Here is a 98,236-nt window from a genome sequence, read left to right as displayed (position 1 = left end):
CCCGCCTCGCCGGCCGGTGGCTACGGTCCCCGGGGGCGTGGCGGGTGCTCGACGGCTGCGTCGCCGTGACGATGCTGGCGCTGGGCGTCGGCCTCCTGCTCGGCTGACCCCCGCCGTCACGTTCTACACGAACGGCCCTGTGCCGCAACTCAGTTGCGCGACTGTGCCGTTCGTTCGGTGGTGGCGACGGGGGCAGCGGGCGCCGCAGGGCGGGGGCGGGTGTGACGGCGCAGCACCATCCACGCCGCGAGCGCCATCGCCGCGAGGACGGCCGCGCCGAGGGCGGCGGTGACGTCGACACCGAGCGCGAAGGCCGCGCGCGCCGACTCGATCACCGTCGGGTCGGCCGAGTCGACCGCCCCGCCGAGGGTCTCGCGGGCCGGGCCCGCGGGCGCGTCGACGGATCCGCGGTAGACGGCGGTCAGTACCCCGCCGAGCAGGGCCGTGCCGAGGACGGCGCCGAGCTCGTAGGCGGTCTCCGACATCGCCGAGGCCGATCCGGCCCGGTCGACGGGGGCGGCGGTGAGGACGACGTCGTTGGTCAGTGTCTCGGTGAGCCCGATCCCGGCACCCACGAGCACACCCGCGACGAGCAGCACCGCCGCCCCCGTGGACGCGCCGAGCAGCACGCACAGTGCGTAGCCGGCGGCAGCCGTGGCGAGTCCGGTGGGCACGAGGACCCGGATCGGGACCCGCCGCGCGAGCCACGCCGCGACCAGGCCGGCGACGACCGTCGCCGCGAACCCGGGCAGCAGGAGCATCCCGGAGCGCATCGGGCCGAGGCCGAGGACGAGCTGCAGGTACTGCGCGGAGAAGAAGAGCAGTCCGGTGAGGGCGAGCATCGTCGTCAGGTTGGCGAGCATCGCGATCCGCAGCACCGGCGAGGAGAGCAGCCGCAGGTCGAGGACCGGTTCGCGGCCGGCGGCGGCGAGCCTGCGGGCGCGGCGGACGAACGCGATGCCGGCCCCGGCGCCCACGACGAGCGCCGTCGCGATCGCCGCGACCGAGCCTCCGGACGCGACGAGCTTGATCGCGAGGACGACCGGCACGACCGCGGCCATCGACGCGGCGACGCCGCCCAGGTCGAGCCGGCCGCGCCGCACCCGGGCGGACTCGGGCAGCAGGAACAGCGCGAGGACCACGACGAGCGCGGTGACGGGCACGTTGACCAGGAAGACCGAGCCCCACCAGAAGTGTGCGAGCAGCGCGCCGCCGACGAGCGGGCCCAGGGCGGCGCCCGCGGCGAAGCCCGTCGCCCAGATCGCGAGGGCGAGCCGGCGCTGGTCGCGGTCGACGAACAGGGTCCGGACCAGCGCGAGGGTGCTCGGCATCAGCATCGCGCCGAAGAACCCGAGGAGTGCGCGGGCGGCGACGAGGTGCGCGGCGTCGGTGGCGAACGTGGCGGCCAGCGAGACGATGCCGAAGCCGGTGACGCCGATGACGAGCAGGCGCCGCGATCCGACGCGGTCACCGATCGTGCCCATGGTGACGAGCAGCCCGGCGAGGACGAGCGGGTAGGCGTCGACCATCCAGAGCAGCGTGGTCGCGCTCGGCGAGAGCGCCGTGGTGATGGCGGGCAGCGCGAAGCTCAGGACCGTGTTGTCGACGGCGACGAGCAGCGTCGGCAGGAACAGGACGGCGAGCGCGAGCCACTGGCGGTGGCCTGCGCGCGGGGGCGGGGTCGGGCGCGTGGGGACGCGCGGGATCGCGACGGTCATCTCGTGGGTCCTCGGGGCGTCAACGAACGGGGGAGTTCTATACCGTCCAGACGGTACAGTTTCGCAGGTTGTTCCCGCCATGGGCCGGATGTGCGACGTGCCACCCCGCCCGGGCCGGCCGACTCCTAGACTCACTCCGTGCCGAGCGCCCGTGATCGCGTCCTCGACGCCTACGAGACGCTGCTGATCGACGCCGGCCCCGGCAGCACGACCCTCGACGCCGTCGCCGCGGCCGCCGACGTCTCCAAGGGTGGCCTGCTCTACCACTTCGCCTCGAAGGACGCCCTGGCCGCCGGCCTGCTCGAGCGGCTCCGCGACCGCAGCGCCGCCGACGCCGAGGCCATGAAGGCCGACCCCGACGGCGCGGTCGCCTACTACCTGCGGACGTCGGTCCCCGGGCGCGCATCGCCCGTCGGGCTGACCCGCACCTACCTCGCCGCGCTGCGGATCGCCGACGCCAGCCCCACGGGCGTCACCGCCCGCGACGCGTTGGCGGCGGTCGACGCCGACGGGCTCGCCGCCCTACGCGCCGAGGTCCCCGACCCGCTGCTCGCCTGGCTCGTCCAGCTCGTCGGCGACGGCCTCTACCTGCGCACCCTCACCGGCGCGCCACTCACCGGGGTCGGCGACGTCGAGGACCTCGTCGGCGTCCTGCGCGGCCTGCTCACGCGCTGACCCGCTCCCCGGGGAGCACGCCGGCCAGGTAGGCGCGGACCTCGGCGGCATCGGTCGTCCGGATCCCGACGTGCCCGTCGGGGCGCACCAGGACCAGCTCGCCGTCGACGGGGAGATAGGCGTCGCGGGCGTGCCCGTCGGTGTCGACGACGCCGCCCGGCCCGATCTCGACGCACCGCACGCCCTCGCCGACCTCGGGTGGGGTCACGCCGAAGCCGAGTAGCGTCCACTCCCGCCCCCTGAGCAGGTCGAACAGTCGCACCGGCCGGTCTCCGTCCGGCGGCACGAGGCCGGTGGCGTCGGGGGCGCGGTCGCCCGGGCGCGGACCGTCCCCGTCGACCCCCGGCGCCAGCGGACCGCCGCGGTAGCTCACCCCGAACTGCAGGGCGCGCTCGCCGTCCTCACCGCGGTCGAGCAGGGTGCGCCGGGTCAGCCGGGCCGACAGGCCGAGCACATCGGCGGCGATCGGCAGCCGCTCGGCCTCGTAGGTGTCGACGAGCGCCTCGTCGGCACCCGCGACGACCGCCGCGAGCTTCCACCCCAGGTTCGCGCCGTCCTGGATGCCGGTGTTCATGCCCTGCCCACCCGCCGGCGAGTGCACGTGCGCGGCGTCGCCGGCCAGCAGCAGCCGACCGACCCGGTAGCGGTCCACCATCCGCTCGTTCAACCGCCACCGCGACGACCAGCCGACGTCGAGCACCCGCACCGTCCCGCCCGTGGCCTGGTCGAGGATCTTCTGCACGACGTCGTGTGTCGGTTCGCGGTCGTCGTCGGCCTTCATCGAGGCCTGGAACTGGAACCGGTCGGTCGTCGCCAGCGGGCACAGCGCGACGAATCCGAGGTCGGGGCCACCGAAGCCGTGCCAATAGTCGCGGTCGACACCCTCGACGCGGACGTCGGCGATCAGCATCCGGACCGTCTCGTCGGTCTCGCCGAGGAACGTGAACCCGCCCAGCCGCCGGACGGTGCTCGACCCGCCGTCACACCCGACGACCCAGCGGGCGGTGACGCGCTCACCGTCGTCGAAGGTCGCGGTCGCCGCGTCGTCGTCCTGGGTGAGATCGGTCAGGCGACGACTGAACTCCACCCGTCCGCCCGCCTCGGTGAGGGCGTCGCGCAACACCTCCTCGACCCGGAACTGCGGCAGCATCAGCGGCCGCGCGTACGGGCTCGACGGCGTCGGCTCCGCACCCGGGTGCAGGTCGCGGACCGCGAAGCCGCCCTCGCCGTCGGGGTGGCGCATCGGCAGCCGGAACCGGCCGAGCGTCATCAGCCGGCGGCCGACGCCCAGCAGATCGAGCACCTCGAGCGTCCGCGGCTGCAGCCCTTTGCCCCGTGAGCCGGTGAAGGGCCCGGTGGCCGCGTCGACCACCCGGACCCGCACGCCGCGGCGTGCCAGTTCGCATCCCAAGGTCAGGCCGGTCGGGCCTGCTCCCACCACCAGTACGTCGATGTCCATGCCGACGACGGTAGCACTAAACTGGAACTGAGTACCAGAAAATACTTAGTGTCATTTGTTGCTGAGTCGCAGATCGGACATACTCGCCCTGTGAGCGACCCCGGACTGCGCGAACGCAAAAAGGCCCGCACCCGGGCCGACCTGCAACGCCACGCACTGCGCCTCTTCCGCGAGCACGGCTACGCCGAGACGACCGTCGACGAGATCGCCGCCGCCGCCGACGTCTCACGCAGCACGTTCTTCCGCTACTTCCCCACGAAGGAGGACGTCGTCCTCTTCGACGACGTCGACCCCCTCATGGCCGAGGCCTTCGCCGAACTACCCCCCGACACCCCGCTGCTCCACGCCATGCGCACCGGCGTCACCACCGCCTTCCGACGGCTCCCACCCGAGAAACGCGAACTCGAAGAAATCCGCATGGCCCTCGTCCGCAGCGCCCCCGAACTCCAAGCCGCCGCCCGCGAACGCAGCGGCATCACCGTCACCGCCATCGCCGACCGCATCGCCGACGCCTACGGACGCCCCCGCGACGACCTCGACGTCCTGGTCTTCGCCGGCGTCGTCGCCGGCGCCCGGCTCACCGCGCAAACCCTCGCCGACCGCACCGGCGAGAGCTACATCGACGCCCTCGACCGCGTCATGAGCCGCCTCGAGGACGGCATCCCCCTCGACGGACTCACCCTGGGCTCCCACGCCACCCGGCTCGCCGACGGCCTCGTCGAACAAGCCGCCGGAAGCGACGGCACCGCCGACACGACGCGACCGGAACAGCACCGGATGTGACGAACGGGGTCGGAATCCGGCACGACCCGGCGCATGATGGACGGGTCCACCGGGTACAGGTTGCTGACAGCGCCGTCGAGCAGACACCGATCGCAGGAGGCCCCACCGTGACCACCGGTCAGTACCTGGTGTTCCTCGTCGTCGCGCTCGCCCTCACCGTGGCCGTCGGCCGCGTGCTCTTCCTCTCCGGAGAACCGTTCCTCGAGGAGGTCTTCCAGAGCAAGGAGACCGCCCGCTCGCTGAACCTCCTGCTCACCGTGCTGTTCCACCTGCTCACGCTGGGCGTGCTCGCGATCATCTCCACGATCGAGGTGCCCGTCGAAGGCGTCCTGCAGACGATGGTGACCAAGTTCGGCGTCGTGCTCGTCATCGTCGGCATCGCCTACGGCGTGTCGATGCTCGTGCTCTTCCGCGTCCGCGAACGCCGCCGCGCCGCCGTCACCGCGGAGAACGTCCAGGTGCGGATCGCCGAACAGAGGAGCCGTCCTGCAGGCGGCGAACCCGTCCCGCCGCCCAACTGAGCCCTCTTCAACCCGTCCGCGCCGCCACCGGGCCCGCGCTGCGCGCGATCACCGGCAACAGGATCGGCAGCCGATGCGCCGTGACGTTCCAGAACCGCGACTCCGGATCGGCCGCCCGCCACGCCGACGCCAGCCGCGTCGCCGACTCCTCGTCGACCACCCGCCGCGGCCTCGGACGCATACGCGACCGCGACCGGACCTCACGGTCGAGCTCCCGCCACGCCGCCGACGCGCTTCCGTGCACACTCACCGTCGGCTCACCGGTGTCGTCACCGATCACCAGCGTGTAGGCACTGACCACGTCGTACGACGACACGGACGGACTCCCTCGACTAGCGGACCGCGACGGCATCGGCGGGTACCAGGACAGCGTGCTCGGTTCGTTCAGGCGTTGCGCGCCCGGGTCCAGAGTGAGGCATCCGGAGCGTCGCGCGGCCGCGGCGCGCCGCGCCGGCCGCCGAGTCGGCACGAGAGTGCGCCGATCCGCCACCTGCCGGACCCCCGCCGCGAAGCCCGAACCGCTCGGCGCCCGGATCCCCGGCCCCGGCGCCTCACCAGCCCCATCCGTTCGGCGCCCCCGGCCCCTCGAACATCCGAGGGCGGCCACGGCCAGGTCAGCGGCCCAGCGACACCGACGACATGTTGAAGTCCGGCACCCGCAGCGGCGGCATCGCCGCACGGGTGAACCAGTCCTTCCACTCCCGCGGCACCGTCGGCACCGTCGCCCCGACCTCCGTCGCGCGGCGCAGCACGTCGAGCGGGGAGTAGTTGAACCGGAAGTTGTGCTCGACCTCCGCGACGACCTCCCCCTTCTCCACCAGGTACACCCCGTCGCGGGTCAGGCCGGTGAGCAGCAAGCTCGTCGGATCGACCTCACGGATGTACCACAGACACGTCAGCAGCAGGCCGCGCTCGGTACCGGCCACCATCTCGTCGATCGACGACGCCGACCCAGAAGGCCCACCCGTCAACAACAGGTTGTCGCCGGCCGGAGTGAACGTCGTGCCGAACTCGGCGGCCTCCGCCCGGGAGTACACGAGTTCGTCGACGACGCCCTCACGCACCCAGTCGACCCGCCGCGTCGGCGCGCCGTTGTCGAACACACTCGTACCGCCGCCGGAGCTCGACGTCACCAGGAACGGCTCGTACTCCAGGCCGCGGACCGTCGGGTCGCTGTACAGCGTCAACGGCAGCTCAGTGAGGCGTTCACCGACGCGCGGACCGTCGGGCCCCGAGAGGGCGCTGTGGCCCTCCTGCGCGGCCCGGCCCTCCATCGACCACACCAGGTAGACCATCAGATCGGCCACCGCGGACGGCGGCAGCAACGTCTCGTACCGGCCCGCCGGCAGCGCCGTCCGGCGCGCACCCCACTCCAGGCGCCGCGACGCGTCGGCCGCCAGCGCGACCACGTCGACGTCGGTGAAGTCGGCCGTGCCCACCGCCGTCCACGCCGACCCCTCGAGGTCGGGCGTCTTGACGTTGAGCTCCACCGACCCCGTCGGCTGCACCCAACGCCGGCGCACACCCGCCGACGTGCCCAGCCAGATCGTCGTGAGCGAATGGCTGGCGAAGCCGTAGTGCCGCAGGTCGCCAGCCAGCACGTCGGACAGGCCCCCCGCAAGGTCGCCGAACACCTCGATCGACGTGCCCGCCGCCTCGTCCGTCCACGACGGGTCGTCGACCACGTCGGTGGGCAGCTCCGCCGCGTCCCGCGACGGGCCCGCATCGCGCGCCACCTTCTCGCTGGCCGTGACCAGCTCGTCGAGCTGCACCGGATCGGTGATCGCCGCGCTGGAGCCGACCACCCCCGCCGCGGTGCCACCCTCGACCCGGACCAGCGAGATCACCGTCGTCCGGCGCGACGTGCCGAGGCCGTTCGTCGTCATCGTGGAGTTGGCCCAGCGCAGCACCGCCTCGCTGGTCTCGGACACGAGCACGACCCGGCCCACGACGTCGGCATCCGCGCGCCGCCCCGCCCCGAGGACCCGCTCGACGATCTGTTGCGGCGGCAGCACCGTCATGACGCCTCCTCCTGCGTGTTCAGGACGTTGACCCCGCGGAACAGCGCCGGCGGACACCCGTGGCTGACCGGGGCGATCTGCCCCGGCTGCGCCTTCCCGCAGTTCATCGCCCCACCGAGCCGCCAGCTCGACGGGCCACCCACCGCCTCCATCGAGCCCCAGAAATCAGTCGTCGTGGCCTGGTAGGCGACGTCGCGCAGCTGACCCGCGAGCCGGCCGTCCTCGATCCGGTAGAACCGCTGCCCGGTGAACTGGAAGTTGTAGCGCTGCATGTCGATCGACCACGACTTGTCGCCGACCACATAGATGCCCCGCTCGACGCGGCCGATCAGGTCCTCGACGGTCGTGTCGTGCTCCGGGTCGGGCTGCAACGACACGTTGGCCATCCGCTGGATCGGCACGTGGTGCGGCGAGTCGGCGAACGCGCAGCCGTTGGACCGCTCCAGGCCCAGCCGCGGCGCGAACGTCCGGTCCAACTGGTAGCCGACCAGCACGCCGTCGCGCACCAGGTCCCACTCCGTGGTCTCGACGCCGTCGTCGTCGAAACCGACCGTCGCCAGCCCGTGCTCCACCGTCCGGTCGCCCGTGACGTGCATGATCGGCGAGCCGTAACGCAGCGCGCCCAGCTTGTCGGGCGTCGCGAAGCTCGTGCCCGCGTACGCGGCCTCGTAGCCGATCGCCCTGTCGTACTCCGTGGCGTGCCCGATCGACTCGTGGATCGTCAGCCACAGGTTCGTCGGGTCGATCACCAGATCCGTCGGGCCCGCCTGCACCGACGGCGCCTTCGTCTTCTCCGCCAACAGCTCCGGGATCGCGGCCAGCTCACCGTCCCAGTCCCACCCCGTGCCCGTGGCGTACTCCCAGCCACGGCCCGCCGGCGGGGCGAGCGTGCTCATCGTCTCGAAGCCGCCCGCCGCCCTGTCGACCGCCGTCGCCGTGAAACCCGGCTCGATCCGGACCCGCTGCTGCACCGTCCGCGTCCCCGCCAGATCGGCGTAGAACTTGTTCTCCCGCACCTGCGACACCGACGCCTGCACGTGGTCGACCCCGTCGGCCGCCAACAACCGCTGCGACCACTCCGAGAGCAGCTCGACCTTCTCCCGCGTCGGCACCACGAACGGATCGACCTCGTAGGCCGACACCCACTCACCGACATGCACCGGCTCGTCGGCCCGCTCCACGCGCTCCCGCGCGACCGGCGCCAACGTGCGCGCCACCCCCACGGCCTGCGCCGCCGTCTCCGCCGCCCGCAACGGCGTCAGCTCGACGTGCGAGGCGAAACCCCACACCCCGTCGACCACCACACGCACCGCGAGACCCACCGACGTCGAGTCCGACACCCCGGTGACCGAGCCGTCGCGCAGCGAGATGGACTGGGAGACGATCCGCTCCACCCGCACGTCGGCATGCTGCGCGCCGAGCTCACGGGCACGGGACAACGCCGCATCGGCCAGCGCGTCGAGCGGCAGGTCCCGGAACGCCGGGTCGATCCTCGGATCAGGAGCCACGCCTGCAACCTACCGAGGCCCACCGACAAAGATCGACAGCTGGTTCGCGGACGTGAACGATTCGGGCGAACCGGCTCCGCGGCGTCGGGACAGCGTGCGAGCGTGCGTTTCATGGTCGACCGGTACGCCGAGGCGGTGCAGATACGTCGCACCGAGCTGGAGGCGCAGCGCGCGGGGTTGGCGGAGTACCGGGCGGAGGTACGCACCGTCTGCGGGCTGACCCGGGCGTCGGCCCCCACGCACGTCACCACGGTCGTCGGGGCGCTGTCCGCGGAGTCGATGCGCTACGTCGACCGGGCCTGCCGCGCCGACCGGGCCCTCTTCCCCTCGCACGCCCGTATCGCCGCGGACCGGGCCGTCGACCTGGTCGTGCAGCGGGTCGAGCGCGACCTGCTGCCGGAGCTGCGCCGGATCGCGACGTCACGGGGGCTGCCGATGGAGGTCGTCGCCACCCGTCCGCGCGACGCCACACCTCTCACCCTGCCTCCGCTGCCACCGGCGGCTCGTCCGTGGCAGGTGCTGTCGGGATCGCGGACGGTGCTGCCGTGGCTGGGGGTGCCGGTGCTCGGCGCCCCGGCGGTGACGGGGTCGGTCGGGCCGGCGGTGGGATGCGGGATCGTCGTGCTGGGGTTGACGGTCGGGGCCCGGTGGGTGGCCGCGGACCGGGCTCGTCTGCGGCAGTGGGCTGCAGGTGTGGCTGCGGCGGTTCGGGCCGCCTCGACGGCGGTGCTCGTCGCGCGACTGGTGCAGGTGGAACAGCAGGCCGTCGCCGCGCTCGACGTGGCGGTCGCGGCCCGGCTCGCAACAATCGAGGGCGAGCTCGCGGCACTCGCACACACCGAAGAAAGGAATGCCTGTGCCCGAACGTGATCCGATGTTGGCGGATGACCTCGACGCGCCCGGGGCCCCCTGCCTGCCAGGATTGCCCGTGAACCTGGGCGCCGACACCGACGAGGACGGCATCGTCGACACCCTCGCGGTGGTCGACGACCTCGACCTGTTGCTGCACATGGACCTCGACGGCGACGGCCTGTCGGACGAAGTGCTGGTCCTCGACGACATCCCCGGCGTGGAGCCGCGCGGGCGGTGGTGGTCGTGGCTCTGGCCCTGGTGAGGCCGGGGGCACGTGCCCTCGGGCGCTCCAAGGGGCGCCCCTCCCGAGCGGTCGCTCTACCCAGGTGCGGCACCGCCGCCCAGGTTCCTGGGCCTCGCGCCGGTTCCTGGGCCTCGCGCCGGTTCCTGGGCCTCGCGCCGGTTCCTGGGCCTCGCGCCGGTTCCTGGGCCTCGCGCGCATTCCGAGGTCGGCGCCTCACCTGCAGTCCGCGGCCGGATCGCGAAACCCACGCGGCGGCCTGAATCCCACGCGTTGCGCCTCACGCATCTGCAGTGCACTCGTCGCAGGACGTGCATCGGACGTGCAACCGGTGCGACGCCGCGACGCCAGACAGGCCGGCGACCGCGTGGGTTCCCGGACCACCACTCGCGCAACTGCGTCGGCGCCTCACTCGCAGCTCGCGGTCTGCTCGCGAAACCCGCGCGAGGGCGTGAATGTCGACGCGCTGCACCCTTGCGTCGGCGATCCACGCTGTGCAGGCACTGCGCCGATCCCGCATGGGCGCGTTCGGCGCCAGACAGTCCGGTCACCGCGTGAGTTCCCGGGCCACCGCGCATCTTCGGGTCGGCGCTCACCTGCAGTCAGCGGCCGGATCGGGAAATCCAGGCGGCGACCTGAGCCCTCGTGCGCTGCGCCGCTTGCAGCGCAGGTGCCCCCACACGCCGCGCCGCATGGACTTCTGGGTCTCCGCGTTGGTTGCAGCGTCGGCACCGCACCTGCAGCCTGCGCGCGAACCGTGAAAGCCGCGCGGCGACAGGGATGTCGACGGGGCGCACGCTTCCGTCACCGCCGCGCGCTTGCACGAGGGTGCGCGCGGCGGCACACCGGGCGCGGCAGGCCCACGAGGCACAGCAACCCACCGGACGCGGACGCCCACGAGGGCGCGGCGGCGCTGCACGGGTGCCGCAGCCCACGGAATGCAGCAGCTCACGAGATGCAGCCCACCGGACGCGGACGCCCACGAGGGCGCGACAGCCCACCGAGCACGGCAGCCCACCCGGCGCGACAGCCCACCGGGTGCCGCAGCGCTGCAACGGATGCGGCGGGTCCGCCGCGTCGGCAATCGGGTCGGGGCGCAGGTTGTCCGGTCGTCGTCAGGTATGCAGGGTGCACCCCGTACGCAGAACCCCCGCGGCGATCCCACAACCCGCGCGCCGACCCTGCGCGCCGCCCCGAGGAGCACGCCCCCGACCCGAGGACCACGCCCAGCCGGAGGGCGCCCCGGCCCGAGGACCCCGCTCCGGCCCTAGGGCCCCGCAGCGGGCCCCCGACACCGCGCGGCGAGCCCAGACCGCGCCGTGAGCCCAGACCATGCGGTGAGCCCAGACCATGCAGGCCCGAGGACCCCGCAGCGATCAGGCCGCCCGGTCAGCGCCGCGGTTCCCTGCTGCCCCGACCCGACGCTGCCCCCAACCCGCGACGACGGCGCCGCACCCCTTGCCGGGGGTGCGACGCCGGGGTCAGCTGGGGTTGCCGGGGCCCTGGGGCGGGCCCCAGATGTCGCGGCCACCCTGGTCCTGCTGCGGGCGACCCTGCGCGGGCGGCGTCGGCTGACCCTGCGCGGGCGGCTGACCCTGCGCCGACGGCTGACCCTGCGCCGACGGCTGGGCCTGCGTGGGGGCCGTCGGCTGGGTGTGGCCGGCCGCCTGGCCCGGGGCGCCCGCGGGGACGGGTTGTCCCGGGGGCGGGCCGGCGGGGGCGGGGTTGTCGGTCTGCTCCGCCTCGGCGACGAGGCGGGCGTACCGGACGCCCGCTGCCAGCAGGACCAGGCCGGCACCGAGGAAGGCGCCGACGCGGGCGAGGCCGTCGAGGGAGACCAGGTCGAAGAGGACCAGTTTGGCCACCGCGGCGGCGACGAGCACGAGCCCGGCGATGCGCAGGGGGGTGTTGCGGATGCCGCGGGCGAGGAGGACGAGGGCGAGGACCGTCCAGGAGACGGTGACGACGGCGTGTCCGGCGACGAACCCGTTGCGGTCGGGCGAGATCAGGAGGGCGAGGGCGACGGCGATGCCGGTGAGGCCGTAGAGCCCGACCAGCCCGGTGATGACCCAGAGGGCGGTGCGGCCGTCGCGGGAGCCGAGGAGCCCGGTGCGTTCGAAGGCGACGAGCAGCGCGACGGCGAGGCCGACGAGCAGTACGGCGACGAGTAGCCCGGTGACGAGGGCGCCCTGCTGCGGGAGGCCGCCGCGGACGAAGGGGGGCATGGGGAAGAGGGCGAGGACGGTGGGCGGGAGGGGTTGGGCGACGGCGCCGAGCACGCCGAGGATCGCGAAGCCGGCGGCGAACATCAGGGTGATGCGGCTGCGCAGTGCGGCGGCGGCGACGGTGAAGCCGATGGCCTCGCCGACGATGACGGCGGTCGCGACCTCGCCGGAGAAGGGCAGGGACGTCGCGACGAGGAGGGCGACGGCGCCGGCGGCGAGGGAGACGACGCGGGTGGGCCGGGCGAACGTGGGGACGAGCGCGACGCCGAGCATGAGCACGGCGGCCCCGGCGGCGAGGGCGGCGCCGCCCCAGCCGCCGAGGCGGCCGGCGAGGACGAGGGTGGGCAGGGCGGCGGAGGCCAGGACGCCGTGCGCGGGCGTCATGTCGCGCTTGACCAGCGCGTAGAGGGCGAAGGCGACGCCGACGACGAGGGTCGCGATGGCGGCGGCGCCGGCGCCCCAGAGTGCGGTGGAGCGGGCGACGCCGGCGGCGAGGGCGGTGTAGAGGACGGCCCAGCCGGCGCCGACGACGAGCAGCCAGGGCCAGTTGCGACGCAGGGCGACGATGCCGGCGGCGATCTCGAGGACGACGATGAGACCGCCGAGGAGCGGCACCCAGCCTTGGGTGACGATCGGGGCGAGGACTGCTGCGCCGACGACGGCTCCGATGGCGAGAGCCTGGAGGCGCCAGACGTCGGCGAGGCCGAGGCCGCCTGCGGCGACGAGGACGGCGAGGGCGAGCCCGACGGCGGGTGGCACGAAGCCGTATTGGGCGGTGGCGGAGCCGACGACGAGGTAGAGCGCGGCGACGCCTGTTCCGGCGACGGCGGCGGCGCCGGTGCGGGCGGTTTCCTTGCGGTGCAGCCAGGCGGCGAGGCCGATGAGGACGACGCCGAGGGCGGCGCCGGCGACGAGGCGGGCGCCGGGGGAGAACCAGCCGCGGGAGGCGGCGAGGACGAGCAGCATGACGACGCCGAGGAGGGTGACGGCGCCGCCGGTCCAGGCGAGCAGTCGGGCGCCGGAGAGCGACGCGGTCCAGTTCTGCTTGGGCGCGGCTGGGGGGCGGGGGGCCGGGTAGGGGTGTTGTTGCCGGTTCCAGGGTGCGCCGGTGCCCGGGGGCGGGAACTGCTGCCAGCGGGCGGCGGGCGCGGCGGCGGGGGGGCGGTTGCCGGGCCACGGCTTGGCGCCGGGGAGGGTGCCGGGTGCGGGTGGCCGCGGACCCGCAGGCTGTTGTGCGGCGGGCGCGGCGCCCGGGGTGGGTGCGACGGCCGGGCCGGGAGCGGCCGGGGGGTCGGCGGGAGCGGCGGGTGCCGGTTCCGGCGGCGTTCCCCGTAGGGACAGCAGTTCGCCGCCGAGGTCGTCGAGCCGCCGTCCCAGCCTGCCGAGCTCGGCGGCGACGGCGGCGAGCCTGTCGTCTGTCACCTGCGAATCGGACATGTCGCAGAGAATGACGATCTCCGGCGCGTCGTGGATGCGTAGTTGCACCCTGCGGAGGTCACGGATCGGTTACAACGTGGGGGCCGGGCCTCGGGAGGTCGGGGAGGGCGTCGGGGAGAATCGGCGGGCCAGACCCCGACCGACCTTTCCGGAGACGATGACCGTGGGCCCCGAGACCGTGACGGATGCGACGGCCGGCGGGGGCGCGCGGCGGACGGACCGGATCCCGAGTTTCGTCCATCAGCGCAATCGGCTGACGGAGGGCCAGCAGTCGGCGTGGGACCGGCTGTGGGGCACCTTGGGCCGGGATGTCGACGATCTCGTCGGCGGCCGGGAGCCGTTCGCGCCGGCCGCGTGGTTCGGTCGTGAGGCGCCGGTGGTGCTGGAGATCGGGTCGGGCATGGGGGAGACGACGGCGGCGTTGGCGGCGGCGGCGCCGGAGGTCGATCACGTCGCGGTGGAGGTGTTCGAGCCGGGGCTGGCGCAGCTGTTGTTGCGGATCGAGGACGCCGGCCTGGCGAATCTGTTGCTCCTGAGGGGTGACGCGGTGGCCCTGCTGGACTCGTGCATCCCGGTGGATTCACTCGACGGCATCCGCATCTTCTTCCCGGATCCGTGGCAGAAGCGGCGGCACCGCAAGCGCAGGTTGGTGCAGCCGGAGTTCGTGGCGTTGGCGGCGTCGCGGCTGCGGCCTGGGGCGATGTTGCACATGGCGACCGACTGGGCCGACTACGCCGTCCAGATGCGCGATGTGGCGGACGCCGAACGGTCGCTGCGGCGGGCGCCGGGGGTGGGGCCGGACGGCTTCTTGCCGCGCCCCGAATGGCGGCCGGTGTCGAAGTTCGAACAGCGGGCGGTCGTGGAGGGACGGGCGGTTTCCGACCTGATGTACGAACGGTTGTCACACTAGGGGAACAGTGACATACGCAGAGTAGCCATGTACAAAGATCCAGGAACGCTCCCCGTATCGATCGAGTGATCTCCTGGAGGCTGTCCGTGACCGCTGTGGTCAACGGTTACGGATCGTCGACGTCGGAGGGGCTCCCCGAGCAGCGCTGCCCGATGACCGGTCGCGGCCGGCCCGACGCGGGCCCGCCCGATCCGGGGCCGCAGCCGGTCGATCCGGACGAGGCGGTCGAGTTCCTGGAGCTGGTCGACGCGGAGGGTGCGGCGGGGGCGGGCGCGGAGCCGCTGCCGCAGCGGCGGGCCGCGGTGCTCGACGAGATCGCGGCGACGGGCACCTACCGGCACACGGGGGCGGAGCTGGCGTTCGGCGCCCGGGTGGCGTGGCGCAACTCGGCGCGCTGCATCGGGCGGCTGTACTGGAAGACGTTGCAGGTCCGGGACCGTCGTCACCTCACGGCACCGAGCGACGTCGCTGCGGAGTGCGTCACCCATCTGCGGGAGGCGACCCGCGGGGGGCGGATCCGGTCGTCGATCACCGTGTTCGCGCCGGACGTGCCGGAGCGACCCGGTCCGCGCATCCACAACGAGCAGCTCATCCGGTATGCCGGACACAGGCTTCCCGACGGCACCGTCCGCGGCGATCCGCGGCTGGCCGACTTCACGGATCTCGTCGAGAAGCTGGGGTGGCGCCGGCCGGAGCCGCGCGGCCGGTTCGACGTCCTGCCGTTGCTGGTCTCGGGTCCGGACGGCCGCCCGTCGTTGCACGAGCTGCCGGCCGACGCGGTGCTCGAGGTGCCGCTGTCGCATCCCGACCATCCGTGGTTCGCGGACCTGCGGCTGCGCTGGCACGCGGTGCCGGCGATCAGCAACATGCCGTTGCTGGTCGGTGGGGTGCGGTATCCGGCGGCGCCGTTCAACGGCTGGTACCTGAACACGGAGATCGGGGCCCGCAACCTGGCCGACGCCGACCGCTACGACCTGTTGCCCGCGATCGCGGCCCGGCTGGGGCTGGACACGAGCTCGGTGCGGACGTTGTGGCGCGACCGGGCGCTTGTCGAGCTGACGCTGGCGGTGCAGCACTCGTTCGACGAGGCGGGCGTGACGATGGCCGACCACCACACGGAGTCGGACCGTTTCCTCGCGCACGTGGTCAAGGAGGAGAAGGCGGGCCGGTCGTGTCCGGCGGACTGGACGTGGATCGTGCCGCCGCTGTCGGGCGGTCTGACCAGCGTGTTCCACCGCTATTACGACGACCCGCGCCCGGAGCAGCAGCCGGCTTTCCTGGCCCCGGCCCCGGACGCCGGCTGAACCGGGGACGTCAGGCCGGTGGCGGGGGCGGTGCCGCGAGTCCCGGCACCGTGCGGCTGCGCCCGCGGAACTCGGCGACGACGGCGTCCCCCGCGCGGACGGTGACGTCGTAGAGCCCGGAGCGGCCCGCCCCGCCCAGGTGGCGCGCCTCGGCGACCAGCTCGTCTCCGGCGGCGCCGGGGCGCAGGAAGGTGACGTCGGCGCCGGCGGCGACCGTCGACACGCCGAAGCTGTTGCACGCGTAGCCGAACGCCGCGTCGGCGAGCAGGAAGACGTAGCCGCCGTGGCAGATGCCGTGGCCGTTGAGGTGCTTGTCGGTCACGGTGAGCGCGGTGGTGGCGTGGCCGGGTCCGACGTCGACGAGCCGGACCCCGGCCTCGCGGGCGGCGATGTCGGCGTACTCCATCGCGGCCGCCGCCTCGCGGGCGACGCGGAGGGCGTCGGGGTTCTCAGGAGCCACGGGCGTCAGTCTGCCCCGGGGTCACCGCGGCGGGCAGCCGGACGGGCAGGGTCGTCTCGACGACGGTTCCGGCGCCGGGCGCGCTGCGCACGACGAGGGTCCCGCCGTACTCCTCGACGGCGAGCGTCACGAGGCGGAGGCCCACGTGCCCGTCGGCGGGGGTGAGGGAGGGGTCGAAACCGCAGCCGTCGTCGGTAACGGTCATGCGGACGTGGTCCGCGCGAGGGGTGTCGACGTCGATCCGGACGACACCGGGCGCGCCGTGCCGGACGGCGTTGCGCAGCAGTTCGCGGCCGATGCGGTGCAGGAGGGTGACGATCCGGGCGTCGGGCTCGTCGGTCAGACGCACGTCCGTCTCCAGGGCGACGTCCGCGGCGGTCCGCTCGTGCTCGGTGGCGAGGTCGTGCAGGGAGGTGCGGACGTCGGGGGTGCCGAGCCCTCCGGGGGCGAGTTCGGTGAGCAGTCCGCGCAGGAGCCCGACGTCGCGCTCGACGAGTCCGTGGGCCCGGCCGAGGAGCTCGCGCCGGCCGTCGGCGGTCTCGTCGAGGAGCAGTGCGTCGAGGAGCAGGCCGGTGCCGGCGAGGTCCTGGACGACGCCGTCGTGCAGGACCTGGGCGAGGCGGCGGCGTTCGCGTTCGGAGGCGGCGAGGCCGTAGTGGAGGACGGCCTGCCGTTCGCGTTGGTCGCGTTCGACGCGACGCGCCAGCGACAGGGTGATCGGGACGGTGGCGGCGGCCAGGACGAGCAGGCTGCCGATGACCAGCGGGAGCAGGTCGGCCATCGCGCTGCGGACGGTCGCGGCGGTGTCGACGGGCACGTACACCTCGAGCCGCATGGGCACGCCCCAGGCGTCGCGGAAGCCGACGAACGCCTCCAGCAGGGTGCGGCCGTCGGCGCGTTCGTAGCGGTGTTCGGGGTCGTCGGGGACTTCGAGGACGACGATCTCGCCGGCGTCGAGGCGGCGGGCGAGGTCGGCGTCGAAGCGGCGGCGTTCGCCCTCGATGCGCGGTTCGTCGGAGACGACGACCTGGACCTGTTCGCCGACGACCCGCCAGATCTTGACCCGGGCGAGCATCCCGGAGTCGATGAAGGGGGCGAGGCCGGCGAGGACGTCGTCGCGGGAGGTGGGGTCGACGGGGTCGTAGTGGTGTTCGGCGAGGGCGACGACGACGGCGGTGGCGACGCGGCCGGAGACGTCGCGGGCGGTGCGGTGGGCCTCGCCGTTGGCGAACAGCCACAGCCCGCCGACGGTGATCCCCGACAGCACGGCGGTGACGACGGCGGTGAGTACGGCGTGCCGGACGAGGGCGCGGCGGACGGCGTGGCGCACGGTCAGTGGGGGCCGGGGAGCGCGACGACGCCGAGCCGGTGGGCGACGACGACGGCTTCGAGCTGGGTGTGGGCGTCGAGCTTGCCGAGCAGGACCTTGATGTGGTCGCGGGTGGTGTGCAGGGAGATGCCGAGTTCGGCGGCGATGCGGTGGGCGTCGAGGCCGCGGGCGAGTGCGTCGAGCACCTGTTTCTCGCGCGCGGTGAGGTGGGGGTGGACGGGGGCGGGTGCGCCGCCGCGGACGGCGTCGAGGATCTCGTGCAGCGACCCGTCCTTGGGCAGGAACGCGACGGCGCCCTCGGCGAAGGCCTGTTCGGCGGCGTCGGCGCGGGGGTGCGCGGTGAGGACGACGGCGCGGACGAGCGGGCGCAGCGTCCGCAGCCAGGGCAGGAAGGTGAGTCCGTCGCCGTCGGGGAGCTGACGGTCGACGATCGCGACGTCGAACGCGGTGGTGGCGGCGACGCGGGCGGCGTCGGCGAGGGTGTGGGCGACGGCGACGCAGCACAGGTCGGGCTGCATCCCGAGGGTCAGCGACAGCATGTCGGTGAAGACGCGGTGGTCGTCGAGGACGAAGACGGACGTGCGTCCCCCCGAATTTTGGGGGGACGACTCGGACATACCAGAAGTTTAGCCTCACCTAATCCTTTTCCCCTCAACCATCCGCGAAGGATCAGGTGTCACTGCGATGTCCTCACCACGGCGACGGTTCGGCCTGCTGGCCGGCGCTCTCACCGCGGCGCTGGCCCTCTCGGCCTGCGGCGGCGCCTCCACGCCCGCGACCACCGCGGCCTCCGGCGACCGGACGCTGGTCGTGTACTCGGGCCGTGAGGAAGCGCTGGTCGGGCCGCTGATCGAACAGTTCGAGCAGGCGTCGGGGATCACGGTCGAGACCCGGTACGGGTCGACCACCGAGATGGCCGCGCAGCTGCTCGAGGAGGGCGACCGCACCCCGGCGCAGGTCTTCCTCTCCCAGGAGTCGGGCGCCCTGGGTGCGGTCGCCGCCGCGAACCGGCTCACCACCCTCCCCGCCGACGTCACCTCCGTCGTCCCGGCCGCGTACACGTCGAAGGACGGGTCGTGGGTCGGGCTGACCGGGCGCGCCCGCGTCGTCGCCTACGACAGCCAGACCTACTCCGCCGACCAGGTCCCCGGTGACATCACGAAGCTGGTCGAGCCGCAGTGGAAGGGCAAGGTCGCGATCGCACCGACCAACGCCTCCTTCCAGGCCCACGTCACCGCGCTGCGGGTCAGCGCCGGTGAGGAAGCCGCCCGCAACTGGGTGAAGGGCCTCAAGGCCAACGAGGTGCAGATCCACCGCAACAACGGCGCGATCCTCGAGGCCGTGAACGCCGGCACCGCCGGACTCGGCCTGATCAACCACTACTACTGGGCCCGGTCGGAGACCGACCCGACGACGCTGCGCGCGCAGCTCAAGTTCGGCGACCCGGGTTCGGTCAGCGCCCTGGTCAACGTGACGGGCGCGGGCATCCTCACCGGGGCGGCGCAGTCGCCGGAGGCCGCGGAGTTCGTGAAGTTCCTGGTGTCGCCGCAGGCACAGACGTACTTCGCGGCGGAGACGGCCGAGTACCCGCTGGTCGCGGGTACCGGGGCGCCGAAGGCCGTGCCGCCGCTGGAGCGCCTCGGCGGCCCGGACATCGACCTCGCGACGCTGTCGTCGGTGCAGGAGACGGTCGCCATGCTCACCCAGGAAGGCCTGGTCTGAGCATCCGGTCTCGCTCGCGGTCCGGCACTCCCGGGCCGCTGCTCGCGGCGGGCGCGGCGGTTGCCGCGCTCGCCGCTCTCCCGTTGGTCTACCTCGTCGTGCGGGCGGGCCAGGCCGGCGGCGACCGCGTCGTCGACGTCCTGACCCGGGCGCGGACGTGGGAGCTCGCCGCCAACACGGTGCTGCTGGTCGTGGTGGTGTGCCTGGGCTGCCTGGTGCTGGGCGTCGCCACCGCGGTCGCGGCGACCCGGGTGCGGCTGCCCGCGCCCCGGGCGTGGTGGGTGCTGGCGTCGCTGCCGCTGGCGATGCCGTCGTACATCACGGCGTTCGCGTGGCTGGCCGCGTGGCCGGGAATCAACGGGTTCTGGCCGCTGGTCGGCGTGATGGTCCTGGCCTGCACCCCGTACGTGACGATCCCGGTGCTGGCGGCGCTGCGGCTCGCCGACGCCGGTCCCGAGGACGTCGCGCGCACGCTGGGCCGCGGCCCGGTCGCCGCGTTCACGACGGTCACGTTGCCGCAGGTCCTGCCGGCGGCGCTGGCGGGGTCGCTGCTCGTCGCGCTCTACACGCTGTCCGACTTCGGCGCGCCCGCGCTGTTGCGCTTCCCCGCCTTCACCTGGGCGATCCACTCGTCCTACACCGGTTCCCTGGATCGTGTGACCGCCGCCGTCCTCGCCCTGCTGCTGACGGTCCTGGCGCTCGCGCTGGTGCTGGCCGAACGTCGGGTCCGGCGGCGCACCTCCGCAGGGCGCGCGGTCGTCGCCACCCGGCGCTCCGTCCCCGTCACGCTCCGTCCCTGGGCGACAGCGCTGGTGGCGACGGGCCTCGCGGCCGTCGCCGCGCTGTCGTTGCTGCTCCCGCTGGGCGTGCTGGCGGGTCGCATCGTGCGCGCCGGCACCACCCCGGACTGGGCCGACCTGGCCCGCAGCACCGTCACCACCCTCGCGCTCGGCGCCGCCGCGGCCGCCCTCGTCGTCGTGCTCGCCGTGCCGGTCGGGGTGCTCGCCGCCCGGTACCGCGGACGGGCGGTCGGCGTCGTCGAGTCGGCGGCCTACCTCGGGCACGGGCTGCCCGGGATCGTCGTCGGGTTGTCGCTGGTCTTCCTGTCGCTCGGGCTGGTGCCCGGGCTCTACCAGAGCGCGCCCGTGCTGGTGTTCGCGTACGCGGTCCTGTTCCTGCCCAAGGCGATCGGCGCGACCCGGGCCGCGGTGGAGCGTGTCCCGACGTCGGTCGAGGAGGTCTCCCGCACCCTCGGCCGCTCCGCGCTCGGCACCTGGTTCGCGGTGACGGGCCGCCAGGCCTGGCCGGGCATCGCCGCGGGCGGGCTGCTCGTGGCGGTCACGACGATGAAGGAGCTCCCGGCCACCCTCATGTTGCGCCCCATCGGAATCGACACCCTGGCGACGGACCTGTGGCAGCACACGTCGCTGGGCACCTACGGCGCCGCGGCCCCCGCGGCCCTGCTGCTCGTCCTCGCCGCGAGCGTCCCCGCGTGGTTCCTGTCCGAGCGGGGTCGCCGGTGACCGCCGCGCTGCAGGTGCGCGGGCTCTCCGCCGGCTACCGCACTCCGGTCCTGCACGAGGTCGACCTCGACGTCCGCGGCGGCGAGTTAGTCAGCGTGCTCGGGGTGAGCGGCAGCGGGAAGACGACGTTGCTGCGCGCCGTCGCCGGGCTGCACCCCGCCACGGCCGGCAGCGTCGCGCTGCGCGGACGCGACGTCACCCGGGTCGCGCCGCAGCACCGCGGCATCGGGCTCGTCCCGCAGGAGGGGGCGCTCTTCGGGCACCTCACGGTGGCGCGCAACGTCGGGTACGGGCTGCACCGGTCCGAACGGCCTCGCCGTGTCGCCGACCTCCTGGCGCGTCTGGGTCTGGACGGGCTCGCCGACCGGATGCCCCACGAGCTCTCCGGCGGGCAACGCCAACGCGTCGCCCTGGCCCGGGCGCTCGCCCCCGAGCCCGCCGTCGTCCTGCTCGACGAGCCTTTCGCCAACCTCGACGCCGGGCTGCGCGCCACCGTCCGCGCCGACGTCGTCGCCACCCTGCGCACGGCCGGGACCGCCGCGGTCCTCATCACCCACGACCAGGACGAAGCGCTGTCGGTGTCCGACCGCGTCGCCGTCCTGCACGAGGGCCGGATCGTCCAGGACGACGCCCCCGGTCGCCTCTACGCCGCCCCGGTGACGGAGTGGCTCGCGCGGTTCGTCGGCGACGCGACCCTGCTCCCGGGGGAGAGCGACGGAACGCTCGCGTCCACACCGTTGGGCAAGGTCCGTCACGGGACCGGGCTGACGGGCGCCGTCACCGCGGTGGTGCGTCCCGAGCAGGTCGCGCTGGGGGAGGGCGGGGTGTCCGCGCAGGTCACGGGGGTCGAGTTCCACGGCCACACCCGGATCGTGCGGCTCCTGCTGCCCGACGGCAGCGCGGCGACGGCCCGCGTCCCGGCGTCCGATCCGTCGCCGCGGCCCGGCGATCCGACGACGGCGGCGGTCACCGGCACCGTCCACGTCCTGCCCACCGAACCCTGTGAGTGGCGATAGTCGCTATAGCGACTATCGCCACTCACGAGGTCCGTTGGGCGGGCACACACCCCGGGTCGTCGCCGGTCACGGATAGGGTCGGGCCATGAGTGAGTCCGGCGGGTCGCCGCCACCTCGGGTGCTGCTGGTCTGGGACGCGCCGAACATGGACATGAGCCTCGGCTCGCTGCTCGGTGCGCGTCCGACCTCCACCTTCCGGCCTCGGTTCGACGCGGTCGGCCGCTGGCTGCTCGACCTCGCGGGCCCGGAGGCGACCGCCGAGGCCACCGTCTTCACCAACGTCGTCCCGGGCAGCACAGAGGTCGTGCGGCCGTGGGTCGAGGCGCTGCGCAACGTCGGTTTCGCCGTCTTCGCCAAACCGAAGACCAGCGAGGACTCCGATGTCGACGAGGACATGCTGCGCCACATCGCTTTGCGCGCCGACGAGGGCGTGCTGCAGCACGTCGTCGTCGCGTCGGGCGACGGCCGCGCGTTCCGCGAGCCGCTCGAGGAGCTCGTCGCCAAAGGTGCCGGCGTCACCGTCATCGGCTTCCGCGAGTACGCGACGTTCGCGCTGCAGTCCGAGGTCATCGAGTTCGTCGACCTCGAGGACATCGACGGCGTGTTCCGCGAGCCGTTGCCGCGCATGACCCTCGACACGCTGCCCGACGGCGGCGCCTGGCTGCCCCCGTTCCGGTCGCTGCGGTCGCTGCTCGATCCGCGACGGTGACCGTCCGCTTCACGGCGCCGGTCGCGCTGACCTGCGACGCGGAGTGCTCGGTGGTGCGCGACGCCGTCGTCGACGTCTCCGACGACGGGCGCCTCGCCTGGGTGGGTCCGCGGGCGCAGGCCCCGCCGTCCGACGCACCGGTACGGGCACTGCCCGGGCTGCTGCTGCCGGGGCTCGTCAACACCCACTGCCACACCCCGATGACGGTGCTGCGCGGCATGGGTGGCGACCTGCCGTTGATGGAGTGGCTCGTCGGCGTCATGTGGCCGGCGGAGGCGTTGCTCGACGGTGACGACGTCCGCGCCGGGATGGTCGCGGGCGGGATCGAGCTGCTGCGCACCGGCTGCACCACCAGCACGGAGATGTACTTCTTCACCGACGCCGTCGTCGACGCGGTGCTGGCGGTCGGGGCGCGGGCCGTCGTGACCCCGGGGATCATCGCCGCGCCGGGCTGGGACCGGCTCGGCACGTGGGAGCAGATGCGCGACGAGGTGTCGGCGCGGATCGACGCCCACGGCCTGCGGTCGGGTCCGGCCGAGCGGATCGAGCTCGGCTACGGCCCGCACGCCGCGTACACGCTGCCCGCCGCCGCGTTGTCCTCGATCGCCGAGCACGCGGCGCACCGGGATGCGCTCGTGCACATCCATGTCGCCGAGTCGGCGCAGGAGGACGCGCACGTCCGTGAGGAGTTCGGGTCGGTGCCGGCGCTGCTGGAGTCGTCGGGGCTGCTCGCGGGCCGGTTGCTCGCCGCGCACTCCGTCCAGCTCTCCGACGACGACGTCGCCCTGCTCGGCCGCCGCGGCGCCGGTGTCGCGCACTGCCCGGGGTCCAACGGCAAGCTCGCGGCGGGGATCGCGCGGGTCCCGGCGTTGCGGGCGGCCGGTGCGCGGGTGGGCCTGGGTACCGACGGCCCCGCGTCCGGCGACGATCTCGACCTCTGGCACCAGGCGCGGCTCGCGGGGCTGCTGGCCCGGCTCGGTACGGGCGACGCGGCGGCGCTGACGGCCGCCGACCTGCTGCTGCTGGCGACGCGCGACGGTGCGGCCGCCCTGGGACGCACGGACATCGGGAGGTTGGCGACCGGCGCGTGGGCCGATCTCGTGCACGTCGACCTGCAGGACCCGGCGTTCGTCGATCCCGACGACGACGCGCAGCTGCTGTCCAACCTGGTGTGGGCCGGGGGCGCCCGCGCGGTGCGTGACGTGTGGGTGGCGGGCGAGCAGGTCCTCGACGCCGGGGAGCCGACACGGGTGGACGCCGCCTCGGCACTGGCGGACGCGCGAGCGGTGGCCCGGCGGCTGCTCGCCAGGGTCTGACCGCCACGGCGTCGCAGGACGCCGCGAAGGCCGGGGCCGTGTCGACCGGGTCTCCCCTCCGGTCGGCACGGGCGCCCGGCCCGCGTCGTGCAGGCGACCCGCTCCCCAGCAGATCACCGTCCCCTCCGGTGGCAGATCGGCCCTACCCGATCAGCCGTCCCGGAGGGGCACATTCACCAGCCCATTGCCACACCCGCGCGCATGGCCGCCTCGTAGCGGCTGTGGCGGCCGCCGTCCTGGCGGCGACGCTCGGCGCGCCGCTCGCTGAGCTCGTCGGGCAGCGAGTGGGAGCTGTGCCGGCCCGAACGGGGCACGGACGGGGCGCTCGCCGTGTAGGCCTGCGCCGGGATGGGCGCGGTCAGCGGGTCACGACGGAACTCGCTCAGCGGGTCGGCCTCGCGGGTGCGGCGGCTGCGGCGGGCCCGGCGCTCGGCGGCGGGTTCCTGCTGCCGGCTGCGCCAGCCGCCCGCGGTGAGCGAGTGGAAGATCGGCGTCTCCGCCGCGATCTCGGTCCGGCTGGCATGACGTCCCGGGAACGGACCGCTGTCGTCCACCCCGAGCATCACCCGGCGCCGTGCGACGACCGCCCCGACGCCTCTCACCTGATCCGTCACGCCCACCTCCGATGTCCACTTCCCCTGCGATGTGCACCACATGGCTCGTCCGTCCGACCAGACGCGGCGGGTGGGGCCGTTCGGCGCACTCTGCCACCCACAACGGGGACACACGCCCGTGGAAACGGGCGCGGAGCCGCCGTTACAGGCTTTCGGGCCGATTTCGCTCGTTAGAGTGGCGCAGCCACGATGATCACACCCTGTCGAGTAACCCAGTGCTGCCGAGGGCGATCAGTTCGGCACCGCACGTCAGTCGTCAGATCCGCGAACACTGTTCGCGAGACGCGTCGACGCCGCCTGCATCGATCACCGAGGGGTGCTGCGTCGACACGCGCAGCCCGCGTGCCGAGCCCCTGGACAGAACCCGGACCAGCGGAGGAACCCGGCGGCGCGGGCCGGCCCGCCCCGTTCGACACCGGCCGCCGGCAGACAGGAACTGTGCACGTCAGGCCCGGGATCGCGCCGGTTCTCAGTCCTGCACCCCGGCGTGTCGCGGCTCCACTCCCACCGCCAGGGGGCCTACGGTTCGCGATGCGGGAGCGCCTCCGCTGCCCCGTTCCTGGAATGTCTGGTTTCACTGATAGTTACCAGTGAGGCCACCAATGGACCATCGCCATCTCGAACAGACGTCAACTACACGGGTGTAATTCGGCTCTGGGTCCCCGACCGGTGGACATCGCTGCTCCGGTGCGGCGACCGGGAGTCCCGACCGGCGCAGCGTCGCGGGCGATGCCGTACCCGGTTCCCGCGACCGGCCCTCTCGTCCCGCACGCGCCCGCGCGAACACCCGCGACGGCGTCCCGGAACTCTCGACCCGTCACCACGCGCGGCCCGGCGATACGGTCGCGCCATGAGTGACGACGAGGCGCGGACCGGACCCGACGGTCTCGCGAACCCGCAGCCGGACACCGGCGGGCGGGACACCGGTGACGGCTCCCCGGACGACGCCGCCGCGGCCGACGGCGAGCCGACCGGAACACCGCCCGGGACACCGCCCGTCGACACCGAACGCGCCCGGCCGGAGGCCGCAGCGCCGGCCCCGAACCGCGCGACCGGCCCGCGAGGCACCGACCTCGTCCCCACGCCCCTGCGCGTGACCTCCGAGGTGTGCGCCCGCGTACTCGTCATCGCCGCGGCGTTCGGCCTGCTCGTCTTCCTGATCATCGAGCTGCGGATCGTCGTCGTCCCCGTGGCCATCGCGATCCTGCTCGCGGCCCTGCTCTCCCCGGTCGTGCACTGGCTCGTCGCCCGCAAGGTCCCACGCGGCCCCGCGACCTTCCTCGTCCTCATCGGCGGCGTCGCGCTGCTCGGCGGGCTGCTGTCGTTCGTCATCAACACGTTCATCGCGGGCTTCGCCGACCTGCAGAAACAGCTGAGCGCGAGCTTCCAGTCCATCCAGCAGCTCCTCGCCGGCCCGCCGCTGCGCATCCCGACCTCGCAGTTCGACAACCTGCCCGGACAGATCGAGCAGGCCATCCGCAACAACGTCGACACCCTGACGTCCGGGGCCCTGACCACCGCGCTGACCGTCACCGAGATCGCCGCGGGCCTCGCCCTCGCACTGTTCTCGCTGATCTTCTTCCTCTACGACGGTCCCCGGATCTGGCGTTTCCTGCTCAAGTCCACGCCGCGGGCCCGTCGCGAGCGGGTCGACGTCGCCGGCCGTCGGGCGTTCGCGTCGCTCGTCGGATACACCCGCGCCACGGTGCTGGTCGCGGTCGTCGACGCCGTCGGCATCGGCATCGGCCTGTGGGCCGTGGGGGTCCCGCTGGTCATCCCCCTGGCGGCGCTGGTGTTCCTGGGCGCCTTCATCCCGACGGTCGGTGCGGTCGTCACCGGCGTGATCGCGGTGCTGATCGCGCTGGTGGCCAACGGGATCATCCCGGCGCTGATCGTGCTGGGAGTCGTCATCGCGGTGCAGCAGCTGGAGGGGCACGTGCTGCAGCCGCTGCTGCTCGGCCGGGCGGTGTCGCTGCACCCGCTCGCGGTGGTCCTCGCGGTGGCGGCGGGTGTCGTCATCTCGGGGATCGCGGGTGCGCTCCTGGCGGTCCCGCTGCTGGCGGTGATCACGGCGGCCGTGCGGTCGCTGCGGGCACCTGTGGAGCCGTCTCCGCTGCTGGTCAACGCGGTGAACCCGCGGCACGGCCATCCGGTCGCCTCGGCGGGCGACACGTCGGACCGCCCGTCCGTCGCGTCCCGGCTCCTGGCGAAGTTCAAGCCCTCGTCCTGACTCATACGTTCGTCTAAGACGAACGTATAGGACGGACGTCAGTGCGGGGGCACCCGGCGATCTCGCTCGATTGCCGGGTGCCCTGCACCCCATTAGCGTTCGGGCCGTGCCGAAGATCGTGGATCTGACGACGGCCGTGGGCGATCTCGTCCACGACGGCGCCACCGTCGCACTCGAAGGCGTCGACCACCTCGTCCCCTACGCCGCCGCGCACGAACTCGTCCGGCTTCGCCGCAGACGGCTGACGCTCGTCCGGGCCTCCTCCGACCAGCTCACCGACCAGCTCGTCGGCGCAGGGTGCGTCGACACCCTCGTCTTCTCCCACGCCGCCGGACCCGACGGCCGTCCACCCGCACGTCTGCTCGACGCCCTCGGCCACGACTGGCCCGCGCCCTTGCGCATCGAGGAGCACACCCACCCGGTCATGGCCGCCCGCTACGCCGCCGGCGCCGCCCGCGTCCCCTTCGGCGTCGTCCGCGACACCGGCACCGACCTGCCGCATCACACCCCGACCATCACGTCGATCCGCTGCCCCTTCACCGGCTCGGCCGTCACCGCCGTCGCCGCCCTCGTCCCCGACGTCACCGTCGTCCACGCCCAACGCGCCGACCGCGACGGCAACGTCGAGATCCGCGGGCCCGTCGGCCTGCAACGCGACGCCGTCCACGCCGCCCGGGCCGCCCTCGTGACCGTCGAGGAGATCGTCGACGCCCTCGATCCCGCGCCCGGCGCCGTCGTCCTCCCGAAAGCCGTGGTCACCGCCGTCGTCGCCGCGCCCGGCGGGGCCGCGCCCTCCCGTGTGCACGGCTTCTACGAACCCGACGACGCCGCGCTGCGCGACTGGGCCGACATCAGCGCCGACCGCCGCCGGTTCGGCGCATGGCTCGACGCCATGGCGGGCACGTCGTGAGCGTGCCGACCGCCGAGGAGATCATGACGTTCGTCGCCGCCCGCGCGGTGCGCGACGGGCAGGTCTGCCTGGTCGGACACGGCATCCCCGCCGCCGCGGCCCACCTCGCACGCCGGCTGCACGCACCGGCCGCCGTCGTCGTCCACGAGTCCGGTGCCGTCGACGTCCGCCTCCGCGACGACGACCCGCTCACCGACGCCACCGTCGCCGACCGGGCACTCACCCACGTCACGCTGGGTTCGCTGTACGGGGAGTGGCTGCAGGCGGGCCGCGTCGACCTCGGTTTCGTCGGCCACGTCCCCGGCGCCCAGCTCGACCGCTACGCCAACATCGGCTCCAGCGTCGTCGGCGAGTACGACGAACCCACCGAGCGGCTGCCCGGCCCCGGCGCCGCCGCCGAGATCGCCGCCTGGGCCGGCGAGACCGTGATCGTCGTGCGACACCGGCTGCAGGCCTTCGTCGAACAGGTCGACTTCGTGACCGCCGTCGGCCACGGCACCGGCCCGCTCGACCGCGCGCTGCTCGGGCTGCGCGGACGCGGGCCCGTCCGCGTCGTCACCGACCTCGGCGTCCTCGAACCCGACCCGCAGACCGCCGAGCTCGTGCTCACCGCCGTGCACCCGGGCATCGACGTCGAACAGGTCCGCGCCGAGACCGGCTGGGACCTACAGGTGGCACCCGACGTCCGCACCACGCCCGAACCCACCGGCACCGAGCTCGCGGCGCTGCGCACACTGCGCCCCGCGAGCACCGAGGAGTCACCATGAGCGTCCAACTGCACCACGTCGTCGACGGGCCGACCGAGGTCGACGAGGCCGACGCCGCCGTCCTCGTCCTGGTCGGCTCGCTCGGCAGCACGCTGGAGATGTGGCGGCCCAACGTCGAGACGCTGGCTCGTCGGCACCGGGTGGTCCGGCTCGACCACCGCGGCCACGGCGGGTCCCCGGTACCCGACGGCGACTACACGGTGGCCGACCTCGCCGGCGACGTCCTCGCCACCCTCGACACGCTCGGGATCGACCGTTTCCACCTGTGCGGCCTGTCGCTCGGCGGGATGGTCGCGCAGTACCTCGGCTCCGAGCACCCGGACCGGGTCCGGACGCTGACACTGTGCTGCACGTCGTCCCACTTCCCCGACAGCACGCCGTGGGCGGAGCGGCGCGCGACCGTCACCACCTCCGGGACGGGGTCGATCGCCGAGACGATCGCGTCCCGCTGGTTCACGCCCGAGTGGGGCGCCGCGCACCCCGACGCCGTCGCCGAGGCCGCCGCGATGATCACCGCGACGTCCGACGTCGGGTACGCCGGCTGTTGCGCGGCGCTCGCGGGCTGGGACCACCGCGACCGGCTGGGCTCGGTCACGGCGCCGACGCTCGTCATCGGCGCCGAGCACGACCTGTCGACGCCGATCGAGCCGCACACGCTCACCCTCGTCGGCGCCATCCCCGGTGCCCGGCTCGAGGTGCTGCCCGCCGCGCACCTCGCGACGATCGAGCGCGCCGACGACGCCACCCGGCTGATCCTGGAGCACATCGGCGCCTGATGCGGCCGAACGGACGTGTCCGGAGGCTGCGGCGGGCGCATCGGGGCGGCCTGCGAGCGACGTAGGACACGGTCGGGTCGTAGATAACGGTTCGATCACATACCCTGGTGGGACTGGTGATTCCGGGATCAGCGCCGAGCCGGGATCGACAACGCCCGTCATCCCCCGGAGTCCGCCCATGCTCAACGAACGCGAACGCGGTGTCCTCGCCGACATCGAGAACAACCTGGTCGGCAGCGACCCCCAGCTCGCACGCCTGTTCCAGAAACTCGCCTACGTCCGCCCCCGTAGCCGCTCCGCCGTCGCGATCAACCCGCGGCACCGGCGCAGCATGCGCGACGCGGGTGTCGCCCCGTGCCTGTTGCTCGTCGGCGGCCTGCTGCTGATCGTCCTCGGCGGCGTCAGCGCAGCGGTTCCCGTCGTCGGCACCGGCATCGTGACGGCGCTGCTCGCCTTCGTCCTCGCCGCCGTCGGCACCCAGAGCGGGCGGCGCGCGGGACCCGCGACGACCTGACCCGCGCGGTCTCGCGCACGGCTTTCGGGGGGCCGTGCGCGCGACCGCCGGTACTCGGCTGCCCTCGGCCGACAGAACGTGGCGCGTCAGCCGTGGGCGAGATCGGCGAACCGGCTGTAGTGCAACTGGTGCGCGACCGTGATGGTGCCCTGCGGCCCGTTACGGTGCTTGGCCAGGATCAGGTCGGCCTCGCCCGCGCGCGGATCGTCGCGCTCGAACGCGTCGGGGCGGTGCAGCAGGATCACCATGTCGGCGTCCTGCTCGATACTTCCCGACTCGCGCAGATCCGACAGCATCGGGCGCTTGTCGTTGCGCTGCTCGGGGCCACGGTTGAGCTGGCTCATCGCCACCACCGGGACCTCGAGCTCCTTGGCCAGCAGCTTGATCTGTCGGGAGAACTCCGAGACCTCCTGCTGCCGCGACTCGACCTTGCGGCCCGACGTCATCAGCTGCAGGTAGTCGAGGATGATCAGCTTCAGGTCGTTGCGCTGCTTGAGCCGCCGCGCCTTCGCCCGGATCTCCATCAGCGTCAGGTTCGGCGAGTCGTCGACGAACAGCGGCGCCTCGCTGATCTCGCTCATCCGCCGCGCCATGCGCGTCCAGTCCTCGTCGCTCATCCGGCCGGCGCGCATGTCGGCCAGCCGGATCTGCGCCTCCGCCGACAACAGCCGCATGACGATCTCGGACTTGCTCATCTCCAGCGAGAACACCGCGCTGGTCATCCCGTGGCGCACCGAGCACGACCGCGCGAAGTCCAGACCCAGCGTCGAGTTGTGCGTCGGCACCATCGACCGGCCCGCCAGGTACAGGTGCGCAGCGTTGTCGACCTCCACGCAGCGGACCGGCACGGACTCGACGGGGCGGACGTCGACGATGTAGCGCCGACCGCCCTGCTGCTCGTGCCCTGCCGAGCGCTCCTTGTGCTCCACGCGCTTGCGGTCCACCCGGAAGACCTCGTCGGCGGTCTCGACGTCGATGACGAAGCTCGTCGAGTCGTCTATCAACCGGCCGCGCGCGGGTCTCGTCGTCATCGTGCAGCGGTAGCCGAGGCCGTGCGCGAGTTCGCGCACACCGTCGGCCAGCCGCCGGCTGGTGACCGTCAACCGGAGTCCACCGCCACCGGTCACCGCGCCCGCGGTGTCCATGAGCCCCGCCAGCAGCGCCCGGCGCTGCTGTTCCGACGCCCGCAGGTACGCGGCCGGGACGTGCCGGGTGCCGAGGTCGACGGCGATGTCGGGCAGCTGCAGGCCGAAGCGCCCCTTCGGCATCCGGGCGACGACGTAGCCGTCGGCCTCGACGTGCCCGACGAGCTCCGGATCGTCGACGATGAAGCCCGAGCCGGCGCTCGTGGCCGCCGCGAGCCACACCCCGAGCGTGTAGGGGCCCACCGGCAACGCGCTCTCCGGCAGCTGCAACGGGGCGCAGTTGTCGACCGAGTGCTCGGCCCGCTCGTCGGAGCGCAGCGTCGCCGCGATCTGCTCGGTGGTGACCACCGACCGCACATCGGCACCCGCGCCGTCGCCGGTGACCCGGCGTTCCCGCCGGGCCGCCCTCGTCCCGGTGAGCCACTGGTGCTGCGCGTCGGCGACGATCACGGTGCCGTCGGAGAACTCGACCTCGAAGCACGGCCGCCCGGCCATCACCTCGGTCGCCGCGACCACCCGCGTGGGCAGACCGTCGGCGTCGATCAGCAGGTCCCCGACCGCGACCTCACCCATCGTCGTCCAGCCCGACGGCGTGGGCAGCGGCGTGTCCAGCGCGAGCGCCTTACCCAGGCCGGGCCGGGCCGCCACCACGACCATCTGGCCGGGGTGCAGGCCGTTGGTCAGCGCGTCGAGATCGGCGAAACCCGTGGGCACCCCGAGGGCCACGCCGCCGCGGGAGGCGATGGCGTCGATCTCGTCCATCGTCGGCTGCAGCAGCTCCTCGAGCGGGGTGTAGTCCTCGCTCGTGGTGCGCTCGGTGACCTCGTAGATGGCGGCCTGGGCCCGGTCGACCACCTCGTCGACGTCGCTGCCGTCGGCACCGTGGTAGCCCAGCTGCACGATCCGGGTGCCGGCCTCGACGAGGCGGCGCAGGATGGCCTTCTCGGAGACGATCTCGGCGTAGTAGGCGGCGTTGGCCGCGGTGGGCACCGTCGCGATCAGGGTGTGCAGGTAGGGGGCGCCCCCGAGGCGGATGAGCTCACCGCGGCGCTGCAGCTCGGCCGAGACGGTGACCGCGTCGGCCGGTTCGCCGCGGCCGTAGAGGTCGAGGATGCAGTCGTAGACGGTCTGGTGCGCAGGCCGGTAGAAGTCGTCCGGGCGGAGCACCTCGACGACGTCGGCGATCGCGTCCTTGCTCAGCAGCATGCCGCCGAGGACGGACTGCTCGGCCGTGAGGTCCTGCGGCGGCTGGCGGTCGAACGGGGACGGTGACTCCGGTCCCGCGGTCCCGTCGTCGGGCCGCACGGCCCGCGGCCGGCCCATGGGCCGATCGTCCGACAGCGCCATACGCAGCGTCACCCCCGACTCGACACACTATCGAACACCAGTTCGATTCACAGCATTCCGACCCTCACCCCCGAGCGACGGATCGGTGAACGGTCGTCGTCGTGCCGACGACATCCGCCACCTCGGTACGGGAGCGTACGGACGCCCGGGTGGAGCCACAACGCAGTGATCGACATCCCTGGGGACGACCTGGGGACGGATCCGCTCCACCCCAGGAGCGCTTTGGGACCACGGTGTGGACAGACTGTGCACAGAACCCGGATTTCCACCGAAAGCCCAGGTCAGCTCTGTGGATAGAGCTGTGGACAAAACCGCTGGCGTGTCGCGATCCGACGGCGTGTCGGCCCGCTGCGATGGGGACGCGGATCTGTCACCCGGCGCGTTCGGACGGTCGCTCGGCGACGACATGACCGATACACCGCAACCTCACCCGGGTCCGCTCGTCGACGACGAACGGCTCTGCCCGACACCCCGACACGCGACAGGGGCGGGATCCCGATCCGAGTGGATCAGGATCCCGCCCCTGTCACAATGCGTCACCAATACGGCCGTGACGGCCGCCGAGGGTGATCAGTTCGCGACGACCTCGATATCGAGGTTCGACGTGACGTCCGGGTGCAGCCGGACCGCGACCGAGTGCGTGCCCACGGTCTTGATCTGGCCGGCCTCGACGACGCGGCGGTCGAGCGCCGGGCCACCCGCGGTGCGGATGGCGGCGACCACGTCGGCCGCCGTGACCGAACCGAACAGCCGGCCCGAGTCGCCCGCGGACTTCGCCTTGACGGTGACCGCGAGGCCCTCGAGCTGGCCCGCGACCTCCTTGGCGTGGCCGAGGTCGCGGATCTCGCGGGCCTTCTGGGCGCGGCGGATCGACTCGACCTGCTTCTCGGCGCCACGGGTGGCGACGATCGCGAGCTTGCGCGGCAGCAGGAGGTTGCGGCCGTAGCCGTCCTTGACCTCCACGATGTCGCCCGGGCCGCCCAGGTTCGGGACGTCGGCGGTGAGGATGAGCTTCACGGTGACGTCCTTCCTCAGCGCGCCGTCGAGGTGTACGGCAGGAGCGCCACCTCGCGGGAGTTCTTGACGGCCACGGCCACGTCGCGCTGGTGCTGACGGCAGTTGCCCGTCACACGGCGCGCGCGGATCTTGCCGCGGTCGGAGATGAACTTGCGCAGCAGACCGGTGTCCTTGTAGTCGATCTCCTGCGCCTTGTCCTTGCAGAACGCGCAGACCTTCTTCTTCGGCTTGCGCAGAACGGGCTTCGCCATTCCTGTGCTCCTGGATGTACTGGTGTCCCCTCGCGCCTACCGGGCGCGCCGGGGAGTGGTCTCGATCAGAACGGGGGTTCGTCGTCCATGGCCGGGCCGCTGCCCGCGGGCGGGGCCGAACCCCAGGGGTCGTCGGCGTAACCGCCGCCGCCACCACCGCCGCCACCGCCCGAAGGACGGTTGCCGCCGCCACCGCCACCGCCGCCGAAGCCGCCGCCACCACCGAAGCCGCCGCCGCCGTCGCCGCGACTGACCTTGTTGACCTTGGCGGTCGCGTACTTGAGCGACGGGCCGACCTCGTCGACCTCGAGCTCGACGACGGTGCGCTTCTCACCCTCGCGGGTCTCGAAGGACCGCTGCTTGAGCCGGCCCTGCACCATGACGCGCATGCCGCGGGTGAGCGTCTCGGCGACGTTCTCCGCCGCCTGCCGCCACACGTTGCAGCGCAGGAACAGCGCCTCGCCGTCCTTCCACTCGCCGGACTGGCGGTCGAAGGTGCGCGGCGTCGAGGCCACCGTGAAGTTGGCGACCGCGGCACCCGAGGGGGTGAACCGCAGCTCGGGATCGGCGGTCAGGTTGCCGACCACGGTGATGACGGTCTCGCCGGCCATGACGGCCTCCTCAGCTCGCGGCTGCCGGGGCGGGGGTGCGCTGCTTCTTGGGCTCGCGGCGCAGGACCTTGGTACGCAGCACGGACTCGTTCAGGCCCAGCTGGCGGTCGAGCTCGGCGACGGTGGCCGGCTCGGCGGTGACCTCGAGGATCGCGTAGATCGCCTCGGGGTTCTTGTTGATCTCGTAGGCCAGCCGGCGCTTGCCCCAGACCTCGACCTTCTCCACCGAACCGCCATCGGTACGGATGACGTTGAGGAAGGTCTCCAGGGACGGCTGCACGGTGCGCTCGTCGAGACTCGGGTCGAGAATGACCATGACCTCGTAATGACGCATGAGAACCACTCACCTCCTATGGACTCGTGACGGCCGCGGTGCATCCGCGGCAGGAGGTTCTCACCACCCCCCGACAGAAATCGGGTCCCGCCTCGGCGGGACCGTCGTTGCGGCGTCCCTGTGGACACCGGTCGGGGTGATCCGTCGAGGCTACCAGCGCGGATCTGCCCGGCTCCGGCCGCCCCGCACGGTGCGGGAGCGGTGTCGGGGGGCGTCCCCTTAGGCTGACGCCATGCTCATCGGGGCCCACGTCCGTGACGACGATCCCGTCGGCGCCGCGGCCGAGCGCGGGGCCGACGTCGTCCAGATCTTCCTCGCCGATCCGCAGGGGTGGAAGAAGCCGCCCGCGCACCCCCAGGCCGAGCAGTTGCGGTCGGGGGAGCTGACGGTCGTCGTCCACTCGCCGTACGTCGTGAACGTCGCATCGCCGAACAACCGCATCCGCATCCCGTCGCGCAAGCTCGTCGTGCAGCACGCCCAGGAGGCCGCGAACGTCGGTGCGATCGGGCTGGTCGTGCACGGCGGCCACGTCACGCAGTCCGACGACCCGGGGGTCGGGTTCGACAACTGGCGCAAGTTCGTCGAGCGCCAGCAGGACGAGGGCGGCTTCGCCGTTCCCGTGTTCATCGAGAACACCGCGGGCGGCGACAACGCGATGGCCCGCAGCTTCGACGCGCTGTCGCGGCTGTGGGACGCGGTCGGCGAGTTCGGCGTCGGTTTCTGCCTCGACACGTGCCACGCGTTCGCCGCGGGGGAGGACCTGGTCGACGTCGTCGACCGCGCCAAGGCCATCACCGGCCGGATCGACCTGGTGCACCTCAACAACTCGCGCGACGAGTTCGGCTCGGCGCGCGACCGGCACGCCAACATCGACTCCGGCACGATCGACGCCGAGCAGCTCGCGGCGGTCGCCCAGGCCGCGGGGGCGCCGGTCGTCGTCGAGACCCCGGCCGAGGGCCAGGCCGCCGACATCGCGTTCCTCCGCGAGCGGCTGGGGCGGTGATCCGGACGGCCGTCGGCACCGCCCCGGTCCCCGGGTCCGAGGCCGTCGCGCCGTCCCGGCGCGGAACGGCGCTGCTGCTGGCGGTCGTCGTCGCGCTCACGGGTCTCACGCTCGTGCTCGGCTACGTCAACAAGGCCCGGTGCACGGGCCCGGAGTTCGACGCGCAGGGTCGCAGCGCGCCCGACTACGAGAACCGCAAGGATCTCGACGTCTGCTACTCCGACATCCAGCACCTCTGGATCGGCCGCGACATCGACAAGCACGTCTTCCCCTACGTCGACGGCGGGATCGACGCCGACGGCACGCTCACCGGCGGGACCGTGGAGTACCCGGTGCTCACCGGGCTGATCATGTGGCTGGCCGCGCTCGGCGCCCACACCGACGCCGGGTTCCTGCTCGCGTCGGCCCTGATCATGGCCCCGTTCGGCCTGGCCACGGGCTGGCTGCTGGGCCGGTTGTCGCGGTGGCGGGCGTTGCTCTGGGCGCTCGGCCCGCCGCTCGTGCTGTACGCGTTCCACAACTGGGATCTGCCCGTCGTCGCGTGCGCGGTGGGCGCCGTCTTCGTCCTGCACGGTCTGCGTTCCCGCTGGTCGTTGCACCGGCGCGGCACGGTCGCCGCCGTGCTCCTCGGGCTCGGGTTCGCGCTGAAGCTCTATCCGGGCGCGTTCGTGCTGCCGCTGGCCCTCTACGTACTCACCCGCGGTGAGGACCGCGTCCCCGGCGGACGTCTCGACTGGTGGGGCGCCGTCCGCGTCGCCGGTGCCGCCGCGCTCACCGTGGTCGTCGTCAACCTGCCGTTCGCGATCGCCGGGTTCGACGGCTGGCGGGCGTCGTTCACCTTCCAGCAGCTGCGCAAGGTCGACTTCACGACGAACTCGTTCTGGTTCTGGGGCTTCCGGCCGTACTCCGAGCCCGACGACGTCGCCTTCCAGGACCTCGTGTCGTGGCTGTCCCCGACGCTGGTCGTCGCCTCGTTCCTGCTGGCCGCCGGGATCGGGCTGTGGCGGATGCGACGCCTCGGCTCCTACCCGTGGGTCGCGGTGAGCGCCGCGATGCTGTGCGGGTTCTTGTTGCTGCACAAGGTGCACAGCCCGCAGTACACGTTGTGGCTGCTGCCGTTCTTCGTGCTGCTGCGGGTGCCGTGGGGTGTCGTGGCCGGGTACCTCGTCGCCGACGCCGTCATGGGGATCGGCATCTTCCGCTGGCTCTACGACGTCCGCGCCGGCGTGAACCTGGAGATCACCCAGGGGCTCGCGGCGCAGGCCGTCGCGGTCGGCGTCTGGGGGCGGGCCGCGCTGCTCGTCGCGCTGTTCGTGCTGTTCCTGCGCGTGCCCCCGACCTTCGCGCTCCGCCCGCCCCGGCCGGCGGACGCGCCCGAGCCCGCTGAGCCGCCGCCCGCCGACACGACGAGCCGCGACGACCCCGCCGCAGCCGCCGCCACGGACCCGGCGGACGCCGAGAAGGCAGGCGCTGAGAACGAGCGCGAACCCGTCGGCGACACACCGAGCTCGGCCACCTCGACACCCTGACCAGCCCCTGCGGCACCTTGGTGATCGCTGTTCGTGGCACATGAGCGCCATCTGCGGCGTCCATGCGCCGGAAACGGCGATCATTTCGAGCTCAGCGCCAGGCGAAGACCGGCTGCTCCAGGTGCGCCACCCGCGTCGGGCGCCCGCGCAGGACGACCTCGCGGAACTGGTGCAGCACCGCGCCGGTGGGAGCGTGCACGAAGCGGCCGAGCATCGGCACCTGGATGACCGGCGCCTCGGACTCGGGGATCGTCAGGAACCGGGGCTCGACGTCGATCTCGCGCAGCGCGACCCGGTGCACGGAGCCGACCTCGGCCGGGTTGGGGGTGAGGTCTCGAGCAGGCCCGCCCCACAGGACGACGGGTGTGATCAGGTAGCCCGAGCGTGTCGGGTAGTCGTCGAGGACGCCGAGCACGGCGTCGTCGTCGAGACGCAGGCCCAGCTCCTCGTCGAGCTCGCGGCGGGCGGCGACGATCTCGGTCTCGCCCGGGTCCAGCCGTCCGCCGGGCAGCGCCCACTGGTTGGCGTGGCGACGCAGGGTGGGGGCGCGGCGGGTGAGCAGGAGGGCGAGCCCGTCGAGGAGCGGGTCGTCCCCGGGAGCGTCGCCGGTCGGGGCCGGGTCGGGATCGGGGACGAGCGTGATGGTGACGGCGGCGCGGGCCAGGTCGGGTCGGTCGACGCGGACCGGCTCGAACGCGGCCATCCGCGCGGCGACGACTGCCCTCGGCTCCACTGCTCACCCCCACCTTGCGCCGACACTGCCTCATACGACCGCCCGGGCATACGCTGTCGCGCTGTGACCCCCGCCGCACCGGCCGGCTACTCCGGCACGCCGTTGCCCCGCAAGCTGGGGATCCGGGAGGGGACACGGACGTTGCTGGTCGGCACCCCGGCCGGGTTCGGCCTGGACGCGCCGCATCACCGGCGTGCGTCGGGTGCCGGCTACGAGGTGCAGGTGGTGTTCTGCCCGGACGTCGCGACATTGCGCAGGCGCTGGTCGCGGGCGGTGGAGCGCAGCACCGAGCGGGGCGCGGTCTGGGTGGCGTGGCCGAAGAAGGCGTCGGGGGTGGCGACGGACCTCGACGAGAACGGCGTCCGCGACCACGCGTTGCCATCGGGCTGGGTGGACGTCAAGGTGTGCGCGATCGACGCGACGTGGTCCGGCCTGAAGCTGGTGCGGCGGCTGGAGCGGTGATTCCCGACCCGCTCGGCGCGGTGCTGCCCGACCCGCTCGGCGCGGTGCTGCCCGACGCGCTCGGCGCGGGGATGACGTCGCGGACGCGCGGCCGTGCCGGGGTGGTGCCGGGCCAGTCGGGGTCGTCGGGGCCGTTGGCCCGCACGGGGTCGGCACCGGGCCGGAGCACGCTGCGTACGACGAGGACGCAGAGCAGGACGACCATGGCGTCGCGGAGCAGGACCGCGCCGAGGAACCAGTCGGGCGGGAGGCCCTTCTTCTCGGGGGTCAGGTAGTAGAACATCCGCGGCACCCAGACGGCGGCGTCGACGAACATCCAGGCCAGCAGCAGCCGCCAGCGCGGCAGGGCGAGCACCGCGAGCGGCACCAGCCACAGCGAGTACTGCGGGCTCCACACCTTGTTGACCAGCAGGAACGACGCGATCACCAGGAATGCGAGCGAGGCGAGCCGGGGTGGTCGGGGTGCCTTGAGCGCGAGGACGACGACGCCGACGCAGGCGAGCGCGAAGAGGCCGAGGGTGACGGCGTTGAGGATCGCGGGGGTCTGGCCGGAGGCGAGGTCGCCGTCGAAGCCGGCCCAGCCGGTGAAGTAGCTGAGCGCGTAGTAGAGCGAGTCGGGGTCGGCGGGGCGGGTCTGGTTGAGCCGGAAGAACTCCCACCAGCCGGGCGTCCACAGCAGCGCGACGGGCAGGTTGGTCGCCGCCCACGCGACGACGGCGCCGGCGATCGTGCGGACGGCGAGGGTGAGGCCGCCGGTGTCGCGACGTCGCCAGCCGACGAGCAGCACCGGCAGCAACAGCATGAGCGGGTAGAGCTTGGCGGCGCCACCGATGCCGATGAGCAGCCCGGCGAGCCAGGGTCTGCGCCGGGCCAGCGCGAGGAGGCCCGCGGTCGCGAAGGCGACGGCGAGCGCGTCGAAGTTGGTGAACAGGTGGACGAGCGCGAGCGGTGAGAGCGCGACCATCGCCGCGTCCCACGGGCGGGACGGCCGCAGCCGGCACACCGCCCAGGCGACGACGAGCCAGGCCAGCGCGAGCCAGCCGGCCGAGAAGTCGAAGTAGACGACGACGGGCAGCGCCACGGGCAGCGGGATGTGCGCGGCGAGGGCGAGCCAGCCGTCGGTGAGGCGGGCGTTGAACCACTGGAAGAACCCGGTGACGACGGGGTACTCCATGTAGCGCAGCTGTTCCTGCGGGGTGCCGGGCTGTTCGAGCCAGGCGTCGCGGTAGGGCAGCGCGCCCCGCTCGAGGCCTTCGAGGCCGTAGAGGGGGACGGTGTCGGAGTAGCACATGGCGACGTACTGGCGGTCGTTGCGCCAGTCGAGGGCCAGGGAGCCGTCGCCGGCCGGGTACTGCTGCAGGCAGGGCGACTTGGCGAGCCAGCTCAGCGCCATGACCGCGACCGCGAAGAGCAGCACGACGCGCAGGGGTGTCCAGAACCGGCTGCGACCGACGGTGGCGTGCCGACCCAGTGGGCCGCCGACGATCCTGCTGGCGGCGGCCGCCATCGGTTCGGTCCAGCTGGGCACGACGCGCGGCGGTGGCGCGTCGCCCGGCGTGCCGCGGACGGTTCTCGTCCGTCCGCGGTCGCCTGTCGTGCGCGTCACCCGTCGAACGGTATCCGGGCGGCGTCATTCATCGCTGCCGGCCCCGTCGCCACTGTCGCGGGCGTTCCCACCGCCGTCGTTGCCGCCGCCGTTCCCGCCGCCGTCGCCGCCGTTCCCGCCGCCGCGGTTGCCTCCGCCGCCGCCGTCGCCGTTCCCGCCGCCGTTACCGCCGCCGCGACGTCCGTTGTCACCGCCGCGGTCGTCGCCGTAGTAGTCCTCGTCGTCGTTGCCGGCGGTGGGCTGGGTGGTGGTGACCTCGGAGTAGGGCGGGGTGCCGATGGGCACGAACTTGGAGAACTGCTCGACGGGCGTGCCCTTGAGCGCGGCGTTCATGTACTGCTGCCAGATCGAGCCGGGGAGCATCCGGCCGTAGATCGGGCGGCCGGCCGAGTTCTTGATCGGCGAGTTGTCGTCGGTACCGACCCAGACCGCGGTGGAGATCGACGGCGTGTAGCCGACGGTCCAGGCGTCGTTGTTCTGCCCGGCGACGGAGCTCTGCACGGTGCCGGTCTTGGACGCGACGGGGCGGCCACCGGACAGCGCGATCCCGGACGACGACGCGACGTCGGTCATGGACTCGGTGACGTTGCGGGCGACCTGCTGGGGGAACGCGTTCTGGCCCTGGACGGCGCCGATGTCGAACAGGACGCGGCCGTCGGACGCCGTGACCTTGCTGATCAGGTACGGGTCGTGGCGGACTCCGTCGGCGGCGAAGGTGGCGAACGCGGCCGCCATGTCCATCGGGTGGACCTCCTTGTCACCCAGGGAGATGCCGCCGGTGGGGTTGGGCAGGAGGTCGGCCGGGATGCCGGCCTGATGTGCGGCGTCGGCGACCTTGGCCGGGCCCATGGCCACGGCGATCTGGTAGAAGACGGTGTTGATCGACTGCGTCATCGCCGTCTTCACGGTGCAGTTGCCGCAGCTCACGCCCTCGGAGTTGGACACCTTCGCGCCGGCGATGGTCATGGGCGAGGAGCCGTCGTAGGTCGAGCCCAGGCCGACCGGGCTGGGCAGCTGCAGCGCCGCGGCGAGTACGAACGGCTTGAACGACGACCCGGGCTGCTTGAGCACCTGCGCGTAGTCGAGCCCGACGCCGTTGTCACCGCCGTAGTAGGCGAGCACCGCCCCGGTCTTCGGGTCGACCGACACGAGCGCGGTGCGCAGGTTCGCGGGCTGGCCCTTCATGACCTTCTGCGCCGCGGCGACCGCCGCCTGTTGCTTCTCGGGGTCGATCGTCGTGGTGATGGTGAGGCCCTCGGTGTTGATCTCCGTGTCGGAGATGCCACGGGCCTCGAGCTCGGCACGGACCAGGTTGTAGATGTGGCCGCGGCTGTCCCCGGGGATGCCGCCGCCGGTGGGTGCGGGCTGCCTCCACTCGGGGAACTTCTGCGCGGCCCGGTCGGCGGGGGAGAGCCAGCCCTGGCCGACCATGCCGTCGAGGACGAAGTTCCACCGCTCGAGGGTCTTGTCGGGTGTCTTGGCCGGGTCCCAGCGCGACGGCGACTGGATCATGCCGGCGAGCATCGCGCCCTCGGACACGCTGAGGTCGGAGACGTCCTTGCCGAAGTACGCCTGGCTGGCGGCCTGGACGCCGTAGGCGCCGCGGCCCAGGTAGATGACGTTGAGGTAGTTCTCCAGGATCTGGTCCTTGGACAGCTCCTTGGAGATCTTCGCCGCGAGGACCACCTCCTTGTACTTGCGCCACAAGGAGACCTCGTCCTGCCCGGTGGTCACCTTGATGTACTGCTGGGTGATCGTCGAGCCGCCGCCGACGCCTCCGGTGACCTGGTTCCAGATCGCGCGCATGATGCCGGTGACGTCGAAGCCGAAGTTGCTGTAGAACGTCCGGTCCTCGGCGGCGAGCACGGCCTGGCGGACAGGCTCGGGCACCTTGTCGAGGGTGACGTTGGTGCGGTTGACGTTGTCGGGCCGGACGGTGGCCAGCGGCGCACCGTCGGCGTAGGTGAACGTCGCGACCTGGGTGATCTTGGCGTCGTCGGCGGTGGGCACCTGGAACACGAGCCAGCCGATGACGAACGCGAGGATCGGGCCGAGGATGAACACGCCGGCGGCCACGTAGATCACCCGGCGGATGCGGCGCCACCTGCGCTTCTTGGCGGCCTCGGGGGGCAGGGGCGGCTCGTCGCCACCGCCGCCACCGCCGCCGCGGCCGGGGCCTCCGGGGTCGCGCGGACCGCCCGGGCCCCCGGGCCCGCCGGGACCGGACCGGGGCCGGGCGGACGGGCGAGGTGTGACGGTGGTGTGGGCGTCGGCCCGCGGGGGCATCGGTTCGGCGCGCGGGGCGTCGTCGTGGGTGAGCAGCGGAACGTCGCGGTTCACCGGCGGGACGACGGCGCGGCCGGGCGGCGGACCGCCGGGCGCGGCGGCCGGACCGGCCTGGCCCGGGGGCGGGCCCATGGGCCGGGGCGGGCGGGGCGGCGGGCCGGCCGCGGGTCGCGGGGGACCGGGGCGGCGGGACGGGTCGAACCGGGGATCGCGCGGGTCTGTCACCGAATGGCTCCGTGGTCGGTCGTCGTCCGGCCCCGTCCGTGCGGGTCCCGCAGACGGCGGGCGGTCGTCGGGGTGGTCCCCGTCGCGCGCCACCCGGGGAGCTGGTGGCGTGCGGACCGATCAGTTCGTCTCATGCGGTTCTTCGACTCCGCTCACTCCACGACCGGCGGCCGGCGACGCGGGGACCGGGCGGTGTGGCCCGGCTCGTGCCGGTAGGGCGGGCGTGGACTCGGGGCAACGGCGCTTCGGGGCAACGGCGTTCGACGGCTCATCGGCGTGGGCTGTCATTCCCCCGCCGACCGCCGCCGGGCGGGCGGCCCGCTGCGGCCTCCCGTACCCAGGACGTACGACTGCACGAGATGGTTCCAGCTGCAGGTCCGGCAGACCTCGACGACGTACACCGAGAACTCGTTGTACAGCGTCTCCAGCCGGTCGAGCTCCTCGGGCTTGCGGGCCGATCCGGCGGCGTGCTTGAGCTCCTCGCCGAAGATCCACGAGACGAGGGTGAGACGTTCCTTGCGGCAGACAGGGCAGGAGACGTCGCTGGGCTGCCCGTGGAAACGGGCGGCGCGCAGCAGGTAGGGACTCGCGTCGCAGACCTCGGCGACCCCGGTCCTGCCGGAGTGGACGTCGGCGAGCAGCGCCCGGCGCTGCAGCGCGTAGTCGACGACCTGTCGCTGCGTCAGCACCCGACCAGGGTACGCGCGGACCACGACGCTCCCGATCCACCGTCCCCCGGGCCGGCTCGTGGACGAGTGACGAGGCTCTCGCGATCGAGCGAAGATGTATCGGACCGATATAGTCGGGCGAGAGGTCCCCGTCGGTCGCGGGGTCCCGGGGCCGAGCACACCGAGGAGGGATGCGCCGTGCTGGAACTGGCGATCCTCGGGCTGCTGAACGAGGCGTCCATGCACGGGTACGAGCTGCGCAAGCAGATCGGCCTGCGACTGGGCGGCTTCCGCGCCTTCTCCTACGGGTCGCTCTACCCAGCGCTGCGTCGACTGACCCGCGCGGGCCTGATCGTCGAGGACGTCGACCAGCCCGTTCCCGAGACCACCTCCGGCACCTGGTCGCGGCGCAGCCGCAAGGTGTACCGGATCACCGCCGAGGGCAAGGAGCGCTTCGCCGACCTGCTCGCCGACGCCGGTCCCCAGGCGTGGGACGACGAGACGTTCGGCATGCACCTCGCGTTCTTCTCGCGGACCCCGGCCGAGACGAGGATGCGCATCCTCGAAGGGCGCAGGCGCGCCGTCGAGGAACGGCGTGAGGGAATCCGGGCCGCCCTCGGCCGGGCGGGGGAGCAGATCGACCGATACACCCGTGAGCTGCACCAGCTCGGCCTCGACAGCACCGACCGCGAGGTCCGCTGGCTCAACGAGCTGATCAGCCGCGAACAGGCGGAACAACGACAGGATCCTCCGGCGACGCAGCCGGATACACCAGACAGATGAAGGAGGAGCCGGCCATGAGCCAGGTGCGTGTCGCCGTCGTCGGCGTCGGCAACTGTGCGGCGTCGCTGGTCCAGGGTGTCCAGTACTACGCGGATGCCGACCCGACGACCCGGGTGCCGGGTCTGATGCACGTCGACTTCGGCGGGTACCACGTCCGCGACGTCACGTTCGTCGCCGCGTTCGACGTGGACGCCAAGAAGGTGGGTCGCGACCTCTCGGAGGCGATCTTCGCCAGCGAGAACAACACGATCAAGATCGCCGACGTCCCGCCGCTCGACGTGCCCGTCCGGCGCGGGCACACCCTCGACGGCCTGGGTCGCTTCTACCGGGAGACGATCACCGAGTCCGACGAGGAGCCGGTGGACGTCGCGCAGGTGCTGCGCGACACCGGGACGGACGTGCTGGTCTGCTACCTGCCGGTGGGCAGCGAGGCCGCGGCCCGCTTCTACGCGCAGTGCGCGATCGACGCCGGCGTCGGCTTCGTCAACGCGCTGCCCGTGTTCATCGCCTCGGACCCGGTGTGGGCCGAGAAGTTCCGCTCGGCCGGTGTGCCGATCGTGGGTGACGACATCAAGTCGCAGGTCGGCGCGACGATCACGCACCGCGTGCTCGCGAAGCTGTTCGAGGACCGCGGCGTCCAGCTCGACCGCACGATGCAGCTCAACGTCGGCGGCAACATGGACTTCCTCAACATGAAGGAGCTCGAGCGCCTGGAGAGCAAGAAGGTCTCCAAGACGCAGTCCGTGACGTCGCAGGTCGACCGCGACATGGGCAAGGACAACGTGCACATCGGCCCGTCGGACTACGTGGCGTGGCTCGACGACCGCAAGTGGGCCTACGTCCGGCTCGAGGGCCGCGCGTTCGGCGACGTGCCGCTGAACCTGGAGTACAAGCTCGAGGTGTGGGACTCGCCCAACTCGGCGGGCATCATCATCGACGCGGTGCGCGCGGCCAAGATCGCCAAGGACCGTGGGATCGGTGGCCCGATCCTGTCGGCGTCGAGCTACTTCATGAAGTCGCCGCCCGAGCAGTACGGCGACGACGTGGCGCGTGACGCCGTCGAGCAGTTCATCCGGGGCGAGCGCCAGAACTGACGTTCGGCCGCCGTCCCACCCGAAGGCCCTGCTCCCGCATCTGCGGGGCAGGGCCTTCGTCGTACCCCGGATCTGTTGTCTCCGTTCCGCGGTCTCGTCGTTTCCGTTCCGGAACTATTTCCGATCCTTCCGGACCGCAATTTTTGTCACCCGTCCGACCCAATAACGGGACGATAACTCACCCTCCCGTGACCGGTCACACGTCATTGCGCGGTTTCGACTCCGGAACAGCACCGAATTACGTCGACGAGATTCGGCCGATCGGGTTCCTTTCCGTGACAACGATCACCCGAATACGCACCATTGTTTGAGATTTGCGTCATGGTGAATCGTCGAAATCTGTTCGTAATTTGGGCTACGGCCCTGCACGACCAAGGCTCACCCGGAGCTGCGGAGTGTGGGGTCATCGTCCGGACCACGAACCGGGCACGGACCGTCCGACCCCCCAGGACGACGGCGACCGGCCCGGCTCCCGCTCCCCCGCACACCCGGCGTGCGGTCCGCGCGTGTCCGGCGGTGCTACCCCCTAAGGAACACCCCCGTGCACACGCACACCCCCCGCTTCCTCACGATCCGGACGGCCGTCGTCGCGGCCACCGCCGCCGCTGCCTCCGCTTTCGCGATCCTCCCCGCCGCCACCCCCGCGGCGCCCGCAGCGGCCGCCGTCCTCGAGATCCCTGCCGCCGTCCCCGGCGCCGGCGCTGCCCAGCCGGCCGTCGCGGTGACCGCCCCGGTCGTCGAGACCGCGGTGAAGCCGGCCGCCAGCAGCAAGTCGGTCCTCTCGATCGTCATGAGCAAGCTCGGAGCGCCCTACCGCTACGGATCGGCCGGCCCGAGCGCCTTCGACTGCTCCGGCCTCATGTACTGGGCCTTCAAGCAGGCCGGCGTCACCATCCCGCGCACCAGCCGCGCGCAGTCCACGTTCGGCACCCCGGTGTCGAAGGCGAACCTGCAGCCCGGCGACCTCGTGTTCTTCTACAAGCCGGTCAGCCACGTCGCCATGTACATCGGCAACGGCAAGGTCGTGCACGCCAGCACCGCCGGCCAGCCGGTGAAGATCAGCACCCTGGCGTCGATGCCGTTCTCCGGAGCGCGCCGCATCTGAGGCCCTCCCAGAACCCAGGGACCACGCTCCCCGCGCACGGCCCGGCCAGGCATACCGTCCGGCCGGGCCTGCGGGCGTCTCTTTTCTGGACACCGGCGACGTTCGCGCGGCGATAGCATCCTGGGATGCTCGACCCGGACGACGTGGACCTCGCCGGGCTCGGCGCTGCCCGCGACGACCGCACCCCCGGCGTGAGCTGGTGGATCGACCCCGGCGACGGCACGATCCAGCTCGTCTCCGACCGTGACGACGAGCCCGCCGGCTGGGTGCGCATCCCGCCCACCGAGGCCGGCGCCGGGTACGGCGACATGAGCGACTTCGTCGAGGCCGTCCAGCATCGCAGGGCGGCCGAGCTGCTCGACCAGGCCATCAACGGCCGGGGCGCGTTCCGGCGGTTCAAGAACACGCTGTTCGAGTTCCCCGAGGTCCGTGACGAGTGGTACCGCTTCCGCGACGCCCGCGCCCGTCGCGGCGCCATCGAGTGGCTGCTCGCCGAAGGACTGGTCGACGAGGAGGTGGGCCGCCGCGCGCTGGCCCGCACCCCCGATCCCTCACCCCGCAACGCCGACGTGCCCGCGGCCGTCGCGGGCGACCTCGCCGACCTGTACGGCCCCCGGCTGCACCGGGTCCTGCTCTACGGCTCGTGGGCCAGCGGCGAGGGTGGCGTCGAGTCCGACCTGGATCTGCTCGTCGTCCTCGACCGCGTCGACTCCACGTGGGACGAGCTGCGCCGCATGGACGCGGTGCTGTGGCGGCACACCGAACGGTCGGGTCTGACGATCACCGCGCTGCCGGTCGCGGAGTCGGCCATGGGTCGTCCGACCGAGCCGATGCTGATCCGGGCCAAGACCGGGTCGGTGCGGATCTCGTGAGCGCGGGGGGCCAGGCGGGGTGAACCATTCCGGGATGGCGCGGGCGCGGGAGGAGATCGACGCCGCGACTCTGTTGCTGGACAACGGGTTCACGACGCAGGCGCTGTCACGCGCGTTCCACGGCGCCTACCACGCGGCCGAGACCGCGCTGCTCGTGCTGGGGGAGACCCGCGGCGACTTCTCCGACGTCGTGTCGGCGTTCGTGCGCCGCGTGGTCCGCGAGCGGGCCCTCGACCCGGAGTCGGGTCGCGTGCTGCGCAGCCTGTTCAACCAGTCGCTGCTCGCCGACCACGGCTACGAACCCGTCCCGGCCGCCGAAGCCGGGGCCGCCATCGCGGCGGCGACGACGGTCGTCGTCGAGGTGGAGAAGTGGTTGGCCGATCCGGGGCGCAGCGCCGCCCGCCGCGGCGACGCGACACCGCTGCCGGCGAGGCCGCCGCGGCGCAGGAGCCGTTGACTCCTGCGGCGCGGCGGCTTCGTGCCGGACGCGTCAGCCGACGATGTTGACCAGCCGGCCGGGCACCACGATCACCTTGCGCGGCTCACGGCCGTCGAGCAGCGCGGCGACCTTCTCGTCGGCCAGCGCGGCGGCCTGGACGCTCGCGGCGTCGGCCGCGGCCGGGACGGTGATGCGCGAACGGACCTTGCCGTTGTACTGGATCGGGTACTCGACGGTGTCGGCGACCAGGTAGCGCGCGTCGGCCACCGGGAACGACGCGTAGGCCAGCGACTCGTCGTGGCCCAGGATCGACCACAGCTCCTCGGCCACGTGCGGTGCCAGGGGCGCGAGCATGAGCACCAGCGGCTCGGCCGCGGCACGCGGCACCCCCGCACCCGCGTACGTCTTGGTCAGGTGGTTGTTCAGCTCGATCAGCTTGGCGGCGGCGGTGTTGTAGTGCAGCGCCGGGACGTCCTCGTGGACGCCCGCGATGGCCTTGTGCAGGGCGCGCAGCGTCTCCTCGTCCAGCGCGGCGTCGGTGACGCGGCACTCGCCGGTCTCCTCGTCGACCAGGTTGCGCCACACACGCTGCAGGAACCGCTGCGGACCGACGACGTCGCGCGTCGACCACGGCCGCGAGGCCTCCATCGGGCCGGTGTACATCTCGTAGAGCCGGAACGTGTCGGCGCCGTAGCGCTCGCACATCTCGTCGGGCGTCACGACGTTCTTGAGCGACTTGCCCATCTTCCCGTACTCACGGGTGACCGGCTCGTTGTTCCACGTGAAACCAGCGGTCCCGTCGGCGGCCTCCACCTCGACGACCTCCTCGGCCGGGACGTAGAGCCCGCGCGCGTCGGTGTAGGCGAAGGCCTGGATGTAGCCCTGGTTGAACAGCTTGCGGAACGGCTCCTCGCTGGTCACGTGGCCCAGGTCGAACAGGACCTTGTGCCAGAACCGCGAGTACAGCAGGTGCAGCACGGCGTGCTCGACGCCGCCGACGTACAGGTCGACACCTCCCGGATCGGCCGCGGAGCGCTGCAGGTCCTTGCCGACCCAGTACTTCTCGGCCTCCTCGGACACGAACCGCTCGTGGTTGTCCGGGTCGAGGTAGCGCAGGTAGTACCAGCAGGAGCCGGCCCACTGCGGCATCGTGTTCGTCTCGCGGCGGTAGGGCTTCGGCCCGTCGCCCAGGTCGAGCTCGACCTCCACCCACTCGGTCGCCCGCGACAGCGGCGGCTCCGGCTCGGTGTCGGCGGCGTCGGGGTCGTAGGTCTTGGGGGAGTAGTCGTCGACGTCGGGAAGCACGACGGGCAGCTGCGCGTCGGGCAGGGCGACGGGCCCGTGCTCGTCCCACACGACCGGGAACGGCTCGCCCCAGTAGCGCTGCCGGGAGAACAGCCAGTCGCGGAGCTTGTACTGGACGACGCCCTCGCCGAACCCCTTGCCCGCCAGCCAGTCGATGATCACGCGCTTGGCCTCGGCCACGGCCAGGCCGTTCAGGCTGACCTCGGTGTTGGCCGAGTTGATCGCCGGGCCGTCGCCGGTGAACGCCCCGCCGTCCTCGTCCTCCCAGCCCTCGCCCGGGTCGACGGTGCGCACGATCGGCAGCCCGAACGCCGTCGCGAAGTCCCAGTCGCGGGTGTCCTGCGCCGGGACGGCCATGATCGCGCCGGTGCCGTAGCCCATCAGCACGTAGTCGGCGACGAAGACCGGGACCTGCTCGCCGTTGACGGGGTTGGTCGCGTACGCGCCGGTGAAGACGCCGGTCTTGTCCTTGTTCTCCTGACGGTCCAGCTCCGTCTTGCGCGCGGCGGCGTCGCGGTAGGCCGCGACGGCGTCCGCGGGCGTGGCCGCACCGCCGGTCCACCGCGGGTCGACGTCGGTGGGCCAGGCCTCCGGGAGGAGCGAGGAGACCAGCGGGTGCTCCGGCGCCAGGACCATGTAGGTCGCGCCGAACAGCGTGTCGGGGCGTGTCGTGAAGACCTCGATGTCGCCCGCCGCGGAGGCGAACCGCACGCGCGCACCCTCGGACCGGCCGATCCAGTTGCGCTGCATGGCCTTCACCGACTCCGGCCAGTCCAGGCGGTCCAGGTCGGACACCAGCCGGTCGGAGTACGCGGTGATCCGCATCATCCACTGCTTGAGGTTGCGCCGGAAGACGGGATAGTTCCCGCGCTCGCTGCGGCCGTCGGCGGTGACCTCCTCGTTGGCCAGCACCGTGCCCAGCCCGGGGCACCAGTTCACCGGCGCCTCGGAGATGTAGGCCAGCCGGAACCCGTCGACGGCGGCACGCCGCTCGGCCTCCGACAGCTCGGCCCAGGCGCGGCCGTCGGGTGTGCGGCGCGCGCCGGACTCGAACTGCGCGACCAGCTCGGCGATCGGGCGGGCGCGGTCGGCGTCGACGTCGTACCAGGAGTTGAAGATCTGCAGGAAGATCCACTGCGTCCAGCGGTAGAACTCGACGTCGGTGGTCGCCACGGAACGCCGGTCGTCGTGGGCCAGGCCCAGCTGGCGCAGCTGCTCGCGGTAGCGCGCGATGTTGGCCTCGGTGGTGGTGCGCGGATGCGTGCCCGTCTGCACCGCGTACTGCTCGGCGGGCAGGCCGAACGCGTCGAAACCCATGGCGTGCAGCACGTTGTGCCCGGTCATCCGCAGGTAGCGGCCCAGCACGTCGGTGCCGATGAAGCCCAGCGGATGGCCGACGTGCAGCCCCGCGCCCGACGGGTACGGGAACATGTCGAGCAGGTAGACCTTCTTGCGCTCCGACCCGGGCTCGCCGGGGTTCGGGGCGCGGAACGTGCCCTCGGCCTCCCAGCGGTCCTGCCACTTGCGCTCGATGCGCCCGGCGAGTGCCGCGCCGTACCGGAACGGGGGCGCCCCGGCGTCGTCGGTGCGCTCCGCCGTGACGTCCGCGGTGGTGGTCTCCGTGCTCATGTCCGTCCGCTCAGCTCGAGTTACCTGACGGCCACGAAACGAGGCCCGCGGGACCGGGCCCGCGAGCGAGACGTCGGAGACCCCGGCCCGGGAGGGACGGGGGCCCGGCCGCGAGCGCCGGATCACTCCCGACGCGACCGCGTCGAAGCGGGCCATCTGCGACGACCAGCGTAACGCCGCTGGCCGAGGCCCCGCGAACGGGTTGGCCTACCCTGGACGGGTGCCTGTCGTCCTCAGCGTGGTCCTCGGCGCCGTCCTCCTGATCGTGGGGGTGGCGCTCGGCGCCGTCGCCGTGACCGGTTCCCGTGGGACGTTGCGCCGCAACCGGTTCGCGGGCGTCCGCACCGCTGCGACGCTGTCGTCGGAGCAGGCGTTCGCGGCGGCCAACCGGGTCGCCGCGCCGCTGGTCGGCGCCGCCGCGGTCGTCGCGATCGCCGGCGCGGCCGTCTCGCTGGCCCGTCCGGACGTGCTGCTGGGTGTGATCCTGCTCGTCGTGACGGTGCTCGGGGTGCTGGTGCTGGCCGGGATCGGCGGCGCGCTGGGCGACCGCGCGGCCCGCCTCGTCGAGGACGAGCCGGCCCCGTGCGCGGGCACGTGCGCGGGGTGCGACCTCATCGAGGGCTGCCGCCCCGCAGGGATCAGCTCCTAGTTCAGCCCGACCTCGGCGGGGAACGTCGCCAGCAGCGCGAGCGGCGTCCCCTGCCGGCGCAGCACCCGGCCCCACAGGTCGGTGTGCCGGCCGGTGATGACGTCGTCGGGCAGCCCGGGCACGACGAGCCAGTCACCGCGCTCGATCTCGCCGTCGAGCTGGCCCGAGTCCCAGCCGGAGTAGCCGGCGAACACCCGCAGCCCCCGCAGTGACGACTCCAGCGCGGCCGGGTCGGAGTCGAGGTCGACGAGCGCGACCGGGCTGTGCACCGTCACCACGCCGGGCAAGCCCGCCGTCGACACCCCGGTGCGCATCGCGGCCAGGCACAGCGCCGTCCGGGCGTCGACGGGACCGCCCACGAACACCGACCGGGGCGTCGACGCCAGGTTCTCCCACGCCGGCAGCACGTCGCGGACGACGACGTCACCGGGCCGGTTGAGCACGACGCCAAGGCTCCCGGAGTCGCGGTGCTCGACCATGTACACCACGGTCCTGCGGAAGTTCGGGTCCGACAGACCGGGCGAGGCGACGAGCAGCGTGCCCGGCGCGACGGGCACGGTCGAGCCTGCGGATCCGTCGCGGAGGTCCCTCACGGCACCATCGTCGCACCCGCACGGGGGCAGTAGCCTTCCGGTCGTGTCCTCGTCCTCCGCCCCCGCGACGGGGGACACCGCCACCTCCGCGAAGCGGGAGAAGGCCGGGCTCGCCCGACTGCTGCGCGCCTCCGGCTTCCGCCGGCTGCTCGGCGTCCGGTTCACCGCCCAGTTCGGCGACGGCATGTTCCAGGCCGCGCTCGGCGGGGCCGTGCTGTTCAACCCCGAACGGCAGGCCGATCCTCTCGCGGTGGCCGCCGGGCTCGCGGTGATCCTGCTGCCGTACTCGGTGATCGGGCCGTTCACCGGGGCGCTGCTCGACCGGTGGGACCGGCGCCGGGTGCTCGTCGTCGCGAACATCGTGCGCGCGTTCCTGGTGGCCGTCGTCGCGGTGCTGGTCGGGACCGGCGTCGACGGGGTGCCGCTGTACCTGGCGGCGTTGGCCGTGGCGGGTGCGAGCCGGTTCGTGCTGTCCGGGCTGTCGGCCGGGTTGCCCCACGTCGTCGAGCCCCGGCATCTGGTGGAGGCCAACACGATCGCGGCCACCCTCGGCGCGGCGACCGCCGCGATCGGCGGGGCCACCGCGATCGGGCTGCGCGCCGTCATCGGCTCCGGCGACGCGGGCTCGGCCGTCGTCACGACGATCGCGATGTTCGGCCCGCTGCTCGCCGCCCTGGTCGCGTCACGGTTCGTCCGCGGCCGCCTCGGGCCCGACCGGGTGGCGCCCGAGGAGGGCATCGCGCCGGCGACACCGGCGGCCGAGTCGTCGGCCACCCGGGTGGTGCTGCACGGCATGACCGACGGCCTGCGCGCCGTCGCGTCGACCCCCACGGTCGCGGCGTCGTTCGCGGCGCTGATGGCGCACCGGCTCGCGTTCGGCGTCGGCACCCTGGTGTCGTTGCTGCTGTTCCGCTACGCGTTCACCGACTCCGGCGTGCTGCGCGCCGGGATGACCGGTGTCGGCGAGGCCGTCGTCCTGGCCGCGATCGGGTTGGGTGTCGCGGCCCTGCTCACGCCGTGGCTCGTCCACCGGATCGGGCGGGCGACGACGGTCCGGATCGCGCTCGGGGTGTCGATGACCGCCCAGATCGCGCTGGCCGTGTTCCTGTCCCTGCCGGCGGTGCTCGCGGCGGCGTTCGCGCTGGCGGCGACGGGGCAGGTCGTGAAACTGTGCGCCGACACCGCCGTGCAGAGCGAGACCGGCGACGAGGTCCGGGGCCGCGTCTTCGCCCTCTACGACGCGCTGTTCAACATCAGCTACGTCCTCGCCATCACCGCGGCCGCGCTGCTCAGCCCACCCGACGGCCGCGCCCCCGCGCTGCTGGGGGCGGCCGCCGTCGTCTACGTCCTGGGGTTCGGGGCGCACGAACTGCTGCTGCGACGTCGCACCGCGGGCGCCGCCGCGAGGTCCTGACCCTCAGACGCCGTTCTCGGCGGCCCACGCCCGCAGCGCGGCGACCGCCTCGTCGTGCGCCAGCGGTCCGCGCTCCATCCGCAGCGCCAGCAGGTGCTTGTACGCCTTGCCGACGAGTGGTCCGGGCGGCAGCCCGAGCAGTTCCATGATCGCGTTCCCGTCGAGGTCGGGACGGATCGAGTCGAGCTCCTCCTGGGCGCGCAGCGCGGCGATCCGGTCCTCGAGGGAGTCGTAGCTGCGCTGCAGGGCCGCGGCCCGGCGCCGGTTGCGGGTCGTGCTGTCGGACCGGACGAGCTTGTGCAGGCGATCCAGCAGCGGCCCGGCGTCGGTGACGTAGCGGCGCACCGCCGAGTCGGTCCACTCGCCGTTGCCGTAGCCGTGGAAGCGCAGGTGCAGGAACACCAGCTGCGCCACCTCGTCGACGACGACCTTCGGGTAGCGCAGCTCGCGGAGCCGGCGGCGGACCATCTTGGCGCCGACGACCTCGTGGTGGTGGAAGCTGACCCGCCCGTCGGACTCCTTGCGCCGGGTGTCGGGCTTGCCGACGTCGTGCAGCAGCGCCGCGAGCCGCAGCACCAGGTCCGGCCCGTCGGTCTCGCGGTCGATCGCCTGCTCCAGAACGACCAGCGAGTGCGTGTAGACGTCCTTGTGCTGCATGTGCTCGTCGATCGCCAGCCGCATGGCCGGGACCTCGGGGACGACGTGGTCGGCCAGGCCGGTGTCGACCATCAGCTCGATCGCGCGCCGCGGGTGCGCGCCCACCATCAGCTTGGAGAACTCGGCCTGCACCCGCTCACGCGTGATCCGGGTGAGCTCACCCGCCATCTCCGTCATCGCGTCGACGACGCGCGGGGCCGGCGCGAACCCCAGCTGCGACACGAACCGGGCGCAGCGCAGCATCCGCAGCGGGTCGTCGGCGAACGACTCCTGCGGCGTCGCCGGCGTGTCGAGGGTCCCGGCCGCGAGCGCGGCGAGACCGCCGTGCGGGTCGACGAACCGGCGCTCCCCGCGCGGGGCGTGCACCTCGACGGCCATCGCGTTGACCGTGAAGTCGCGCCGGACCAGGTCGCCCTCGATCGAGTCGCCGAACCGGACGACCGGGTTGCGGCCGACGCGGTCGTAGGCGTCGGCACGGAACGTCGTGATCTCCAGGACGTGGTCGGCCCGGCGCGCGCCGAGGGTGCCGAACTCGATGCCGGTGTCCCAGACCGTGTCGGCCCAGCCGGTCAGCAGCGCCTTGATCTGCTCGGGGCGCGCGTCCGTGGTGAAGTCGAGGTCCTCGTTGCCCCGGCCGAGCAGGGCGTCGCGGACACTGCCGCCCACCAGGTAGAGCCGGTGGCCCGCCGCGCGGAACCGCTCACCGAGCTGGTCGGCGACAGCGGGGACGGCGAGCATTTCCACGAGGGCATTCTCCTGGGCGCGACGCAGGGCCGCGTCGTCCGAGCCGTCACCCGGCCGGGCGGGGGCGCCGGAGATCGCGTCGGCGCTCACCGTGGGGGTGGACGCCGACGAGCCGGGGATCAACAACGGGGAAGACACGGCGGGCCAGTCTAGGGGGCGGCCCGGGCACCGCTTCCGACGCCCGCGGTCGAGGTCCGGCCCGCCGCGTGACGTCGAGAAGCGGGCCGGACCTGCCCCCGCTCGATACCATCGGGCCATGTCCACCTCGCGCGGTCGCTCAGGAGGGCGCCGCGCGGCCCGCCCACCGGAGCGCAGGCGCCGGTTGCGCACGGTCGACGAGACCTCGGCGGGTGGTCTGGTCGTCGACCACGCGCTCAACGTCGCGGCGATCATCGGGCGGCTCGACCGCCGGGGCCGTCTGCTGTGGTCGTTGCCGAAAGGTCACATCGAGGCTGGTGAGACGGCCGAGCAGGCGGCGGTGCGCGAGGTCGAGGAGGAGACCGGCATCATCGGTCGGGTGGTCGCACCCCTGGGCACCATCGACTTCTGGTTCGTCGCGGAGGACCGGCGAGTGCACAAGACCGTGCACCACTTCCTCATGCGCGCGCTCGGTGGAGAGCTGTCGGATCTCGACGTCGAGGTGTCCGAGGTGGCGTGGGTGCCGCTCGGCGAGCTCGAGTCGCGCCTCGCCTATGCCGACGAGCGGCGGTTGATCCGCCGGGCCACGCAGTTGCTGGAGGAGTCGGCGTGAGGCCGGTCGCGGCCCTGGTCGCGATCGCGTTGCTCTTCCTGGCCGGCCCTTTCGCCGGATCGGCCACCGCGGCTCCCGGTGACGCTCCGGCCGCCTCGTTGCAGCTCGCGCTCGACCAGCTCACCCCCCGGGTCGTGACGTCCGACGGCCCGTCCGTCGTCACCGTCACGGGAACCGTCACCAACACGGGGTCCGTGCCCGTGGCGGGGCTCGCCGTGCGGCTGCAGCGCGGCGACCCGCTGCACACCGACTCCGACGCCGCCGCCGCACTCGAGGGCCGCGCCGGCACCGACGCCGTCTCGCCGAGCTTCGTCGACGTCCCGGGCACGCTCGAGCCCGGTGCGAGCATCTCCGTCCGGATCGACGCCCCGCTGCGCGCGACCGGCGGAACCGGCCTGGGCATCGACACCCCCGGCACCTACCCGCTGCTGGTCAACGTCAACGGCGAGCCCGACGGCCAGGCCCGCGCCCGGCTCGCGGCCACCCGGATGCTGCTGCCCGTCCTGTCGCTGCCGGCAGCGGTGGTCGACGGCGCGCTCTCCGAGGACGTCGGCGGCACGGTCCCCGGGACCGCGCGGCCGTTCACGATGCTCTACCCGATCGTCGACGTCCCGCACCGGCTGCCGGGCGTCCCCGGCGAGACGACGACGCTCACCGACGACGAGCTCGCGCGCTCGTTCGCCGAGGGCGGGCGGCTCAACGGGCTCGTCGGGGCTCTGGCCCAGCGGGCGCCGGTCGGCTCGACGCTGCGCACCGGGCTGTGCGTGGCCGTCGACCCCGACCTGCTGCAGACCGCGCAGGCGATGGCCGACGGCTACCAGGTCCGCGCCCCCGACGGGACGGTCAGCCCGGGGACGGGTGCCGACGCCGCGCGGGCCTGGCTCGCCGGCGTCACGGCGGCACTGCGCGGCAGCTGTGTCGTCGCCCTCCCGTTCGCCGACGCCGATCTCGTCGCACTGACGAGAAATGGCGACGAGGACGCCGCCGTCCGCGCCGTCGAAGCAGGTCGCGAGGTCGCGGGCGACATCCTCGACACCCCGCTGCAGAACTCGCTGCTCTGGCCCGCCGACGGCGTCATCGACGACGCGACGCTCTCCGCCCTCGCCGGACCGGAACGCGTCGGCGGCCTCGTCCTGTCCTCCGCCGCCGTCACCCAGGCCGGCCGCACCGGCGTCGTCGCCCTCGACGACGGCCCCGGCGCCGCACTCGCCGACGACCTCCTCACCTCCGCCGCCACCCCGGCCGACGCACCCGCCACCGCGGGCGGGCCCGTCACCAGCTCACCGGCGGCGGTCTCCACCCCGCTGTCGACGCAGGACCTCATCGGTGCACTCGCGTTCCGGGCCACCTCGTCGCCGGGACAGGGCCCGTCGTCACCGGTCCTGCTCGCCCCGCCCCACCTCTGGGGTGCCGAGGGGACCGGCGCCGACGCCCTGCTGTCCGCGATCTCGCTGATGACCGACCGCGGCCTGCTCGAGCCCCGCGCCCTCACCACCAGCGGCGCGACGACCCGCCCGACGTCGCTGCTCTACCCGATCGGCGCGGGCGCCGCCGAGGTCCCCGCCTCCGTGGTCGACCGCACCCGCGGCCTCGTCGGCGACATCGACGCCGTCGCGACCGCCGCCGTCGCCGACCCCGGCGCCGACGTCACCCCCGACGACGTGTTCGTCCCGCTGCGCCGCGCGATGCTGCGCCCCGTCTCGGCCGCCTGGCGTGGCCGGCCGGTGCTCGCCACCCGCGCCGCCGATCTCGCGTCCACCCGTCTCGACGAGCTGCGCGCCACCGTCCGCGTCCTCGAACCGCCCGGCCCCTACTCGCTCGGCACCTCCGACGCCCCGCTGCTGATGACGGTGTCCAACGGCCTGCCGGTGGCCCTCGACGTGCGCATCGTCATCGCCAGCACCGCGGGCCTGCAGGTCGCCCCCATCCCCGACCAGCGCATCCCACCGCTCGGGCGCATCCAGGTACGGGTCAGCGCGCAGGTCGTGCGTGCCGGCCAGTTCGCCGTCGACGCCATCGTCCAGACCCCGCGCGGTGACGACCTGGGCCCGCCGACGCGGCTGCAGGTCCGCTCCACCGCGTACGGCACCGTCACGGTGTGGCTGACCGTGATCGCCGGTGCCCTGCTCGTCCTGCTCGTGATCCGCCGGATCGTGCGCCGTGCGCGGGACCGCTCGGGACCCCCGGACGGCCCCGCCGACGGTCCCGGCGACGGCCCGGGCCCCGGGCCGGGCGGGCCGCCGGCGCCGGGGGAGCGGCGGCCGTCACCGCCGGAACCTGCGGGAACCGGACCCACCGTCCCGATCAGGACAGAGTGACGAGAACCCCCGATCCGGCGGCCGCGGCGGGGAATCGCCCCCGACGCGCCCGGTCCGGCTGTTCCCCGCAGGCGCCCACCCTGTCGTAGTCTGGCCGCCGGGGGAATGTGACCGGGCGTGAAGCCGCGGCCGGTGGGGGGAGGCGTCGCTGGTGAGCGGGCAGACGAAGGGGCGGCCCGTGTCCACGCGCACCGTGACCGCGACCGTCCCCGCACAGCCGAGCGGACCGTCCGACGAGGCCGCTCCCGGCGCGGACGGCGTGCCCGACGCGCCCGTGGCGGACGACGCACCCGTGATGGGCGAAGCGCCCGTGGGTGACGTGGCCACCGACGCCGGCAGCACCCTCGCGGGCCGCTACCGGCTGCGCGAGAAACTCGGCTCCGAGCCCGCCGCCGGCGCCGAGTTCTGGACCGCCGAGGACACCGTCCTGCGCCGCGACGTCGCCGTCACCCTGCTGCGCCGGCTCGCCGCCGACCCCGACTCCGACGACCCCGAGGGCACCGCCCGCGCCGGCGAGATGATCGTCCGCGCCCTGCGCACCGGCAGCTTCGAACACCACGGCGCCGCCCGCCTGCTCGACGTCCTCGCCCCCGGCGGGGCCTCCCTGCCGCCCGACGTCCTCGGCGCCGCCGTCAGCGAGTGGTGCGGCGGCCGCGGGCTCGCCGAGGTCCTCGCCGACGGCATGATCCGGCCCCTCACCGCCGCCCGGATGGTCGAGCTCCTCGCCGAGGCCGCCGCCGCCGCGCACCGGCACGGCCTCGTCCTCGGCTGCGACCACCCCCAGCGCGTCCGCATCGGCACCGAAGGCCGCGCCCAGCTCACCTTCGTCCTCGCCCGCCCCGACGTCACGCCCGACGACGACGTCCGCGGCCTCGGCGCCGTCCTCTACGCCCTGCTCACCGGTCGCTGGCCCCTCTCCAACGCCGACGCCGCCCGCGCCGGGATGCCCGCCGCCGACCGCAAGGTCGGCGGCGACCCCGACGGCCGCGTCCTCCCACCCTCGGAGGTCCGGCCCGGCGTCCCCGTCGCGCTCGACGCCGTCGTCCTCGGCGCCCTGGCCCGCGACGGTTCCGCCCAACGCGTCCGCACCGCTGCCGCCGTACACCGGATGCTCGCCGAGATCGTCTCCGAGGACGACAAGAACGCCCTCTTCCCGCCGGTGCACGACGGCCTGCCGCCCGAGCCCGGCGACGTCTGGCAGGACTCCTCGCGGCGCAAGCCACCCGCCGACCGCGACCGCCGCCGCAAGCTCATGATCGGCCTCGGCGCGCTCGCCGTCGGCGTGGTCGTCGTGCTCGGCTACCTCGGCCTGGTCCTCGGCTCCGTGTTCGGCGACTCCTCCGGGGCACCGAAGATCGTCGTCAACGCGCCCGTCGCCACCGGTGGAGCCGTCGCCGGCGGAGGCCCGCCGCAACCCCAGGCCGCCACCAGCGCCGTCGCCGCCGCCGGCGTCGAGGTCTACGACACCACCGACGACCCCGACAACTCCGGCCGCATCTCCCGCGTCATCGACGGCAACCCGCAGACCAGCTGGCGGACCTACGCCTACCGCCAGCAGTTCCCCGTGCTCAAGCCCGGCGTCGGGATCATGGTGTCGTTCGCGTCGGCCGTGCAGCTGTCCAGCCTGACGATCAACTCACCCAGCGACGGCACCGTCGTCCAGATCCGGTCGGCGCCGTCGGCCGACTCCGACTTCGACGACACCGTCCCGATCGCCGACACCACCCTGACCTCGGGGATCACGCCGATCTCGCTCTCCGAGAGCCAGCCCGTGCAGCACGTGCTCATCTGGATCACCAAGCTCGGCAAGGACAACGGACAGAACTTGACCGAGATCAACGAGGTCACGTTCGAGCGCGCCGGGGTCTGACCGTTCGCAGCGTGTGACCGTTCGCAGCGCCTGACCGTTCGCAGCTGTTGACGGTTCCCGGCGAACTGCCGCGGGGGAGCGCGCGTGCTTCGTAGCGTGCGCGCGTGTCCGCACCGGCCCTCGACGACGCGACCCTCGTCGCGGCCCATCGCGAGGGCGACGCGCAGGCGTTCGAGGAGCTCGTCCGTCGCCACGGCGACCGGCTCTGGGCCGTGGCCCTGCAGGTGCTGCGCAACGCCGACGACGCCCGCGACGCGGTCCAGGAAGCCCTGCTCACCGCTTTTCGTCGACTTGACGGATACCGTGGCGACGCGGCGCTGAGCACCTGGCTGCACCGCATACTCGTCAACGTCTGCATCGACCGGATCCGCCGCGACCACCGCCGCCCCGCCGAACCCTGGCCCGAGCACGACGTCGCCGACCGTCGCCCCGACCCCTCCCACACCGCCACCACCCGGATCGACGTCGTCGCGGCGCTGGCGATGCTCCCCGACGAACAGCGGACCGTCATCGAGCTCGTCGACGTGCAGGGCCACCCCGTCGCCGACGCGGCCCGCCTCCTCGACATCCCCACCGGAACCGTGAAGAGCCGCTGCGCCCGCGGCCGGCTGCGGCTCGCCGAACTGCTGGGCCACCTGCGCGAGGAGTACCAGTGACCGACCGCCTCCACCTCGCCGCGCTCTGGGACGGCCCGCCCTGCGCCGGGGAGGACTGCTCCTGCCCCCGGTGCGTCGCGGCCCTCGACGACCCGTCCGCCGCCGCGGTCCTCGCGGCGCTCGACGCGACCCGCCGCGACCTCGCCACGCTCTCCGCGTCCCGCCCCTCGCCGTCGATCGACACTCCCTCGGTGCCGTCGGCGCCCGCTGCGCCCTCGATGCCCGCTGCGCCCTCGATGCCCGCTGCGCCCTCGATGCCCGCTGCACCCTCGATGCCCGCGGACCTGCGGGCCGACATCCTCGCGGCCGCCGACGCGCTCCGTCGTGACGCCGGGTCCTCGCCGCCGGACACCCTCCTGTCCCGCGTAGACCTGGGGCCCGCCCGCAGACGGCGGCGGGCAGACCGCCGCACTGCCGCCCGTCCTGCCGAGCACTCGGGCAGTCGTGGGGCGCGAGCCGGCAGTCGTGGGGCAAGGCCCGGCCGGCGCCCGCACCGCCCGTCCCGCGTGGTGCTGGCGGCCGTGCTCGCGGCGGCGGCCGCCGTCGTCGCGATCGTCGGCCGGCCGATCGTCGCGCCGACCTCCCCGCCGACGGACCGGCACGCCCTCGTCGGCACCCCCGGGGCCGGCCACGGACCCCTCGACGACCCGGCACGCCAGGCCGACTGCCTCGCCGCCGTCGACATCCCGCCCGTCACCGCACTCGCGACCCGGGACGCCGCCGTCGACGGCACCCCCGGTGTCCTGCTCGTCCTGCCCACCGGGACGGTCGGCACGTACCGCGTGCTCGTCGTCGACACCGCCTGCACGCGCGTCCTCGCCGACCACACCCTCGGCCGGTGACCCGCATCGCCCCTGACCGGCGGCGGACGAGGAATGCCCGCTCCTAGACTCGTGTTGAATCGACCGGATGCGGAGCTTCCCGCCCCGCCCGACCAACCTGAGGAGGGACCGCCGCGGTGAGCACCGACGACGTCCGGGAACTGATCATCATCGGGTCGGGCCCGGCCGGCTACACGGCCGCGGTCTACGCAGCCCGAGCCCAGCTCAACCCGCTGGTGTTCGAGGGTTCCCAGTTCGGTGGTGCACTCATGACCACCACCGAGGTCGAGAACTACCCCGGCTTCACCGACGGGATCATGGGCCCCGAGCTCATGGAGCAGATGCGCAACCAGGCAAAGCGTTTCGGCGCCGAGCTGCGCTCCGAGGACGTCGACTCCGTCGACCTCGAGGGCCCGGTCAAGACCGTCACCGCCCACGGGCAGACGTTCTCGGCGCGCGCCGTCATCCTCGCGATGGGCGCGGCCGCCCGGTACCTGAACGTCCCCGGCGAGCAGGAGCTGCTCGGCCGCGGTGTCTCGGCCTGTGCCACCTGCGACGGGTTCTTCTTCCGTGAGCAGGACATCGCCGTCATCGGCGGCGGCGACTCCGCGATGGAGGAGGCCACCTTCCTCACCCGCTTCGCCCGCTCGGTCACGATCATCCACCGCCGCGAGGAGTTCCGGGCGTCGCGCATCATGCTCGAGCGCGCCCAGAACGACCCGAAGATCAAGTGGAAGCTCAACTCCGAGGTGCTGCGGGTCGACGGCGACGGATCGGTCTCCCACCTGCGGCTGCGCGACACCGTCACCGGTGAGGAGTCGACGCTCGACGTCACCGGGATGTTCGTCGCCATCGGCCACGACCCGCGCAGCGGCCTCGTCCGCGAGCTCGTCGACGTCGACGGGGACGGGTACGTGAAGGTCGACTCGCCGGCGACGCGCACCACCATCGAGGGCGTGTTCGCCTGCGGCGACCTCGTCGACCACACCTACCGTCAGGCGATCACAGCAGCCGGTTCCGGCTGCTCCGCCGCGATCGACGCCGAGCGCTGGCTCGCCGAGACCCCCGTCCCGGCCGAGCTCGCCGGTGGCGGTTACGGCACCGCCGCTCCCGAGGCCGCGGCCGCCGCGCACTGACCCCCACTCCTCCACCGATCATCACCGCGAAGGGCAGAACACGATGGGCAACAACACCGTCGACGTCACCGACGCCTCGTTCGAGGCCGACGTCCTCAAGAGCGACAAGACCGTCCTCGTCGACTTCTGGGCGACCTGGTGCGGGCCGTGCAAGATGGTCGCCCCCGTCCTCGACGAGATCGCCGGCGAGCACTCCGACAAGCTGACCGTCGCGAAGCTCGACATCGACGTCAACTCGAAGACCGCCGCCGCCTACCAGGTCATGTCGATCCCGACCATGATCCTGTTCAAGGACGGCAAGCCGGTGAAGACCATCGTCGGCGCCCGCCCCAAGGCCGCGCTGCTCTCCGACCTCGCCGACTACCTCGGCTGAGGCACGAACGACCGTTCGGCAACGGACCGGCCGGCTCCCGCTGGGAACCGGCCGGTTCCGCGTTCCGGGGGCCACCCCTCCGACACCGCAGGTCACGACGAGGACACGCCCGGGCACGCCCCGCTGTCCCCCGGTCGGGGAGGCGCAGGGCAGAATGGGCCGCGGCCGCACGCCGACGGCGGCGGACTGACGACGATCGAGCGAGGGTGCATGCATTTGCTCCGCCGCGGAGACAGCGGTCCGGCCGTCGCCGAGATCCGGGAGATGCTCGTGCGCCTGGGGCTTCCCGCCGGGCGGCAGGCGCCACCTCCGGGTTCGCCCGCGGAGTTCACCTTCGACGCCGACGTCGAGCACGCCGTGCGCGCCTTCCAGCAGCGCCGCGGACTCATCACCGACGGCATCGTCGGCCCCGCCACCTACCGCGCGCTGCGCGAGGCCGGCTGGAAGCTCGGCGACCGGATGCTCGCCCTCCTCGTCTCCGCGCCGATGAGTGGCGACGACGTCGTCACCCTGCAGGAGCGGCTCCTCGAACTGGGCTACGACGTCGGCCGCCCCGGCGGCGTGTTCGACGACCTCACCGAGCGCGGCCTCAAAGCCTTCCAGCGCGACTACGGCCTCGCCTCCGACGGCGTGTGCGGCCCGCAGACGCTGCGTGCGCTGCGCCAGCTCGGTCGCAAGGTCACCGGCGGCCGCCCCGGCCTGCTGCGCGAGCAGGAGCTCCTGCGCCGCGCCGGGCCCCGCATGCGCGGCAAACGCATCGTGGTCGACCCGGGCCACGGCGGACCCGACCGCGGCGTCGTCAACAGCGGGGTCGCCGAGGCCGACCTGATGTGGGACCTCGCGCGCCGGCTCGTCGGCCGGATGTCGGCCACGGGCATGGAGGCCATGCTCACCCGCCGCGAGGACACCTGCCCGCCCGAGGCAGAGCGCGCCGCGTTCGCCAACACCGCGGGCGCCGACCTCGTCCTGTCGCTGCACACCGACGCCAACCCCAGCATGCACGCGCAGGGCCTCGCGACCTTCCACTTCGGCAGCGGCTCCGGCCCCACGTCGACGGTGGGGGAGGCCCTCGCCGGCCTCATCCAACGTGAGCTGCTCAGCCGCACCTCCATGCTCGACTGCGGCAGCCAGGGCCGCACCTGGGAGCTGCTGCGGCTCACCAGGATGCCGACCGTGCGCGTCGAGGTCGGATACCTGACCAACATGGGCGACCGGCGCAAGCTGCTCAGCACCGACTTCCGCGACATCGTCGCCGAGGGCATCCTCGTCGCGGTCAAACGTCTGTACCTACTGGGCCAGAACGACCACCCGACAGGCACGTTCACCTTCTCCGACGTCCTCGCGCACGAGATCGCGCGCAACGAGGCCACCGCCATCTGAACCCGTTGGCGCGCAGGCGGTTCCTGCGCGCCACACGGCCGGTGCTTCAGCAACCGGTGCCTCAGCGGGCGGGGATCACCTGGCGCTCGATCGGGGGCGTCGACTGCAGCGGGATCGTCACGGTCCCGAGGATCTGCTCCAGCGCGGCCTCGACGTCTTCCTTCCACGTCATCGCCGCGCGCAGCTCCATCCGCAGCCGCGGCCAGCGCGGGTGCGGACGGATCGTCTTGAACCCGACGCCCTTCAGGAACTCCGCCGGGATCACGCAGCTGGGCTCGGTACCCGGACGGGCATCGCCGAACACCTCGACGGCCTTCACACCACGACGCGTCAGGTCCTTCACGACGGCCTGGGCGAGCATGCGCCCCAAGCCTTCCCCGGCGAACTCGGGCAGCACCTGCATCGTCGTGAGCAGGACCGCGTCGGCGCTCACCGGACCCGTGGGCATCTCGGCCGCACGGGGGACCGCCGACGGCGGCGCGTACATGACGTACCCCGCGGGCGCGCCCTGCATGTGCACGATCTTGCCGCACGAACCCCACTCGAGGAGGACGCCCGAGACCCAGGCCTCCTTCTCGAACTCCGTGGACCCGAACTCCTGGGCCTGCTTGCCCAGGTGCTCCGACAGCTCCCAGAACACGCAGGTACGGCAGCGCTTGGGGAGTTCGTCCAGATTGTCCAGAGTGATGCTGGCGACGTGCCAGGACAAGGCAACCTCCGGCTACTGAAGACGCTCTCGCGTGCGCGTCCGGCTGCGGATCACGCACAGGGCCGGGCCCCGTCGATGTTAGATCGATCCAGACCCGTTGGACAGCACATGTGCTGCGACCGGGCCTCCAGGCTCGCCGAAGGGCAGGAGGTTCCCCCGTCCCGGTTACACTCGGGCGGTCCGCTTGCGCCGCTTGACCTGCTGAAGGGGAGGCCCCAGGTGCCGGTTCCGCCGCCCACCGTGCCCGATCCGTACGACATCAGCACGGCGGCAGCAGCGGCAGCGGCAGCCCCCACCGGACGCTTCGCCCGACGCACCGCCGGCATGACCGCCTCCGAGATCCGCGCCTTGTTCGCGGTCGCCAGCCGGCCCGAGGTCGTCTCCCTCGCCGGCGGCATGCCCAACCTCGCCGCCCTCCCGCTCGACACCCTGGCCGCCGAGGTCGGGCAACTCGTCGCGAGCGAGGGCCAGACCGCGCTGCAGTACGGCTCCGCGCAGGGCACACCCGCGCTGCGCGAGCAGATCTGCGAGGTCATGCGACTCGAAGGCATCGACGCCGACCCCAATGATGTCGTCGTGACCGTGGGCTCCCAGATGGCGCTCGACCTCATCACCCGCATCTACTGCGACCCGGGTGACGTCGTACTCGCCGAAGGCCCCTCCTACGTCGGCGCGCTCGGCTCCTTCGCCGCGTACCAGGCGCGCGTCGTCCACGTCGCCATGGACGCCCACGGCCTCGTGCCGCAGAACCTCCGTGACGCCCTCGAATCGCTTGCACGCCAAGGGATCACGCCCAAGTTCCTGTACACGATCCCGAACTTCCACAACCCCGCAGGCGTCACCCTCGCCGTCGAACGCCGCACCGAGATCCTCGAGATCTGCGCCTCCTACGGCGTCGCCGTCGTCGAGGACAATCCTTACGGCCTGCTCGGGTTCTCCGGGACCGTCTACCCGGCGCTGCGCTCGTTCGACCGCGACGTCGTCTACCTCGGCTCCTTCTCCAAGACCTTCGCCTCCGGACTCCGCGTCGGTTGGGCCCTCGTCCCACCCGCGGTCCGCGACCGCCTGGTCCTCGCCGCGGAGTCGGCAACCCTGTGCCCGCCGACCTTCAACCAGATGATCGTCTCCCGTTACCTGCAGACGCAGGACTGGCGCAGCCAGGTCAAGACGTTCACCGAGGCCTACCGCGAACGCCGCGACGCGATGCTCGCCGCCCTCGAGACGCACCTGCCGCCCGGCTGCAGCTGGAACGTCCCCGACGGTGGGTTCTACGTATGGCTCACCGTGCCCGAGGGCGTCGACACCAAGGCGATGCTGCCCCGCGCCGTCACCGCCCGCGTCGCCTACGCCTCCGGTACCGGCTTCTACGCCGACGGGTTCGGCAGCAGCCAGCTCCGGCTGTCGTACTGCTACCCGACGCCCGAGCGCATCGAGGAGGGCGTCCGGCGGCTCGCAGGCGTCCTCGGCGCCGAGCTCGACGTCATGAGAACCTTCGGCGTGCCGGCGCGTACCCCGCGTCTGCGGTCCGGCCCCGACGCCCCCTCGCCGGACACCGCCTGAGCGTGTTTCACGTGAAACGTGAGCCCACTCTTCTTCGGATCGACCAGGAGCTGACGTGACCGACCGGACCGTGGCGGTGCTTGCCGGTGGGCTCTCTCACGAGCGAGAGGTGTCGCTTCGGTCCGGCCGTCGCGTCGCCGGTGCGCTGCGCTCTTCCGGCGTCGGCGTCTTCGAGTGGGACGTCGACGCCAACCTCGTCGAGCGCCTGCGCACCGAACGGCCCGACGCCGTCGTCATCGCCCTCCACGGAGGGGAGGGGGAGAACGGCGCCGTCCAAGCCGTGCTCGAACTCCTCGACGTCCCCTTCGTCGGCACCCCCGCACCGGCCTGCCGCCGCGTCTGGGACAAACCCACCGCCAAGTCCGAACTCCGCCGGGCCGGCCTCGACACCCCCGACTGGGTCGCCCTCCCGCACGCCACCTTCCGCGCGCTCGGCGCCCGCGCCGTCCTCGACGCCATGGTCGAACGGCTCGGGCTGCCACTCATGCTCAAACCCGACCAGGGCGGCTCCGCCCTCGGCGCGCAGGTCGTCACCACCATCGACGACCTGCCCTCAGCCATGGTCAGCTGCCTCGCCTACTGCGACACCGTCCTCGCCGAGCGCTTCGTCGACGGCACCGAGGTCGCCGTCTCCGTCGTCGAGATCGACGACGCGCCCCGCGTCCTCCCACCCGTCGGCGTCGAGCCCCTCGGCGGCGTCTACGACTACACCGCCCGCTACACCCCTGGAAACACGACCTTCCACTGCCCGGCGCCGCTCGACCCCGAACTCCTCGCTCGCGTCCAGGACGTCGCCCTCTCCGCCCACCGGCTCCTCGGGCTCCGCGACCTCTCCCGCACCGACGCCATCGTCGACTGCGACGGGAACGTCCAGATCCTGGAGCTGAACGTCTCGCCCGGGCTGACCGACACCTCCCTCCTGCCCACCGCCGCGACCGCCGCCGGACTCGACCTCGGAGACCTCTTCGCCACCCTCGTGGAACGCGCGGTCGACCGCGCCTGAGGTTCTGCCGGCGTGTTTCACGTGAAACGAGGTCGGCTGTCGGACAGCTGGCGGACGCGGGGCCGTCGAACGGGTTCGGCCGTCGGTAGCTGCCCGGCGAGAAGAACCCGACGTCGCCGGCGTCGTCGGACACCTCGGTGTCGGGGTTGTCCTCGGGCGGGTCTCGATCCGGCGCGACACGAACCGATAGTAGTTGCCGATGATCAGCGACACGCCGACCGTGAGGAACAGGCCGGTTCCTTCGAGGCGCAGGCTCGCGGAGAACTCGGCGGCGTCCCTCGGCAGCGTCGCGCCCCACCCGCCTCGATCGTCCGTCGAGAGGACGAGCTCGTGCATGACCCGCGCGCGTGGTCGTCGCAGCTCGCGGCGAAGCGACCCGCTCGGGGCGGGACGTGGTGCCGCCGAACCGACCGGCGGCCTCTCCGTCCACGGCGGTACCCATCCCGCAACCCTGCTGCTCGGCCTCCTGTCGATCGTCGTCCCTGCCTACCTGGGCAGTCGGGTGCCCAGCACCGGCCCCCGTGCGACAGGTCTCACGACAGCCCTCTGCGAAGGCGGCGGGGCGATCACGCCTGGGCGCTGGAAGCCGGTCGACATCGTGTGCAAAGCCCGGCGGCGGCGTCGCCGTGGCAAACGCCGCGACGAGCTCGCCCAGCTCAGGTTCGACGTGCCGCTCCTGCACCGGGCTGCAGCCAGTCCGCGTCCGTGCCAAGCCTGCCGCGCAGCTGCTCGCCCGACCCCTCCCAATCGCTGTCCGTGCGGTCGTGGCGGGCAGCGCCTGCGGCACCTCTGTACGGTAGCTCTGTGCGGCAGCGCGGCGAGCCGATCGCCTGGGGTTCGAGGTGGCGCCGCCGGACCGGGCGGCGGCCAGTCCGTCCCGCGTCGGGTATGCGTCCGGTGGCACTGAACGCCTACAGCGGCCTCCATGCGACAGCCCTCTGCGACGACGCACCGCGCTGATCGCGGCTGAGTTCGAGGTGCCGCTCCCGGACCGGGCGGCGTCCTCTCCGTTCGCGGCGGTACCCATCCCGCGGCGCTGCTGCTCCGACCCTTGTCAATCGTCGTTCCTGCAGACATCGCGGGGGAGCGCCTGTAGCGGCCGCTTGGGACGGCGACAGGCCCCTCCACAGCGCTCTCCGGCAGCGCTCTCCGGCAGCCCTCTCCGACAGCCCTCTTTGGCAGTGCTCTCCGGCAGCCCTCTTTGGCAGTGCTCTCCGGCAGCCCTCTGCGGGAAAGCCGTGCGGCAGCCCTGACAACGCTCGGATGGAATGTCGGGCGTGCTCGTCGACCGGACCTGACCATCGCTCGCGCGTCCGGTCGCCCAGTGGCGTCGCCCCCGGACACGCCCCTTTCGAGCGATGTCCGCCGTGCGGCCAGTCGTACTACCCCTGCTCGTGTTCGGCGCCGCGGACACGACCGGATCTCGGTCGTCGCGGCGAGGACGCGGGCGGGAACTGTCCGGCTCCCTGTGCTCGTCTCATCGACACGGTGGGTGTTTCACGTGAATCCTCGGGACGTCGCCCTTCTCTGCGCTCCCAGCAGCCCCGACACAGACGGCTCGGTGCTCGATCCAGTCCACCGGCCGGTCGGACTCGGGCGCCCTCGGCGGGAGGTCCACGCAGCCCATCCGACGCCGCCCGTTCTTCCGTCCTCTCGAAGGGGCCCGCAGCCACACGATCTCGGCGAGGTCGAGCAGCACAACGCCGGCGGCGGAGTCGACCACGATGCAACGCGCGAGGTCGACTCCGACGAGCAGCAGCCTCCCCGCGCCGTCCACGGAGGTGCGGCTACGACGAGCGGGGGAGCGTCGCCGTTGTGTGCGGGCCACCCAGTGTCGCTCTTCGCGCGGCGGCCTCCCGTATCCGACGACGCGTACCCGGACCGTTGCGCAGCCGAGCATCGGACCCGCATCCGCGGCAGTTCGACGAGGAGTCCTCGGCTCGGCCCCGGCACACCCCAGGGGACATGGGCGCGACGCTGAGCACCCACGCTCGGAGTTTCCGAGGTGTCTCGATCCGCAGCAGCCGCCACGCCGAAGGACAGATCCGTGCGTGTTTCACGTGAAACGTGGGCCGGCCGTTCCCGTGGTCGGCGTCTCCCGCCTCACGACGCGATCTCGCCATCACGCACGACATCGTGCCTCGGGGCAGCACCCGCAGTCGGGTCAACCGGGTGCGTCGACCTCGTCGCACGCCCCACCAGTCCCGTGGGGACAGTACTTCCCGACCGCCCCGCAAGCCGCCCCAGACCCGCAGAGGCTCGTCGACACCTCAGCGAGCTCAGCACGGGACTCAAGGACATCTGCGCCCACGAGAACAGAGCCGACAAGAACTTCGACCACAGATCTGTCGGTGCCGCTCCGCCGGAAGTGCGCCGACGAGTCCAGTGCTCGCCCCGGCCGGGTCATGCGCAGCTACCTCGGCGACAACGCCGAAACCGCGGAGAACGGTAGGCCCGAGCCGCGCTCGAACCGCAGCATCGGCTCATCGTCCAGCTGTGACCGGTCTAGGGCGTCGCCGTACATGGACGAGCTCCTCCCCGAGCGCGCGCACCAACCGGCCCCTGCGCGAGCGACTGGCACCCATCGCGGCGGGGTACTGCGCGCGGAGCAGGGCCGCTGTAGGCCTCGGCCACGAGCATCGTCGGCCCCCTGGTCGAACGCGGCCTGGGCCTACACGACCGCGGCTGGCCTTGTGCGCATCACCACAGGACCGTCAGTTCACAGCAGTCGTGTCTGGCCCGCCCGGAGGGCCACGGACTCTGACTCGCCGATCCACGTTGCCGAGTCGCGCCACTCGCCGCCGCGAGCGAACAGGAGCGGTTTCACGTGAAACAGCGCAGCCGACCCCGCCCGCAACGCCTCCGCCCACGACGCCTGTCCGCCCAGCACGCCGGCCTGCGGGCAGTCGGCGCTCAACACGCCGAGGCCGCAGACGCTGCTTCCGTAGGCATGCGACAAGCCGGACCCGCTCAAGGTTCTGCGGGTCGGGGCCCCACGCGCGTTGCCTGTCCGATCGGGATGAAGCCGAGCCAGCCCTGGTGGAGTCGGTGCGCAATCGCCACCAGGATGTGCATCGGCTTCGTCTGCGTCGACAGCCGGGCGGTATCGCGTCGCCGTGGATCGCGCGAGCTCCCGACCCGACAGCGGCCGTGCGTTTCGCGACCCGTGGAGTCGACCGTCGGGTTCTCGGCGATGCCCCAGCCGCCGACTCGACAGCGGTCCCCAGCCACAGGGGGTCATGTCACGCCGGGCCGGCGCTCGGCTCGACTCACCTCATCGACGTGTAGCACCTTCACGAACCGCAAACCGTTCGGTAGCACATGACTAGACGCGCCGAGTCCGATAATCCGACAACCGCCTGTCGATCACCGAGGGTCCTCGGATGGTCCTTCGCAGACCCGAAAATCGGCCTCAGCCGTGGTCCTTCGGACTGTTCATGAGCTCGGCGATCCGCTCGAGATCCTCGACGGAGCCGAACTCGACGACGATCCGTCCCTTCCGCTGCCCGAGCTCGACGCGGACGCGGGTGTCGAAGCGGTCGGAGAGGCTCTCGGCGAGACGTTCGGCACCGGGGGCGTGGATCGGTTTGCGCCGTGCGGCGCGGGCGGGGGCGGGCTTCTCGCTGCGCGCGAGGAGGACGGCTTCCTCGGTGGCGCGGACGGACATGCCTTCGGCGACGATGCGCGTCGCGAGTTCTTCCTGGCGCCCGGGGTCGTCGAGGCCGAGGAGGGCGCGCGCGTGCCCGGCGGAGAGGACGCCGGCGGCGACGCGGCGTTGCACGGGGACGGGCAGCCGGAGGAGCCGGATCATGTTGGTGACGACGGGGCGGCTACGACCGATGCGGTCGGCGAGCTCGGCGTGGGTGACGCCGAACTCGGCGAGGAGCTGCTCGTATGCGGCTGCTTCTTCGAGCGGGTTGAGCTGGACGCGGTGGATGTTCTCCAGGAGCGCGTCGCGGAGCATGGCGTCGTCGGCGGTGCTGCGGACGATGGCCGGGATGCGGTGGAGCCCCGCACGCTGGGAGGCACGCCAGCGTCGTTCGCCCATGATGAGCTGGTAGCGGCCGCCGCCGGTGTCGCGGACGACGACGGGCTGAAGCAGCCCGAACTCGCGGATGGAGTGTTCGAGTTCGGCGAGGTGTTCCTCGTCGAAGGCGGTGCGGGGCTGCTTGGGGTTGGGTCGGATCGCGTCGACGTCGATCTCGCGGTAGTGCGCGCCGGCGACGGGCGCGGGCTCGTCGACACCGGTGGACGCGGGGGTGCCGCGGTTCCACGAGTCGGGGACCGGTGGCGCGGTGGGGGATGCCGTGTCGAGCGGGGGGCCGGTGGGGATGAGGGCGGCGAGTCCGCGGCCCAGCCCACCCTTGCGCTCGGCCATGCTCTACCGCCCGTTCGTCTCGACGCCTGCCGCGCTGTCGGCACCCATCGCCGCGCCACGGGCCGCGATCTCCCGGGCCGCGTCGACGTACGACATGGAGCCCCTGGAGCCGGGGTCGTAGGCGAGGACGGTCTGGCTGTAGCCGGGCGCCTCGGACACCTTCACACTGCGGGGGATGACGGTACGCAGGACCACGCCGCCGAAGTGCTGCCTGACCTCGGATGTCACCTGATCGGCGAGCTTGGTGCGGCCGTCGTACATGGTGAGCAGGATCGTGGAGACGTGCAGGCTGGTGTTGAGGTGCGACCGGACGAGGTCGATGTTGCTGAGCAGCTGCCCGAGCCCTTCGAGCGCGTAGTACTCGCACTGGATGGGGATGAGCACCTCCGCGGCCGCGACGAGCGCGTTCACTGTCAGCAGGCCGAGGGAGGGCGGGCAGTCGATGAGGACGTAGTCGACGTCGAGCTGGTCGAGGACGTCGGGGCTGAGGGCCTGCTTGAGACGCTGTTCGCGAGCCACCATGCTGACGAGCTCGATCTCGGCGCCGGCGAGGTCGATCGTCGCGGGGACGCACAGCAGGTCGGGTGACGCGGTGCTGGGGACCGCGGCCTCGAGCAGGCTGATCTCGCCGAGGAGCGCCTCGTAGACCGACGGGGTGCCGGCTCGGTGGTCGACGCCGAGGGCGGTGCTGGCGTTGCCCTGCGGGTCGAGGTCGACAACGAGGACGCGAACCCCGTGCAACGCAAGGGCTGCGGCGAGGTTGACCGTGCTCGTGGTCTTACCGACCCCGCCCTTCTGGTTGGCGACGGTCAGCACGCGGCGGTGGGCCGGGCGAGGCATGGCGTAGCGGTCGGGGTGTCGCATCCGGGCGGCCCGTTCGGCCTCCTCCGCGATCGGCGTCCATCCCGGACTCGGCGCCGGACCGCCCGATGTTCCACGTGAAACGTCGGCCTCGGTCACGATCGCTGCTCCCTCCTCCGGCCCGGGCGCCCGGCACGCGGCGCCGCGGTCCGTTCGACGAGCACGACGGTGCTCGGCACCTCGACGAGCCCTTCGCCGCACCGGGCGACCGTCGCGTCGCCGCCACCGGCCTTGCGGACGGCGACCGCGTCGCGCGCGACCTCCTGCTCGGCGGACGCACCCTTGACGGCGACCAGCCTGCCACCTCGGCGCAGCAGGGGTAATGCCCATCCGGCGAGACGGGCGAGCGGTGCGACGGCTCGTGCGGTGACCACGTCTGCCCCCTCCCATCGCCGTCGGACCTCGGTTTCCTCGGCCCGTCCGCGCTGCACCTGGATCGGCAGGTCCAGGTCCTCGATCACCTCGGTGAGCCAGTCGACCCGTCGGGCCAGCGGTTCCACGAGGACGACGTGCAGGTCCGGACGTGCCAGGGCCAACGGTATCCCGGGCAGACCCGCTCCCGAACCCAGGTCGACGACGCGTGCCCCGTCCGGGACGACTTCCTTCACGACTGCACAGTTCAGGATGTGCCGGTCCCACAGCCGCTCGGTCTCGCGGGGCCCGATGAGGCCCCGTTCCACGCCGGTGGTCGCCAGGTGCTCCGCATAGCGCACCGCCGCCGGCAGCCGTTCGTCGAAGATCTCGGCGGCCACCGACGGCGGTGAGGCGACGGGCGCGACGTCGCCGTGCGCGGGGACGTCAGCCGCCACTGCGGAAGACGACGACCTGGCGACGGGGCTCCTCGCCCTCGCTCTCGCTGTTGACGCCCTTGATCTTGGAGACGGCGTCGTGCACGACCTTGCGCTCGAACGGCGTCATCGGCCGCAGCTTGACCGGCTGCCCCGAGTCGAGGACGTCCTTGGCGGTGCGCTTGCCGAGCTCGGTGAGCTCGTCGCGACGGCCTTGCCGCCACTGGGCGATGTCGAGCATCAGTCGGCTGCGGTTCCCGGAGGCCTGCTGCACGGCGAGCCGGGTGAGCTCCTGCAACGACTCCAGGACCGAACCGCGGTCGCCGACGAGCTTCTCGAGGTCCTCGCCGCCGTCGATGCTGACGATGGCCCGGCCGGCCTCGACGTCGAGATCGATGTCGCCGTCGTAGTCGAGCAGGTCGAGCAGGCGCTCGAGGTAGTCGCCCGCGATGTCGCCCTCGCGGATCAGCTGCTCCTCGGCGGTCGCCGGCTTGGGGGCGTCGGCGGCGGTGTCGGCAGAACCGTCCTCGGCGGTCTTCGGCACGGTGGGTCTCCCTTCCTGACGATCCGGGCGGCCGGAACCGCAGCGGGGGAGCTGGGTCCGGACCTCCGGCGCCGGACCCCGACGGGCCCGGCTCGTGGCTTCGGTCAGCGGCGCTTTCGGCCCTTGCGGGCCGCGGAGGGCCGTGAGCCTCCGCTGGTGGTCCTTCCGTTGCGCGCGTTGGGCGATCCGTTGTTGGACCCCCCGCGCTGCTGGCCGGAGGACGGCTTGACCGGCTTGGCGCCGGGCTTCTTCGCCGGGGGAGGGGCCGCGTCGCCGGCGGTGTCGGCGTCCTTGGTCAGGTCGACCTCGGCGGCGCCGTCCGCGGTGTCGGCGTCGTTCTTCGCGGTGGCACCGTTGCGGTTGGGCTTCTGACCGGGCTTGGGCGCGAGCGCCTGCCTGTTGGTCGTCGCCTGCTCCTTCTTGGCGGCCTCTTCGGCGTCGATCTTCTTGTAGACGATGCGCTGCTGGGCGAGCGTCCACAGGTTGTTCGCAACCCAGTACATGAGGATCGCGAGCGGCAGGAACGGCGCACCGACGACGACACCGATCGGGAAGACGTACAGCATCAGCTTGTTCATGATCGCCGACTGCGGGTTGGCCGCCTGGGCCTCCGTCTGCCGGGCGACGGAATGCCGCGCCGTGATGTGCGTGAAGACACCGGCCATGATCATCAGGGGGATCATGACGATCAACATCTGGCCGACGGTCGTGCCGAGCTGGTCGAGGCTGGGCGCACCCTGCAGCGGGACGATCGACGCGCCGAGCTTGGCGCCGAACAGGTCCGACTCGACGAAGGACTGCACGTCGGCGGCGTTGAAGATGTAGTTCTCGGTCTTCCCGGGCTTGAACTCGCGCAGCACGTGGAAGAGGCCGATGAACACCGGCACCTGGATGAGGATGGGGAGGCAGCCACCGAGCGGGTTGACACCCTGCTCGCTCTGCAGGCGCTGCATCTCCTGCGTCATCTTCTGCTTGTCGTTCGCGTACTTCTTCCGGAGCTTCTGGATCTCCGGCTGGAACTCCTGCATCTTGCGCATCGACCGCACCTGGCCGACGAACGGCTTGTACAGGATCGCGCGGAGCGTGAAGACCAGGAAGACGACCGACAGCGCCCACGCGACACCACTGGTGGGCGAGAAGACGAAGCCGAAAGCCTTGTGCCAGAACCACAGGATGGCCGAGACCGGGTAGTAGATGAAGTTCAGCACCGGGCTTGCTCCTCGTGGTTCTCACCGGGGTCGGCGCCGCGACGGGCGTCCGCGTCCTCGGCCGGGCGTCGGTCGTCGTCGTGGCGTGATGGGCGGCGCGGTGGCACCGGGTCCAGACCGCCAGGGTGCCACGGTCCGCAGCGCAGAAGCCGACGAACCGTCAGATAGCTCCCGCGGAGCACGCCGTGGACCTGGAGCGCCTCGATCCCGTAGGCGCTGCAGGACGGGTAGAAGCGGCACACGGGCGGGAACGCCGGCGAGATCCAGCGCTTGTAGAAGCGGAGGGCGCCGATCATCACGCGTGCCACCGGCGACGGGCGGGGCGCCGCTGCGGGCGTCTGGTCGGCGGCCGCGGCAACGTCGGGGTCGTCACCATGGACGGGCTCGCTGCCGGGACCGGTCATCGCGCGGCCGTCGGGGCGAGGCGCCGCAGCGCGGTGCGGAGCGCGCCGTCGAGGTCGCCGGCCAGCTCCGCCGACGACGCCGTGGCCGCGGGCGGCAGCGCCCGCACGACCAGGCGCGCCCCGGCGGGCAGCGCGGCGAGCCGGGGCGCCACGACATGGCGAAGCCGCCGGGTCACACGGTGACGGACCACCGCGTTGCCGACGGCCTTGCTGACGACGAACCCGGCCCGGGGCATGTCGGAACCCGCGACGTCGAGATGGACGACGAGATGCGACCGGCCGCTACGGCGACCACGCCGCATCGTCGTCGCGAACTCGTCCCGACGGGTGAGCCGGGCCCCGGCCGGCAGCACTCCGCTGCCTGATCAGGCGGAGAGCTTGTCGCGTCCCTTGCTGCGACGCGCAGCGAGGATCGCGCGGCCCGCGCGGGTGCGCATACGCAGCCGGAAACCGTGCTTGCGCGCCCGACGGCGGTTGTTCGGCTGGAAGGTGCGCTTGCCCTTGCTCACTGTCGGCTCTCCTGGTCGACTCCGGCCCTGCGAACAGGCGGCGTCGTGTCGCTATGGACGATGTCTCGGGTGGTGCGGTGGTGCTCGGACAGGCCGACGAGCCCCGGGGGCGCGCGACCTCGCGAACGATCGACGGCACGCGGAACGTGCCAGTCCTCGGACGCGGCTCGTTCAAGGGTACGCAGCGCCCGAAGAGGGGGTCAAACCGCCCCCGCGGTCGACTCCGCCCGGCGAGCGCAAGCCGACACGCCGAGGTCGGCGAGCGGCCCGGAGGGCGCCTTGTGGCATCGGGTCGGGGGTTGTTACCTTCGCCCCTCACAGTTCGATCCGGGGGGATCGGGAACACCCGCTCCGACACACCGACGTGGGCCCGCGAGGCGCCCGCGCCCCCGTGCTGCGTACGGTCTGCGCACAAGTGTGGATAACTCTGGGGATCGACTGCGGGGACCCGACGGGTCTCCGGGCGTCCGGTCGACAAGTGGTCCGTCGTGCGCAAGGGACGGCCCCCCGAAGGAACGGACGAGAGCTGCGGAGGGAGCAGGCCCGGTGACCGACCAGCCAGGGGATCTGGGAAAGGTCTGGAACCGGGTCATCGCGGACCTGTCCGGCGCCTCGGGTGAGGCGGGAGCGGCGACCCTCTCGGCGCAGCAGCGGGCCTTCCTGCGGCTGACCCGTCCGCTCGGCCTCCTCGACGGCACCGCACTCCTCGCGGCCCCGAGCGAGTTCGCCAAGGACGCGATCGAGCGCATCCTCCGCAAGCCGATCAGCGACGCCCTCGGCCGCCACCTCGGCGTCCAGGTGAACCTGGCCGTCGTCGTCGATGCCTCGGCCGCGTCCGGCGGCACCGAGGTCCCCGACCCGCCCGACCCCCGCGCCGCCGGCCGCGCCGCCGCGCCCGGACCCCTCGACCGTTCCGTCCCGCTCGCCACCGACATCGACGCCTCCGTCGAGGCCGACGCGTTGTCCCCCAACGGCGGCGGCGCACTCAACGGCCAGGACCTCGAGCCGACCGCCGTCCCCGAACGACTCGACGTCGCCGCCGGGGCACCGTCCGACACCCCCACCGTCCCCGAGATCGACGGTGGTTTCGCCGACAACGGGCCCGCAGGCGGCTCGCTCGGCCGCATCGGAGCGACCGGGCCGCATGCCGGCGACGGCCGCCCGGGCCAGGACGGCTGGCCCACCTACTCCGCGCCCGGCCCCGACGCCACCGCGCGCTCGCGGCCTGGACTCAACGAGAAGTACACGTTCGACACCTTCGTCATCGGCGCCTCGAACCGGTTCAGCCACGCCGCGTCCGTCGCGGTCGCCGAGGCACCGGCCCGGGCCTACAACCCGCTGTTCATCTGGGGCGAGTCCGGGCTGGGCAAGACCCACCTGCTGCACGCCGTCGGGCACTACGCCCAGCGGCTGTTCCCGGGGATGCGGGTGCGCTACGTCAGCACCGAGGAGTTCACGAACGACTTCATCAACAGTCTTCGTGACGACCGCAAGGTCGCCTTCCAGCGCCGCTACCGTGACGTCGACGTCCTGCTCGTCGACGACATCCAGTTCCTGGAAGGCAAGGAAGGTACGCAGGAGGAGTTCTTCCACACCTTCAACACCCTCCACAACTCCAACAAGCAGATCGTCGTCTCCTCCGACCGCCCGCCCAAGCGCCTCGAGACGCTCGAGGACCGCATGCGGACCCGGTTCGAGTGGGGTCTCATCACCGACATCCAGCCGCCCGAGCTCGAGACACGCATCGCGATCCTGCGCAAGAAGGCGGCCCAGGACCGGCTCGCCGTCCCCGGCGACGTCCTGGAGTTCATCGCCGCCCGCATCGAGCGCAACATCCGAGAGCTCGAGGGCGCACTCATCCGGGTCACGGCGTTCGCGTCGTTGAACCGCCAGCCCGTCGACACCCAGCTCGCCGAGATCGTCCTGCGCGACCTCATCGGCGACTCCGCGGCCTCGGAGATCACCGCGCCGACGATCATGGCCGTCACGGCGGAGTTCTTCGACGTGACCATGGACGAGCTGTGCGGGCCGGGGAAGACGAAGGCGCTGGCGCAGGCCCGCCAGATCGCGATGTACCTGTGCCGCGAGCTGACCGACCTCTCCCTGCCCCGGATCGGCCAGACCTTCGGCGGCCGCGACCACACGACGGTCATGCACGCCGACAAGAAGATCCGCAACGAGATCTCCCTGCGCCGCAAGACCTTCGAGCAGGTGCAGGAGCTGACGGCGCGCATCAAGCAGCGCGCCCGCCGCTGATCTCCGCCCGACGACGGTCGTTGCGCCCCAACGGCTCCGGCCGCGCCGTGCCCGTAGGAGTGCGGCACGCCGCCCCGACCGCAGGGGTGCGGCACGCCGCCCCGACGGGGAACGAACGGCACAGTGGGGCAATTCAGTTGCGCGAGTGGGCCGTTCGTTCCCGGGAGCCACGACCTGCCCAGCGCCTCGACATGCGCGGCGCAAGCTCGACCCCCGTGGCAATCCGTGCTCCGGGGCTCCGAGGCTCCGGAGCCCCGGAGCGTGTCACCAGAGCGACGCGTCCGCTCTCACGACACGTTCGACGGACGGCGCGACGTCGAGCGTGTCGTCAGCGCGGGGAGGGAGCGCTCAGGACACGTTCGCCGGGCCTCCAGTGCCGCACCCGGTCGGCGACCATGCCGGGCACCGCACCGAGGCCGGCATCGGCTGCCACCCCGACGCGCAGGACGACCGACGCTCGGGGTACCGACGATCAGAGAGCGGTATCCGCACACCCAGCCCCATCCCCAGCCGTGCGTACAGGTCCGGCCCCACCCGAGCGACAAGCGCATCGGCGCCGACATCATCAAGCCGCTACGACGGCCGATCTGCCGGATGGTCGCTCACCGGATGGTCGCTCACCAGATGGTCGCTCACCAGATGGTCGCTCACCGGGTCGTCGCTCACCGGGCCCTCGCTCACCGGGCCCTCGCTCACCGGGCCCTCGCTCACCGGGCCCTCGCTCACCGGGTCGTCGCTCACCGGGTCGTCGCTCACCGGGTCGTCGCTCACCGGGTCGTCGCTCACCGGGCCCTCGCTCAGTAAGAGGCCTCGCCCCGGAGGCCTCGACCAGTGCGCGTCGACACCGGCGCTCCGAGTCGCCTCGCACGACGATTCGTCCCGGTGCCGCTCGCTCCCCTCGGCGCGCAACCTCACGGTCGTCTCGGCGCTTCGGCACCGCGGTGAGGTTGCGCGCCGGTCCCGGTGCGAGACCGGCGGGCGCGGCCCTGCCCGCGGCTCGTCCGGAGGGGGGCGCAGAGCCGCGCGCGGATGCCGCCGACCGGGGGCCGTCCACACTTCTCGGTGGTACCGGTCGTCTCCGCGTGTCGCTCCGAGCTGAACCGCTCGTCGTCCGCTAGGCCACGTTCGGCGCAAGCGGGGATCGCGAGGGCGTGTACGTCGCACCCCTTGTCGTCACGCTCCGTTGACTGTCGTGTGCCTCGCGGGACAAGAGTGGGTTCCGCCGCCTTCTGCGCACCCGCCGCGACCGGGACGACCGGTCGCGCAGCGTCGGCGCACGACCAAGTTTTCACCCACATCTGGGGACAACTCTGTGGATTGACGGCCGGAGGCCCGTGGATCGTTGCCCTCGGATCCGTGGACAACTCGTGTGGACACGGGGGATGGATCCGGGACAACAGGGGCGGGGCGGAGGTTGTCCACGGGTGGCGGCAGCCCTCCACCGGCCGTCCCGGGGTGACGTCCCCATCGCGCCGCACCGTGGGACCTGCGGCGACGGCGCCCATCCACACCATCCACAGGCCCTACTGCTGTTGCTGGATCTCTCTCTTGAGAAATACACAAGAAGAAGAGGGCGGTGGATGGGGGACGCGCGGCCGTCACGGAGGAGTGCCTCGAAGGGCGAACGGCCCGGCGTGACACCGGCGCTGCGGAGGCTCTACGGTGGTCCGGCCGACCTGGTCGTCCCCGGCCGTCGTCCGCGTCCCGGCTCTGTCCCGTTCGCGTCCGGCTCCGTTCGTCAGGTCGACACGCTGCTCGTCCCCGGGTGCCTGGCCATCCGGTCGCAGTCTCGTGACCGTCGGTGAAAGGTCCTCACGTCATGAAGTTCCGGGTCGAACGCGACGTCCTGGCCGATGCCGCGGCCTGGGTCGCGCGGAGCCTGCCCGCGCGGCCGCCGGTCCCGGTCCTGGGCGGTGTCCTCATCCAGGGGGGTGGGGATCCGGGCTCGGAGACGTTGACGGTGTCGGGGTTCGACTACGAGACCTCGGCCCGGGTGGAGCTCGACGCGACGATCGGGGATCCCGGTCAGGTCCTGGTGTCGGGCCGGCTGCTCGCGGACATCACGCGGGCGTTGCCGCCCAAGCCGGTGGACCTGGTGGTCGACGGGTCGCGCGCGACGATCAACTGCGGCAGCAGCCGGTTCAGCCTGCCGACGATGCCGGTGGAGGACTACCCGCAGCTGCCGGCGATGCCGCAGCGGGCGGGGTCGGTCCAGGCCGACACGCTGGCGTCGGCGGTGGCGCAGGTCGCGGTGGCGGCGGGGCGTGACGACACGCTGCCGATGCTGACCGGTGTGCGGCTGGAGATCGAGGGGTCGCGGCTGACGCTGGCGGCGACCGACCGGTTCCGCCTGGCGGTGCGGGAGCTCGACTGGGACCCCGAGGACGCGTCGGTGTCCACTGCGGTGCTGATTCCGGCGCGGACGCTGGCGGAGGTCGCGAAGACGTTGTCGGGCGCGGGGACCGTCGAGATCGCCTTGTCGGCGGGCGACGGGATGCTCGGCCTGACGGGCAACGGCAGGCGGGCGACGACGCGCCTGCTGGACGCGGAGTTCCCGCGGTTCCGCCAGCTGATCCCGGCCGAGAGCACGACGGCGGCCGAGATCGAGGTGTCGGTGCTGGTCGAGGCGATCAAGCGTGTCGCGCTGGTCGCGGACCGGGTTGCGCAGATCCGGCTGGAGTTCGGCGAGGACGGGCTGCGGCTGGCCGCGGGCGGCGACGACGTGGGCAGCGCCGAGGAGGAGATCCCCTGCATCCTCACGGGTGAGGGGCTGACGATCGCGTTCAACCCGTCGTATCTGCTGGATGCGTTGGGCGCCTTGCACACCGAGCGCACGCAGCTGACGTTCACGACGCCGAACCGGCCGGCGTTGGTGCGTCCAGTGGTGGCGTCTTCGGGCGAGGATGCACCGGCGCCCGACGGCGGTTACCTGCACCTGCTGATGCCGGTCCGGCTGCCCGGCTGAGGCCGGGACCGTCGGTCCTTCTCGGTAGCCTGGCGGGGTTCCACGCACGCGATCGACGGGAGCCCGTGGTGCATCTGCGGCGGCTGGCCGTCACCGACTTCCGGTCGTGGGAGCAGGCCGATCTGGAGCTCGACCCGGGGGTCACGGTCCTCGTGGGGTCGAACGGTGTCGGGAAGACGAACCTGGCCGAGGCGATCGGCTACCTCGCGACGCTCGGGTCGCACCGGGTGGCCACCGACGCGCCGCTGATCCGGCGGGGTGCGTCGCGGGCGGTGGTGCGCGGCGTCGTGGTGAACCAGGGCCGGGAGCTGGCCGTGGAGCTGGAGATCACGGCGGGCAAGGCCAACCGGGCGCGGGTGAACCGCTCGCCGGTGCCGCGCCCGCGCGACGTGCTGGGCATTCTGCGCACGGTGTTGTTCGCGCCGGAGGATCTGGCGTTGGTGCGGGGCGATCCGGGGGAGCGTCGCCGGTTCCTCGACGATCTGTTGGTGGCCCGCTATCCGCGTTTCGCGGGGGTGCGGGCCGACTACGAGCGGGTGCTGCGGCAGCGGTCGGCCTTGTTGAAGACGGCGCGCGCGGGCGGTGACCTGCGCACGCTCGACGTGTGGGACGGGCACCTGGCCCGGCACGGCGCGGAGTTGCTGGCGGGCCGGCTCGACCTGGTCGCCGGGCTGGCGCCACCGGCGGTGGCGGCGTTCGCCGACGTGGCGCCGTCGTCGGATCCTGCTGCGCTGCACTACCGGTCGAGCCTCGACGGTGTGCTGGTCGCCGACGTGGCGGTGCTCGAGGAGGGGCTGCTCGAGGCACTGGGCCGCGTCCGCAGGCAGGAGGTTGAGCGCGGGGTGTGCCTGGTGGGCCCGCACCGCGACGATCTGGAGATCCGGTTGGGCGAGGGCCCGGCCAAGGGGTACGCGAGCCACGGTGAGTCGTGGGCGCTGGCGTTGGCGCTGCGGCTCGGGTCGTACCGGTTGTTGCAGAGCGACGACGTCGAACCGGTCCTGATCCTCGACGACGTGTTCGCGGAGCTGGACGCGCGGCGGCGCCGTGCGTTGGCCGCGGTCGCCGCACAGGCGGAGCAGGTCGTCGTGACGGCGGCGGTCGCGGAGGACGTCCCGGAGGAGCTCGGGGGTGTCCGGATCGCGGTGAGTGGTGGCAGCGCCGTCCGCATGCCGGCCTCACCGGCCGATGATCAGCGGGTGACGACGACATGACCTGCGGCGCAACGATCCGCCCGGGACGGGCCGTTCAGCACGCCCTGCTGTGGACAACGCTGTGGATACTGTGGATAACTCGGCTGGATCTGGTGACAGCTCGAGGGAGCCACCGCCTGTCGACGGGAAGGCGCCGCCGATCGTGAGTGACGACAACCACTCTGTCCCCACCCCTGGGGACAACGAGAATCCGGCCGTTCGTCGTGGCCCGGGGGCCGGTGCGGGCGCGGACGGTCTGCGCGGGCCGGATTTGGCGCGGGAGGCGTTGCGGGCGGCGCGGGAGGCGTCGGCGCAGCGCGCGTCGGAGCGTGCGGCGGCGGGGGAGCCTCGTCGGCGGCGGGCCGGCACGAGGGGCAACCGGCGTCGCTGGTCGGGCCCGGGTCCCGACGACCGGGACCCCCAGCCGTTCGGGAAGATGCTGTCGCGGGTGTCGATGGACCGGGGCTGGTCGCCGCGGCTGACCGACGCGACGGTCCTCGGGCGCTGGCCGCAGCTGGTGGGCCCGGACATCGCCGACCACTGCACGCCGGTGTCGTTGCGCGACGGGGAGCTGACGTTGCAGGCGGAGTCCACGGCGTGGGCCACGCAGCTGCGGACGCTGCAGCGCCAGCTGCTGGTCCGGCTCGCGGCCGCGGTGGGCGACGGCGTGGTGCGCCGCATCCGGGTGGTCGGGCCGTCGGCGCCGAGCTGGCGGCACGGGCCGCGGCACGTGCGTGGCCGGGGCCCGCGCGACACGTACGGGTGACCGGCCGGGGCGCGGAGGCGGCTGATCGATCCGGGCCTGGGGAAGATCCGGGCATCCCCGCCGCCGTGTCGTCGTTGAACGAGGGTGAATGGCGCGGGACGTACCGTTGGACGCGTTCTCGCGCCGTTCAGCGCCACGTGACGGGCCGGGAGCCTCGCGCGAGCCCCGTTCGAGCGGTCGCCCTCGTGCTGTGACGCGTTCGGCGCTCTCCGACGCGCACAGGGGCGTCCTAGGCCGCTTCCTGTCGGGTGAGACCGGTAGAATCGGGAGGGTGCTTCGGGTGGACCCCGATCCGCCCGTTCGACCGTCACCTCGCGCGTGCAGTGCGCACGGGGGGCGGGACCTTGGTACGAGGAGACCTACAGCCCGTGGCAGCGGAGAAGAAGAACGGCTACAGCGCGTCGTCCATCACCGTCCTCGAAGGCCTGGAAGCGGTCCGTAAGCGCCCCGGTATGTACATCGGCTCGACGGGCGAGCGCGGCCTGCACCACCTGGTGTGGGAGGTCGTGGACAACGCGGTCGACGAGGCGATGGCCGGGTACGCGACCAAGGTCGAGGTGTCGGTGCTGGAAGGTGGCGGCGTCCGCGTCGTCGACGACGGCCGTGGCATCCCGGTCGGCATGCACCCGGTGGAGAAGAAGCCCGCCGTCGAGATGGTGCTGACGATGCTGCACGCGGGCGGCAAGTTCGACAGCGACTCCTACGCCGTCTCCGGCGGTCTGCACGGTGTCGGCGTCTCCGTCGTGAACGCGCTCTCCACGCGTCTCGACGTCGAGATCGACACCGACGGCTTCCACTGGGACCAGCAGTACACACGCTCGATCCCGGGCCCGCTGAACAAGGGCGCGGCGACGCAGCGGACCGGCACCACGATCACGTTCTGGGCCGACCCCGACGTCTTCGAGACCACGACGTACAACATCGAGACGATCCGTCGCCGGCTGCAGGAGATGGCGTTCCTCAACAAGGGGCTGACCATCGTGCTGCGCGACGAGCGCAACGGCGACAGCGACGAGGCGGAGGAGCCCGACGCCGAGGGCTACGTCGCCAAGGTCAAGGAGCACGTCTTCCACTACCCGGGCGGGCTGGAGGACTTCGTCGCGCACCTGAACAAGACGAAGGACCCGATCCACAAGAAGCTCGTCTCGTTCTCCGGCGAGGCCCCCGGGCACGCGCTCGAGGTCGCGATGCAGTGGAACTCGGGCTACACCGAGTCGGTCTACACGTTCGCGAACACGATCAACACCCACGAGGGCGGCACGCACGAGGAGGGCTTCCGCGCGGCGCTGACCAGCACGGTCAACCGCTACGCGCGCGACAAGAAGCTGCTCAAGGAGAAGGACCCGGCGCTGTCGGGCGACGACATCCGCGAGGGTCTGGCCGCGATCGTGTCGGTCAAGGTCAAGGAGCCCCAGTTCGAGGGCCAGACCAAGACGAAGCTCGGCAACACCGAGGTCAAGTCGTTCGTGCAGCGGATCAGCAACGAGTGGCTCGCCGACTGGTTCGAGCGCAACCCCGCCGAGGCGCGCACGATCGTCAACAAGGCGGTGCAGTCGGCGCAGGCGCGGATGGCGGCGCGCAAGGCCCGTGAGCTGGTGCGCCGCAAGAGCGCCGGCGACATCGGTGGCCTGCCCGGCAAGCTGGCCGACTGCCGCTCGACCGACCCGGCGAAGTCCGAGGTCTACATCGTCGAGGGCGACTCGGCGGGTGGTTCGGCCAAGTCGGGCCGAGACTCGATGACCCAGGCGATCCTGCCGATCCGCGGCAAGATCATCAACGTCGAGAAGGCCCGGATCGACCGCGTCCTCAAGAACACCGAGGTCCAGGCGATCATCACCGCGCTGGGCACGGGCATCCACGACGAGTTCGACCTGGCCAAGCTGCGCTATCACAAGATCGTGCTGATGGCCGACGCCGACGTCGACGGCCAGCACATCCGCACGCTGCTGCTCACGTTGCTGTTCCGCTTCATGCGCCCGCTCGTCGAGCACGGTCACGTGTTCCTCGCGCAGCCGCCGCTGTACAAGATCAAGTGGGCGGGCCGCGGCGCCGAGCCGGAGTTCGCCTACTCCGACTCCGAGCGCGACGGGCTGATCGCCGCCGGCCGCGAGGCGGGCAAGAAGCTGCCCAAGGAAGAGGGAGTGCAGCGCTACAAGGGCCTCGGCGAGATGAACGCCAAGGAGCTGTGGGAGACCACGATGGACCCGGCGCACCGGGTGCTGCTGCGTGTCACGCTCGACGACGCCGCCACGGCCGACGAGCTGTTCTCGGTCCTGATGGGCGAGGACGTCGAGTCCCGCCGCTCCTTCATCACCCGCAACGCGAAGGACGTGCGCTTCCTGGACGTGTGATCCACACACATGTCCTAGACGCACGTATGGATAAGAGGAACTCGTGACAGACACCTTGGACCCCACGCTCCCGCCCACCGGCGGTGCGGGTGGTGGCGACCGGATCGAACCGGTCGACATCCAGCAGGAGATGCAGCGCTCCTACATCGACTACGCGATGAGTGTCATCGTCGGTCGCGCGCTGCCGCTCGTCGAGGACGGCCTCAAGCCCGTCCACCGCCGCGTCCTGTACTCGATGGGGGAGAACGGGTTCCGGCCCGACCGCTCCTACGTCAAGTGCGCGCGCGTCGTCGGCGAGGTGATGGGTAACTACCACCCCCACGGCGACTCCGCGATCTACGACGCCCTCGTCCGGCTCGCCCAGCCGTGGTCGATGCGCTACCCGCTGATCGACGGCCAGGGCAACTTCGGTTCCCGGGGCAACGACCCCGCGGCGGCCATGCGCTACACCGAGTGCCGGCTCACCCCGCTGGCCATCGCGATGCTGCAGGACATCGAGCAGGACACGGTCGACTTCCTCGACAACTACGACGGCAAGACGCAGGAGCCCGTCGTCCTGCCGTCGCGGGTGCCCAACCTGCTCATCAACGGCAGCGTCGGCATCGCCGTCGGCATGGCCACCAACATCCCGCCGCACAACCTGCGCGAGGTCGGCGCCGGCGTGATCTGGGCGCTGGAGAACCACGAGGCCTCCGACGACGAGCTGCTCGAGGCGCTGATGGCCCGCATCCCGGGCCCGGACTTCCCGACGGCCGGCCTGATCGTCGGCCGCGACGGCATCGAGTCCGCCTACCGCACCGGCCGCGGCTCGATCCGCATGCGCTCGGTCGTCGAGGTCGAGGAGGACGCCAAGGGGCGCACCATCCTCGTCGTCACGGAACTGCCCTACCAGGTCAACCCGGACAACCTCATCGAGTCGACCGCGACGATGATCCGCGACGGGAAGCTCACGGGCATCTCCGAGATCAACGACGAGTCGTCCGACCGCATCGGCATGCGCATCGTGTTCACGCTCAAGCGCGACGCGGTGGCCAAGGTCGTCCTCAACAACCTGTACAAGCACACGCAGCTGCAGACCAGCTTCGGCGTGAACATGCTGGCGATCGTCGACGGCGTGCCCCGCACGCTGCGGCTCGACCAGGTGGTGCGCAACTACATCCGCCACCAGATCGAGGTCATCGTCCGGCGCACCCGCTACCTGCTGCGCAAGGCCGAGGAGCGGGCCCACATCCTGCGTGGTCTGGTCAAGGCGCTCGACGCCCTCGACGAGGTCATCGCCCTCATCCGGGCGTCGGCCACGGTCGACGTCGCGCGCCAGGGCCTCATCGACCTGCTCGACGTCGACGAGATCCAGGCCCAGGCCATCCTCGACATGCAGCTCCGCCGCCTCGCGGCCCTGGAGCGGCAGAAGATCATCGACGAGCTCGCCGAGATCGAGCGCGAGATCGCGGACTACCAGGACATCCTGGCCCGTCCCGAGCGGCAGCGCCAGATCGTCCGCGACGAGCTGCAGGAGATCATCGACAAGCACGGCGACGACCGCCGCAGCCGGCTCGTCGCCGACGACGGTGACGTCACCAACGAGGACCTCATCGCCGTCGAGGACGTCGTCGTCACGATCACCGAGACCGGCTACGCCAAGCGCACCAAGACCGACCTCTACCGGGCGCAGAAACGCGGCGGCAAGGGCGTGCAGGGCGCCACGCTGAAGCAGGACGACATCGTCGCCCACTTCTTCGTGTGCTCCACGCACGACTGGATGCTGTTCTTCACCAACAAGGGCCGCGTCTACCGGCTCAAGGCCTACGAGCTGCCCGAGGCCAACCGCAACGCCCGCGGCCAGCACGTCGCCAACCTGCTCGCGCTGCAGCCCGACGAGCAGATCGCCCAGGTCATGCAGATCAAGGACTACCAGGCGGCGCCGTACCTGGTGCTCGCCACCCGCAGCGGCCTGGTGAAGAAGTCCAAGCTCGAGGACTTCGACTCCAACCGCTCCGGCGGCCTGATCGGCATCAACCTGCGCGACGAGGACGAGCTCGTCGGTGCGGTGCTCTGCTCCGCCGACGACGACCTGCTCCTCGTCTCCGCCGAGGGCCAGTCCATCCGGTTCACCGCCGACGACGCCGCCCTGCGCCCCATGGGCCGCGCCACCTCCGGCGTGCTGGGCATGCGGTTCAACACCGGCGACCGCCTGCTTTCCATCGGTGTGGTGCAGGACGAGAAGTTCGTCCTGGTCGCCACCGCCGGCGGCTACGCCAAGCGGACCCCGATCGAGGACTACCCGGTGCAGGGCCGCGGCGGAAAGGGCGTGCTGACGCTCCAGTACGACCGCCGTCGTGGCACGCTGGTCGGCGCACTCATCGTCGGTATCGACGACGAGCTGTACGCGATCACCTCGACCGGAGGGGTGATCCGGACATCGGCCCGCGAGGTGCGCAAGGCCGGTCGGCAGACGAAGGGGGTCCGCCTGATGAACCTGGGCGAGAACGCCACGCTGCAGGCCGTCGCGCGCAACGCCGAGGACGATGCCGACGACGCCGAGCTGAACGGTTCGACGAGCTGATCCCTGCAGCGACGATCGAGCTGGTCACCGTGCCGAGCACCGAGGAGAGCGTCACCTCGTGAGCGAGAACAGCAAGCAGGCCGACGAGAGCGGTCGCGTCGCCACCGGCGACGCGGCCGCCCCTGGCACCGGGTCCGACGCCGCCCCCTCGGCGGACACGGCCGGCAACGGGACGGGTGCCGGATCCCCGGCGACCGGGTCGCCGTCGCCGACCGCATCGACCGCGCCGCCGACCGCGCCGCCGACCGCATCGACGGCGTCGGCGCCCGGCGGCAACGGAGCGGAGCCGTCAGCGGCCGGCGGGTCGGCCGACGCGCCGACCGAGATCCGGCCCGCGGTGCAGAACGGGAACGGCTCGGTCGACGTGACCAAACCCGCCGCCGCGGCCACACCCGCCGCCGGGACGAACTCCGCTGCCGGGACGGATTCCGCTGCGGCGCAATCGGTGCCGGGCAACGGCAAACCCAGCCCCACCGCCCGCCCGGTGCCGACGCCCCGGCCGGCGGAGGACACCGCCCACCCCACCTCGCCGGCCACGACCACCGCGGCCCCAGCCGACGACCAAGGCGTCCCCGCGCCCGGGCCGCACGCCGAGACCCCGCCGCCGTGGCAGCGCATGCCCGGCTCGGAACCCGTCGCGACCGCGCAGCCCACGGTGGCCGAACCGCCCGTCGCCGGCGGACTGTTCGACGGTCCCACCGCCTACATCGACCCCGCAGGCGCGCCCACCGCCGAACACCAGGGCCCCGGCGCGCCGGCCATGTCCGCGGCACCCCGCCGGCCGCGGCAGGCGGCGTTGCAGCTCAAGCGTCTCGACCCCTGGTCGGTGCTCAAGCTCGCGCTCGTCCTCGCCGTCGTCATCTTCTTCATCTGGATGGTCGCGGTCGGCGTGCTCTACGGCGTCCTCGACGGCATGGGTGTCTGGGACCGCCTCAACGGCACCTACAACGACCTCGTCTCCGGTGAGACCCAGACCGGCAGCGCCCTCATCAGCGCCGGCCGCGTCTTCGGCATCGCCGCCGTCATCGGCGCGATCAACAGCCTGCTGTTCGCCGTCGCCATGACGATCGGCGCCTTCGTCTACAACGTCTCCGCCGACCTCGTCGGTGGCGTCGAGGTCACGCTCTCCGAGCGCGACTGACCTGCGAAGATCGTCCTCGCACCGGGCTCGACCGGGCCGGTGCGGGGGCGGTGGTGGGGCTGCTGTAGTGTCGAACTCGCCGCAGGGGCCTATAGCTCAGTTGGTTAGAGCGCGTCGCTGATAACGACGAGGTCGCTGGTTCAAATCCAGCTAGGCCCACTCTTCCGGTTTTCGGTCACACATCTCCCGTCGAGGACGTGATCTCGTTGAAGAAGCTGATCGCCCTGGCCGTTGTCGCCGTCGGCGCCGCTCTGCTCGTCGCCGTCAAGCTCCGCGGCCGCGACGAGGAGGACCTCTGGCACGAGGCCACCACTCGCTGACCACTCCGAGCGGGGTACCGTCGTCCCTGCTCCTCGGGGACGTAGCTCAATTGGCAGAGCACCGCCTTTGCAAGGCGGGGGTTAGGGGTTCGATTCCCCTCGTCTCCACCACCGCTGACCTGCGGAAACACTCGGCCTGCTCAAAGGCTGCCCGCTGATGTGACACGAAGTGTGACACGAACGACGTAGCTTCTCGCGTCATGGCCAGGGCGATCAATCCGCGGAAGCGTCAGCAGGGAAGCATCGACGAGCTGCCGAGCGGTGCTCTCCGCGTCTACGGGGGCGTCGACCCGATCACGAAACGCCGGTACAACCTCATCGAGGTAGTACCGCCGGGCCCGAAGGTATGGGACCGGGCCGAGGAGGTTCGGCTCCGCTTCGTGGCCGAGGTCAAGCAGCGACGAAGTCCGCACACATCGGCCACGGTCAACCAGCTGCTCGACCGCTACCTCGACCAGCACCAGGGCGGCAAGCGGACCGTCACCGGGTACCGCGAGTACGTCGACAAGCACGTCCGGCCGTTCATGGTGACCGGAAGGTCGGGAGCGTCGACGCCGACGTCCTGGACTCTCTCTACGCGGAGCTCAGACGGTGCCGAGAGCACTGCACGACGAGGCGTGGGACAGATCATCGGACCCCGCGTCCGCACGACTGCGATGACCGTTGCCGACCGCACAAGTGCCGGCCGCTGGGCAACGCGACGATCCGGAAGATCCACTACGTCCTCAGCGGCGCGTACAAGAAGGCGATCCGCTGGCGATGGGTGGCGACAAGCCCCATGGATCAGCCCGGGTCGGTACCGGACGGCGTCGGTGCCGTCGAATCCGGTGGTGCGGTCACCGCCGCCGGGCGCCCGCCTCCGTGACCACGCCCCGGGGGTTGAGCCTCCCGTTCACGACGTTGCGCGCGACGTCGGCCAGCCGCAGGTTGTGACGACGGGAGTAGCCGCGGAGCCGCTCGAAGGCCTGGTCCATCGGGAGGCCCCCGTACTGGGCGATGACACCCTTGGCCTGCTCGATGATGACCCGGCTGTTCAGCGCCGTCTGCAGCTGCTCGGCGACGACCTCGGTGCGGCGGACCGTGCGCTCGGCGAGGATGCCGATCGTCGCCACGTCGGCCAGGGCCTGCCCCAACGCCAGGTCGTTCTCGGGCAGCGGGCCCGGGGCACGGTGCAGGAGGTTCATCGCCCCGATCGCCTGTCCCCGCAGCCGCAACGGCAGCGCGTGCACGGACCGGAACTCGGTCCGGGCGGCCACCGCGGCCACGAAGCGGGGCCACCGGTCGGTGTCGGACAGGTCGACCACCGCGACCGGGGCCGACGCCCGCACGCACTCGACGCACGGCCCCTCTCCGGCCTGGAGCTGCAGCAGCTCCATCAGCTCGGCGTCCTCGCTCGACGCCGCGACCGTGCGCAGCTCGCCGTCGGCGTCGACGAGCATGATCGCCGCGGCGTCGGCGCCGAGGAGCAGGACGCTGTGTGCGACGAGCCGGTCGAGCATGTCGATCATGTCGTAGTCGTCGACCAGGGTGTCCGCGAGCTCTACGAACGCCCGCGAGATCTGTCGCTCCCGTGCGTCTCCGGTGACGGGGCGCACCATCGGCACGTGGCCCTCTGAGTGCATCGGTACTACCTCATCTCCTCGGTGAATACCAATCGCCGCTCGACCACGTCCCGGGCGACGTCGATGAGCATCCGTTGCTCGAAGAACGCCCACGCCCGCATCCTGGCCAGCGCCTCCTCCGGGCCGATACCCAGCTGCACCAGCACCATCCCGACGGCCTGGTGAATCTCGGGCCGCCCGAACAGGACATCACTCAGCGCCGCGTCCCGGCCCTCAGTGTCGTCCGGGTGGCCGTCGTCGTGAAGCTCGGGGTTCCCGCGACCGTCGCCGTCGACACCGGCCACGCCGGGGCCCGTGCCGCGGCGGGCCTCGCCGTCGGGGACCTCCGTGGCCCTCCGAGCCGACCCCGGTCGGGTCCGGAGCTGGAGCAGCAACAGCGCGGCGACTTCCGCGACCCCGAGAAGGTCCTGCCACTGCACCGCGGTGAACTCGCCGGCCCGGAGCCGGTAGAGGTCCAGCACACCGATCGTCAACGCCCCCCAGTGCAGGGGGAGGGCGTACAGGGCCTTCGCCGGCGTCCGCTCGGCCACCTCCGCGGCGAACACCGGCCACCGCGAGTGCTCGCTGGTCCTCGCCAGGTCGGACACGAGGACGGGCACCCCGCTCGTCGCGGCCTCGACACAGACGCCCTCGTTGAGGGTGAACTGGAGGTCTTCGAGGGCGAGGGCCGTCGCGTCGGTGGCCCACAGCGTGCGTCGTGACGGATTGGCGGGCAGGACCGAGATCGCCGCGCCGTCGACGTCGAGTTCCTCGACGCACGCCTGACACACCTTGCGCGCGAGCGCCTCCTCGTCCAGGTCCTCGGCGATGAGCGCCGCGATCTGCTTGGTGGCCGCGCCGCGTTCAGCCACCGCGGCACCGCGTGCTCCGACGAGCTGATCCGGTACGGCTCACGGGCCTCCCACCTCGAAGCGGAGTGGGTGCGGCGGGAACCGGGCCTGACACCGACTTGCTGGCGAACGTACCCGTCCGAGCGCCTCCGCAACCGCCCGGACGGGCCCGTGTCGCGACCACGTGGACCCGACGGACCGGATCGGCGCCGAACCGAGCGGTCGTGGCCGGGCGGTGGTGGCCGCGGGGCCGCGCTGCCGGCGCGGTTGCGTCGCAAGGGTTGCGCTGCGTTGTCACGCATTCGACAGGTCGGCGTCGCCGACGGTTCCGGCGGGGGGCCGGCGCAGGTGGCGGCGGAGGGCTTCGCCGTCGGTGTGCGTCGGGGGCTGGTCCGGATGAAGTCGAGCACGATGGCGGCGAACCGCACGGGGTGTTCGGAGTGGGGGAAGTGCCCCGTGTCGTCGAAGACCTCCAGACGGCTGCCCGGCAACCGGTCGTGCGCGGCGAGGGTGTGAGAGAACGGGATGACGGTGTCCGCGGCGCCCCCGATGAACAGTACGGGCACGTCGGCGAGGAGATAGAGCCGGTTGGTGCCGTCGAGTCGTTGGCCGGACCAGCTCAGGGTGCTGCGGACGGTCTGCACGAACGCGCGCCGGGCGTCCTCGTCGGTGAAGGAGGCCAGTGCCGCGGACACGCCGTCGATGTCGGACGCCGGGATTCCCGGGACCGCGAGGGCGACGCGGCGCAGAACGTCGATCAGCCGTGGCCGCCCGGGCGCTCATGTGAGGGCAGTGGCCGGTGGCGTCGACGGTCAATATGGCACTGCCCGCGATGTGCCGGTGGACGTACTTGCCCATCGCAGGCGGCGCGATCACGTCCTGCGCGCTCTGGATCACCAACGTCGGCACGCTCACCTTCGCGAGGTTCCGCCCGGTTGTCGGCCGGGAACGTCGCACGGGCGACCACCCCTGCCACCAGTGGATCGGTCCGGCAGAAGCTGTCGGTGAGCTCCTGGGCGAGCTCGGGCCGGTCGGGCGCGCCCATGATGACCGGGGCCATGGCGCCCGACCAGCCGAGATACTTGCTGTCGAGCGACTCGAGCAGCTCGTGGACGTCGGCGGCGCTGAACCCGCCGCGGTAGTCGCCGTCGTCGACGTAGCGGGGCGAGGGGGTCAGGAGGAACACACCGGCGAACAGCTCCGGGCCCGGACCGCGGCGAGCACGCCGATCGACGCTCTGACGGACTGCCCCACGAGGACCACGGGACCACGGGACCGCGGTCGAGGGCACGGCAGAGGCCGAGCACGTCCGAGAGGTCCGACCGGCCGGCGCCCACGTGGTCGAACAGCACGACGCGCACCGGGCGGCAAGGTCGTCGAGGACGAACCGCCACACGTTCTGGTCGCAGCCGAAGCCGTGCGCGAGGACGACCACGGGTCCCTCGTCGAGGCCCGTCACCACGACGTTGTGGGCGGACGACCTCGGCGGCGTCGTCGGACATCTGCTCGGTTCCCCTCTGCGTGGTCCGAGGTCGCCGCATTCGCGGTGACGGGCGGACGTCGAGCGACCGGACCGCCCGGCGCCGGAGTCCCGACGGCCTTCAGTCGCGGGCCGTGAGCCGCGCGATCCGGCGAGGGGTGGGCCAGCGCACGCTGTGCGCCCAGCCGAGCTGCTCGAACACCCGGATGAGCCGGGCCGTCATGTCGACCTGGCCGCGGCCGATGCCGTGCCGGGCACAGGTCGGGTCGGCGTGATGCAGGTTGTGCCACGACTCGCCCATCGACAGGATCGCGAGCGGCCACACGTTGGTGGCCCGGCCGGGAGCGTCCCACGGGCGGTCTCCGATCATGTGACAGATCGAGTTGATCGACCAGGTCACGTGGTGCAGCACCGCGACCCGGACCAGACCGGCCCAGAAGAAGGCCGTCAGCGCACCCCACCACGACAGGGTCGCGAACCCACCGATCAGGGCCGGCGCCAAGAGGCTGATCACGGTCCAGAGCGGGAACAACCGGCTGATCCGGGCCACGTCGGCGTCCGCGAGCAGGTCGGGAGCGAAGCGTTCGGCGTTGGTGCAGTCACGGGCGAACAGCCAACCGAGATGGGAGTGGAAGAACCCCTTGGCAAGCGCCGCCGGAGTGGTGCCGTACAGCCACGGCGAGTGCGGGTCCCCGGCCTTGTCGGTGAACGCGTGATGGCGGCGATGGTCGGCGACCCACGTGATCACGTCGCCCTGCATCGCGAGGCTGCCGGCGACGGCGAGCCCGCTGCGCAGACCGCGGCGCGCCTTGAAGGACCGGTGGGTGAACAGACGGTGGAACCCGGCGGTCACGCCCAGCCCGGACAGGAAGTAGAAGCCGACGGCGAGGCCGACGTCCAGCCAGGACAACCCCCAGCCCCACGCGAGCGGCACTGCCGCGACCAGCGCGAGCATCGGGAGGAGGGTGAAGCCGTAGACGAGCGCTGCCTGACCAGCCGGCCGGCGGGCGGCGAGCAGGGGCTTGGCCACCGGCTCATCCGTCCGGTCGGTGGCCGGCATCGATGCGGCATCGACGTCCACGACCGGCGTGGACGCGGTGGAACTTGGGGTCATGCGGTTTCCGTTTCGGTTGACGATCACCCGTTGCGGTATGCGCCGAGTGGTTCCGCCGGGGTCCGAAGCGGAGGAGGAGAGCCCTGGCCGCACAGCGGCCCGGGCTTTTACGACGAGAGGGGTTACCCGGAACCCTCTCCGACTACGCGCCGCGGCTCCGACTACGCGCCGCGGCAACGCGGCCAGCGTGGTGTCCGTCGCTCGTCGGCCCGGCGCAGACGCGCACCTCCGACGATCGCCGGGAGCCCAGGCCGCAGAACGCGGCCACGCTAGAGGACGCGGCCACCGTCGGCCTCCCAGCGCGCCTGCCAGTCGTCGGACGCTCGGGGCGGGACCATCGGCGCATCGTTCGCGGTCGGCGGCGGCGTCGCCGCTCGGGAGCGGCTGCGGGCACGTCGGCGCGTGCGCCGCGATGCGGAGGACCGGATCGGCGTGGCCGGGTCGTGGTCGGCCGGGAGGGACGTGCTCATCACGGTGACGACGGGGTGTGGCCATCGGCCATCGCGAGATCGCTGACGAACTCCGCGATCTGCCCGGGGGCCGGGAACGGGTCCGGGTGCCGGTAGCGGACCGACCGCGCAGTCGGAGCCCGGCCCAGCTCGGCGGACCAGCCGACGCGCTCGTCCCAGACGATGGAGACGGGACGTGCGCGTCCGGGCTGCAGCACGGCCCCCAGGGACGCCCGGGGGTCTCGTCGCCCGCGGTTCTCCCAGGTGGTGATGCGAAGTGCCGTGCAGTCGATGAGGACGGACCGGGTCAGGCCGCCTGCCTCACCGGTGCGCTGGGGCGGACAAGCCAACACGCCACGCTGCCCGAGGGCGTGTACCACCGCGCCGACGTACCGCTCGACGCAGTGTTCGGCCACCGCGGGGTCGTGGCTCGGGCCCTGCACGTCGGCTCTCCGCAGCTCGAGGGTGTCCGGGTGGGCACTCGTCGTCGACACGGTCTCTCCTGTCCGTTTGCCCCTCACGGGGTGTGCGGTGCGGGGCTGGTGTCCGCGTCGCTAGGCAGTGGTGTTCACGACCGGGTTCTGGTGGCCGCCGCTGTGCTCGCGGGTCAGGTGCCGGTCGCGGTGGCGGTGCAGGCGCGCCTCGAGTTTCACCAGCGCCGCGGCGAACGCGGGATGGAATCTGGAGCCGCGGGCCTGCACGCTGAGGGTGAAGCCCGGACCGAAACCACTGATCTCGACACGATCGCGAAGCTTCGTCTGCCGTGGGTTGCGCTCGCGGAACACATGGACCTCGAACCTGTCGACGGCGTCGTCGTGCCGTCGGAGGTTGCTCATCTTGTCGATCACGTGTGCGCGTTGGCTCGCGCTGACGGTGAGTCCGTGGCCCAGAACCATGACCGGCCGGGCGGCCGGGCGCTGCGGTTCGGGTGCGACCACTCCGTCTCCCATGGTGGGCCGACCTTCCTCCCCAGTCCCGCCGGCAATCATGAGCCGGTCGCCCGCTCGGCTCGATCCGGGGCGGGGGCGGCTCCGGACGCGCGCGGGCCGGTCGCGGCAGCCAGCAGCCGGAACATCTCGGCCGCATCGGGCCCGTCGTAGACGGCGCTCCCGTGCGCGTCGGTGACGTGGTTCTCGCCGCCTGCCGGGGTGTTCCGCCAGGGCAGGGGATGCCGGCGCGAGAGCGCGGCCGCAGGCGTCCCGGTGCGGGCGGGCGTCCGGCCGGGCCGCTGTCGGAACGGCCATCTCCGGGCGGTCGTCATCGCACCTTCTCGGGGATGTGGTCCAGAGCATGCAGGATCAGCACGGCGAGCTCGTCCGCCGCAGCCTTCGGTAGCGGCGAGTACGTCGTCACCACCTCGGTGACGAGGTCGACTCGTCGTTCGTAGGGGGTGCGGACGTCGGGAACGGTACTCATAGCGCCTCTTCGTGGTGGTGTCGCTGCGACAGACAGGATTGTGAGCCGCGCTCAGGAGGACAGGGTGGTCGCGGACAGCAGGTCCGCGACCGTGTCCGCGTTGCCGGGTCGTGCCGCGGCAGCCATCGCCGCACGGGCATGCTCGGGCGCCTCGTCGACCGGCACCACGAGCAGTGTGAGGCGGTGCTTCCGGGTGAGGATGTCGACGGTGCAGGTCCGCTGGTGGTCGTAGCCGCCTGTCGATACGGCGACACCGTCCACGGCGACCCGGCGGGGCGTCTCGTCCCAGTCGCCCAGGTGGTAACCGACCCGTTCGACCGGGCCGAACCGGCCGACAAGCGCCGGGATCAGGTTCAGGAGCTCGCGAGCGAGATGGCGCGATCGCGGCCACCACGCGCCGTCCACCTGGCCGGTGGGGGTCGGGGTCGGGTCCTTGAGCTCGAATCGAGGCGGTTCGGAGGTGCCGGTCCCCGTGGTGGAGTGGTGATTGAGTGAAGTGGTTGCCGACGACACGTCGGGCTCCCGTTCCCGGGCGATCTCGCGCCCGGTGTCAAAGTTCACCAAGGACGACGTGGGCCAGATCGCCACGTGCAGAATGCTCTCGGCACTCCCGAGTCTAGCCCTACCGTCCGCACAGCGTCGTCCGGAAGGTCGAACCAATGTGGCTAGATCCGTGATCGTGTACTGCCCGGGGACGTTGGTCGAGGCCGTGTGACGACACGACCTGATTGATCTTGAACGGGGAAGACCTCCTGTGGTTGGTGCGGAGCGGTCTGACGGCATCCGCACCGACCCCAGGAGGTCTTCGTGGTCCACGCTAACGCCCCGCTGTCCCGAACTCGGTCGACTACGCCTGGCACGCCTGTCGGGTCACAATCCCCAGCTCACGCACCCGGCCCGCACCCTTCCGGAGCCCCGCGCTGCAGTCCGATCACGTGCCAGCTCCCGCCGTCCGATGAAACGTGACAAGAGCACGACGGGGGCCAGATCGAGCGTCAAGCCAGGGATGCAACCTACTCATCTTGGGTGCGGCACAGGCCGCTCCGGTCGGAAGTGCATGCGGAGTCCGCTTCTCACCCGGAAGACCTCCTACCGGTGACAAACGGCATCGGACCCCGACAGCGGTTGCCGCCCCACCCTGGGCGGAGTACACCTGTGTCGCAGCCCTGGACCCTGGCCGCGACAGCACCGCACGTGCAACTGGCTGGTGGCAAGCCTTGTCAATGGCGGAGGGGGCCGAATGCGTGTGAACACCAGGCGGAACCTGTGCCATGCGGCGCCCTCGATCGCTCATCGCGCGCCATGACACCCGAGCGGCCGCAGCTGGCGCGTCCCAGGGCTCGCCTGGGCGACGATGATGCACGAGGCCGCTCGAGTCCCCCGGCGAGCGGCGCTGTCACCGCGGAGCGCGACCGGATGGCAGACCAATTGTCCATGACCATCATCCCGCGCCTTTTCGCGGCCGGGCTCAGCCTCGACAACGCCTCATCCCGGCTGCGTGTATCAACCACAGCACACGCCACTGCGCTCACCGCCGGTCACATCGACGATGCCATCCGCATTCTTGACCAGGCCATCAAGGAGATCCGCGCGATCGTCTTCCCTGCGACGGAGCGCGACGCCGTGGAAGGAGCTGACCTGCCCGGCAGGCTCCAGGCCGTCGTCGCCGACATGGCCGCCGTGCTGGGTTTCCCACCGCTTGTGTCGTTGAGCTCCGCGCTCACCGACGCCGTCCCGCACGATATGGGCGACGACCTGGTCGTCGCGTTACGGGAGTCACTTGCCAATGTCGTGCGGCACGCCCGCGCGCGCTCCGTGGAAGTCACCGTCACGACGAGCCCCCACCGGCTCACCCTCGAAGTCGCCGACGACGGCGTCGGACTCGGGAGGATGCACCGCGGCCGTGAACTACGTTGCGCGCAGCAGCGCGCCGAGTACCACAGCGGCACCTTCCAGACGACCACTCCCGATCACGGGGGAACGCGAGTGGTCTGGTCAGTTCCCTTGTAGTGCCGTGGCCCGACCTCGCTCCGGGACCGGCCGAAGCGGCAGGGCACATTTGACCACCCAGGACCGGGACCCTTGAGGCCCGCCATGGCGTCCGCGTCCCGCCTCGGTGGCCGGAGCCGGCCGGGCCCGCGCGGGGTGGGCCCGGCCGCCCGCGCTCGATGACTTCTCCGCCTTGGCAACGAGCCTGCCGTGTGCCAAGCGCGCCAACAGAACTCAGCGCAGCAAGCGTAGGTGTGACCGAGGAGGAAGTCCCCGATCGTCTCACCGCTGGCATGCGCGGTGCGGACCCGCATGGTGAGGGCCGCGGCCGCAGCTTCCCCGTAGGGGACCTGGCGAATGAGGAGCAGGGTGAGGTGCGCCGCGTGCGACCAGTTGCCGTGGCGCGCGTCGTCGGCGCGGCGTTCCCAGCAGGCCACGGTGGTCGGGACCTTGACCTCGCGGGCGTCGACCTG

87 protein-coding genes, 2 tRNA genes and 1 pseudogene are annotated in these 98,236 nt (G+C 72.5%); 49 read left to right on the top strand and 41 right to left on the bottom strand.

All coding sequences use genetic code 11. The annotated features are described in order from the left end of the window. Positions 1 to 149 precede the first annotated feature (149 nt). Positions 150 to 1,718, bottom strand: coding sequence for an MFS transporter (locus PSU4_RS09895; RefSeq protein ID WP_147105297.1), 1,569 nt, complete (start codon positions 1,716 to 1,718; stop codon positions 150 to 152). Positions 1,719 to 1,856: 138 nt separating this feature from the next. On the opposite strand from PSU4_RS09895, the gene PSU4_RS09890 reads away from it, so the two are divergent. After that, positions 1,857 to 2,393 (top strand): TetR/AcrR family transcriptional regulator, encoded by a 537-nt coding sequence (locus tag PSU4_RS09890; protein ID WP_147105294.1) that lies wholly within the window; start codon positions 1,857 to 1,859, stop codon positions 2,391 to 2,393. On the opposite strand, the gene PSU4_RS09885 is transcribed toward PSU4_RS09890, so the two are convergent. Further along, entirely contained in the window at positions 2,383 to 3,852 is a 1,470-nt protein-coding gene (locus PSU4_RS09885; protein ID WP_147105292.1) for an FAD-dependent monooxygenase, read from the bottom strand. The two genes, PSU4_RS09890 and PSU4_RS09885, sit on opposite strands and share 11 nt — an antisense overlap. 90 nt (positions 3,853 to 3,942) lie before the next feature. Between PSU4_RS09885 and PSU4_RS09880 the strand changes: the two genes are divergently transcribed. After that, entirely contained in the window at positions 3,943 to 4,635 is a 693-nt protein-coding gene (locus PSU4_RS09880; RefSeq protein ID WP_147105289.1) for an acyl-CoA-like ligand-binding transcription factor, read from the top strand. Between the two features lie 107 nt (positions 4,636 to 4,742). Then, positions 4,743 to 5,156, top strand: a complete 414-nt coding sequence (locus PSU4_RS09875) for a hypothetical protein (RefSeq protein WP_147105287.1) — start codon at positions 4,743 to 4,745, stop codon at positions 5,154 to 5,156. A 7-nt stretch (positions 5,157 to 5,163) separates the two neighbouring features. On the opposite strand, the gene PSU4_RS09870 is transcribed toward PSU4_RS09875, so the two are convergent. The 3 genes from PSU4_RS09870 to PSU4_RS09860 form a co-directional block, all read right to left on the bottom strand. Then, complete coding sequence (locus PSU4_RS09870; RefSeq protein ID WP_246115031.1) at positions 5,164 to 5,472, bottom strand: hypothetical protein; 309 nt, start codon at positions 5,470 to 5,472, stop codon at positions 5,164 to 5,166. Between the two features lie 298 nt (positions 5,473 to 5,770). After that, positions 5,771 to 7,177 (bottom strand): metallopeptidase TldD-related protein, encoded by a 1,407-nt coding sequence (locus PSU4_RS09865; protein WP_222596216.1) that lies wholly within the window; start codon positions 7,175 to 7,177, stop codon positions 5,771 to 5,773. Next, positions 7,174 to 8,685 (bottom strand): TldD/PmbA family protein, encoded by a 1,512-nt coding sequence (locus PSU4_RS09860; RefSeq protein WP_147105281.1) that lies wholly within the window; start codon positions 8,683 to 8,685, stop codon positions 7,174 to 7,176. The genes PSU4_RS09865 and PSU4_RS09860 overlap by 4 nt, the downstream gene beginning before the upstream one ends. Before the next feature lie 102 nt (positions 8,686 to 8,787). Between PSU4_RS09860 and PSU4_RS09855 the strand changes: the two genes are divergently transcribed. Both PSU4_RS09855 and PSU4_RS09850 read left to right on the top strand, forming a co-directional pair. Beyond that, the gene (locus PSU4_RS09855) at positions 8,788 to 9,555 is read left to right on the top strand and encodes a hypothetical protein (RefSeq protein ID WP_147105279.1); all 768 of its coding nucleotides are present in this window, start codon (positions 8,788 to 8,790) and stop codon (positions 9,553 to 9,555) included. Positions 9,556 to 9,613: 58 nt separating this feature from the next. Then, on the top strand, positions 9,614 to 9,799 hold the full coding sequence (locus PSU4_RS09850; RefSeq protein WP_147105276.1) for a hypothetical protein: 186 nt from the start codon (positions 9,614 to 9,616) through the stop codon (positions 9,797 to 9,799). Between the two features lie 1,460 nt (positions 9,800 to 11,259). On the opposite strand, the gene PSU4_RS09845 is transcribed toward PSU4_RS09850, so the two are convergent. Continuing rightward, positions 11,260 to 13,425, bottom strand: coding sequence for a DUF2339 domain-containing protein (locus PSU4_RS09845; RefSeq protein ID WP_186816850.1), 2,166 nt, complete (start codon positions 13,423 to 13,425; stop codon positions 11,260 to 11,262). A 172-nt stretch (positions 13,426 to 13,597) separates the two neighbouring features. Here PSU4_RS09845 and trmB point away from each other — a divergent pair, with 172 nt between their 5' ends. Continuing rightward, positions 13,598 to 14,350, top strand: a complete 753-nt coding sequence (gene trmB, locus PSU4_RS09840) for a tRNA (guanosine(46)-N7)-methyltransferase TrmB (RefSeq protein ID WP_147105270.1) — start codon at positions 13,598 to 13,600, stop codon at positions 14,348 to 14,350. A gap of 86 nt (positions 14,351 to 14,436) precedes the next feature. Beyond that, entirely contained in the window at positions 14,437 to 15,654 is a 1,218-nt protein-coding gene (locus PSU4_RS09835; protein WP_373866039.1) for a nitric oxide synthase oxygenase, read from the top strand. Positions 15,655 to 15,664: 10 nt separating this feature from the next. Here PSU4_RS09835 and paaI read toward each other — a convergent pair whose 3' ends face one another. The 3 genes from paaI to PSU4_RS09820 are packed head-to-tail and all read right to left on the bottom strand — an operon-like array spanning position 15,665 to position 18,061. Continuing rightward, positions 15,665 to 16,060 (bottom strand): hydroxyphenylacetyl-CoA thioesterase PaaI, encoded by a 396-nt coding sequence (gene paaI / locus PSU4_RS09830; protein ID WP_147105346.1) that lies wholly within the window; start codon positions 16,058 to 16,060, stop codon positions 15,665 to 15,667. Between the two features lie 43 nt (positions 16,061 to 16,103). Then, a complete protein-coding gene (locus tag PSU4_RS09825; protein ID WP_147105267.1) occupies positions 16,104 to 17,444 on the bottom strand; it encodes a sensor histidine kinase in 1,341 nt (446 codons plus the stop codon). Positions 17,445 to 17,446: 2 nt separating this feature from the next. After that, positions 17,447 to 18,061, bottom strand: coding sequence for a response regulator transcription factor (locus tag PSU4_RS09820; protein ID WP_147105264.1), 615 nt, complete (start codon positions 18,059 to 18,061; stop codon positions 17,447 to 17,449). A 67-nt stretch (positions 18,062 to 18,128) separates the two neighbouring features. Here PSU4_RS09820 and PSU4_RS09815 point away from each other — a divergent pair, with 67 nt between their 5' ends. The 5 genes from PSU4_RS09815 (at position 18,129) to PSU4_RS09795 (ending at position 23,730) form a co-directional block, all read left to right on the top strand. Beyond that, entirely contained in the window at positions 18,129 to 19,166 is a 1,038-nt protein-coding gene (locus PSU4_RS09815) for an iron ABC transporter substrate-binding protein (RefSeq protein ID WP_147105261.1), read from the top strand. An 83-nt stretch (positions 19,167 to 19,249) separates the two neighbouring features. Further along, positions 19,250 to 20,689 (top strand): ABC transporter permease, encoded by a 1,440-nt coding sequence (locus PSU4_RS09810; protein ID WP_246115030.1) that lies wholly within the window; start codon positions 19,250 to 19,252, stop codon positions 20,687 to 20,689. Continuing rightward, entirely contained in the window at positions 20,686 to 21,705 is a 1,020-nt protein-coding gene (locus PSU4_RS09805; RefSeq protein ID WP_147105343.1) for an ABC transporter ATP-binding protein, read from the top strand. The genes PSU4_RS09810 and PSU4_RS09805 overlap by 4 nt, the downstream gene beginning before the upstream one ends. Before the next feature lie 85 nt (positions 21,706 to 21,790). Next, positions 21,791 to 22,414 (top strand): NYN domain-containing protein, encoded by a 624-nt coding sequence (locus tag PSU4_RS09800; protein WP_147105255.1) that lies wholly within the window; start codon positions 21,791 to 21,793, stop codon positions 22,412 to 22,414. After that, positions 22,411 to 23,730, top strand: coding sequence for an amidohydrolase family protein (locus PSU4_RS09795; RefSeq protein ID WP_147105252.1), 1,320 nt, complete (start codon positions 22,411 to 22,413; stop codon positions 23,728 to 23,730). The genes PSU4_RS09800 and PSU4_RS09795 overlap by 4 nt, the downstream gene beginning before the upstream one ends. A 173-nt stretch (positions 23,731 to 23,903) precedes the next feature. Here PSU4_RS09795 and PSU4_RS09790 read toward each other — a convergent pair whose 3' ends face one another. Beyond that, positions 23,904 to 24,344: a hypothetical protein gene (locus PSU4_RS09790; RefSeq protein ID WP_147105249.1), complete on the bottom strand. Its 441-nt coding sequence runs from the start codon at positions 24,342 to 24,344 to the stop codon at positions 23,904 to 23,906. An 850-nt stretch (positions 24,345 to 25,194) separates the two neighbouring features. Between PSU4_RS09790 and PSU4_RS09785 the strand changes: the two genes are divergently transcribed. The 5 genes from PSU4_RS09785 to PSU4_RS09765 all read left to right on the top strand — a co-directional run bounded on the left by PSU4_RS09785 (position 25,195) and on the right by PSU4_RS09765 (position 29,541). Further along, on the top strand, positions 25,195 to 26,574 hold the full coding sequence (locus PSU4_RS09785) for an AI-2E family transporter (protein ID WP_147105245.1): 1,380 nt from the start codon (positions 25,195 to 25,197) through the stop codon (positions 26,572 to 26,574). Between the two features lie 106 nt (positions 26,575 to 26,680). Continuing rightward, a complete protein-coding gene (locus PSU4_RS09780; RefSeq protein WP_147105242.1) occupies positions 26,681 to 27,484 on the top strand; it encodes a CoA-transferase in 804 nt (267 codons plus the stop codon). Continuing rightward, positions 27,481 to 28,251 (top strand): CoA-transferase, encoded by a 771-nt coding sequence (locus PSU4_RS09775; RefSeq protein ID WP_246115029.1) that lies wholly within the window; start codon positions 27,481 to 27,483, stop codon positions 28,249 to 28,251. Before PSU4_RS09780 ends, PSU4_RS09775 begins: the two co-directional genes overlap by 4 nt. Further along, complete coding sequence (gene pcaD, locus PSU4_RS09770) at positions 28,248 to 29,027, top strand: 3-oxoadipate enol-lactonase (RefSeq protein WP_147105235.1); 780 nt, start codon at positions 28,248 to 28,250, stop codon at positions 29,025 to 29,027. Before PSU4_RS09775 ends, pcaD begins: the two co-directional genes overlap by 4 nt. A gap of 178 nt (positions 29,028 to 29,205) precedes the next feature. Beyond that, positions 29,206 to 29,541 (top strand): DUF3040 domain-containing protein, encoded by a 336-nt coding sequence (locus PSU4_RS09765; RefSeq protein WP_147105232.1) that lies wholly within the window; start codon positions 29,206 to 29,208, stop codon positions 29,539 to 29,541. A gap of 86 nt (positions 29,542 to 29,627) precedes the next feature. Here PSU4_RS09765 and dnaB read toward each other — a convergent pair whose 3' ends face one another. The 5 genes from dnaB to rpsF all read right to left on the bottom strand — a co-directional run bounded on the left by dnaB (position 29,628) and on the right by rpsF (position 34,246). Next, positions 29,628 to 32,033 (bottom strand): replicative DNA helicase, encoded by a 2,406-nt coding sequence (gene dnaB, locus PSU4_RS09760; RefSeq protein WP_147105340.1) that lies wholly within the window; start codon positions 32,031 to 32,033, stop codon positions 29,628 to 29,630. A gap of 570 nt (positions 32,034 to 32,603) precedes the next feature. Then, complete coding sequence (gene rplI, locus PSU4_RS09755) at positions 32,604 to 33,050, bottom strand: 50S ribosomal protein L9 (protein WP_147105230.1); 447 nt, start codon at positions 33,048 to 33,050, stop codon at positions 32,604 to 32,606. A 14-nt stretch (positions 33,051 to 33,064) separates the two neighbouring features. After that, entirely contained in the window at positions 33,065 to 33,301 is a 237-nt protein-coding gene (gene rpsR / locus PSU4_RS09750; protein ID WP_013678623.1) for a 30S ribosomal protein S18, read from the bottom strand. Positions 33,302 to 33,366: 65 nt separating this feature from the next. Then, positions 33,367 to 33,912 carry a single-stranded DNA-binding protein gene (locus PSU4_RS09745; protein ID WP_147105226.1) on the bottom strand — a complete coding sequence of 182 codons (546 nt, stop codon included), beginning with the start codon at positions 33,910 to 33,912 and terminating at the stop codon, positions 33,367 to 33,369. Between the two features lie 10 nt (positions 33,913 to 33,922). Beyond that, positions 33,923 to 34,246, bottom strand: coding sequence for a 30S ribosomal protein S6 (gene rpsF / locus PSU4_RS09740; protein ID WP_147105224.1), 324 nt, complete (start codon positions 34,244 to 34,246; stop codon positions 33,923 to 33,925). 232 nt (positions 34,247 to 34,478) lie between these two features. Between rpsF and PSU4_RS09735 the strand changes: the two genes are divergently transcribed. Both PSU4_RS09735 and PSU4_RS09730 read left to right on the top strand, forming a co-directional pair. Continuing rightward, a complete protein-coding gene (locus tag PSU4_RS09735) occupies positions 34,479 to 35,249 on the top strand; it encodes a deoxyribonuclease IV (protein ID WP_147105220.1) in 771 nt (256 codons plus the stop codon). After that, on the top strand, positions 35,246 to 36,778 hold the full coding sequence (locus tag PSU4_RS09730) for a glycosyltransferase family 87 protein (protein WP_186816849.1): 1,533 nt from the start codon (positions 35,246 to 35,248) through the stop codon (positions 36,776 to 36,778). The genes PSU4_RS09735 and PSU4_RS09730 overlap by 4 nt, the downstream gene beginning before the upstream one ends. A 91-nt stretch (positions 36,779 to 36,869) precedes the next feature. On the opposite strand, the gene PSU4_RS09725 is transcribed toward PSU4_RS09730, so the two are convergent. Further along, a complete protein-coding gene (locus PSU4_RS09725; RefSeq protein ID WP_246115027.1) occupies positions 36,870 to 37,511 on the bottom strand; it encodes an NUDIX hydrolase in 642 nt (213 codons plus the stop codon). Between the two features lie 63 nt (positions 37,512 to 37,574). Between PSU4_RS09725 and PSU4_RS09720 the strand changes: the two genes are divergently transcribed. Beyond that, positions 37,575 to 37,973, top strand: coding sequence for a DUF3052 domain-containing protein (locus PSU4_RS09720; protein WP_147105217.1), 399 nt, complete (start codon positions 37,575 to 37,577; stop codon positions 37,971 to 37,973). Here PSU4_RS09720 and PSU4_RS09715 read toward each other — a convergent pair. From PSU4_RS09715 to PSU4_RS09705, 3 genes are all read right to left on the bottom strand, one after another. Beyond that, complete coding sequence (locus PSU4_RS09715; RefSeq protein ID WP_147105330.1) at positions 37,909 to 39,480, bottom strand: glycosyltransferase family 87 protein; 1,572 nt, start codon at positions 39,478 to 39,480, stop codon at positions 37,909 to 37,911. The two genes, PSU4_RS09720 and PSU4_RS09715, sit on opposite strands and share 65 nt — an antisense overlap. Positions 39,481 to 39,603: 123 nt before the next feature. Then, entirely contained in the window at positions 39,604 to 42,090 is a 2,487-nt protein-coding gene (locus PSU4_RS09710; protein WP_246115026.1) for a transglycosylase domain-containing protein, read from the bottom strand. A gap of 284 nt (positions 42,091 to 42,374) precedes the next feature. Continuing rightward, positions 42,375 to 42,779: a DUF5318 domain-containing protein gene (locus tag PSU4_RS09705; RefSeq protein ID WP_147105214.1), complete on the bottom strand. Its 405-nt coding sequence runs from the start codon at positions 42,777 to 42,779 to the stop codon at positions 42,375 to 42,377. Positions 42,780 to 42,956: 177 nt separating this feature from the next. Between PSU4_RS09705 and PSU4_RS09700 the strand changes: the two genes are divergently transcribed. The 5 genes from PSU4_RS09700 (at position 42,957) to PSU4_RS09680 (ending at position 47,069) form a co-directional block, all read left to right on the top strand. Beyond that, positions 42,957 to 43,541 carry a PadR family transcriptional regulator gene (locus PSU4_RS09700; RefSeq protein ID WP_147105211.1) on the top strand — a complete coding sequence of 195 codons (585 nt, stop codon included), beginning with the start codon at positions 42,957 to 42,959 and terminating at the stop codon, positions 43,539 to 43,541. Positions 43,542 to 43,555: 14 nt separating this feature from the next. Next, the gene (locus PSU4_RS09695) at positions 43,556 to 44,635 is read left to right on the top strand and encodes an inositol-3-phosphate synthase (protein WP_147105208.1); all 1,080 of its coding nucleotides are present in this window, start codon (positions 43,556 to 43,558) and stop codon (positions 44,633 to 44,635) included. Positions 44,636 to 45,176: 541 nt separating this feature from the next. Then, positions 45,177 to 45,740 carry a C40 family peptidase gene (locus tag PSU4_RS32265; RefSeq protein ID WP_246115025.1) on the top strand — a complete coding sequence of 188 codons (564 nt, stop codon included), beginning with the start codon at positions 45,177 to 45,179 and terminating at the stop codon, positions 45,738 to 45,740. A gap of 125 nt (positions 45,741 to 45,865) precedes the next feature. Continuing rightward, positions 45,866 to 46,612 carry a UPF0158 family protein gene (locus PSU4_RS09685; RefSeq protein WP_147105205.1) on the top strand — a complete coding sequence of 249 codons (747 nt, stop codon included), beginning with the start codon at positions 45,866 to 45,868 and terminating at the stop codon, positions 46,610 to 46,612. A 34-nt stretch (positions 46,613 to 46,646) separates the two neighbouring features. Then, the gene (locus tag PSU4_RS09680) at positions 46,647 to 47,069 is read left to right on the top strand and encodes a hypothetical protein (RefSeq protein ID WP_147105202.1); all 423 of its coding nucleotides are present in this window, start codon (positions 46,647 to 46,649) and stop codon (positions 47,067 to 47,069) included. A 33-nt stretch (positions 47,070 to 47,102) separates the two neighbouring features. Here the strand turns inward: PSU4_RS09680 and leuS are convergent, their stop codons facing one another. Next, the gene (leuS, locus tag PSU4_RS09675) at positions 47,103 to 49,985 is read right to left on the bottom strand and encodes a leucine--tRNA ligase (RefSeq protein WP_147105199.1); all 2,883 of its coding nucleotides are present in this window, start codon (positions 49,983 to 49,985) and stop codon (positions 47,103 to 47,105) included. A gap of 220 nt (positions 49,986 to 50,205) precedes the next feature. Between leuS and PSU4_RS09670 the strand changes: the two genes are divergently transcribed. Next, on the top strand, positions 50,206 to 50,634 hold the full coding sequence (locus PSU4_RS09670; protein WP_186816848.1) for an SdpI family protein: 429 nt from the start codon (positions 50,206 to 50,208) through the stop codon (positions 50,632 to 50,634). On the opposite strand, the gene PSU4_RS09665 is transcribed toward PSU4_RS09670, so the two are convergent. Beyond that, the gene (locus PSU4_RS09665; protein ID WP_246115024.1) at positions 50,631 to 51,227 is read right to left on the bottom strand and encodes a YqgE/AlgH family protein; all 597 of its coding nucleotides are present in this window, start codon (positions 51,225 to 51,227) and stop codon (positions 50,631 to 50,633) included. The two genes, PSU4_RS09670 and PSU4_RS09665, sit on opposite strands and share 4 nt — an antisense overlap. Positions 51,228 to 51,270: 43 nt before the next feature. Here PSU4_RS09665 and PSU4_RS09660 point away from each other — a divergent pair, with 43 nt between their 5' ends. Then, complete coding sequence (locus PSU4_RS09660) at positions 51,271 to 52,641, top strand: MFS transporter (RefSeq protein ID WP_147105193.1); 1,371 nt, start codon at positions 51,271 to 51,273, stop codon at positions 52,639 to 52,641. 3 nt (positions 52,642 to 52,644) lie between these two features. Here PSU4_RS09660 and PSU4_RS09655 read toward each other — a convergent pair whose 3' ends face one another. Continuing rightward, positions 52,645 to 54,036, bottom strand: coding sequence for a CCA tRNA nucleotidyltransferase (locus tag PSU4_RS09655; RefSeq protein WP_246115034.1), 1,392 nt, complete (start codon positions 54,034 to 54,036; stop codon positions 52,645 to 52,647). 262 nt (positions 54,037 to 54,298) lie between these two features. Here PSU4_RS09655 and PSU4_RS09650 point away from each other — a divergent pair, with 262 nt between their 5' ends. The 8 genes from PSU4_RS09650 to PSU4_RS09615 all read left to right on the top strand — a co-directional run bounded on the left by PSU4_RS09650 (position 54,299) and on the right by PSU4_RS09615 (position 63,347). Next, positions 54,299 to 54,793 carry an NUDIX hydrolase gene (locus PSU4_RS09650; RefSeq protein WP_147105187.1) on the top strand — a complete coding sequence of 165 codons (495 nt, stop codon included), beginning with the start codon at positions 54,299 to 54,301 and terminating at the stop codon, positions 54,791 to 54,793. After that, on the top strand, positions 54,790 to 57,111 hold the full coding sequence (locus PSU4_RS09645; protein ID WP_147105183.1) for a DUF6049 family protein: 2,322 nt from the start codon (positions 54,790 to 54,792) through the stop codon (positions 57,109 to 57,111). Before PSU4_RS09650 ends, PSU4_RS09645 begins: the two co-directional genes overlap by 4 nt. 178 nt (positions 57,112 to 57,289) lie before the next feature. Beyond that, a complete protein-coding gene (locus PSU4_RS09640; protein ID WP_246115023.1) occupies positions 57,290 to 58,981 on the top strand; it encodes a protein kinase family protein in 1,692 nt (563 codons plus the stop codon). Between the two features lie 104 nt (positions 58,982 to 59,085). Next, positions 59,086 to 59,637, top strand: a complete 552-nt coding sequence (gene sigM / locus PSU4_RS09635) for an RNA polymerase sigma factor SigM (RefSeq protein ID WP_147105177.1) — start codon at positions 59,086 to 59,088, stop codon at positions 59,635 to 59,637. Next, positions 59,634 to 60,479, top strand: a complete 846-nt coding sequence (locus PSU4_RS09630; RefSeq protein WP_147105174.1) for an RsmA family anti-sigma factor — start codon at positions 59,634 to 59,636, stop codon at positions 60,477 to 60,479. The genes sigM and PSU4_RS09630 overlap by 4 nt, the downstream gene beginning before the upstream one ends. A 116-nt stretch (positions 60,480 to 60,595) precedes the next feature. After that, positions 60,596 to 61,594, top strand: a complete 999-nt coding sequence (trxB, locus tag PSU4_RS09625; RefSeq protein ID WP_147105171.1) for a thioredoxin-disulfide reductase — start codon at positions 60,596 to 60,598, stop codon at positions 61,592 to 61,594. Further along, complete coding sequence (gene trxA, locus PSU4_RS09620) at positions 61,545 to 61,967, top strand: thioredoxin (RefSeq protein WP_281290667.1); 423 nt, start codon at positions 61,545 to 61,547, stop codon at positions 61,965 to 61,967. Before trxB ends, trxA begins: the two co-directional genes overlap by 50 nt. 210 nt (positions 61,968 to 62,177) lie before the next feature. After that, complete coding sequence (locus PSU4_RS09615) at positions 62,178 to 63,347, top strand: N-acetylmuramoyl-L-alanine amidase (protein WP_147105164.1); 1,170 nt, start codon at positions 62,178 to 62,180, stop codon at positions 63,345 to 63,347. 61 nt (positions 63,348 to 63,408) lie between these two features. Here PSU4_RS09615 and PSU4_RS09610 read toward each other — a convergent pair whose 3' ends face one another. Beyond that, positions 63,409 to 64,056, bottom strand: coding sequence for a GNAT family N-acetyltransferase (locus PSU4_RS09610; protein ID WP_147105162.1), 648 nt, complete (start codon positions 64,054 to 64,056; stop codon positions 63,409 to 63,411). Positions 64,057 to 64,254: 198 nt separating this feature from the next. Between PSU4_RS09610 and PSU4_RS09605 the strand changes: the two genes are divergently transcribed. Both PSU4_RS09605 and PSU4_RS09600 read left to right on the top strand, forming a co-directional pair. Continuing rightward, entirely contained in the window at positions 64,255 to 65,616 is a 1,362-nt protein-coding gene (locus PSU4_RS09605) for an aminotransferase-like domain-containing protein (RefSeq protein WP_373866040.1), read from the top strand. A 55-nt stretch (positions 65,617 to 65,671) separates the two neighbouring features. Further along, the gene (locus PSU4_RS09600; RefSeq protein ID WP_147105159.1) at positions 65,672 to 66,619 is read left to right on the top strand and encodes a D-alanine--D-alanine ligase family protein; all 948 of its coding nucleotides are present in this window, start codon (positions 65,672 to 65,674) and stop codon (positions 66,617 to 66,619) included. A 118-nt stretch (positions 66,620 to 66,737) separates the two neighbouring features. Here PSU4_RS09600 and PSU4_RS33215 read toward each other — a convergent pair. From PSU4_RS33215 to rpmH, 9 genes and pseudogenes are all read right to left on the bottom strand, one after another. Continuing rightward, positions 66,738 to 67,061 (bottom strand): annotated as a pseudogene (locus tag PSU4_RS33215) (hypothetical protein); the annotation flags it as partial. A 2,970-nt stretch (positions 67,062 to 70,031) separates the two neighbouring features. Next, positions 70,032 to 70,997 (bottom strand): ParB/RepB/Spo0J family partition protein, encoded by a 966-nt coding sequence (locus PSU4_RS09590; protein WP_147105157.1) that lies wholly within the window; start codon positions 70,995 to 70,997, stop codon positions 70,032 to 70,034. 3 nt (positions 70,998 to 71,000) lie between these two features. After that, on the bottom strand, positions 71,001 to 71,861 hold the full coding sequence (locus PSU4_RS09585; protein WP_186816847.1) for a ParA family protein: 861 nt from the start codon (positions 71,859 to 71,861) through the stop codon (positions 71,001 to 71,003). Between the two features lie 92 nt (positions 71,862 to 71,953). Beyond that, positions 71,954 to 72,667: a 16S rRNA (guanine(527)-N(7))-methyltransferase RsmG gene (gene rsmG / locus PSU4_RS09580; protein ID WP_246115021.1), complete on the bottom strand. Its 714-nt coding sequence runs from the start codon at positions 72,665 to 72,667 to the stop codon at positions 71,954 to 71,956. Continuing rightward, entirely contained in the window at positions 72,657 to 73,190 is a 534-nt protein-coding gene (locus PSU4_RS09575; RefSeq protein WP_147105151.1) for a Jag family protein, read from the bottom strand. The genes rsmG and PSU4_RS09575 overlap by 11 nt, the downstream gene beginning before the upstream one ends. Before the next feature lie 104 nt (positions 73,191 to 73,294). Beyond that, positions 73,295 to 74,398, bottom strand: coding sequence for a membrane protein insertase YidC (gene yidC / locus PSU4_RS09570; RefSeq protein WP_147105149.1), 1,104 nt, complete (start codon positions 74,396 to 74,398; stop codon positions 73,295 to 73,297). Then, a complete protein-coding gene (gene yidD / locus PSU4_RS09565; protein WP_147105146.1) occupies positions 74,392 to 74,802 on the bottom strand; it encodes a membrane protein insertion efficiency factor YidD in 411 nt (136 codons plus the stop codon). Before yidD ends, yidC begins: the two co-directional genes overlap by 7 nt. Continuing rightward, entirely contained in the window at positions 74,799 to 75,155 is a 357-nt protein-coding gene (rnpA, locus tag PSU4_RS09560) for a ribonuclease P protein component (protein WP_147105143.1), read from the bottom strand. Before rnpA ends, yidD begins: the two co-directional genes overlap by 4 nt. Positions 75,156 to 75,167: 12 nt before the next feature. Next, a complete protein-coding gene (gene rpmH / locus PSU4_RS09555) occupies positions 75,168 to 75,311 on the bottom strand; it encodes a 50S ribosomal protein L34 (RefSeq protein ID WP_013678662.1) in 144 nt (47 codons plus the stop codon). A gap of 546 nt (positions 75,312 to 75,857) precedes the next feature. Between rpmH and dnaA the strand changes: the two genes are divergently transcribed. The 11 genes from dnaA (at position 75,858) to PSU4_RS09505 (ending at position 88,974) form a co-directional block, all read left to right on the top strand. Further along, entirely contained in the window at positions 75,858 to 77,567 is a 1,710-nt protein-coding gene (gene dnaA, locus PSU4_RS09550) for a chromosomal replication initiator protein DnaA (protein WP_147105140.1), read from the top strand. 145 nt (positions 77,568 to 77,712) lie between these two features. Next, complete coding sequence (locus PSU4_RS33005; RefSeq protein WP_147105136.1) at positions 77,713 to 78,666, top strand: pentapeptide repeat-containing protein; 954 nt, start codon at positions 77,713 to 77,715, stop codon at positions 78,664 to 78,666. 720 nt (positions 78,667 to 79,386) lie between these two features. Further along, positions 79,387 to 80,532: a DNA polymerase III subunit beta gene (dnaN, locus tag PSU4_RS09540; RefSeq protein WP_147105133.1), complete on the top strand. Its 1,146-nt coding sequence runs from the start codon at positions 79,387 to 79,389 to the stop codon at positions 80,530 to 80,532. 68 nt (positions 80,533 to 80,600) lie between these two features. Beyond that, positions 80,601 to 81,743, top strand: a complete 1,143-nt coding sequence (recF, locus tag PSU4_RS09535; protein ID WP_147105130.1) for a DNA replication/repair protein RecF — start codon at positions 80,601 to 80,603, stop codon at positions 81,741 to 81,743. Between the two features lie 142 nt (positions 81,744 to 81,885). Further along, entirely contained in the window at positions 81,886 to 82,488 is a 603-nt protein-coding gene (locus PSU4_RS09530) for a DciA family protein (protein ID WP_147105127.1), read from the top strand. 368 nt (positions 82,489 to 82,856) lie between these two features. Continuing rightward, entirely contained in the window at positions 82,857 to 84,839 is a 1,983-nt protein-coding gene (gyrB, locus tag PSU4_RS09525; RefSeq protein WP_147105125.1) for a DNA topoisomerase (ATP-hydrolyzing) subunit B, read from the top strand. 55 nt (positions 84,840 to 84,894) lie between these two features. Continuing rightward, on the top strand, positions 84,895 to 87,402 hold the full coding sequence (gyrA, locus tag PSU4_RS09520) for a DNA gyrase subunit A (protein WP_147105311.1): 2,508 nt from the start codon (positions 84,895 to 84,897) through the stop codon (positions 87,400 to 87,402). Between the two features lie 58 nt (positions 87,403 to 87,460). Next, positions 87,461 to 88,543 carry a DUF3566 domain-containing protein gene (locus tag PSU4_RS32250; protein ID WP_246115019.1) on the top strand — a complete coding sequence of 361 codons (1,083 nt, stop codon included), beginning with the start codon at positions 87,461 to 87,463 and terminating at the stop codon, positions 88,541 to 88,543. Positions 88,544 to 88,628: 85 nt separating this feature from the next. Then, positions 88,629 to 88,702 (top strand) — tRNA-Ile (locus PSU4_RS09510). Positions 88,703 to 88,740: 38 nt separating this feature from the next. Then, a complete protein-coding gene (locus tag PSU4_RS31825) occupies positions 88,741 to 88,863 on the top strand; it encodes a DLW-39 family protein (protein ID WP_222596215.1) in 123 nt (40 codons plus the stop codon). A 35-nt stretch (positions 88,864 to 88,898) separates the two neighbouring features. Continuing rightward, a tRNA-Ala gene (locus tag PSU4_RS09505) sits at positions 88,899 to 88,974 on the top strand. A 725-nt stretch (positions 88,975 to 89,699) separates the two neighbouring features. Here the strand turns inward: PSU4_RS09505 and PSU4_RS09500 are convergent. The 9 genes from PSU4_RS09500 to PSU4_RS31820 all read right to left on the bottom strand — a co-directional run bounded on the left by PSU4_RS09500 (position 89,700) and on the right by PSU4_RS31820 (position 96,362). Beyond that, positions 89,700 to 90,485: a GAF and ANTAR domain-containing protein gene (locus PSU4_RS09500; RefSeq protein WP_246115018.1), complete on the bottom strand. Its 786-nt coding sequence runs from the start codon at positions 90,483 to 90,485 to the stop codon at positions 89,700 to 89,702. A gap of 5 nt (positions 90,486 to 90,490) precedes the next feature. Next, positions 90,491 to 91,336: a GAF and ANTAR domain-containing protein gene (locus PSU4_RS09495; RefSeq protein ID WP_147105122.1), complete on the bottom strand. Its 846-nt coding sequence runs from the start codon at positions 91,334 to 91,336 to the stop codon at positions 90,491 to 90,493. A 273-nt stretch (positions 91,337 to 91,609) separates the two neighbouring features. Further along, positions 91,610 to 92,230, bottom strand: coding sequence for an alpha/beta fold hydrolase (locus PSU4_RS32245; RefSeq protein WP_246115017.1), 621 nt, complete (start codon positions 92,228 to 92,230; stop codon positions 91,610 to 91,612). A 686-nt stretch (positions 92,231 to 92,916) separates the two neighbouring features. Next, on the bottom strand, positions 92,917 to 93,855 hold the full coding sequence (locus tag PSU4_RS09485; protein ID WP_147105303.1) for an acyl-CoA desaturase: 939 nt from the start codon (positions 93,853 to 93,855) through the stop codon (positions 92,917 to 92,919). A 523-nt stretch (positions 93,856 to 94,378) separates the two neighbouring features. Beyond that, complete coding sequence (locus PSU4_RS09480) at positions 94,379 to 94,852, bottom strand: DUF6292 family protein (RefSeq protein WP_147105119.1); 474 nt, start codon at positions 94,850 to 94,852, stop codon at positions 94,379 to 94,381. 60 nt (positions 94,853 to 94,912) lie between these two features. Beyond that, a complete protein-coding gene (locus tag PSU4_RS31210; RefSeq protein ID WP_222596214.1) occupies positions 94,913 to 95,347 on the bottom strand; it encodes an HPF/RaiA family ribosome-associated protein in 435 nt (144 codons plus the stop codon). Further along, positions 95,344 to 95,619 (bottom strand): hypothetical protein, encoded by a 276-nt coding sequence (locus tag PSU4_RS31205; protein WP_186816843.1) that lies wholly within the window; start codon positions 95,617 to 95,619, stop codon positions 95,344 to 95,346. Before PSU4_RS31205 ends, PSU4_RS31210 begins: the two co-directional genes overlap by 4 nt. Further along, the gene (locus tag PSU4_RS31200) at positions 95,616 to 95,774 is read right to left on the bottom strand and encodes a DUF6307 family protein (protein WP_186816842.1); all 159 of its coding nucleotides are present in this window, start codon (positions 95,772 to 95,774) and stop codon (positions 95,616 to 95,618) included. Before PSU4_RS31200 ends, PSU4_RS31205 begins: the two co-directional genes overlap by 4 nt. A gap of 51 nt (positions 95,775 to 95,825) precedes the next feature. Next, entirely contained in the window at positions 95,826 to 96,362 is a 537-nt protein-coding gene (locus tag PSU4_RS31820) for a DUF5994 family protein (protein WP_246115016.1), read from the bottom strand. 846 nt (positions 96,363 to 97,208) lie between these two features. On the opposite strand from PSU4_RS31820, the gene PSU4_RS09465 reads away from it, so the two are divergent. Beyond that, the gene (locus tag PSU4_RS09465; protein WP_147105113.1) at positions 97,209 to 97,784 is read left to right on the top strand and encodes a sensor histidine kinase; all 576 of its coding nucleotides are present in this window, start codon (positions 97,209 to 97,211) and stop codon (positions 97,782 to 97,784) included. Positions 97,785 to 98,236: the final 452 nt, after the last annotated feature.

The organism is Pseudonocardia sulfidoxydans NBRC 16205, from assembly GCF_007989085.1.
GTDB classification, from domain to species: Bacteria; Actinomycetota; Actinomycetes; order Mycobacteriales; family Pseudonocardiaceae; genus Pseudonocardia; species Pseudonocardia sulfidoxydans.
This window is presented reverse-complemented; position numbering and strand designations above follow the sequence as displayed.

What these genes read in the sequence shown, in the direction of transcription:
- dnaN (WP_147105133.1), top strand. Translation starts at nt 79,387, where the DNA reads ATGAAGTTCCGGGTCGAACGCGACGTCCTGGCCGATGCCGCGGCCTGG.
- paaI (WP_147105346.1), bottom strand. Translation starts at nt 16,060, where the DNA reads ATGGAGTACGCCGACATCGCCGCCCGCGAGGCCGGGGTCCGGCTCGTC.
- yidD (WP_147105146.1), bottom strand. Translation starts at nt 74,802, where the DNA reads ATGACCGGTCCCGGCAGCGAGCCCGTCCATGGTGACGACCCCGACGTT.
- PSU4_RS09590 (WP_147105157.1), bottom strand. Translation starts at nt 70,997, where the DNA reads ATGGCCGAGCGCAAGGGTGGGCTGGGCCGCGGACTCGCCGCCCTCATC.
- PSU4_RS09650 (WP_147105187.1), top strand. Translation starts at nt 54,299, where the DNA reads ATGTCCACCTCGCGCGGTCGCTCAGGAGGGCGCCGCGCGGCCCGCCCA.
- PSU4_RS09655 (WP_246115034.1), bottom strand. Translation starts at nt 54,036, where the DNA reads ATGCTCGCCGTCCCCGCTGTCGCCGACCAGCTCGGTGAGCGGTTCCGC.
- PSU4_RS09695 (WP_147105208.1), top strand. Translation starts at nt 43,556, where the DNA reads ATGAGCCAGGTGCGTGTCGCCGTCGTCGGCGTCGGCAACTGTGCGGCG.
- PSU4_RS09735 (WP_147105220.1), top strand. Translation starts at nt 34,479, where the DNA reads ATGCTCATCGGGGCCCACGTCCGTGACGACGATCCCGTCGGCGCCGCG.
- rpsR (WP_013678623.1), bottom strand. Translation starts at nt 33,301, where the DNA reads ATGGCGAAGCCCGTTCTGCGCAAGCCGAAGAAGAAGGTCTGCGCGTTC.
- PSU4_RS31200 (WP_186816842.1), bottom strand. Translation starts at nt 95,774, where the DNA reads ATGAGTACCGTTCCCGACGTCCGCACCCCCTACGAACGACGAGTCGAC.
- PSU4_RS09800 (WP_147105255.1), top strand. Translation starts at nt 21,791, where the DNA reads ATGAGTGAGTCCGGCGGGTCGCCGCCACCTCGGGTGCTGCTGGTCTGG.
- PSU4_RS09615 (WP_147105164.1), top strand. Translation starts at nt 62,178, where the DNA reads ATGCATTTGCTCCGCCGCGGAGACAGCGGTCCGGCCGTCGCCGAGATC.
- PSU4_RS09745 (WP_147105226.1), bottom strand. Translation starts at nt 33,912, where the DNA reads ATGGCCGGCGAGACCGTCATCACCGTGGTCGGCAACCTGACCGCCGAT.
- PSU4_RS09820 (WP_147105264.1), bottom strand. Translation starts at nt 18,061, where the DNA reads ATGTCCGAGTCGTCCCCCCAAAATTCGGGGGGACGCACGTCCGTCTTC.
- PSU4_RS09465 (WP_147105113.1), top strand. Translation starts at nt 97,209, where the DNA reads ATGACCATCATCCCGCGCCTTTTCGCGGCCGGGCTCAGCCTCGACAAC.
- trmB (WP_147105270.1), top strand. Translation starts at nt 13,598, where the DNA reads ATGACCGTGGGCCCCGAGACCGTGACGGATGCGACGGCCGGCGGGGGC.
- PSU4_RS09865 (WP_222596216.1), bottom strand. Translation starts at nt 7,177, where the DNA reads ATGACGGTGCTGCCGCCGCAACAGATCGTCGAGCGGGTCCTCGGGGCG.
- PSU4_RS09685 (WP_147105205.1), top strand. Translation starts at nt 45,866, where the DNA reads ATGCTCGACCCGGACGACGTGGACCTCGCCGGGCTCGGCGCTGCCCGC.
- PSU4_RS09485 (WP_147105303.1), bottom strand. Translation starts at nt 93,855, where the DNA reads ATGCCGGCCACCGACCGGACGGATGAGCCGGTGGCCAAGCCCCTGCTC.
- PSU4_RS09895 (WP_147105297.1), bottom strand. Translation starts at nt 1,718, where the DNA reads ATGACCGTCGCGATCCCGCGCGTCCCCACGCGCCCGACCCCGCCCCCG.
- PSU4_RS09585 (WP_186816847.1), bottom strand. Translation starts at nt 71,861, where the DNA reads ATGCGACACCCCGACCGCTACGCCATGCCTCGCCCGGCCCACCGCCGC.
- PSU4_RS09785 (WP_147105245.1), top strand. Translation starts at nt 25,195, where the DNA reads ATGAGTGACGACGAGGCGCGGACCGGACCCGACGGTCTCGCGAACCCG.
- PSU4_RS31205 (WP_186816843.1), bottom strand. Translation starts at nt 95,619, where the DNA reads ATGACGACCGCCCGGAGATGGCCGTTCCGACAGCGGCCCGGCCGGACG.
- PSU4_RS09680 (WP_147105202.1), top strand. Translation starts at nt 46,647, where the DNA reads ATGGCGCGGGCGCGGGAGGAGATCGACGCCGCGACTCTGTTGCTGGAC.
- dnaB (WP_147105340.1), bottom strand. Translation starts at nt 32,033, where the DNA reads ATGGCGCTGTCGGACGATCGGCCCATGGGCCGGCCGCGGGCCGTGCGG.
- PSU4_RS09715 (WP_147105330.1), bottom strand. Translation starts at nt 39,480, where the DNA reads ATGGCGGCCGCCGCCAGCAGGATCGTCGGCGGCCCACTGGGTCGGCAC.
- PSU4_RS31210 (WP_222596214.1), bottom strand. Translation starts at nt 95,347, where the DNA reads ATGATTGCCGGCGGGACTGGGGAGGAAGGTCGGCCCACCATGGGAGAC.
- PSU4_RS09500 (WP_246115018.1), bottom strand. Translation starts at nt 90,485, where the DNA reads ATGCACTCAGAGGGCCACGTGCCGATGGTGCGCCCCGTCACCGGAGAC.
- PSU4_RS09885 (WP_147105292.1), bottom strand. Translation starts at nt 3,852, where the DNA reads ATGGACATCGACGTACTGGTGGTGGGAGCAGGCCCGACCGGCCTGACC.
- PSU4_RS09815 (WP_147105261.1), top strand. Translation starts at nt 18,129, where the DNA reads ATGTCCTCACCACGGCGACGGTTCGGCCTGCTGGCCGGCGCTCTCACC.
- pcaD (WP_147105235.1), top strand. Translation starts at nt 28,248, where the DNA reads ATGAGCGTCCAACTGCACCACGTCGTCGACGGGCCGACCGAGGTCGAC.
- rpsF (WP_147105224.1), bottom strand. Translation starts at nt 34,246, where the DNA reads ATGCGTCATTACGAGGTCATGGTCATTCTCGACCCGAGTCTCGACGAG.
- leuS (WP_147105199.1), bottom strand. Translation starts at nt 49,985, where the DNA reads ATGAGCACGGAGACCACCACCGCGGACGTCACGGCGGAGCGCACCGAC.
- PSU4_RS09765 (WP_147105232.1), top strand. Translation starts at nt 29,206, where the DNA reads ATGCTCAACGAACGCGAACGCGGTGTCCTCGCCGACATCGAGAACAAC.